The sequence below is a fragment of the Paenibacillus polymyxa M1 genome (genome assembly GCF_000237325.1).
GTDB lineage: Bacteria > Bacillota > Bacilli > Paenibacillales > Paenibacillaceae > Paenibacillus > Paenibacillus polymyxa_C.
In genome coordinates, this window is sequence record NC_017542.1 from 4845001 (window position 1) to 4960343 (window position 115343).

104 protein-coding genes, 1 rRNA gene and 1 riboswitch (2 of these 106 only partly in view) are annotated in these 115343 nt (G+C 45.7%); of the genes, 26 read left to right on the forward strand and 79 right to left on the reverse strand.

What is annotated here, in order from left to right; all coding sequences use genetic code 11:
• The 16 genes from PPM_RS21925 to PPM_RS22000 all read right to left on the reverse strand — a co-directional run.
• Positions 1-36: ribosomal RNA gene (locus PPM_RS21925) — 16S ribosomal RNA — on the reverse strand; it reaches 1518 nt to the left of the window's first position.
• A gap of 451 nt (positions 37-487) precedes the next feature.
• Positions 488-1423 (reverse strand): nucleotidyltransferase-like protein, encoded by a 936-nt coding sequence (locus PPM_RS21930; protein ID WP_013373013.1) that lies wholly within the window; start codon positions 1421-1423, stop codon positions 488-490.
• A gap of 56 nt (positions 1424-1479) precedes the next feature.
• Positions 1480-3198 carry a glycosyl hydrolase family 18 protein gene (locus PPM_RS21935; protein WP_013373014.1) on the reverse strand — a complete coding sequence of 573 codons (1719 nt, stop codon included), beginning with the start codon at positions 3196-3198 and terminating at the stop codon, positions 1480-1482.
• A 185-nt stretch (positions 3199-3383) separates the two neighbouring features.
• Positions 3384-3815 carry a Fur family transcriptional regulator gene (locus PPM_RS21940; protein WP_013373015.1) on the reverse strand — a complete coding sequence of 144 codons (432 nt, stop codon included), beginning with the start codon at positions 3813-3815 and terminating at the stop codon, positions 3384-3386.
• A 108-nt stretch (positions 3816-3923) separates the two neighbouring features.
• Entirely contained in the window at positions 3924-5327 is a 1404-nt protein-coding gene (locus tag PPM_RS21945) for a DUF4097 family beta strand repeat-containing protein (RefSeq protein WP_016324718.1), read from the reverse strand.
• A gap of 7 nt (positions 5328-5334) precedes the next feature.
• Positions 5335-5970 (reverse strand): hypothetical protein, encoded by a 636-nt coding sequence (locus PPM_RS21950; RefSeq protein ID WP_013373017.1) that lies wholly within the window; start codon positions 5968-5970, stop codon positions 5335-5337.
• An 83-nt stretch (positions 5971-6053) separates the two neighbouring features.
• Positions 6054-6767, reverse strand: coding sequence for an MgtC/SapB family protein (locus PPM_RS21955; protein ID WP_013373018.1), 714 nt, complete (start codon positions 6765-6767; stop codon positions 6054-6056).
• Between the two features lie 59 nt (positions 6768-6826).
• Entirely contained in the window at positions 6827-7288 is a 462-nt protein-coding gene (locus PPM_RS21960) for a GNAT family N-acetyltransferase (RefSeq protein WP_013373019.1), read from the reverse strand.
• A gap of 131 nt (positions 7289-7419) precedes the next feature.
• Positions 7420-8865, reverse strand: coding sequence for an Asp-tRNA(Asn)/Glu-tRNA(Gln) amidotransferase subunit GatB (gatB, locus tag PPM_RS21965; protein ID WP_013373020.1), 1446 nt, complete (start codon positions 8863-8865; stop codon positions 7420-7422).
• Between the two features lie 26 nt (positions 8866-8891).
• Complete coding sequence (gene gatA / locus PPM_RS21970) at positions 8892-10349, reverse strand: Asp-tRNA(Asn)/Glu-tRNA(Gln) amidotransferase subunit GatA (RefSeq protein WP_013373021.1); 1458 nt, start codon at positions 10347-10349, stop codon at positions 8892-8894.
• A gap of 27 nt (positions 10350-10376) precedes the next feature.
• Positions 10377-10664 (reverse strand): Asp-tRNA(Asn)/Glu-tRNA(Gln) amidotransferase subunit GatC, encoded by a 288-nt coding sequence (gene gatC, locus PPM_RS21975; RefSeq protein WP_013373022.1) that lies wholly within the window; start codon positions 10662-10664, stop codon positions 10377-10379.
• Between the two features lie 293 nt (positions 10665-10957).
• Entirely contained in the window at positions 10958-11344 is a 387-nt protein-coding gene (locus tag PPM_RS21980) for a hypothetical protein (RefSeq protein ID WP_016324719.1), read from the reverse strand.
• Between the two features lie 80 nt (positions 11345-11424).
• Positions 11425-11634 (reverse strand): hypothetical protein, encoded by a 210-nt coding sequence (locus tag PPM_RS21985; protein ID WP_025675432.1) that lies wholly within the window; start codon positions 11632-11634, stop codon positions 11425-11427.
• Positions 11635-11878: 244 nt separating this feature from the next.
• Positions 11879-12508, reverse strand: a complete 630-nt coding sequence (locus PPM_RS21990) for an MBL fold metallo-hydrolase (RefSeq protein ID WP_013373025.1) — start codon at positions 12506-12508, stop codon at positions 11879-11881.
• A 3-nt stretch (positions 12509-12511) separates the two neighbouring features.
• Positions 12512-13081: a thioredoxin family protein gene (locus tag PPM_RS21995; RefSeq protein ID WP_013373026.1), complete on the reverse strand. Its 570-nt coding sequence runs from the start codon at positions 13079-13081 to the stop codon at positions 12512-12514.
• A 1-nt stretch (position 13082) separates the two neighbouring features.
• Entirely contained in the window at positions 13083-13697 is a 615-nt protein-coding gene (locus tag PPM_RS22000; protein ID WP_013373027.1) for a DedA family protein, read from the reverse strand.
• Between the two features lie 145 nt (positions 13698-13842).
• On the opposite strand from PPM_RS22000, the gene PPM_RS22005 reads away from it, so the two are divergent.
• Positions 13843-14166, forward strand: coding sequence for a hypothetical protein (locus PPM_RS22005; RefSeq protein ID WP_013373028.1), 324 nt, complete (start codon positions 13843-13845; stop codon positions 14164-14166).
• 80 nt (positions 14167-14246) lie between these two features.
• Here PPM_RS22005 and PPM_RS22010 read toward each other — a convergent pair whose 3' ends face one another.
• A complete protein-coding gene (locus PPM_RS22010; RefSeq protein ID WP_016324720.1) occupies positions 14247-15461 on the reverse strand; it encodes a class I SAM-dependent methyltransferase in 1215 nt (404 codons plus the stop codon).
• The gene (locus PPM_RS22015; RefSeq protein WP_013373030.1) at positions 15448-16104 is read right to left on the reverse strand and encodes a DUF6483 family protein; all 657 of its coding nucleotides are present in this window, start codon (positions 16102-16104) and stop codon (positions 15448-15450) included. Before PPM_RS22015 ends, PPM_RS22010 begins: the two co-directional genes overlap by 14 nt.
• A gap of 399 nt (positions 16105-16503) precedes the next feature.
• Here PPM_RS22015 and PPM_RS22020 point away from each other — a divergent pair, with 399 nt between their 5' ends.
• Entirely contained in the window at positions 16504-17070 is a 567-nt protein-coding gene (locus PPM_RS22020) for a pyridoxamine 5'-phosphate oxidase family protein (RefSeq protein ID WP_013373031.1), read from the forward strand.
• A 100-nt stretch (positions 17071-17170) separates the two neighbouring features.
• Here PPM_RS22020 and PPM_RS22025 read toward each other — a convergent pair whose 3' ends face one another.
• Together PPM_RS22025 and yyaC are read right to left on the reverse strand one after the other, a co-directional pair.
• Entirely contained in the window at positions 17171-17965 is a 795-nt protein-coding gene (locus PPM_RS22025; RefSeq protein WP_013373032.1) for an alpha/beta fold hydrolase, read from the reverse strand.
• An 88-nt stretch (positions 17966-18053) separates the two neighbouring features.
• Positions 18054-18647, reverse strand: a complete 594-nt coding sequence (gene yyaC, locus PPM_RS22030) for a spore protease YyaC (RefSeq protein WP_013373033.1) — start codon at positions 18645-18647, stop codon at positions 18054-18056.
• Between the two features lie 120 nt (positions 18648-18767).
• Here yyaC and PPM_RS22035 point away from each other — a divergent pair, with 120 nt between their 5' ends.
• A complete protein-coding gene (locus PPM_RS22035; RefSeq protein WP_013373034.1) occupies positions 18768-18995 on the forward strand; it encodes a DUF1128 domain-containing protein in 228 nt (75 codons plus the stop codon).
• A gap of 158 nt (positions 18996-19153) precedes the next feature.
• Here the strand turns inward: PPM_RS22035 and PPM_RS22040 are convergent, their stop codons facing one another.
• On the reverse strand, positions 19154-19873 hold the full coding sequence (locus PPM_RS22040; RefSeq protein ID WP_013373035.1) for a pirin family protein: 720 nt from the start codon (positions 19871-19873) through the stop codon (positions 19154-19156).
• 231 nt (positions 19874-20104) lie between these two features.
• Between PPM_RS22040 and PPM_RS22045 the strand changes: the two genes are divergently transcribed.
• The 4 genes from PPM_RS22045 to PPM_RS22060 all read left to right on the forward strand — a co-directional run bounded on the left by PPM_RS22045 (position 20105) and on the right by PPM_RS22060 (position 22225).
• Positions 20105-20818 (forward strand): phosphatase PAP2 family protein, encoded by a 714-nt coding sequence (locus tag PPM_RS22045; protein ID WP_013373036.1) that lies wholly within the window; start codon positions 20105-20107, stop codon positions 20816-20818.
• A 138-nt stretch (positions 20819-20956) separates the two neighbouring features.
• Complete coding sequence (locus PPM_RS22050; protein WP_013373037.1) at positions 20957-21214, forward strand: GlsB/YeaQ/YmgE family stress response membrane protein; 258 nt, start codon at positions 20957-20959, stop codon at positions 21212-21214.
• A gap of 42 nt (positions 21215-21256) precedes the next feature.
• The gene (locus tag PPM_RS22055) at positions 21257-21658 is read left to right on the forward strand and encodes a YtxH domain-containing protein (RefSeq protein ID WP_013373038.1); all 402 of its coding nucleotides are present in this window, start codon (positions 21257-21259) and stop codon (positions 21656-21658) included.
• A 96-nt stretch (positions 21659-21754) separates the two neighbouring features.
• Positions 21755-22225, forward strand: coding sequence for a DUF5665 domain-containing protein (locus PPM_RS22060; protein ID WP_043886055.1), 471 nt, complete (start codon positions 21755-21757; stop codon positions 22223-22225).
• Positions 22226-22341: 116 nt separating this feature from the next.
• Here the strand turns inward: PPM_RS22060 and PPM_RS22065 are convergent, their stop codons facing one another.
• From PPM_RS22065 to PPM_RS22115, 11 genes are all read right to left on the reverse strand, one after another.
• Positions 22342-23301 (reverse strand): magnesium transporter CorA family protein, encoded by a 960-nt coding sequence (locus tag PPM_RS22065; protein WP_013373040.1) that lies wholly within the window; start codon positions 23299-23301, stop codon positions 22342-22344.
• A 118-nt stretch (positions 23302-23419) separates the two neighbouring features.
• A complete protein-coding gene (locus PPM_RS22070) occupies positions 23420-24193 on the reverse strand; it encodes a sigma-70 family RNA polymerase sigma factor (protein ID WP_013373041.1) in 774 nt (257 codons plus the stop codon).
• Complete coding sequence (rsbW, locus tag PPM_RS22075; RefSeq protein WP_013373042.1) at positions 24190-24642, reverse strand: anti-sigma B factor RsbW; 453 nt, start codon at positions 24640-24642, stop codon at positions 24190-24192. Before rsbW ends, PPM_RS22070 begins: the two co-directional genes overlap by 4 nt.
• Before the next feature lie 18 nt (positions 24643-24660).
• A complete protein-coding gene (locus tag PPM_RS22080; RefSeq protein WP_016324722.1) occupies positions 24661-24999 on the reverse strand; it encodes an STAS domain-containing protein in 339 nt (112 codons plus the stop codon).
• A gap of 100 nt (positions 25000-25099) precedes the next feature.
• Positions 25100-26770 (reverse strand): response regulator, encoded by a 1671-nt coding sequence (locus tag PPM_RS22085; RefSeq protein WP_013373044.1) that lies wholly within the window; start codon positions 26768-26770, stop codon positions 25100-25102.
• 19 nt (positions 26771-26789) lie between these two features.
• Positions 26790-27659 (reverse strand): CheR family methyltransferase, encoded by an 870-nt coding sequence (locus tag PPM_RS22090; protein WP_013373045.1) that lies wholly within the window; start codon positions 27657-27659, stop codon positions 26790-26792.
• An 80-nt stretch (positions 27660-27739) separates the two neighbouring features.
• Positions 27740-31456 carry a response regulator gene (locus PPM_RS22095; protein ID WP_013373046.1) on the reverse strand — a complete coding sequence of 1239 codons (3717 nt, stop codon included), beginning with the start codon at positions 31454-31456 and terminating at the stop codon, positions 27740-27742.
• Positions 31440-32624, reverse strand: a complete 1185-nt coding sequence (locus PPM_RS22100; RefSeq protein ID WP_013373047.1) for a PP2C family protein-serine/threonine phosphatase — start codon at positions 32622-32624, stop codon at positions 31440-31442. Before PPM_RS22100 ends, PPM_RS22095 begins: the two co-directional genes overlap by 17 nt.
• 235 nt (positions 32625-32859) lie before the next feature.
• Positions 32860-33201 carry a general stress protein gene (locus tag PPM_RS22105; RefSeq protein WP_013373048.1) on the reverse strand — a complete coding sequence of 114 codons (342 nt, stop codon included), beginning with the start codon at positions 33199-33201 and terminating at the stop codon, positions 32860-32862.
• A gap of 96 nt (positions 33202-33297) precedes the next feature.
• Positions 33298-33816 (reverse strand): hypothetical protein, encoded by a 519-nt coding sequence (locus PPM_RS22110; protein WP_013373049.1) that lies wholly within the window; start codon positions 33814-33816, stop codon positions 33298-33300.
• A 50-nt stretch (positions 33817-33866) separates the two neighbouring features.
• On the reverse strand, positions 33867-34388 hold the full coding sequence (locus PPM_RS22115) for a DUF948 domain-containing protein (RefSeq protein WP_013373050.1): 522 nt from the start codon (positions 34386-34388) through the stop codon (positions 33867-33869).
• A 261-nt stretch (positions 34389-34649) separates the two neighbouring features.
• On the opposite strand from PPM_RS22115, the gene PPM_RS28820 reads away from it, so the two are divergent.
• Positions 34650-34817, forward strand: a complete 168-nt coding sequence (locus tag PPM_RS28820; RefSeq protein ID WP_013373051.1) for a DUF1328 domain-containing protein — start codon at positions 34650-34652, stop codon at positions 34815-34817.
• Positions 34818-34946: 129 nt separating this feature from the next.
• Here the strand turns inward: PPM_RS28820 and PPM_RS22125 are convergent, their stop codons facing one another.
• Positions 34947-36137 (reverse strand): SH3 domain-containing C40 family peptidase, encoded by a 1191-nt coding sequence (locus PPM_RS22125; RefSeq protein WP_013373052.1) that lies wholly within the window; start codon positions 36135-36137, stop codon positions 34947-34949.
• Between the two features lie 188 nt (positions 36138-36325).
• Positions 36326-37195: a cation diffusion facilitator family transporter gene (locus PPM_RS22130; RefSeq protein ID WP_013373054.1), complete on the reverse strand. Its 870-nt coding sequence runs from the start codon at positions 37193-37195 to the stop codon at positions 36326-36328.
• 476 nt (positions 37196-37671) lie between these two features.
• Between PPM_RS22130 and PPM_RS22135 the strand changes: the two genes are divergently transcribed.
• A complete protein-coding gene (locus PPM_RS22135) occupies positions 37672-37857 on the forward strand; it encodes a hypothetical protein (RefSeq protein ID WP_007432127.1) in 186 nt (61 codons plus the stop codon).
• A 181-nt stretch (positions 37858-38038) separates the two neighbouring features.
• Here the strand turns inward: PPM_RS22135 and PPM_RS22140 are convergent, their stop codons facing one another.
• The 8 genes from PPM_RS22140 to isdC form a co-directional block, all read right to left on the reverse strand.
• A complete protein-coding gene (locus PPM_RS22140; protein WP_013373057.1) occupies positions 38039-39667 on the reverse strand; it encodes an ABC-F family ATP-binding cassette domain-containing protein in 1629 nt (542 codons plus the stop codon).
• 214 nt (positions 39668-39881) lie between these two features.
• Positions 39882-40715, reverse strand: a complete 834-nt coding sequence (locus PPM_RS22145) for an ABC transporter ATP-binding protein (RefSeq protein ID WP_013373058.1) — start codon at positions 40713-40715, stop codon at positions 39882-39884.
• The gene (locus tag PPM_RS22150; protein ID WP_013373059.1) at positions 40705-41688 is read right to left on the reverse strand and encodes a FecCD family ABC transporter permease; all 984 of its coding nucleotides are present in this window, start codon (positions 41686-41688) and stop codon (positions 40705-40707) included. Before PPM_RS22150 ends, PPM_RS22145 begins: the two co-directional genes overlap by 11 nt.
• A gap of 14 nt (positions 41689-41702) precedes the next feature.
• Positions 41703-42662, reverse strand: a complete 960-nt coding sequence (gene isdE, locus PPM_RS22155) for a heme ABC transporter substrate-binding protein IsdE (RefSeq protein ID WP_013373060.1) — start codon at positions 42660-42662, stop codon at positions 41703-41705.
• A gap of 157 nt (positions 42663-42819) precedes the next feature.
• A complete protein-coding gene (locus tag PPM_RS22160) occupies positions 42820-47187 on the reverse strand; it encodes an NEAT domain-containing protein (RefSeq protein ID WP_013373061.1) in 4368 nt (1455 codons plus the stop codon).
• Positions 47188-47286: 99 nt separating this feature from the next.
• Positions 47287-47784, reverse strand: coding sequence for an NEAT domain-containing protein (locus tag PPM_RS22165; protein WP_013373062.1), 498 nt, complete (start codon positions 47782-47784; stop codon positions 47287-47289).
• A 32-nt stretch (positions 47785-47816) separates the two neighbouring features.
• Positions 47817-48284 (reverse strand): NEAT domain-containing protein, encoded by a 468-nt coding sequence (locus PPM_RS22170; protein ID WP_013373063.1) that lies wholly within the window; start codon positions 48282-48284, stop codon positions 47817-47819.
• Positions 48285-48356: 72 nt separating this feature from the next.
• Positions 48357-48872: a heme uptake protein IsdC gene (gene isdC / locus PPM_RS22175; RefSeq protein ID WP_013373064.1), complete on the reverse strand. Its 516-nt coding sequence runs from the start codon at positions 48870-48872 to the stop codon at positions 48357-48359.
• A 398-nt stretch (positions 48873-49270) separates the two neighbouring features.
• Here isdC and PPM_RS22185 point away from each other — a divergent pair, with 398 nt between their 5' ends.
• From PPM_RS22185 to isdG, 4 genes are read left to right on the forward strand one after another with little or no spacing between them, the layout of a single operon-like run.
• Positions 49271-50251, forward strand: a complete 981-nt coding sequence (locus tag PPM_RS22185) for an ABC transporter substrate-binding protein (protein ID WP_013373065.1) — start codon at positions 49271-49273, stop codon at positions 50249-50251.
• A gap of 9 nt (positions 50252-50260) precedes the next feature.
• Positions 50261-51259 (forward strand): FecCD family ABC transporter permease, encoded by a 999-nt coding sequence (locus PPM_RS22190; RefSeq protein ID WP_173364590.1) that lies wholly within the window; start codon positions 50261-50263, stop codon positions 51257-51259.
• Positions 51256-52047 (forward strand): ABC transporter ATP-binding protein, encoded by a 792-nt coding sequence (locus PPM_RS22195; RefSeq protein ID WP_013373067.1) that lies wholly within the window; start codon positions 51256-51258, stop codon positions 52045-52047. The genes PPM_RS22190 and PPM_RS22195 overlap by 4 nt, the downstream gene beginning before the upstream one ends.
• Position 52048: 1 nt before the next feature.
• Positions 52049-52399, forward strand: a complete 351-nt coding sequence (gene isdG / locus PPM_RS22200) for a heme oxygenase (protein ID WP_013373068.1) — start codon at positions 52049-52051, stop codon at positions 52397-52399.
• Between the two features lie 116 nt (positions 52400-52515).
• Here the strand turns inward: isdG and PPM_RS22205 are convergent, their stop codons facing one another.
• The 4 genes from PPM_RS22205 to PPM_RS22215 all read right to left on the reverse strand — a co-directional run bounded on the left by PPM_RS22205 (position 52516) and on the right by PPM_RS22215 (position 56227).
• On the reverse strand, positions 52516-53526 hold the full coding sequence (locus PPM_RS22205) for an MBL fold metallo-hydrolase (RefSeq protein WP_013373069.1): 1011 nt from the start codon (positions 53524-53526) through the stop codon (positions 52516-52518).
• 209 nt (positions 53527-53735) lie between these two features.
• Positions 53736-53846, reverse strand: a complete 111-nt coding sequence (gene cydS, locus PPM_RS30680; RefSeq protein ID WP_014278118.1) for a cytochrome bd oxidase small subunit CydS — start codon at positions 53844-53846, stop codon at positions 53736-53738.
• A gap of 6 nt (positions 53847-53852) precedes the next feature.
• Positions 53853-54884 (reverse strand): cytochrome d ubiquinol oxidase subunit II, encoded by a 1032-nt coding sequence (locus PPM_RS22210; protein WP_013373070.1) that lies wholly within the window; start codon positions 54882-54884, stop codon positions 53853-53855.
• A complete protein-coding gene (locus PPM_RS22215) occupies positions 54881-56227 on the reverse strand; it encodes a cytochrome ubiquinol oxidase subunit I (protein ID WP_013373071.1) in 1347 nt (448 codons plus the stop codon). Before PPM_RS22215 ends, PPM_RS22210 begins: the two co-directional genes overlap by 4 nt.
• A gap of 357 nt (positions 56228-56584) precedes the next feature.
• On the opposite strand from PPM_RS22215, the gene PPM_RS22220 reads away from it, so the two are divergent.
• From PPM_RS22220 to PPM_RS22235, 4 genes are all read left to right on the forward strand, one after another.
• Positions 56585-57139 carry a MarR family winged helix-turn-helix transcriptional regulator gene (locus PPM_RS22220; RefSeq protein ID WP_013373072.1) on the forward strand — a complete coding sequence of 185 codons (555 nt, stop codon included), beginning with the start codon at positions 56585-56587 and terminating at the stop codon, positions 57137-57139.
• A 91-nt stretch (positions 57140-57230) separates the two neighbouring features.
• Entirely contained in the window at positions 57231-58463 is a 1233-nt protein-coding gene (locus tag PPM_RS22225) for an MFS transporter (protein WP_013373073.1), read from the forward strand.
• A 243-nt stretch (positions 58464-58706) separates the two neighbouring features.
• A complete protein-coding gene (locus tag PPM_RS22230; protein ID WP_016324726.1) occupies positions 58707-59840 on the forward strand; it encodes a virulence factor in 1134 nt (377 codons plus the stop codon).
• A gap of 120 nt (positions 59841-59960) precedes the next feature.
• Positions 59961-60163: riboswitch (Lysine riboswitch) on the forward strand.
• Positions 60164-60297: 134 nt separating this feature from the next.
• Positions 60298-61764 carry an amino acid permease gene (locus tag PPM_RS22235; RefSeq protein WP_013373076.1) on the forward strand — a complete coding sequence of 489 codons (1467 nt, stop codon included), beginning with the start codon at positions 60298-60300 and terminating at the stop codon, positions 61762-61764.
• A 125-nt stretch (positions 61765-61889) separates the two neighbouring features.
• Here the strand turns inward: PPM_RS22235 and PPM_RS22240 are convergent, their stop codons facing one another.
• On the reverse strand, positions 61890-63266 hold the full coding sequence (locus tag PPM_RS22240; protein WP_013373077.1) for an MFS transporter: 1377 nt from the start codon (positions 63264-63266) through the stop codon (positions 61890-61892).
• A gap of 49 nt (positions 63267-63315) precedes the next feature.
• Entirely contained in the window at positions 63316-64443 is a 1128-nt protein-coding gene (locus tag PPM_RS22245) for a transglutaminase domain-containing protein (RefSeq protein ID WP_013373078.1), read from the reverse strand.
• 280 nt (positions 64444-64723) lie between these two features.
• Between PPM_RS22245 and PPM_RS28825 the strand changes: the two genes are divergently transcribed.
• Genes PPM_RS28825 through PPM_RS22255 form a run of 3 tightly spaced genes read left to right on the forward strand, consistent with a single transcriptional unit; the run spans position 64724 to position 67188 of the window.
• Positions 64724-64969, forward strand: a complete 246-nt coding sequence (locus PPM_RS28825) for a FeoA family protein (RefSeq protein WP_080567882.1) — start codon at positions 64724-64726, stop codon at positions 64967-64969.
• Entirely contained in the window at positions 64960-66969 is a 2010-nt protein-coding gene (gene feoB / locus PPM_RS22250) for a ferrous iron transport protein B (RefSeq protein WP_013373080.1), read from the forward strand. The genes PPM_RS28825 and feoB overlap by 10 nt, the downstream gene beginning before the upstream one ends.
• A gap of 36 nt (positions 66970-67005) precedes the next feature.
• Positions 67006-67188, forward strand: a complete 183-nt coding sequence (locus PPM_RS22255; RefSeq protein ID WP_013373081.1) for a FeoB-associated Cys-rich membrane protein — start codon at positions 67006-67008, stop codon at positions 67186-67188.
• 141 nt (positions 67189-67329) lie between these two features.
• Here the strand turns inward: PPM_RS22255 and PPM_RS22260 are convergent, their stop codons facing one another.
• From PPM_RS22260 to PPM_RS22275, 4 genes are read right to left on the reverse strand one after another with little or no spacing between them, the layout of a single operon-like run.
• Entirely contained in the window at positions 67330-68046 is a 717-nt protein-coding gene (locus PPM_RS22260; RefSeq protein ID WP_013373082.1) for an ABC transporter ATP-binding protein, read from the reverse strand.
• 13 nt (positions 68047-68059) lie between these two features.
• Positions 68060-69313 (reverse strand): hypothetical protein, encoded by a 1254-nt coding sequence (locus tag PPM_RS22265; RefSeq protein ID WP_013373083.1) that lies wholly within the window; start codon positions 69311-69313, stop codon positions 68060-68062.
• 16 nt (positions 69314-69329) lie between these two features.
• Positions 69330-71492 (reverse strand): peptidase domain-containing ABC transporter, encoded by a 2163-nt coding sequence (locus PPM_RS22270; protein WP_321167108.1) that lies wholly within the window; start codon positions 71490-71492, stop codon positions 69330-69332.
• A complete protein-coding gene (locus PPM_RS22275) occupies positions 71476-71718 on the reverse strand; it encodes a response regulator transcription factor (protein WP_013373085.1) in 243 nt (80 codons plus the stop codon). Before PPM_RS22275 ends, PPM_RS22270 begins: the two co-directional genes overlap by 17 nt.
• A 225-nt stretch (positions 71719-71943) precedes the next feature.
• Here PPM_RS22275 and PPM_RS22280 point away from each other — a divergent pair, with 225 nt between their 5' ends.
• Positions 71944-72165 carry a mersacidin family lantibiotic gene (locus tag PPM_RS22280; RefSeq protein WP_013373086.1) on the forward strand — a complete coding sequence of 74 codons (222 nt, stop codon included), beginning with the start codon at positions 71944-71946 and terminating at the stop codon, positions 72163-72165.
• A gap of 107 nt (positions 72166-72272) precedes the next feature.
• Positions 72273-75503 carry a type 2 lanthipeptide synthetase LanM family protein gene (locus PPM_RS22285; protein ID WP_013373087.1) on the forward strand — a complete coding sequence of 1077 codons (3231 nt, stop codon included), beginning with the start codon at positions 72273-72275 and terminating at the stop codon, positions 75501-75503.
• 72 nt (positions 75504-75575) lie between these two features.
• Here the strand turns inward: PPM_RS22285 and xylB are convergent, their stop codons facing one another.
• Both xylB and xylA read right to left on the reverse strand, forming a co-directional pair.
• Positions 75576-77099, reverse strand: a complete 1524-nt coding sequence (gene xylB / locus PPM_RS22290; protein WP_013373088.1) for a xylulokinase — start codon at positions 77097-77099, stop codon at positions 75576-75578.
• 56 nt (positions 77100-77155) lie between these two features.
• Complete coding sequence (gene xylA, locus PPM_RS22295; RefSeq protein ID WP_013373089.1) at positions 77156-78472, reverse strand: xylose isomerase; 1317 nt, start codon at positions 78470-78472, stop codon at positions 77156-77158.
• A gap of 134 nt (positions 78473-78606) precedes the next feature.
• Here xylA and PPM_RS22300 point away from each other — a divergent pair, with 134 nt between their 5' ends.
• On the forward strand, positions 78607-79779 hold the full coding sequence (locus tag PPM_RS22300; RefSeq protein ID WP_013373090.1) for an ROK family transcriptional regulator: 1173 nt from the start codon (positions 78607-78609) through the stop codon (positions 79777-79779).
• 84 nt (positions 79780-79863) lie between these two features.
• Here the strand turns inward: PPM_RS22300 and PPM_RS22305 are convergent, their stop codons facing one another.
• Both PPM_RS22305 and trxB read right to left on the reverse strand, forming a co-directional pair.
• A complete protein-coding gene (locus PPM_RS22305; protein WP_013373091.1) occupies positions 79864-80094 on the reverse strand; it encodes a glutaredoxin family protein in 231 nt (76 codons plus the stop codon).
• Between the two features lie 58 nt (positions 80095-80152).
• A complete protein-coding gene (gene trxB, locus PPM_RS22310) occupies positions 80153-81094 on the reverse strand; it encodes a thioredoxin-disulfide reductase (RefSeq protein ID WP_013373092.1) in 942 nt (313 codons plus the stop codon).
• Positions 81095-81375: 281 nt separating this feature from the next.
• Here trxB and PPM_RS22315 point away from each other — a divergent pair, with 281 nt between their 5' ends.
• The gene (locus PPM_RS22315) at positions 81376-82107 is read left to right on the forward strand and encodes a ZIP family metal transporter (protein WP_013373094.1); all 732 of its coding nucleotides are present in this window, start codon (positions 81376-81378) and stop codon (positions 82105-82107) included.
• 82 nt (positions 82108-82189) lie between these two features.
• Here PPM_RS22315 and PPM_RS22320 read toward each other — a convergent pair whose 3' ends face one another.
• Both PPM_RS22320 and PPM_RS22325 read right to left on the reverse strand, forming a co-directional pair.
• Positions 82190-82651: a hypothetical protein gene (locus PPM_RS22320; protein ID WP_013373095.1), complete on the reverse strand. Its 462-nt coding sequence runs from the start codon at positions 82649-82651 to the stop codon at positions 82190-82192.
• Positions 82652-82661: 10 nt separating this feature from the next.
• Entirely contained in the window at positions 82662-83216 is a 555-nt protein-coding gene (locus tag PPM_RS22325) for an NAD(P)H-dependent oxidoreductase (RefSeq protein WP_013373096.1), read from the reverse strand.
• Positions 83217-83350: 134 nt separating this feature from the next.
• On the opposite strand from PPM_RS22325, the gene PPM_RS22330 reads away from it, so the two are divergent.
• Both PPM_RS22330 and PPM_RS22335 read left to right on the forward strand, forming a co-directional pair.
• A complete protein-coding gene (locus tag PPM_RS22330) occupies positions 83351-83986 on the forward strand; it encodes an HlyD family secretion protein (RefSeq protein ID WP_013373097.1) in 636 nt (211 codons plus the stop codon).
• Positions 83987-83995: 9 nt separating this feature from the next.
• Positions 83996-85519 carry a DHA2 family efflux MFS transporter permease subunit gene (locus tag PPM_RS22335; protein ID WP_013373098.1) on the forward strand — a complete coding sequence of 508 codons (1524 nt, stop codon included), beginning with the start codon at positions 83996-83998 and terminating at the stop codon, positions 85517-85519.
• Positions 85520-85678: 159 nt separating this feature from the next.
• On the opposite strand, the gene PPM_RS22340 is transcribed toward PPM_RS22335, so the two are convergent.
• The 21 genes from PPM_RS22340 to PPM_RS22440 form a co-directional block, all read right to left on the reverse strand.
• Entirely contained in the window at positions 85679-87661 is a 1983-nt protein-coding gene (locus PPM_RS22340) for a heavy metal translocating P-type ATPase (RefSeq protein ID WP_043886144.1), read from the reverse strand.
• A 305-nt stretch (positions 87662-87966) separates the two neighbouring features.
• Positions 87967-89403 (reverse strand): hypothetical protein, encoded by a 1437-nt coding sequence (locus PPM_RS22345; protein WP_013373100.1) that lies wholly within the window; start codon positions 89401-89403, stop codon positions 87967-87969.
• A gap of 304 nt (positions 89404-89707) precedes the next feature.
• Complete coding sequence (locus tag PPM_RS22350; RefSeq protein WP_013373101.1) at positions 89708-92131, reverse strand: heavy metal translocating P-type ATPase; 2424 nt, start codon at positions 92129-92131, stop codon at positions 89708-89710.
• Positions 92132-92318: 187 nt separating this feature from the next.
• Complete coding sequence (locus tag PPM_RS22355; protein WP_007432172.1) at positions 92319-92687, reverse strand: ArsR/SmtB family transcription factor; 369 nt, start codon at positions 92685-92687, stop codon at positions 92319-92321.
• A gap of 101 nt (positions 92688-92788) precedes the next feature.
• Complete coding sequence (locus PPM_RS22360) at positions 92789-93913, reverse strand: NADH:flavin oxidoreductase (RefSeq protein WP_016324728.1); 1125 nt, start codon at positions 93911-93913, stop codon at positions 92789-92791.
• Positions 93914-94090: 177 nt separating this feature from the next.
• Positions 94091-94426, reverse strand: a complete 336-nt coding sequence (gene cyoD / locus PPM_RS22365) for a cytochrome o ubiquinol oxidase subunit IV (protein ID WP_013373103.1) — start codon at positions 94424-94426, stop codon at positions 94091-94093.
• On the reverse strand, positions 94427-95035 hold the full coding sequence (gene cyoC / locus PPM_RS22370; protein ID WP_013373104.1) for a cytochrome o ubiquinol oxidase subunit III: 609 nt from the start codon (positions 95033-95035) through the stop codon (positions 94427-94429).
• Positions 95035-97011, reverse strand: a complete 1977-nt coding sequence (locus tag PPM_RS22375; RefSeq protein WP_013373105.1) for a cbb3-type cytochrome c oxidase subunit I — start codon at positions 97009-97011, stop codon at positions 95035-95037. Before PPM_RS22375 ends, cyoC begins: the two co-directional genes overlap by 1 nt.
• A 25-nt stretch (positions 97012-97036) precedes the next feature.
• A complete protein-coding gene (cyoA, locus tag PPM_RS22380; RefSeq protein ID WP_013373106.1) occupies positions 97037-98005 on the reverse strand; it encodes a ubiquinol oxidase subunit II in 969 nt (322 codons plus the stop codon).
• Between the two features lie 353 nt (positions 98006-98358).
• On the reverse strand, positions 98359-98607 hold the full coding sequence (locus tag PPM_RS22385; RefSeq protein WP_013373107.1) for a hypothetical protein: 249 nt from the start codon (positions 98605-98607) through the stop codon (positions 98359-98361).
• A 220-nt stretch (positions 98608-98827) separates the two neighbouring features.
• On the reverse strand, positions 98828-100174 hold the full coding sequence (locus PPM_RS22390) for a GH1 family beta-glucosidase (RefSeq protein ID WP_013373108.1): 1347 nt from the start codon (positions 100172-100174) through the stop codon (positions 98828-98830).
• Positions 100171-102645, reverse strand: a complete 2475-nt coding sequence (locus PPM_RS22395) for a glycosyl hydrolase family 95 catalytic domain-containing protein (RefSeq protein WP_013373109.1) — start codon at positions 102643-102645, stop codon at positions 100171-100173. The genes PPM_RS22390 and PPM_RS22395 overlap by 4 nt, the downstream gene beginning before the upstream one ends.
• Before the next feature lie 104 nt (positions 102646-102749).
• Positions 102750-104444, reverse strand: coding sequence for an ABC transporter substrate-binding protein (locus PPM_RS22400; protein WP_013373110.1), 1695 nt, complete (start codon positions 104442-104444; stop codon positions 102750-102752).
• Between the two features lie 62 nt (positions 104445-104506).
• The gene (locus PPM_RS22405; RefSeq protein WP_013373111.1) at positions 104507-105409 is read right to left on the reverse strand and encodes a carbohydrate ABC transporter permease; all 903 of its coding nucleotides are present in this window, start codon (positions 105407-105409) and stop codon (positions 104507-104509) included.
• A gap of 15 nt (positions 105410-105424) precedes the next feature.
• Positions 105425-106438, reverse strand: a complete 1014-nt coding sequence (locus tag PPM_RS22410; protein WP_013373112.1) for an ABC transporter permease — start codon at positions 106436-106438, stop codon at positions 105425-105427.
• 444 nt (positions 106439-106882) lie between these two features.
• Entirely contained in the window at positions 106883-107299 is a 417-nt protein-coding gene (locus PPM_RS22415; RefSeq protein WP_013373114.1) for a cupredoxin domain-containing protein, read from the reverse strand.
• 145 nt (positions 107300-107444) lie between these two features.
• The gene (gene cydC / locus PPM_RS22420; RefSeq protein ID WP_013373115.1) at positions 107445-109241 is read right to left on the reverse strand and encodes a thiol reductant ABC exporter subunit CydC; all 1797 of its coding nucleotides are present in this window, start codon (positions 109239-109241) and stop codon (positions 107445-107447) included.
• On the reverse strand, positions 109222-110976 hold the full coding sequence (gene cydD / locus PPM_RS22425) for a thiol reductant ABC exporter subunit CydD (RefSeq protein WP_013373116.1): 1755 nt from the start codon (positions 110974-110976) through the stop codon (positions 109222-109224). The genes cydC and cydD overlap by 20 nt, the downstream gene beginning before the upstream one ends.
• Positions 110976-111989, reverse strand: coding sequence for a cytochrome d ubiquinol oxidase subunit II (gene cydB / locus PPM_RS22430; protein ID WP_013373117.1), 1014 nt, complete (start codon positions 111987-111989; stop codon positions 110976-110978). The genes cydD and cydB overlap by 1 nt, the downstream gene beginning before the upstream one ends.
• On the reverse strand, positions 111976-113382 hold the full coding sequence (locus PPM_RS22435; protein ID WP_013373118.1) for a cytochrome ubiquinol oxidase subunit I: 1407 nt from the start codon (positions 113380-113382) through the stop codon (positions 111976-111978). The genes cydB and PPM_RS22435 overlap by 14 nt, the downstream gene beginning before the upstream one ends.
• 401 nt (positions 113383-113783) lie before the next feature.
• Positions 113784-115343, reverse strand: the 3' portion of a protein-coding gene (locus PPM_RS22440; RefSeq protein ID WP_013373119.1) for a response regulator transcription factor. Its footprint extends 90 nt past the window's final position; 1560 of the gene's 1650 nt are visible here — the last part of the coding sequence; its start codon lies beyond the right edge, outside the window — the gene reads right to left on this strand; the stop codon is at positions 113784-113786.

The following is a 115343-nucleotide window of genomic DNA, read 5'->3' on the forward strand; positions in this document are numbered from 1 at the left end:
GCGTTCGTCCTGAGCCAGGATCAAACTCTCCATTAAAGACCAACCGAAGTTGGTTATAGAAAGAGCGATTAGCTCATGTTGAAACTGACGAGATAAAATATCTCATTCTTGATTTTGCGAACAAAATCAGTTTACTCACTCGTTGTTCAGTTTTCAAAGATCAAACTTCATTCTTTCTTACTTTGTTTCACCACCGCGTCTCAGCGGCGACTTAAATAATGTAACACACAACCTCATTTTTCGTCAAGCATTTTTTTAAAATTTATTTTCTTGCTTGATGCAACACCTTTTATCCTGCTTTAGACAGTTCTAAATTATTCATGTTGCTTAATGGGGCGAGTTATAACTTAGCACATATTTTACATACTCGTCAAGCTAAAATAATCATTTGTTTATTTTCATTTCCTGTAAATTCTAAATCGCGCAAGAAAAAAGGAAGAATAGATCGTTTATCGACCTTTCTTCCTGATTAATTAACCTCCGCTCATCAAAGAAGGGAGTAGCGCAGTTCACGATTTTGTCCGCGATCCCTAAATTCACCGATGGCTGATTCTCTAATAAGTGAACGATAAACCAGTTTACGGAGCACGACGGTAAGATCTAATTGTAGATTTTTTAACTCAGGATGATTCATAAGTTCATCTATAGACCAAGGTTCCCGTCTGCTGCCTAATATACGGAATAGCGGAGAGGAGCAGTCCTCCATTTTTGACATGACTGAAAATTCACAAGCAAGCAGTACCAGTTCAACCCGTTGCTCCAGAGTCTCCGTACTTAATGTGAGCTCGTTATACAGCTTCTCAATTGTTCGATCCAGCGGCTGCACCTGAACCCATAAGTGAACCTTTGGATAAATCCCACGTTCAATGAGTTCAATAGACGCCCAATGATCCAGTGCCTTCAGGACACTTTGATAAGCGTCAATGATTCGCCCTTCTCGCACTGCTTTTTTACCTTGAACGTAATTGACCAGAAAGCGCGAGAACTCATGAAATCGCTTCTGCTCCCGCAGTGGATCGTCAAATTCAATAATTTCCTGTCTTAAAAGACGTACCCTGTCATCCCGTTCCCAGACAATACGACCTTCTAGCACATAATCTATAATGTTGGCTTGTTCACCTGCGATAATCCAACCCTTCAGACAACTAAGCGTTGTGTACAACACTTGGCATTTTAATCCATTAATATATAAGTGTTGAATAGATCGAACTGGCTCCCGGCCTTCTCCAATAATTAGAATGAGTTCATCAAAGTCGTACAACATTGAACCATGAAAATATTCTCCTGGCTTTCTGTACGAAATAACACCTATTGAATCTTCCTGCAACAATTCATCATGCATCAGGTTTAATTTGGTTAGCTGCACTTCACCCTCCATACCTGCAAGGCGGCTATAACCGCTAAATTGGATATTTGGATACATGTGATCATTTCTACATAAATAAGAAACTTCCTTCTTCAATTGTATAATTTTTTATTTTATTTAATTATTTCTTTCAGTGTTATCCAAGCGTTTTTATCTGCAAAGCTTCGACTCCACACACCAATTCCACCCAAGTTCAGTGATTGGGCAAGTTCTACTCTTGCTTTCAGGGATATCTGATCCTCTAACCAAATCTTTTTGACCACACCGTCTTCGGTATACTCCACATAATTCTGACCTTCGGAAGCTTTAAATTTGGGTTTCAACTTAAATTGGGCTACGATTTCCGCCGCTGACTCCATACCAATTGATTTGGAGGTGACCTTAATCTTCCCTTCTTTGGGAGTCTCGGACCAAACACGAGTATATAACGGAATACCTAAAATCACTTTTTGAGGCGGCACTTCGTCTTCCTGAAGAATGCGCTTAATTGACGTTTCTGTCCATGGTAACGAGGCGACCGAACCGGCTTTTGGACTAGCTGCCCAATGCTCATCATACGCCATTACCATGAGATAATCAGTAATCGCGCCCAATGATTTCCGATCCAAGAAGGCAGACCACATCTCACTTTGAGATTTAGGAGTAACATCAATGGACAGTATCAAATCATGTTCCCGAGCCATCGGTTTAAGTTCCCGTAAAAATTGGGTGACATTGGGACCGTCCTTTGTATGAACATTTTCAAAGTCAATATTAATACCGTCCAGATCATTTTCTTGGGCAAGTGAAATCATCTGATCTACAATCGACTTTCGACGTTCAAAGGTAGATAGTGCCTCTGTTGTTATTTCGGGATTAAAGCTGTTGCTCAACAAGCCCCATACCTCTATCCCCTTACGATGTGCCCAGCTGACATATGCAGGGTCCGCCTTGCTTTCTACAGTACCCTCATGATCAACGACGCTGAACCATGTAGGGCTCACCACATTTACTCCAGGCATAGGATCAAATTTGGAAGGATCCGGCCTACGATTATAGACGGCTTCCCAAGCGAGATTCACAGGTTTACCCTGCCAATGCTTCTCCGAGATTGACAAATCGTCCTTAACCGAAGGTATCACAAGTTCTTCTCCTTCAGAGATACAGTCTGACTTAATGTATCCTGCATAACCATTGTCTAACTGCACAAAATACCAATCGCCCTGTTGAGACCAAATGCGTACTTTCGTCTGCTGTGATACATCTGCCAAAATAAAGGATAGACTAGAGGCTTCTTTACGCAAAGCTATCCTAGCATCCTGTTGCCCATCTTTCTTTTCTACACTACCTAGCCTGACCTTCTCTCCGGCTTTCATCAGAATGACGGCACCTGTTACAGGGTCTTCGTGGATGGATATACCATATACTTCACGTACAGCCTCAATGGGGACATACACCTCTCCACTGATTATCTGAGGAGCAGCGCTAGACGTATATGTTTTACCATTCAGTTCGCCTTGTGTCTTTGAAACATTCATATGGAGCAAGCTTTGTCTCGTTGTCATAATGACGGTTTGGCTGTCATCCTCATAACGAATTGTAGGGTCTATTTGACCTTGTATCAATTTAAGCGGCATCAGCATGTTCTTACCGGAGCTTTGAGCTTCATATCCGGTCAACTTGCCCTTCATAAAAATAGGTCGGACACTCCCCTGCCAATCGGGTTTCTCGTGAAGAGGATTACCGTACCATACGACAGTAATTGCACATATAATTGCTGCGATTAATAGCAGGCTTGCCGCTCCTTTGAATCGAGAACGTTTACGGCGACGTCTGGAATGATTTCTGGCCAATATTGAACCTCCATTGTAAGAAATTTTGATTTCTGTATTTTGTAACTTTAACAGATTACTTGAAACAAAAAACAAAGTGATTCAAACAAAAAAACGCGGTAAATCCCCACTTATGGGGAATTCCTCACGTTTCCAATCCATTACAATATATACATACCGCACAAAAAACTTCTATTCTTGTTTCGTTACGATTGTTTGTTACTACAAGCCTTGCATACTCCGTGTAACTCCATACGATGTCCATGCACCTCGAAGCCAGTTTCCAACGCGGCATGGCGTTCCACATCTGCCAAATACGGATAACTGAAATCTTCAATCTTTCCGCATTTTTCGCAAATGATGTGATAGTGCTCCGAAATATTGGCATCATAACGACTGGCGTTATCTCCATAGGTCAACTCATGTACCATACCCGCTTCTATAAACATCTTTAAGTTATTATAAACCGTAGCCACACTCATACTTGGAAACTTGGACTCAAGCGCACGATATATTTCATCTGCAGTCGGATGCCCCATAGATTCCATTAAATAGTTTAATATGGCATGGCGCTGGGGTGTTATGCGTACACCTGTCTTCTTCAGAAGTTCCAAAGCATGCTGGACGCGTGCTGCCATATATGTCCACCGCCTTATCCCTTACTTGCAATCCTATCAATTACCACGCATCTATTTACAATTCACTTCTAAAGCTATTCACATTGTACGGTCTACTCAAGATTCTTGTCAACGCGCCGTATTGTCCCTGGATGTTCCTATAGAAGTATCGTTCACAGGAACTTCAGCCTCATCTGGAGAAATTCCAGTTGCATCAGGCACAGTCGATCCCCCAGAATCATCCAAGTCAGGTAACGACGGCATCAGCAACTTTTTAATGGTTAAATTACTGTTACCCTCTACGCTGATCACATATTTTCCATCTCCGTTTTGGCCTGAAATGCTTTTACTGTCTATTTTAAACGGAAAATCAGACTGAAGATTACCATAACTGCTTGAACCCTCTAACTGAAAATCTCCACTCGATGGAAGATCCAATACGATATCACCGACAGCACTGTATATTTTCCAATCCCCACCTACCTGCTCGCTATGCACTTTGATAGCGCCATTAAGCGAATTTGCATTCAGCTTGGCTGTAGAATTCAGCACATTCATGTCACCATTCTGAGTATCAACGGTGATATCCCCTTCCGAACGAGCGACCTGAATGTCACCTACCATGGTGTGGAGTGACACGGCCCCTTCAATATCCCCTGCCTGCATATCTCCACGGTTCGTGCGTACATCCACATCTCCGGAAATCCGATGCAATTTAATCTGTCCGTTCAGGGTGCCTCCTTTGACATTGCCAATAGCGTCATTAACTGTGAGATTCCCATTACCGCTCTCAAGCCGGATGCTGTCGATAGCGTCAACTCCATTCAAGGTGATATTCCCGTTGGAGGTTCTAATCTGCATGTTGAACCGCCGATCCTCTGGTACGGTGATCAACATGTTCATACGAGGCTGACGTTTACTTGATGCTCCGTATGACTGTACCTCTGGGCGAATCTGGATGGTCTTGCCGTCGGTAGAAGTCAGTGAAGAAGCTTGAGCAATCTTGTCCGCTTCGGCAGCAGGCGCTTGATCCACCCATAGAGTCCCACGTACCTCTATATTGGATACCGGCCGTCTGATCAGTGTTATATCTCCATTCACTGAATCAACTACTAAATCGGACGTCTGCATAGTTACCGGTACCAGCACACCGCCCATATCATACCGATTCTCTTTAGCCTGGCTAAAATCCATAGAGGCCGATGTCAGATTGAGACTAACCCGGTTCCACAGGTACATATAATGGTTTTGCTGGGTCACGATAAAAACCGAAGCAGCCACTACCAAAGCGGACAGAATCCCCTTTAAGTCAGGTCTAAAACGTCGTCCGTTGTCAGGCTTGCCCTCTTTGCGATAATACACACCAAAAAAAATCAGATACTCCAGTCCCCAAAGCACAAAAATGACAGGCCACCACACAAGGAGCTGAAGCATATATTCCGTGTTCTGAAGCACATCTACAATCAGCAAAATGCCTACAGCCATCAATAGAAGCGAAGAGGTGTAGCGGCCGACTCTTATTTTGCGGTGCACGCCTGCTTCACCCTCTTTCTTTCAACTTTTTACGTTTAAAGGATAGAATGGCTTCCCTTAGAAAAAGGAATAAACCGATCATCATTAATATAATGGCCAGCGTCAGAAATCCATAATCTTCGAAGAAAATGCTTAACCAGCGAGGTTTCATGCGGAACAGAATCATAAGTCCACCGCCTGCCACCAGTAGCACTGCAAAAGCAAAACCTCTTTCCCATGCATAAAAAGGACTGCTTTGCTGACCTCTAGCATCCATTCGTGCATATTGATCCGGCTTGCGCCGATAACGAACCATGTAATCCGCTGACTGTAGTACATCATATACATTATAAAAATATAATACGGGTATGAACAATCCAAGCAAAATAAGTAATGGGATGTTAATCCTCAATCCATCTGAGGAAACATACAGCATCGCAAAAATATCTAGCAGGAGCAATACAATAAATGTAAGTCCCCTAATAAACAATCCTAAGAAAAGATGTCCCATTCCTGGTATCAATGCTGCCATGATAATAGCAATTACTTTGCGAAATTTAGCGTATTGCAGACGTCCCCGCTGTTTCTGTCCATGTGGCTGCCCAGGCTGTCCAGACGGTAACGGTTGTTCCGAGTTCATGCCATCCTCCCCTTTGAATTCCATACGTAGCTCCGCTGAAAAATGCTTTGATGGTTACATAGTACCCCAATCAGATTTGATAGTAACTGTAAAAAAAAGGGTTATGGTCACTCAACGGAGACTGCAGCTATATCTTCCCATTGTCGTAAATCAGCTGCAATACGTACCGCATTAAAGTCATGTCGGGCCAGCACCTCCAGGGAAACCTCCATACTCTGACGATCCGGATGCAATTCATGAAATGGAACATGCTCATGTTCTTTAATCATAATTTTACGTATTTCCACTTTTTCTTGCTCTAAATAAGTCGAAATTTGATCGAGCAATCCGTGAGAGGACAATCCGTACAGTGTAATAAGATGAGGCTTGCGTCCACGCATATACCGAAGTTCTAATTTGTTGAACACCCATAAATTTAAAAATACGAGCACCGTTGCTGCTATAGAAGGTAAATAGAAGCCTGCTCCCACCCCAAGGCCAATGGCAGCTACGACCCAAATGGAAGCAGCCGTCGTGAGTCCAGTAATGGATTTACCTGTGAACATAATTGTACCTGCCCCCAAAAAGCCTACGCCAGTAATCACCGCCGTAGCCAAACGAGCTGGATCTATACGCACATTAGCTTCTTTAATAAAATCAGCAAAGCCGTAAATGGAGAGCAGCATAATCAGCGTCGAACCAAGACTGACCATAATGTGAGTCCGCAAACCAGCAGCGTGATTGGAACGTTCTCGCTCAAAGCCAATGAATCCACCGAGTAGCATGGACAGTAATAGCCGTAAAATGACATGTGAATCATCTATAATCCACGGATTATTCATTCGAGTCTCTCCTCCCGGTTGTGTCGTGCTTCCTTGTCCGGGCACGCGGTTTGTGAGTATTATTCCACGTTATGCAAATGGTAGGTGGTTAATTCCACACCTGGGGCCACTTCTGCCGCGGAAACGGGTCGAAAACCATGTTTTCGATAAAGTGTCACTGCAGGCGTGTTTAAAGTTCCTGTGGTGACGATAAACAGCGGGACATTCTGATATTCATTCAAAACATGCTTCATTAAGGAGTCCGCAATCCCTTTGCGAAAATGATCTGGATGAACCATCATACGTGTAAGGGTAAGCGAACCAGACGATTCAGACTGCACAGCTAGCGCTCCTAGCAGTTCATCATCCTCCAACCACCCATAAAAAGACTCTCCACAGCTTCTAAGTGTCTCCAATGTATCCATTAGTGGAGGAATCTCATCAAATCCAATCAGCTCAGCTTCCAGTCTATAAGCGACGTGCTGAAGACGCCATATCTGACTGACAATATCATCATCTTCCAATGAACATAGGGTAACCATGCTGTTTGCCCTCCTAAGGAAACTATAATATGTCATTACGATTCTGATACTTGTTCGATGCCCATACGTTCTCTGCACTTATGCAAAAGAGGCCTGTCCCTAAAAGACAAGCCCCTGTCATAACTATGCCATTAACGGTTCAACACTTCTGTCAGCAACTTATTAGCGAGACCCGGGTTGGCTTTTCCCTTGCTCTCCTTCATCACTTGACCGACCAAGAAGCCGATGGCCTTTTGCTTGCCAGCTTTGTAATCCTCGACCGATTGCGGGTTGGCTGCTACAACTTGCTCGACAATTGTCAGAATTGCACCTTCATCACTGATTTGCACAAGCCCTTTTTCTTCAACAATTTGCTGCGGCAGTTTATCACTTTCCAGCATTTCCTTGAAGACCGTTTTGGCTATTTTGCTATTGATCGTCCCCTTCTCCAGTAGTCCGATCATTTCACCCAAGCCCCGACCTGTCAATTTAACCTGCGACAGTTCTACACTGGCACTGTTTAAATAGCCGAGTAAATCTCCCATAATCCAGTTGGATACTGCTTTGGCATCCTTGGTGTACTGAAGACTATCCTCGAACAAATCAGCCAATGGTTTGGAGGACGTAATTACCTGTGCATCATACTCAGGTAATCCATATTCCGAAGTGTAACGTGTTTTGCGCTGGTCGGGTAATTCAGGAATCGAAGCACGGATACGTTCTTTCCACTCCTCATCAATATGCAGTGTAACGAGATCCGGGTCCGGGAAATAACGATAGTCGTGCGCCTGTTCCTTACCACGCATGGACAGGGTTTTACCCTGTGCCTCATCCCAGCGACGTGTTTCCTGTACGATCGTTCCACCTTCGTCCAGGGTCTGTTCTTGCCGGAACTGCTCATATTCCAGTCCGCGCTGTACACCACGGAAGGAGTTCATGTTTTTCAGTTCCGCTTTGGTTCCCAGCTCTTTTTGACCATGCGGACGAAGACTGATATTGGCATCGCAACGAAGCGAGCCTTCCTCCATCTTCACATCGGATACGTCACAATACTGCATAATGGCACGTATTTTTTCCAGATAAGCCTTGGCTTCTTCCGGCGAAGATATATCCGGCTCCGAAACGATTTCAACCAATGGTGTGCCGACCCGGTTAAAATCAACCAAAGACGCATAGCCACCATCAACATGGGTTAATTTCCCCGCATCCTCTTCCAGATGCAACCGGGTAATACCGATACGCTTGGTTTCACCGTTCACTTCAATATCAATCCAGCCGTTCTCGCCGATCGGCTGGTCATATTGCGAAATTTGGTAAGCCTTCGGTGAATCGGGGTAGAAATAGTTTTTGCGGTCAAACTTGCTCACATCAGCAATGGTGCAATTGAGCGCCATTGCCGCTTTCATCGCATAATCAACGGCTTGACGATTCAATACAGGCAATACTCCAGGATGTCCAAGACAGACCGGACATGTATGAGAGTTTGGCGGCGCTCCGAAGGATGTCGAGCATCCACAAAATATTTTGGACTTCGTATGCAATTCCACATGGACTTCAAGTCCAATGACCGTCTCATACTTCGATGTAGTTGTAGACATGAATAGGTTCCCTCCTTTTTGCCAAATTACAGCTGCGGACGCTGCTTGTGAAATTCAGTATTTTGTTCGAATGCATGCGCTACGCGCAGTACAGAAGACTCGTCAAAGGCTTTCCCGATAATTTGTAGTCCGACTGGCATTCCATCTGCAAGACCACAAGGAATACTGATCGCCGGCACGCCAGCTAAACTCACCGGAATCGTCAAAATATCGTTCAAATACATCGTCAACGGGTCGTCCACTTGGGAGCCGATTTTGAAAGCGGTAGTCGGTGCAGTAGGTCCGATAATCACATCATATTGTTCAAATACACGATCAAAATCCTGTTTGATCAGTGTGCGCACTTTTTGAGCTTTCAAATAATAAGCATCGTAGTACCCGGAGCTGAGTGCATAGGTACCGAGCATAATCCGACGCTTCACCTCAGGACCAAACCCTTGCGTACGGGACTGATGGTACAGATCAAGCAGGTTATCTGGATTGTCAGCGCGCACACCATAGCGCACACCGTCAAAGCGGGCCAGATTGGACGATGCTTCGGATGAAGCCAGCAGGTAGTATGTCGCAACCGCATATTCCGTGTGTGGAAGAGATACCTCTTCCCATACAGCGCCCAATCCTTCCAGTGTTTTCAGTGCATCAAGCACCTTTTCCTTGACCTGTGGGTCTACGCCTTCACCAAGATACTCTTTAGGTACAGCGATACGAAGACCTTTTACATCTCCGGTTAAAGCGTTCAAATAATCAGGAATGTCTACCTTCGCAGAGGTGGAGTCCTTCTGGTCATAGCCTGCAATGGCTTGCAGGACATAGGCCGAATCCTGAACATTTTTTGTAATCGGACCGATTTGGTCTAAAGATGAAGCAAAGGCCACCAGTCCAAAACGGGATACCAGACCATAGGTTGGTTTTAGGCCAACTACGCCGCAATAAGAAGCGGGCTGGCGAATGGAGCCGCCTGTATCGGAACCGAGCGTGAAATAAGCTTCACCCGCCGCAACAGCTGCAGCCGAGCCGCCACTGGAACCGCCGGGAACACGTTCTAAATCCCAAGGGTTACGTGCGGGGAAAAAGCTGGAGTTCTCGTTAGAACCACCCATAGCGAATTCGTCCATGTTCATTTTACCAAGTGTCACGGTTTGCGCTGCGCGTAACTTGCCAACCACTGTGGCATCGTAAACGGGATCAAAATTTTTCAAAAACTGACTGCCACATGTTGTGCGTAGCCCTTCCGTCACGATATTATCCTTAATACCAACCGGCAGGCCAAACAACAATCCTCTTTCCTCTCCGGAAATCAGCTGATCATCCAGCTGACGTGCGGATGCCCGGGCCTGTTCCTCGTCAACGGTAATATAGGCTCTGATCTTGTCTTCCTGCGCATCAATTGTCTCCAGAGCGTGCCCCACCAGATCACTCACGGAAATTTCCTTTTGATGCAGCTTGTTATGTATTTCCGGCAATGTGTTATTAAACAAGCTCAATTTGCATCCTCCTTTCAAATGTGAAATCTATTCCAGAACAGCAGGAACTTTAAACTGTCCATCTTCTTCTTCAGGTGCATTACGCATCACTTGCTCATGCGTCAAACTTTCGCGAACTTCGTCGTCCCGCATGACATTGCTGACGTGCAGCACATGAGTGGTCGGTTTTACCTGCTCCGTATCCAGCTCATTCAGCTTCTCCGCATAATGGAGAATGGCGTTTAATTGCCCTGTCATCGTTTCTTCCTCATTCTCGGTCAAATTCAACCGGGACAGCCTGGCTACGTGACGGACATCTTCCTTGGAAATGTTCATTCAAAACCCTCCTCATGTATATATAAAAATCCAATAAGCGACTGGAATCGGATTTTGCAAAATTCTGGTATCAAAAATGTTACACCGAACTTTGAAATAACGTTTTTAATTATAGGATAGAACCCTATACAATTCAATCTTTGACGCGGTACAGAAGCAGACTGTACATTAATGAGGTAAATGTTACTAAAAGAATATAAAAAAAGCACCTTTCGGTGCTCTTTCAAGAAAACTATAGCAGCTGAAATCGTGCCCATTATATATTGTTAAAAAGAGTCGGCAACAGCCGATTCTTATATCCAAGCACGCAAATTAACTTGTTTGATAAAATCAGCCTGTGACAACAATTCTGCCGCGGTTTCTTCTTCCTCAGTCTCTACTGAATCATGACCACCATTCATCACATGTCTGAACAGCTTCTCATTATGAGTAGCAAGGGCGTAATCTATCAGCGCTTCACGCTCAATCCGCTCGGCTTCCAGCTTGAGAATACTTTCTTCCAGCTCGATGTCTCCGGATGGTACGAAAAAATTGCGATTCACCTTCGGTACGCGAATGACATAGTCAAAAGCATTGTCCGCATTACGGTCGTAAGCAATGATATAACCATGTTCGCCCACAGGAAGATTCTGCTCAAAAGCATCCGCGACGATCATAATTCTAGCTCCTAAATGATGCATCGTTAGCCCCCCCGTTTGTCTGAACTTATCTGCTAAGTCTACTAAAAAAAAGGTAGCTTGTCTATATCATCTATGTATCTTCATAATCGATCGTCTCCACGTCCAAATCTATGCTCGTTAAGCCGTATATGCCAGTTTTGCGTAAGGGTTCCGCCCCGCCGTTTTACCTTTTTCCAAGTTATGATCTTCGGTTCGGAACCTACCACAACATCTTCAATATCTACTATTTCGGAAAGACGGAAACTGCCTTCGTTCTCACGTTGTACACCATATATATGTTTTCTTTTCATTCTTGCTCCCCCTTGTGATCTGATGGCCTCATGCCTCTTTATCCTCTTAATGGGCAAAAAAAAGAACGCAAACCGGGATTCATCCACAGCTTGCGTGCTTCGCGAGTTTAGTATGTAACTTTAATAAATTTATGTTAACAAAAATAAAAACCTTTGTCTATACATAATTTATATTTTGTTGTCGAATTGAGGCAAAACCTGTCACTTCTTTGATTTTGCCTCAATTAATTAACGTTTATCAAATTTACCGAATATACGGATTGTTAGCTTTCTCATAACCAATGGATGTTTTGGGTCCGTGACCAGGATAAACTGTAACGTCATCTCCAAGCGGAAACAACTTATTCTGAATGGAATCATACAAGTCGCGTTCCCGACCACCAGTCAGATCTGTGCGTCCGACGCCCTGACGGAATAGCACATCCCCCGAGAAAAGATCTTTGCCACACAAGAAGCTAACACTTCCGGGTGAATGCCCCGGTGTATGGAGCACCTTGAACGTGTGTCCGATTAGTTTTAATTGCTGACCTTCCGCCAAATCATATTCGGCAGGTCCTGTCGAGATCGGTGGAGATGCCTCTGGCCACATCAGGGAGCCATTCAGCTTAGGAGATGTGAGCCAGTCTTGCTCCAAAGCGTGCAGATACACCGGGCATCCTTTCGCATTGCGAATCTCCTCCACCCCTCCAATATGATCAAAATGGGCATGAGTCAGCAGAATAGCTTCAATGGTTAGAGACTCAATCGCTCTCAGCAAAGGACCCGGATTCATTCCTGGATCAATAATAACGGCGCGCTGTGGATCATCCCCTTGAAGCAAATAAGCATTTGTTTGAAGTGGACCCAGATTAAAGCTGCGAATTGATAAGGTCATAAGTTAAAATCCCGAGATCAGCTCGCGTAATTCCTGAACAATCACAGGATGGACCTCGGTTCCCTCCCCATATTTTTCAGCCATTTCTTTGCGAGCTACTGCAATTTTTTCTTGATAGTCATCGGCTTCCCGATCTGGATTTTCACGTTTGAATTCGATCATAATTTGTTGGACATGTGCAGGGCGTGGTCCCCAGTGGCCAAGTACATGACCTCCTGTATCCGCAAAAATCACAATCGGCACAGCACGTCCGCCCATTGTCAGGAAGTCGTCCATCAGCGCCTGATGATTTTCTAGAATCAATACTTCGGTTGGAATACCGCTATTCTCCAGCGCGCGGAACACAACTGGCACATTGCGTACGACATCCCCACACCAGTCGGCAGCCAAAATAAGCACACGCAGATCATCACGATGGTTCAGGCTTTCAAAAAACTCCCGATCCTCTTCGCTGCTCCACACAAACTGATCGTATCCAGAGCGGAAGGCTTCTTTGTTCTTTTCCATGCCCTCCATAAATTGTTCAGGACTCAAGCCCTTGCCGAAATATTGCGATACGTTAGTACGGCTCATGTTATACACTTCCTTTTTTGTTTTTGGCTACAATCCATTTGATAACAAAATAAATGATCAAGAGCGCAAGAGCAACCAGCAAAATGGGTTTGATATAAGGTGCCGCCACTTCGTCAATTTGCTCCCACTTGTCTCCCAGCAGCATACCTAAATATATAAACAAAACAGACCAAGGTATAATCGCTAGCGTCGTCAAAATAATAAAGCGCCATACGTTCATTCGAGCCAACCCGGCAGGGATTGAGATCGCGTGACGAACAACAGGGATAAAGCGAGCTGTAAAAATGACCCCTGTGCCATATTTATTGAACCAGGCTTCAGCGTGGTCAACATGACTTTTTTTGATGAGTATGTATTTACCATACTTATCTAATACGGGTCTGCCGCCATAGCGTCCGATCCAGTAAATAAACAGCTGGGCCAGCACCCCGCCAATCGTTCCAAACACGACTGCGCCAAAAAAATTAATATGACCCGAGGACACTAAAAAACCGCCATAAGCGAGGACAATTTCACTTGGAATGACCTCCACCATCAAGCCTAGCATAATACCAAAATACCCAAGACTGCGAATGATCTCAAACAAATAATTAATGATACTAGATATATGGTCCATTTTTCCTTCCCACTCCCTGCCTGTTTCTCTATTTTCATTAGTGTATCACAGCGGCAGAACAAGTCGCCACTTCGCTCCATTAGGGCGGTCAGTGACCCCAGCTCCTGTGCCCGCATAAGTTGTGAGAGAGAGGAGGGGGTACAATATGCCTCCCGGCAAATTCCCCAAACATGACAATCCACAATCCCGTTTACCCACGGCTCGTGGTATCCGCCGCGCATGCAGCAAAGAGCTGTACCGAACCTGCAAACGTCTGCCTGTTCACATTGCTCCTGATCTGGTCAAGCAGGGCGAGGAGCTATATTGCCGCAAGGTCGTCGGCCACCTCATCTGGATTGCGGAAAACCATAGTAATCGCAAACTACTGTGCGACTGGTGGGACGAAGATGTCAGCGAGGAGCTCGCGGCATTGTGGAAGGTGGACCGTGATGTCTTGTGCACCGCTTTTAGAAGTGCCTATGGCGGGTAGATGTTTGCGTACAGCAACCATGAACTGTAAACTACAAAAAAGTGGAGCCACCCTGCAGTGGCTCCACTTTTGCTATATTCTTAGCTGTGTGTCTGCTGCTGTCCCGCCCCTTCGGGAAGCAAATCCGCACAGGCACGTTCCAAATAAGGATCAGCATGTATAAAATCCCGAAATGCTGTATACTCACGCCACAGAACGGACCGTTCTCCCGCTTGGCCTTTGACAGCACGAATCAGAATATTTTTAGGCGTATGCTCCATGTCGATAAATTCCAAGAGCTGTGTCCGATACCCCATCATATCCAGCAGCTTGGCCCGGATTCCATCCGTTGCCAGTGCAGAAAAACGCTCTTTTAAAATGCCATGGGAGAGCAAAGGCTCCAATACCGGATTTTCCAGTTGGCTAAACAACTCATGCTGGCAGCACGGAACTGATAAAATGACAGACGCTCCCCAGCGGACAGCCTTTTCCAGCGCTGCATCTGTTGCCGTATCGCATGCATGCAAGGTAACGACCATATCCACCTGCTCCAGTTCATTGTAGTCTGCGATATCTCCGACCAGAAACTCCAACTGTCGATATTGCAGCTTTTGAGCCAGAAGATTACAGGTTTCAATGACATCTGCCTTCAAGTCCAAACCGACAATCTGCAAAGGTCGTTTTTGCTGTACTGCCAAATAATGATATAAGGCAAAGGTCAAATACGACTTGCCGCAGCCAAAATCTACAATCGTCAATGGGCGGCCTACCGGAAGGCTGGGCAATACATCCTGCACCATTTCGAGAAAACGGTTGATTTGACGGAATTTATCGTATTTGCGGGCCAGTACCTTACCGTCCTCATTCATAATCCCCAGCTCAATCAGGAAAGGAATACGCTCTCCTTCCTCAAGCACATATTGCTTTTTGCGATTATGAGACAGATCGGCTTTACTTTTGCTCGGTGACTTTGTCAGAATGGATACTTTATATTTTTTACTGATTAGCACCTGGTAGTCTGCATCCTTGGCACATAGAAGCCCTTGGCGGAATGTGTCCTCAAACAAGGCAGTCATGCGCTCATTAGCTTCGTCAGGGGTCAGATTTTCATGAATGACTTTGTTGCTGTAATGAAAGGCAAACTGGTAATGCAGTTTGTTTTTCAATTCCACAGGTTTGATTTGTACTTTAGTAAAAGAAGCATCCTCACGTTTGCGCAGCTGACTCAGCGTTGCTGTTATGAGGGATCCTCCCGTGGTCAATTGGTATACAAGTTCGCGCAGTGAATCCAAAAGGTACATCTCACTTTCTTTCATGTAATTGGGTGATCTCGGACAAACCCTCGATGATTTCCTGGCGTGAAATTCCACCCCGTTCTAGCTCTGCATCGGTCTTATCCAGTAACTGACTGTAAAATGTCTCTGCTTCTGATCTCAGCTCCGGCTGCTCCCATGCCAATCCAAACCAGACATCTGCGGCTTGGTCCAGCCTGTTTTCCCGCTCATAATGAACAGCTAACAGCTTGCTGGTTTCCGGAGAGAGTTCATATTCATGAAGCAGTTTTACGATACACGCTATTCGTTCAGGCAGGACCTGTAGATCACGAGTCGCGCCATTCAGATCGCTGTACAAATATAAATGAAGAGATTTCATTAAAATTCGTATGCCCTCGTCTAATCTGCTGGTCTCCATGTATATAACAGCTTCTTCTTCCAGAATGCGAGCCACTTGCTGAAGCTCATCCGCTTCCATCCCAGGGCCCATTCGGAAAAGCTCAATAATTTGTTCCGGCGGCAATCGTCTGAGCAAATCTGAACGAAGGCGAAACTGCTTGTTAAGTAGTTCATCTAGTTGTTTTAGCGCTTCAACGTGTTTATTTTCACGCCTCAGACCGAGCACCGATGCCACTGCTGATGTCAATTCTTCCATCATGCTAAGCAAATAATCTTTTCTAAGCAAGCCGTTCCCTTCCTTTCATCCTGATGCCTAGAGACCCAGCAACCCTGTCCCTTCTGATTGTAAGACATCCTTGTCTAAAAGCCAAATGCCGCCGACATGGCGTAAACTCATTTAGCACAATTACAAATCATTTATAGCATCAATGATCCGGCACTCAGAAAATCACGTACAACACGTAACATTCGGGTAGCACAGTGTTTTATAGCCGATCATGTGACCAACTTCAAATACAAGTATTCAAAAATTTGATATTGATTCTCCGTTAGTCTCATGTTATTTTTGTTTCATACGAAACAAAAATAATCTTTTTAACATATTGATTCGCGAAATAAAATATAATATTTATTTTCTCTAGAAACAAAATCATGAGTTAATATTTTACGGGAAGGATGTTGAAGTATGGGAAAACAATTTAGTTCGATACTACCGGAATATCAGGAGTTCATACAGCGGCAGCATATTTTCTTTGTAGGATCAGCACCTGTATCTAAGACGGGGCATGTGAATATTTCCCCCAAGGGCTACGATTCTTTTTGTATATTGTCAGATCACAAGGTAGCCTATCTCGACTTGTCGGGAAGTGGCAACGAGACAAGTGCGCACATTATAGAGAACGGACGGGTAACCATCATGTTCTGTGCATTTGAAGGCGAGCCCTGTGTATTAAGGCTCTTTGGTACTGGCACAGTCGTGTTGCCCAATACAAAGCGTTGGAATGAGCTCTATCCTCTCTTCAATCCACTGCCTGGGGCAAGACAAATCATTGTTGTTGATGTTCATATGGTGCAACATTCATGTGGTTTTGCAGTTCCCTTCATGACTTACACGAGCGAACGGGAAAAGCTGAAGGACGTGGCGATTCAGATGGGCGAAGAAGCACTTAAAAAGTATGCATACGAGAAGAATTTAGAGAGTATTGACGGTTTGCCGACGGCGTTTGCCTTGAACAAAAACAATATGACTTAGGCATTTTGCACATTAACCAATAGGAAGCAACAAGTCAGCAAAAAACCGGATCCCCTCTAATACCACATCAGAAGGTTCCGGTATCTAGACTTACCTTACTCTACTTTTTCAAGTTCTGGTCTAAAAATGACAAGATGGCATTCGCTAATAACTGCGGTGCTTCGATCAAGCTCATGTGTCCAGACTGCGGTAGAGTAACCTGGGTTACCCCGGTTCGATCTGTTGTAAACGTCCGTGCTGGAGGAACCGCCTGATCCTGCTCCCCTGCTACTAAAAGAGCTGGCAATGCAGAAGCTGACAGCACATCCCGACGGTCCGGGCGCTCGCGCATAGCCAGTGATGCTCCTACGGCTCCTTGAGGAGGTGTTTTGTAGCCAATTTCTTTGACTTTGAGTAGTTGGTTCGGCATCGACTCCACATGTTCAGGAGCAAACAATCCTGGTACGAGTCCATCTACAAAGGTTGTAATCCCTTCCGTTTGAATGGTGGATACAGCCTTGTTCCGCTTTTCTTTACCTTCGTCCGTATCTGCATAAGCCGTCGAATGAATCAGTCCAAAGGCTGTCAGACGCTCTGCATGTCTCTGTACCGCGGAAAGGGCCAAGTAGCCTCCTAGGGAGTGGCCAAACCATGCAGCCTGAGGAATGTCCAACTGTTCCTGAAGTTTAAGCACATCGTCTGCCATTTGATCAATCGTATAGGCTCCGAGTGGAGCATCGCTGCGTCCGTGTCCACGCAAGTCTGGAACAATACAACGATAGCTTGGGGATAGCAAGGGAACAACCTCATCCCAATAGGAGGAGCTTCCGCAAAATCCGTGCAATAGAATGATCGGATCTCCTTTTCCTTGTTCGGCATAGCAGATCGTCGTTCCTTCGCATAATACCTTTTCCATGTGGAACCCTTCCTTCTCTGTATATAATCTATTCGTTCTGAATATATTAGTAAGTAGAACATGCTGATGTATATTATTAAGCAGACCATCAATATCTGAAACGGTAACCCGCTGGAAAATCTTGCGAAGCTGTTTTTAAACCAAATTCACAAGCCGCTGCATCTGCAATATATGCAGCCATCGTCATGACCAGGTGAAGCGACGTCATCTGGAGTGTCCAGTACGGTTTGGCACTGCGCTCATTCACAATCGCTGCAACGCTATAATGCCCGACAGACGGCAGAGACAGACCAACCGATCGCGCAGGGGTTAGCGGTTCACGGGCAACAAGGAACATTCCCGTTGAGCCATGCTGTCCAAGACAAGCATCTATGGCGATCACATGATGATCTTGGGGAATACGCTCCAAGTATGAAACCAGATGATCCGCATCACAAGGCTCCGTCATTGTGCCAATCACATTCGGAAAGCCTTGCTCCTTGAGCATGGTGCCTACCAGTGGCCCGAGTGAGTCACCCGACGAGCGATCTGTACCGATACATACAAAAGTCAACTTATCCATAGCATGCTGATGTTGAATTTCTCGGAAAAACGGTGCGAGTCCGTCGCGATCTGTTTTCTCTACATTAGTAGGTTCTAAGGGTGAGCGACCGGATGTAGAAGCTCGATTATACAAAGACAACTTTGTCCATCCTCCTTCATTCAGTTCTATATCGGTAATCTGGCTATCAGTACATTCTACAACAAAAACATGATACAATACAGGCAACTTCCCCTGTTATGAAAGGATGGAACATTAACGATGGATTTGTCTGTACCGTCTCATGCCAACATTGAGTATATGATTGAGGGCATTAAAACCAAGCTTCGTATGGCGAGTGGTGCTGCTATGCAGGCTTCCGCTTTCTCGCTAGAGCAATACGAGGACATCCATGATGTCTACGATATGGTGATCAGCAAGCCTAACCTCAGCATTTCAGAGGTTGAAGCCATTGTCTCCGAACTGGGTAGATTGCGTAAGTCCTCCTAAACCAGCTTGTAGGACAGACAGCTTGGCTATTTTAAGTTTGTCACCATAAATAAAGCTCGTATCTCCGGTCGTCTTAACAGACGCACAAGGGATACGAGCTTTATTTTTTCGATGCATATACGTATTTTCATACACTTCTTCCTTTACCCATGGACACTTCAAGGCAAATCTACTAATACCAGTTCAGATATTTCCTCATTCCCTGTAGCTAGTATCTTTAATGTACAGCTTTTTTGAATTCGCGCGGCATCACCAGGTCTTAACTGAAATTCCCCATCCTGACACGTAACTTCGACATGACCGCTAATGATATAAATGTGAGTACGGCGATCTTCTTGCTGCGGATATTCAAGCTGCTGTCCCTTTTCCAATCTACTCAGATACAGATTTATATCCTGTGCAATGGATAGCGCTCCCTCCACCTCTGAACCAGACACTACAGGCTGAAGTCGATTTAGGCGTTCACTATGCTTGAATCTTTGTACCTGATAAGAAGGCTGAAGGCCAGGACTCTCAGGTAGAAACCACATTTGCAAAAAGCGAACCGGTTTTTCATCCCCAGGATTTCGCTCCTCATGTTCAATCCCGGTGCCTGCACTCATAACCTGGATCGAGCCGCTTTTTAGATCCTGTTCGTGGCCCAAGCTGTCGCTATGATGCAGAAGACCTTCAATTACATAGGTGACGATTTCCAAATCATGATGCGGATGTCTTTTGAACCCTTGCTGCGGTTTAAGCTCGTTATCATTATGGGCTAGCATACATCCAAAATGGGCATTGCTCGGATCTTCATAATCTGCAAACGAAAAGCTGAACTCACTATGAATCCATCCTTTATTTGAGGTATGTCTCTCTGCTGATGTCACTATTTTAATCATCCTTAACACCTCCATGGATTTCAGTTCCGTAAAGCAGCCCTTACTTCGTGATTCCTAATCCACTTCCGGCCCTGGCATTACAAACGCTGTAATACGATCCCTTTACCCCGCACTTATATGCGTCAATCAGCCTATTGTCTCTGTCTGATTTTGCTCTCCAGTTCATTATTCGTTAAGTTAATAGTACACAAAATCAATCTATCACAGCCATAAGGAGGCGATTTACTACATATGCTATCCCATGAACCTCAACGATTCCGATTCTTACCAAGCTATTTGCGTCGCAGTCTATCCGCATCTATGATCATGATCGCTGTCTTACTTCTCATTGCCTATTCAGTAAGATGGATTGGCACAGCTCCTTTTCTATATTGGGATGAGCGCATTCAAGATATTGTTTTTCCAGACACAGCTGCTGCTCATTACCAACTGCTACCCGTCGCCATCTTCATTACATCGTTAGGCTCATTCCGCATATCATTACTGATAGCAATCGGTACCGCAATCTTGTGCTGGGTCTATCTCCGTTCAAAAGCGTACTCCTTTGCCATCCTAAGCAGCTTTACCGCGATGTGGGTGCTAAATACGATCATAAAAGAATTTTTACAACGGGAACGCCCGTCTCTTCAACATTTGGTGGAAGCGGGGGGTTACAGTTTCCCCAGCGGTCATGCGATGATTTCCATGGGATTTTACGGAATGATATTTGCCATTTGGGCTATAGAACGAATGGTTCATAAGCGAACATTCTTCCTTCCGTGTGTTCTTGGTGCATTGCTCATTCTCTTGATTGGCCTCAGCCGTGTATATTTAGGAGTTCATTTTCCTACCGACATTGTAGGTGGCTATATTGCAGGTATGATCTGGCTGGTGTTTACCGTTCCCGTGGTCTATTGGCAAGCGCGTCTGTGGCCTTCCTCCCCTTTATCTCTCCCCCGTCCATAAGCGTTCTAAGATGGCTTTTGTTTCACTCACGGTCACAACGTTTATATACGAAGTAAGCAAGGCGAAGAAATAACGAAAGCTCAGCATTCATCAAAAACATTATCGTTGTGTGAACTCAGGATAAAGGAGGCGATCCTTGTGTGGGGAATTGTCCTAAGTATTGTAATGGCTATTATTATCGGATTGATTGGCGATGCACTAGCAGGTCATGAAATGCCTGGCGGCATTGCGGGCTCTATGATTGCTGGATTTGTAGGAGCTTGGCTCGGTGCTACGATCCTAGGAGACTGGGGTCCAGTCATCGGAGATTTTGCAGTCATTCCAGCCATACTTGGAACCGCATTGTTCGTGTTCTTGCTCGGACTTGTGTCCAAACTATTAAGAAGGGCTACCTAACATTTATATATATTTTTTATTCTATAAAAGGAGTGATATATCATGAGTAACATGGACAATCAAAATATGGCAAGCACTTCAGGTTTTGCAAAGGGTTTATTCATTGGAGGTTTGATTGGTGCTGCGGCAGCCCTGCTGTTCGCTCCAAAACCAGGCCGCGATTTGCGTAGCGATCTGTCCGAAAAAATGACCGTTGTCTCCGATAAAACCAAGGATGTCGCATCCGTAGTCAGCAGCAAAGCAACGGATTTGGCTAAAACCGTTTCCACCAAAACAGCAGATGTAGCCAAAACGGTATCCGAAAGTAAAGACAACATCGTAGCCAGCGTAACTAAAGCCTCTGCGGATGTCGCTAATGAAGCAGCCAAAGCGGATAAAGAAGTAATGGATGCAACCGCTCAGGCAGCCAAGGACACGCAGAAACAATTAAACGCAAATTCATAAATAGGAACACATTCTCATTATAACTATAATAAGCTCCAAACACTGAACAGCCAGCAGGCAAGAAGCTGGCTGTTTTTAAATGATAGAAAGGCTGGGATGACCATGAACAAACCACACTCCTATGGAGATGATCTTGCTCGGAACAACAAGAGAACCTTTCACCCCCTACAGACACAAGATCAGCCAGACGAGGTTTCATCCAAGCAGACCTCACCTACTCATGGTAAAAAGCATGATCATGAAAGAGATTTTGATGTGGATGAACATCCTTTTGAGCTACGTCATGAGGTCAAGCGGCTTAACAAACGTCTAGATCAAATCGCAGATACATTGGAAAAAGCAGAATTCAAAGATATTATAGAGAACTACTCCAGCACGAAAAGAAGAATTATCAGCAATCTGACGGCTGGGATTTCAAGGGGTCTTGGCCTTACACTGGGTACAGTGGTCGTACTCGCCTTACTCGCTTGGTTGCTCAGCTTCCTGGTGCAGTTAAATCTTCCGGTCATCGGAGATTTCATCGCCGAATTGTTAGGATATATCAAAATGAGTCAAGGTACTAAGTAATTGTCTTCTATCTCATATAAAAACGATCCTTCGTAACCGGTAATAGACTCCTCAAAGAGCCTCTAGTTACGATGGATCGTTTTTTATTTGTAAATTGCAACAGCTGTAATCAGCCACTACAATTTGTTACGCTTGTTTGTTTTTAATAAATCTCCCGTCCACCCCTTCATCATCAGCCAGCCGTACATCCCCGCCATACTTAGCAGAGTAGCGATAATCACGAAGGTAAAGCCCCAACCTGTTTTAATCCAAGGCAGATTTTCAAAGTTCATGCCCCAAATAGCACCCACTACAGTGGCAGGCGTAAATACAGCGGTCACAATGGTGAGCGTCTTCGTAATCTCATTGCCCCTAAATGCGGAAATGGCATCATCTATGGAGATCAATGTGTCGATTTCCTTTTCATAATGGCGGAAAAGTCCCTCCATCCGAGTGACACGGTACAATAACTGCTTAAAAAAGCGATTCTCCTCCAGCTTATCCAGATAGGCTTCGCGGGAAGCCGTGACCAGCTCTGAAAAAGGGATGAACATATTGCTCCAATACAACAGCTCGAAACGCGCATTCAATATAGAATCCATCAGCGTACGTGCATTCCTTTTCTCCATGTCCTCTTCCAGTCTTCTCAGGTTGATCTCAAACTTATCCATTCCCGTATGAAAATAATGAAGCACGGCTCTCGCCAATACGAACATGCCGTCTGCTGCATCCTCACACTGTTCCAGCATGGTTTGGCGTTCTGCGGTATGCATAATTTCACGTGTATTTTGGTCTAGATTTAAGGTCACTAGCTTCTGGTCTAGGACTAGAAAATAAAACTTGTTGCAATTACGCTGACTGTCGATCTCCTCCTGAACGGAGTAGATCAACGATCCGCACATCAACGGCTGATTGCCATCTGGAAAGCGCACAGAAATAAAACTGGATGGAATGTCCTCTACCTTATCCAGCCACTCTGCGGCTTCTGGGAGCTTCTCCTTCAAGTGCTGTATGACTGAATCCTGCCAGTCCGCAGCACAGATATCCCACCATTCCCAGCCTCCACGAAAGGTAGAAATCTGTTCAAATGCTGTCATGGATTCCATCCTTTCTTTGTTTTTTCCGCTTTATAAAAAGGACACGCTTCCCTAATTGGAATAACGTGTCCTTACGATGGGACGTCAAATATTATAAGCCATGAATTCAGCGATCTTGTCATGAAATAGAGGAATTAGACATAATCTGCTTCAACTTTTCTGTTGCCCGCTTCTGAATACGGGAAACGCTCATCTGTGATACACCCAACGTCTGTGCAATCGCACGTTGAGATTGACCGTCCTGAAATGCCAGAAGAAGCACTTTCTGTTCCTGCTCTTTCAGTTGGCTTAAAGCCTGCTGAAGATCCATCCGTTTTTCCACCGTGTCAAAATCGTTAGCATCTGAGCTAATAAGCTCACCTAACGTAGCTGCACTCTCTTCCTGAGATAATGGCGAGTCCAGTGAAACATAGTGGTAGCACTCACGGCCAGCAAGCACCTCGATCGTCTCCTCAACGGTAAGGTCCAAATACTCCGCAATCTCGTTCACATTGGGTGAGCGTTCTAATTTGACGGTCAGCTCATCAATGGCATGTTGAACAAGCGCACCCTTTTCCTTGATGCGACGAGGAACCTGTATGTACCAGGATTTATCGCGCAAATAATTTTTCATATGTCCCAGCATACTTTTCATAGCGTACGGCTCAAATGGGATACCCAAGCTGATATCGTATTGCTGGAGCAGACGTATCAAAGCCATCTGACCGGTCTGATATAAATCCTCGTATAAGTCCGGACGGTTACGGGATATCTTCCCGGCAGCCATCTTGACCATAGGCTCATACTTGCGGATCAGCACGGTAGCAATTTCGTTATCTTTGGTTTGCTGGTACTCCCAGATTAGACCAACGGCTTCATCCATCGACTCCGGGGGAGTTACCTTTTCATTCATACTGTTTCCTCACTTCTGGTCAGACGCTTTACCAACACCACTTCGGTGCCTTTTCCTGTCTCATTCAAGATATGAACATCGTCCATAAGCGCCTGCATGAGATAAAAGCCCAATCCGCCGATCTGCGCATCATTCAACTCCTTGTCATGCAAGGAAGCGATACGAGTCGGGTCCTCCACACGTTCAAAGCTCTCCCCTTCATCTTTGACACGAATGGACAACGAAGCTTCGTCAAATTCGAATGTTACTTCCACGACTCCTCCCTCATGACCATATGCATAGAGAACAGAGTTATTACAGGCTTCCGATACGGCCACTTTCATGTCTTCAATATCCTCATAAGAGAATCCCATTTTCGCGGCAATACCATATAAATTTAATCTTACAATATCAACAAAGTCAGCTGTGGCCGGCAAATTAAGAACTACTTTTTGAATTTGAGCATTCATTTCTTTTTCTTTCCTTTCCTATTGGGAATTCTCCTGGGGGGCAAAGAATTTGGCAATACCGGTCATATCAAACAGTTTTTGAATCTGAGGCGGTACCTCTTGAACCGTAAACCGGGACTCCATCCCATGCCTTGCTTTTAAAATAGATAACAAAATACCAATGCCTGTGCTGTCAATGTATTTAAGGTCTCTCAAGTTAACAATCAAATCCTGGCTGGATTCCCCCACTAAAGGCTCCATGACCAGACGGAAATCAGGTGCTACCGAAAGATCCAATTCTCCACTCAGATAAACGATATTTACACCATCGGCTGTTTCTGTGATCGCATTGAACTTCTCATTTTTATTTGTATTCATAGGCCTACTCTCCCAAAAAAAGATTTCCCTACATACTAACCCAAAATACGAGCATTTGAATCACGTTATAACTTTTTATACACCTGTCAAATACCACCAGCTAAGCTTCATTGATTCGATCCTTACCTGGCTGCATTGGAAAATGGTCCGGCGAATGCCGGAGCAACGCCTGTTTTACACTGCTGATTTTAACGGGCTTACTAATATAATCGTTCATTCCAGCTTCAATACATCGGGGCTGAATCCCCTCCATGACGTTAGCCGTCATAGCGATAATGGCAGGTTGGGACCTTCCCGCCAGTTGTTCACGTACTCTCCCCGTACACTCCAGGCCGTCCATTACAGGCATCTGCAAGTCCATAAAGATATAGTCGTAGTCTTGATTCGCAGTGACCATATCAAGCGCCTGTTGCCCATCTGCTGCCACGTCTGAAGCCAAACCGAGCTTATCCAGTATATTCACCATCAGCTTCTGGTTGATGGGATGGTCATCCACGACCAGTACGGGTTTACGGGTTGGGGGCTCCTGTTGTGGAATTTCCCAATCGTGGCTGGACTCCCCCTCCAGTTCATTTTCCTTGGCAACGCCAAGCTTCATTGTAAAATGAAACGCCACACCCTGTTCTCCACTTGTATCCACACGGATATCTCCGCCCATCATATCCACTAAGGTTTTGCAAATAGCGAGTCCTAGACCAGTTCCACCATATTTGCGTGTCATTGAAGAATCCAGTTGGGAAAAGGGATGAAATAGCCTTCCAACCTTGGCAGGATCAATACCAATGCCTGTATCTTTTACAGAAAACTCAACGGTAAGCCCATTGTCGCTACGCTCTTTAACAGATGCGAAAACATATACCCCGCCCTGATCTGTAAATTTAACAGCATTGGAGACCAAGTTAATCAGTACTTGACGCAGTCTACCCATATCTCCATATAACACGGGAGGCGTCTGTTCATCGAGAAAATAAACCAGTTCCAAATTCTTGCGGTTCACCTCTACGGTAAATAGGCTGAAAACTTCCTTGATACAGGAAACCAAATCAAATGGATACTCCTCAACTTCCATCTTGCCTGACTCCAGCTTGGTAAAGTCCAGAATATCATTAATGACTGCGACCAGCGCGTCCGCACTGCGACGGATGATATCAGCATATTCCTGTTGATCGTTTTGCAGCTCTGTCTCCATCAGCAGATCAATCATACCGATGACACCATTCATAGGTGTGCGAATCTCATGGCTCATCATTGCCAAAAATTCGGTTTTGGCATTGGCAGCAATCTCTGCTGCCTCCTTGGCGGCAATCAATTCGCTGTTCATCTTTTCCAGCTCCTGCGTCTTCTGATGAAGCAGCATGGACTGTGTTTTCAAGCGCTTGTTTGTTAGATACATTTGTACGAAGCCTTCAATTTTGGACTTGAGAATTTGAGGGATGAACGGCTTCACCATATAATCAATACCGCCCGCTGAATATCCCGCAAACAAATGCTCCGCTTCCTTGCTGTTAGCTGAAATGAAGATAATCGGAATATCCTTCGTCTTCTCTCTGGCCTTGATTAACTTTGCGGTCTCAATTCCATCCATACCCGGCATTTGCACATCGAGGACAACGAGTGCAAATTCATCTTTTAATAGACATCGCAACGCTTCTTCCCCAGATGTGGCCTTTACCAAATTATATTGTTCACTCTCCAGCACTGCCTCAAGAGCGAGCAGGTTCTCAGGTCTGTCATCTACCAGCAATATATGAATCGGTTCATGAAGCCCCATGGAATCCTCCTAAGCATCTCTATTTAATCTTCCGGTATATCTTCTCTACCCGGTCCAGCGGCTCGTAGGAATCACTATAATCGGTGAAATGTATGGATTCCTTGGCCCCAAGCACCAACACACCAAAATGACTCAAGCTATCGTAAAACAACCCATGTACGTGGTTGCGAAGTTCATCGTTGAAATAAATCATAACATTCCGGCAAAAAATAACATTGAACTCGTTAAAAGATCGGTCTGTCGCTAAATTGTGCTCAGCAAAAATGATATTTTTTCGTAAAAAGGGATGAAACATCACCGAATCATACTTGGCTGTATAATATTCAGAGAACGATTGTGTGCCCCCAGATTCCAAATAATTTTTGGTATACAGCTTCATTCGGTCGATCCCATATACGCCTTCCTTCGCTTGCTGTAAAGACAGGTTATTCATATCCGTCGCATAAATACGGGCCTTGTCATATAAGCCTTCCTCATGCAGCAAGATTGCCATAGAATATACTTCCTCACCTGTGGAGCAACCTGCATGCCAGATTCGGATATACGGATACGTTCGTAAAATAGGAATAATTTTTCGCCTGAAATTTAGAAACAGCTCCGGGTCGCGAAACATCTCGGTCACCGGAATAGAAAGACTCTGTACCAGCCTATCGAAGGCGCTGCGATCATGCAGCACCTTCTCCTGAAGTCCTGATATCGTGCTTACATTCTCGGACTGCGCATGATAATAAATACGCCGCTTGATCGAAGGCAGAGCGTAGTTACGAAAATCATAGCCGTACAGCCGATGTATACCTTCCAGCAACAGCTCAATCTCAATCATTTCCCGCTCATTGTCATTCGATTTCACTTCTTTAGCAGCATTATCCGCCATATCCTTCGATGTCATAATCTCTCTCCAATTCCTAAATAGGTTTTGCCAGTACCGCTCTCAATCACGTGTCGTTTTATATTACCCATTTTTTTGGATTACGAATACAACCACACCCGCATTAATGATAAAAGCTGTTCGGTTTGAATCGGTTTTTTTACATAATCGGAAGCGCCTGCCTCAATACACTTGGAACGATCATCCTTCATCGCCTTCGCTGTCAGGGCAATAATAGGCAACTTCTCGAATTGTGGCATTAACCGAATACGTCGCATCGCTTCATATCCATCCATTTCAGGCATCATCATATCCATCAGCACCAGATCAAAATCTGGCGTCTGTTCAAGCATTTCCAGTGCTTCCCTTCCATTTTCAGCAAAGGTAACCTCCATACGATAGCTTTCCAGCACACTGGACAGAGCAAATACATTACGAATATCATCGTCTACCAACAATATTTTTTTGCCTTCAAACAACTCTTCCTTGTTATAAAGCTTCTGCAAAATTTTACGTTTGTCCTCAGGAAGATTGGCCTCCACCCGATGCAGGAACAACGTAGTCTCATCCAAAAGTCGTTCCGGCGATTTGACATCCTTAATAATAATAGACTCTGCATATTTTCGAAGTTGTGTTTCTTCCTTACTATCCAGATCTTTGCCTGTATAAATAATGATCGGCAGATCGGTGAGCTGCTCATTTTCCCGAATGCGGTCGAGCAACTCAAAGCCTGTCATGTCACTGAGCATCAGATCCAGTACCATGCAGTCATACCGCTGGGTGGCCAGCTCGTTTAGTGCTTCTTTACCTGTCGAGACCGCCGTAATGGCCACATCATCATGGTCGATGAGCTCAATAATGGACTTGCGCTGATTATCGTCATCCTCGACCACAAGGAGGCGTTTTACCATTTGGTCCGTATACGATTTTATGTGTGAAAATGCCTTATCCAGACTCTCCTTCGAAGAAGGCTTTTTGAGATAGGCAATCGCGCCCATCATCAAGCCCTGCTTCACATCATCAATGACCGAAATCACATGTACTGGAATATGACGTGTCGATGAGTTTCCTTTCAGCTCGCCCAAAATGGACCAGCCATCCATCACTGGTAACTGAATATCTAATATAATAGCGTCCGGCAGATAAGAATGAGCCATGTTTAGCCCATCGTCTCCTTTGAGAGCGATCAGCGCCTTAAAGCCTCGGCTATGGGCCATGTCATACAAAATATTAGCAAAATTAATATCATCCTCAATAATCAGCAACACTTTATCCTGCGGGGTAATCTCGTTTCGGTCATCACCCGGATGTATGTCCTCTACTCCGCTCTTCGCAGGCATCTGATATACAGGTAAGCGTTCAGCAGGCATAATCATTGGAAGATCTGCTTCCACTGAAGCAGCGACACCCTCATAATCCGGATGTACATCTGTACTGTCAAACGCCTCTCTCGAATGAGACTCCATATTCTTTTCGGTAGGCGTTTGTTCCGGCAAATACAGTGTGAAGCAACTGCCCTGTCCCTGCTCGGACTCGACTGTAATGGCACCGCCCAACAATTTGGAAAGCTCACGGCTGATCGACAGCCCCAGCCCTGTTCCCCCGTATTTCCGGCTAGTCGTACCGTCTACCTGCTGAAAGGCTTCGAAAATCAGATCTGTTTTGTCTGAAGCAATTCCGATGCCTGTATCACGTACAGATAGAGCCAGATAGGATTTTCGTGAATCTAACATATCTGGAAGCTGCTCTCCGTTTGCCCGAGATACCTTGAAACGAATAGAGCCTTCGGTGGTGAACTTGAACGCATTGGACAGCAAGTTACGTAAAATTTGTTTGAGACGATAACCGTCACTAATAATGGCATCTGGCAAGTTCTCTTCAATTTCGGTATGCAGTTGAAGCTCACGTTTGGCTGCGACCGGAGCAAAATTCTGTTCAACAAACAGCTCCAACTCCTCCAAATGGACCGTTTCATGATTAATATCCATTTTTCCAGCATCCACTTTGGATAAATCCAGAATTTCATCAATCATTTTCAACAAATCCGCGCCTGACATATAAATGGTTTGTGCATATTCCACCTGTTTGGGCTTGAGATTGCCTTCCTTGTTCTCAGACAGTAGCTGAGAAAGAATGAGCAAGCTATTTAGCGGAGTACGCAGTTCATGCGACATATTGGCCAAAAACTCGGATTTGTATTTGCTTGTGATCCCAAGCTGCATCGCCTGTTGCTCCAACTGGGCTCGTGCACGTTCGATCTCATCGTTCTTTTCTTCCACTTCTCGAACCTGTTCTTCCAGTGCTCTCGTTTTGGCAATCAGTTCAGTATTAAAATGCTCCAATTCTTCCTGCTGACGCTGTAACAATTCCTCGGAACGCTTAAGCTCCTCTGTTTGCTGCTCCAAATTCTCGTTGGAACGCTTGAGTTCTTCTTGCTGAGTTTGCAGCTCTTCAGACTGGCATTGCAATTCCTCGGTAAGTGCTTGTGATTCGCGCAGCAATTGCTCAACCCGCATCCGTCCCCTGATGTTATTCAAAATGATCCCCAAGCTCTCCATTAGCTGAGCAAACAGCTTCGTTTCCAGATCACTGAAGCGATCCAGTGACGCTATTTCTACGGCACCAATGCATTCATCCTCGAACAAAATAGGGAAAATCATAATTCCCACGGGCTTACTTTCTCCTAAGGCGGAGCCAATGGACAAGTATCCTTCAGGCGCCTCTGTAACCAAGATCGGCTTACGATCCAGAACACACTGTCCAAGCAAACCTTCGCCCACTTGGATAACGTCTCTGATCGAGCCTTCGCCAGTCACCTTTGCATAGGAGCCATACAACTTGAATCGGTGGTCTTCTACATCTTTTCCTTGCAGGTAGATGGCTCCGTAACTGCCTCCCAGGATGGGCGTAAACTCACTAATGAACATCTGAGCAACCTGCTCCAGTGAATTCACACCACGAAACAGCTCAGTCAACCGAGCAGTATTGGCATTAAGCCAGGTTTGATCCTTCTGCGTTTGAAGGACGGAATGCTCGAATTTCCTTTTTTCATCCAGGTCTCCAGCCAATTGTTGAAACACACGAGCAACCTCTCCGATTTCATCTTTGGAGGCCACACTCATCCGGCTGATAGCCCTGTACTTTCCCTTGCCAAAGCCACTCATCATGAGGTTAACAGTATTTAGACCTTTGGCAATGCTCGGGAGCACCCACAAAATAACCAGTAAGCCCATGATCAGACCGGCCGCCATCAGGATTGTAGTAATCTGCACAGATTCCTCATAAGCCAGATTGGCCTGCTTCATATCGTTATCAATTTCCCGGTCTTGAAAAACAGCAAGGGTATTAATGCTGTCCATTGCCTCCTCTTGAGCAGGCAGACCCGTGCTATTACGGAAAGCATTAGCTTCCTCAATACGATCTTGCTCCAATAAGGAAACGAGTCTCTCTTCATAGTTTAGGAAATCTTTCCAGGCAACAGCCACCCGGTCAATCTGCTGTTGCTCTTCACTCGTACCGGGATCCGTTTGCAGACTAGCCAGAACTTTTGTTCCAGTAGCAGAGATATCATCCATCTCGCGCTTGGCCTCGCCGACAGAGGAGCCTGGATTCAAGATCAGATTGGCCATCACTTTAGCCATATCGTTCACCTGTCCGCGTATAGCTGTTGTTTTCCGGACCTTCACATATCGTTCTTGATAAACCTGGTTCAGCTGTTCATTCAGGCTCCCCATCCGGTCATAGCTGATTAGCGTCAGCACAAGGAGGATCGCCATAAGCGATCCAAAGCCAATCAGCAGTTTATTTCTGATTTTCATGCAAGCTCTCTCCCTCTTTCAATGAAATCCAGATCAGGCACTTATCATCATCGCGATCCTGCAGTCCCCCGTCATTACGAAAAAATGCATCCAGCATCGCTTCTTCATTCCATTCCTCATACTTACGCAGACAGGCAGTCAGATACTCCAATTGTTCCTCATATTCACCTTCTACCGCCTCCAGCAAGCCATCTGTATACAAAGCGATATGCCCAGTTCCTTCGTAATAAATCGTGTGCATCTCTGCATCAATTTTATCAAACAATCCGACCGGGCTACACGCACGGTCTAATTTGGTTATACTGCCATCCTGATTGAACAGCAAGCCAGGAGGATGCCCTGCATTTACATAGTCAATTCGCCGTGAACGAGTATCAATCACCATATAAATCGCCGTAAAATAATACTGTACCAGTTGCTTGCCCAAATCCAGTTGATTAAAACGACGATTCAGCTCTTGTATGACCTTCTCCGGCTCCACAAACGTGGTCACCGTATCCTTGAGTACAGACGCAATGAACATGCAAAACAGAGAAGAAGAAATGCCATGGCCCATCATATCGAGCAAAATGATGGCATATCTCCCTTCCCCTAGCGGATACCATGAATATAAATCCCCCGCCAGTTCAAAGGAAGGCTGGTACAGTGCATTCGCTTGCAGCATCGGGTCCTGAATGGCAGGACTCAGCACCGCCTGCTGCACCATCGCAGCCAGCTTCAATTCATCCTGGATTCGCTGATCCCGGTCCTTATGCCAGTCCTTTTCCTGCTTGAGACGCAAGGCAGAACGAATACGAGCCATTAGCTCTACCTTGTTAATCGGCTTCGTGACATAATCGACGGCTCCCACATCCAAGGCTTCGGCCAATTTTTTAGAATCGCCTACAGCGGTAACCATAATAATCGGAATATCTTTTAAATGTTCATATTCCTGCACAATACTGCAAGCCTCAATGCCGTCCATTTCAGGCATCATCATATCCAGCAGCACCAAATCAATATCCGAAGGACGGGGCCGGAGACTAATGGTACGGTCGCCGATTCCCAGATGCTCCAGCATTTCTGCGGCCGAGCTGGCAGAGATTACATCGCGATAATTTTCTTTTTTTAGTATTTCACGAATAATAATGACATTCGTTGGATTATCGTCAACAATTAGAATTCTCATTGCTCTCTCCTTATCTGTAACCCATGTATTATACTATACCTGCTTAGGGGGCAACACCCTTGTTGATTGGAAATAGCGTTTCCGTAAGCAGGCGTTCCAAAAACATAGATAAGGAATGAGGCTGAAGCCCCATTCCTTATCTATGTTTTTGGAGGACCCGCGAAACACTTGTGCTGCGGCCAACATCCTCTTTTTCAAATCTAAGCTTGTTTGATCCTATGATGAGCTGGAAATATCACGCTTTTTTCGCAATAACCAGCACTTTACCCTGATCTAATTCTTTTTCATAAAAATCTGCTTCCGTATCTGTAAAACCCAAGGAAGTGATTTTAGCACGAAGCTCATCGCCACGGGAACGGAACAAATTCGCTAATGAGTCGAAAACGCCTTCTTCCTTAATCCCGATTTCCTTGGCAGCCACCGTATCGGCGATACGATCCGTCCGATCCTGATCATGAGCGAGCACGAACACATCCTCATAACGATAGCCCGTGTTACGCAACTCATTCACAGCTTCAACGGCTTGTACACCGTTCTCTACCACCTTGGCATAAGATTTATGATTGGTCTGATTCATGTTTCTCACGCTCCTTTAAGGATTGACTTCTCTGACTATTACACTTCATTCATCCATTTGAAACTTCCATATGATGTCACGCCTTGAAAAAATCGATCACCACTCCGTTTCATCAAAAAACTCAACATACTTCGGCTTATCAGACGTCTTATCCGTAAACACTTTGATCGCACGCTGCCCGCGTACATATACTTCTCCGTCTTCTGCCGTAAATTGCGAGCCGCCTAGCGCCTGATCCAGCGTTTTCCGTTGCAGTGGCAGCCACTTATCATTCACTTTGATTCGACCGGCAGCAGGATCTACATGCACATAAGAGACGACGTCATCACGCATACCTACCACGACATCCGGATATTGATATTCTGTAGAAAGCAGCAGCATATCCTTCTTGACTCGAAGTGGCTTGCCCAGTTTTTTTAATACATCCGCACGAGTATCATCCAGAGATATGCCATTTAAGGTCTGAAAATCAGCTGGCACAGCATGTGGAGCAGTTATCGTCTGAACAGCCCTTACCATATGCCCCGCTGTCTGCGGGGAGACGGTTTGCTGAACCGTATCCTGTCCGGAAAAGGGAGTGAGCAAACCAGCGGCTAGTAGTAATGTCTTCATCATAATTCTCACCCTTTCAATGAATTTCCAATAGTTTACGGTTCAGCACTATACTACTGACGCATTTTCTGCCACACCCCAGCAGCGATGTCTACATAACCCAGCCAGTTCTTAGCCGGCTTGCCCGCAGGTTCCCCATAAGTGGCATTGTAGCTCTGAACCGTCCGCTCTGTTGCAGTCAAAGGTCTGTTCGAAACCGTTGACTTGATTGCCTTCTCCGTTCCGGAAGTGCTGCTCGCAGTGCTTCGCGATTTCTGAAGCCGTGTCATTAACGCTGTTGAAGCCTGCTTGGCGGCCAGCGTCACTTCACTAAGTACCTCCCCCAGGTTTTTAACCGACTCCATCACTGGTTCCACTTGCTTCAATTTATGATCAACATCTGCGGTGATGTCATTTGCATGTCGAACCGTTTGTTTTACTTCATAACTCAGTTCATCGACTGTCTTTTGTACTTCCTGCAAGGTTTGAGTCACCTTATCCAGAGAACCTTGGGCTGCTTTCAAAGTCTTAATAAGGTAAATAACGAGAACGGCAAATGCGATAGCAATAATAAAAATGCTGACCTGTGTTAACATAGCGTAACCTCTCTTTCGTCTTTCACGATGATGTTTATGATTACTGCATAGTTACCCTCTACATTCGGACACGAAACAACGTCCAGACTGGTAGCTCCTTGTGCTCCAATCGTTATGATTCACAGGCCCTTGCATCGTTTAAAACACCATATAATGATGGCACAGCCACGCTTAATCTGTAGAAGTCACCGTCATCTGCTACCACGCTCGATCAGGGCGCGAGTATGCCACATTATATACAATCAAAGGAGGATACAGAACATGCTGAAATGGTCGGCTTTATTCTTAGTTTTTGCTGTGATCGCCGGGATTTTAGGTTTTTTTGGTATCGTCGTCTCCGTAGCCGCTACAATCGCCAAAATGTTATTTGTACTATTTTTGGTGTTATTCGTTATTTCACTCTTTACCGGAAGAAAACGAGCCTCATAGGCATTGGATGATTGCTACGCCCAAAAGTGTTATGTATCATATGCTTATCAAAAAAGGATGTTCCCACCCTGGTCAACAGAGTTGTGGAACATCCTTTTTTGATGCAACTTTTAACAGTGAACGGCGTTATTATTGGATCACGCTGCCTCCAAACAGGAAACGATCCTGCCAAGGCTTGCTGAAATCCGTAACTTTTACACCACCGGCCGCTACAGAAAACGTATGGAGAAGCTTGTTGTCTCCCAAGTATACGGCTACATGCGTAATCGTTTGGGAGGAATTATCCAAGGACGTGTATGCCCCTGAAGATGCATTATAATTTGTAAAAAAGAGCAGATCGCCACGCTTCAGTGTAGTCATATCCGTATTCGGCTGGCTGTTCTGCTTGATCCACTCACCCTGTGAACGAGAATCTGCCGGAAGCTGGATACCTACAGCCTGACGGAAAATTTGGCGAGTAAATGCCGAGCAATCAAAAGTAGCCGTACTGTTGCGATCAGAACCATATTCATAAGGTGTTCCAAGGTAAGTCATACCTGTGTCAATAACCTGTTCAATTGCAGCCGCTGCATCACCAGAAGACAAGCTAACCGTCGATACAGGAGACGCTACCGCAGGTAGAGCAGTAGTATCTGAAGCTGGTGCAGCCGCAGAAGCTACTGCCTGCTGCACAACAACGCCCTCACCAATACGAATATATTGTGGAGATGAGCTGACATAGCCTACTGTACCGTCAGCAGTGGTGACCTTGAACCAATATGCGTTGCTTGAATCGGTAATCGTAACGACATCCCCTGTGTTCATATAGCCCAGAACCTCGGAAGAAGTGGATGCCTCCGCCCGCAAACGAACGGACGTTTGAATCGTAGCTTTCGTTTGACCGGCAGAACTATTCACTGAAGCCGAAGCCTCTTTAGTTGAAACATTTTTAACTGAAGCTGAAACAGTTTTAGCTGACTCTGAGGCTTCCGTTTTACGGCTGACAGGCGGCGTGGCAGCAGCAGCGACGCTGGTAGCGCCAACTTTTATGTACTTGTCAGAGCTGCTTGTGTAGCCGGTTACTCCATCAGAAGTCTTGACCTTATACCAATAGTTGTTTGTTTTCTCCAATACCGTTACGGCCTCTCCCTGCTTCATAAAGCTGACTACATCGCCCGTAGTGGAAGGGCCAGATCTAAGCTTTACAGCCGCCTGGATAACCGCCTTCTGGCCTGCGGATGCTGTAGTCGATGCCGCTGCGTCAACCTGACCCGGCGCCACATGAATTGCTGCCAACAGCGCGGCTGACGTCATGAGCATTCCCATCACGCGTCTTCTCAATGTTGCACCTCCTGGCTGTTTTTACGAATTTGAAGAGCATAATTCCGACGAATATAGCCGGACATGCCTTCATTATAGTAAAAGCAGCAGGAAGAGAGATATAATCCAAACGTCACAAAAGATAGCGTGTACACCATTTTAGGTATAGGTCTAAAGTCACTTTTTATACTAATTATTTAATAATTAATCTATAATTTAGGTTCTACATGGACATGAACGTGCATCGTATTATGAACCTCTTGTAGACGTTCCTCAATCCGGTCGCTGATCCGATGTCCTTCGATCAAACTGAGCTGCGGATTGACCTCAATGACCACATCCACCAGCGCATGGTTACCGTGTACCCGTGCCTTAACGTCACGAATTCCCTCCACTCCAGGTATAAGAGCAATCGTACTCCGTAAGTCGGACAGTTCTTGCTCATCAAATCCATCAGTCAAGCTATGTGTGGAATCCCTAAAAATCTCCCACGCTGTTTTACAAATGATGAACCCTACCACAATCGCCGCAACAGTATCCAACCACGGCAGCCCAAACTGTGCCCCGATAATGCCCACTGCTGCTCCAACACTGACAAGTGCATCCGATAGATTATCCTTGGCCGCCGCCAGCAACGCCTTGTTGTTGATTTGCCGAGCCAGCCTGTTATTGTACAGGTACACTCCCAACATAATCACTGCACAAATCACAGCCACACCCGCAGAGGTAATATCCGGTGTTTGCTTTCCTCCCTTAAAAATGCTTCCGATTCCGTCAATCAGCACCTGCAAACCAACGACAGCCATAATAAAGGACGCCAGCAACGCCGCGATCGTTTCGGCCCGAAAATGTCCATAGGTATGGTCGGAATCTGGTGGTTTCTGGGAGATTCTTAGACCGATTAATACAGCAATCGACACCACAATATCGGTGACATTGTTGAATCCATCGGCCAGCAACGCGCTAGAAGCAAATATATATCCGCTAATCAGCTTAAAGGCGGACAGCAAGAGATAAGCAGCAATACTCACCCACGCCCCTCGCTCACCTTTTCGTATTTCATCATAGACATTTACCACAACCGAGGACACTCCTTCAAATAGATAGTTTGCAGCATAGAGACCTGCCCAGAAATAAAAATAGCAGCATAGCTGCCGTCGTACCATTCTTTAAAATAAGCAGCACAGCTGTCCTTACACTACTCCTCAAACAAGCAGCAAAGCTGCTACTAAAAATAACAATTTTCCTTTGGATAACTGTTATTTTCAGGATAACAGACGTACTTTGTGTGGGTCTAGAGAAACAGTCTTTCCGCTCTACATCGCTGTAGGAACAACGAAAAAGTATTGCCAGGCACCATCCCTGTAGGTTACACAAAACAATTTTTCCTTCATGCAAAAAACAGACATTTTCCCTCCTGCCTTACTCCAGCGATGTGTTATCATTGTTGCCCTTGTCCCTTCTTTTAAAAACGTATAAAATGAGGACACAGCCGCGTTTTTCTTCAATCCAGCATGATTGACTTGAATCTGGCGGCAACAGGAGGAATTTATTCATGAGCGATGCTAACGAACCACGTAAAATTAATCTCGCAGATGCCATTCGGGAAAAGCTGGCACAAAAAAAACAGCAGTCCGGCGCTTCACAGCAGGGCGGCTTTCAAGGCGGTTCCACCAAAACACTGAAAAGCCAAAATACGAAGAAGCCGAACAACCAACGCCGTCGTACAGGCGGATCATAAGCCACCCCATAGGCTATATAGGGTACCGAAGAGCAGGCAAGATCTATCTTACCTCATTCTCGGAACCGATTAAGCTAAGGGCATGGCACAAAACGAAAAAAGAGGAGTCTCCCGGCCATATCAATGGCCTGATGGAGCTCCTCTTTCGTTTATCTATTTGCTGAAATTAGCAGTTCGGATGTTAGCCGATTTCTACCGGGTACATGCGTTCACGTAATTTAGCGATTTCTTCATTTTCCAAGTATTCATCATAGCTCATCGTACGGTCGATTACGCCGTTTGGTGTAATTTCCACGATGCGATTCGCAATGGTTTGAATGAACTGATGGTCATGAGAAGTGAACAAAATAGTCCCGTCAAAGTCGATCAGACCATTGTTCAGCGCTGTGATGGACTCCAGATCCAAGTGGTTGGTCGGTTCTTCCAGAAGCAGTACGTTAGCACCGTTCAACATCATTTTCGCCAGCATACAGCGAACCTTTTCTCCCCCGGACAGTACACTTGCTTTCTTAAGCGCTTCTTCGCCTGAGAAAAGCATACGTCCCAAGAAGCCGCGCAGGAACGTTTCATCCTGATCCTTGGAATATTGACGCAACCAGTCCACAAGGTTCAGATCCACACCTTCAAAATAAGTGGAGTTATCTTTCGGGAAATACGCTTGGCTCGTTGTAATCCCCCAGGAAAATTCACCTTTATCCGCTTCCAGTTCATTCATCAAGATCTGGAAGAGCGTCGTTTTAGGCAGACCATTCGGACCTACAAACGCAATTTTATCGCCTTTGTTCACAACCAGACTGAACTCGTTAAGCACTTGCTCGCCTTCCACGGTTTTGCTGACACTATCTACAGTCAGCAATTGTTTGCCCGCTTCACGCTCAGGCTTGAAGTTAATGAACGGATATTTACGGTTCGATGGACGGATGTCGTCCAGCGTAATTTTATCCAGTTGCTTTTTACGCGAAGTCGCCTGCTTGGACTTGGAAGCATTCGCAGAAAAGCGCTGAATAAAGGCTTGCAGTTCTTTGATTTTTTCTTCCTTCTTCTTGTTCGCATCGCGAGCCAGTGTAAGCGCAAGCTGGCTGGATTCGTACCAGAAGTCATAATTGCCGACATACATCTGGATTTTACCAAAATCAATATCCGCAATATGCGTACATACCTTGTTCAGGAAGTGACGGTCATGGGATACAACGATGACGGTGCCTTCATAGTCCATCAGGAAGTTCTCGAGCCACTGAATGGATTCGAGGTCCAAATGGTTGGTAGGCTCATCAAGCAGCAAATTGTTCGGACGACCAAACAACGCTTGTGCCAACAGAACGCGTACTTTGTCGTTGCCGCTCATCTCAGCCATTTTTTTGTCATGCAGATCACGCGGAATACCGAGACCGATCAGCAATGCAGCCGCATCCGGCTCGGCATCCCAACCGTTCAGCTCTGCAAATTCGCCTTCCAATTCACCAGCACGCAAACCGTCTGCTTCGGAAAACTCCGCTTTAGCGTACAGTGCATCCTTTTCCTTCATGATTTCATACAGACGCGTATGACCCATAATAACGGTTTCCAGAACCGGAAATTCATCGTATTCATAATGGTTCTGCTTGAGGACAGCCATCCGTTCGCCCGGTGTCATGTGAACCTCACCTGAATTGGCTTCGATTTCACCGGAAAGAATTTTCAAAAAGGTGGACTTACCCGCGCCATTCGCCCCAATCAGGCCGTAGCAGTTCCCAGGAGTAAATTTGATATTTACGTCTTCAAAAAGTGGGCGTTTACCATAACGAAGCGTTACGCCGCTTGTACTGATCATATAAGCATACCATCCTTATCATTAGTAAAGTGCTAAACACAAAATTACCGACGGCAATAGTATAACACACAAAAGATCGGATTCGAACCGTAGTCTAAGCAGAACTGTCTCTGAATCTCATCCAATATCTTATAAATAAAATAAAAAAATGCTTCTGTCTTCACGATTGTCACCTGACAAACACCTCGACCAGAACCATTTTTATGTTTTAAATTCAATGAGATAACTCAAGGACAGATACCTTACACTCTCTCTGTACTTGTAAATGTTCGGAAGCTCCGACGCCTATCGGAATAAGATACATCCCCGCCTCCTCATCCTGTCTTATGACTACCTTCACACCATAGACTGCCTGAATCAGTTCGGATGTAACGATCTCCTTAGGCGGACCATTCGCTATTATGCGTCCTTCCTTCATAGCGATCATCACGTCGCTATACCGAATAGCCTGATTAATATCATGCAGGACCATCACGATGGTCAGTCCGTGCTCCTGATTGAGCTGCCGAATAAGCTCCAAAATCTCAAGCTGGTAATACATATCCAGATAGGTGGTCGGCTCATCCAAAAATAAAATCGGCGTTCGCTGTGCCAAGGCCATCGCAATCCACACACGCTGCCGTTCTCCTCCTGAGAGCTGATCCAGTGTATGTGTTCTGCGTTCCTCCAGATTGGTGCAGGCTATAGCCCATTCGACTGCTTCCTCGTCCTCGTCCCGGCTGGTTGTGAACATGCTCTTATGAGGCAGTCTTCCGAAGCTGACAAGTTTTTCTACTGTCAGGTCGGAGGGCGCTTCGTTCTGCTGATGAACTACCGCTAATTGACGGGCCAGCTCCTTGGGCTTGTAGTGGGCTATCTCCTTGCCGTCCAGAATCACCTGGCCCATGCGAGGAACAGCATTGTTGGACATCACGCTGAGTAGTGTCGATTTGCCACATCCATTGGGGCCAATAATCGTAGTAATTCGTCCCCGCTCAATAACAGCATTGATCGCATGTAAACGGTCTGTTTTCCGATCATAGGAGAAGGTTATATCTTTAATGTCCATAGGTACGATCCGCCTTTCTGATCAGGAATATTAGGAACGGTCCGCCTATGACTGCCATAATAATAGAGGCTGGAATTTCATTGGGAGCAAGCACCGTTCGCCCCAGTGTATCCGCAAGCAACAACAGCAAACCGCCGCATAAGGCAGAGAACGGAATCAGCCACTTATGATCCGAACCAACCAGGTAGCGGGCACAATGCGGAACGAGCAGGCCGATAAAAGCAATCACCCCTGCGATAGCTGTAGCAGTTGCTGCAAGCAGCACTGCAATCACAGAAATCAAAAGTCGTGCGCGCGTCACGTTAAGACCCAAATTTTTAGCCGTTTTATCTTGAAGTGACAAGAAATTACACCAGGAGAAGACGAGCATGGCTAAAATTAGCCCAATCCCACCATAGGTCACAATTACCTCAACATCTACCCATTTTTTCATAGACAAGGTTGAGGTGGTGACCTGATTAATGCTGGTGACCGCATAACTGCCCCGATAGTTAAACGACTGACCTAGGCCGGAAAAGATGGCGTTTACTGCCACCCCAATCAGAATAAGGCGAATGGGATGCAAGCCGGATTTCCATGAAAATCCGTAGACCATTAGACAGGCCAACGCACCGCCAATAAATGAAAAGAACGGCATCCAGAAATAAAGCGCGGGAAAGATGGTCACCGCGATCAGCGAGACCAAGGCCGCTCCCGAAGAAATGCCGATCACGCCAGAATCCGCTAGGGGGTTTTTCATGACAGCTTGCAGCAAAACGCCCGCCACCGCAAGTGCTGCTCCCGCCATCACAGCTACGATAATTCTCGGTAGTCTGAGGTCCTTGACCACATTCACCTGATCATCTGTACCTGTCCACAATCCGGTCACCAACTGGCTCAAATTCACCTTGAGGCTGCCTGTCATCGCTGAATACAACATGACAGCGACGAGTAAGACAATTACAACAATAAGGCTCCATAATTTTTTGGACATGTCATCAGCTTCCTTTAATTCGAAGGATACAGCATTTTCATCAGCTCATCCAGCGCAGAGCTTGCCGCTAAATTCCCTGTGGTGCCAAACAACGGTTCAGGCAGGTCATAAACATGCCCTTTTTTCACAGCGTTAAAATGCTTCCAGATATCGTTAGTTTTGAACTCTTCATCGAACATTTTTACGACCTCATCCGGCATCCCGTGTGCAGCACGCAAAATGATATCGGGGTTGGATTGCTGCAAGGCTTCGGTATTATGGGCTATAAACTCCACTTTCTCGCCTTGAACTACATTTGTTCCGCCTGCAATTTTAACCAGATCTCCAATATAGGAATGTTCGGTAGCCACCAGATAGCTTCCCGGAACACCCAGTAGAATTAGTACTTTAGGAGACTTCTTGCCTTTGATTTTTTGCTGAATCTCAGCAACTTTGGCATCCAAGGCCCCATTAATCTCTTTCGCCTTTTCAGCTTTATCAAATCGGTCTCCCAGCTTTTGAATTTCCTTTTGCATATTCGCAAGGCTTTCAAAATTCAAAAATTCAGCATTGATGTTCAGGTCCTTAAACTTGGGCTCCAAATCATATTTGAGTGTGGTCACCGATAGTACATCTGTAGGTTTTAAGGACATTACTTTTTCCATATCAGGACTCATTGGATTTCCCACATCAGGGACATCCTTGTAACGATCAGGTAATACTTTGGTGCTTGTCGGCTTGCCGGCCAAACCCAAGCCCAGCGCATCCGTAATTTCAGAAATGGCTACTGTAGTCGCCACAATACGTGGAGTTGCTGTTTTATCATTAGACGACTTTCCGGTTGCATCTGATGCTGCCGTTGAAGTCGAACCATCGCTAGGGTTCTGTCCAGCCTGTGTTCCCCCGGAGCATCCGGCCAGCAATAAGATCATAATGCCGATTAACATATAGAAAACAAACGATTTCTTTTGAGTCAAAGCTGCATACTGTTTCATGAAAATCCAATCACCTCAATTCAAAATATAGAGCAACAGCGTGGGTCCCAATTTTTCGGGTATGTAAATGCTGACAAGTCTTGATGCCGAGGCACCAAGACTTGCTCGCATACAAGCTTTGCTGTTATTCAGGCTTTATTGATGGCATAACCTGAGGTTATTTCACCTTTAGGCTTGCTTCATCAAATTGGAACTGAACCGTATACCAGTGATCATATGGTACTCCGCCAAGGACCAAACCAGGCACAATGACGTGTGTGTAAGCACTGATTTTCTGGGACAAGTCCCCTACCTCAAATTGGACGATACGTGTATCACCGGATGTCGAGATCACTTCCACATCTTTTAGGGTACCGTTTTGCTCCACTTGTAGAGTTGGCATCCAAGAGCTGTTTTTCAAAGAGACTTGGATATAACGCTTGTCTCCCTTTTCAATCAATGTGGCTGGTTTATCGAGATAACCATCCATAACGGACGCTTCATTCGTTTTGTCTTTAAATACGTTGTAATTGATTGTGTATTGCTTCTCGGAAGCCGTTTGAACTGGTTGCTCAACTGCTGGTTTTGCTTCAGCTACCGGTATGGTCGTTTCTGCTGCTTTGTCCGTAGAAGCTGCTGTCGGTTCAGTAGGGGTTGCAGTTGTAGCTGCATTAACTCCCTCACCTTTGAGTGACGCACGGTCAAATTGAATCTGTCCGCCGAATTTCTCATTAAAAATGTACTTCTCAGGCAGATATACCTGTGTGTACACACTCAGCTTTTTATCCAGATCAGGTACTTCGAAGGCAATTGTGTGTGTATCCCCTTTTGTGTCGGAAGCCACAATCGTTGGATTAGCATAACGGCCCTCAAAGTCCGTTTGGAATAATTTCAAAGCCTGATTGTCCGTTACGGTTACATGGGCCTGGACCTTACCATTTTTCACAATCAACTTCGCCAGACTCTGTACAAATGGAGCCACCAAAGAATCCTTGTCCGTTCCGTTTGCAAGCACACGGAAGTTCGCAGTGTACTCTCCATCGGCTAAGTTATTTTTCCCCTGTTCTACTTTGTCTGCTTTGGTTTCGTTGTGATAAGATACATTACTGGTATCGAATTTAAATTCAAAATCATATACCTTTTCTACTCGATCCTCCGCCTTGAAAACCATCGGCGCGCTACTTGCCACTTTAGGAGCTTCGTAGACAACCAGTTGACCTTTTACGTTGTTCTTAAAGTCACTCACACTGAAACGAACGTCCTTCGTATTACTTGCTGCATCTTCCCGGGTCACTTCTGCATCCTGATAACCTCCACTTGCGTTATCCCAAATGCGCAGCGCCTTAACTTCATTACTGTTTTGCAGCTTCAGACCTACAAACCGTTTGTCGCCTTCCACGACCAATTGCGCTGGTTCATTAGTGATGAAGCGTTGAGCCGGAGAATCAGATCCTGTGACACCATTTGGCAGCACAATGCTGAATTTCAATGCATATTTACCATTGGCAAGCTTGTCGAAATCCAATTTAACGATAGGATCAGCTGCCCCTGAAGAAGTAGGCTCCACAAAGCTGCGAATGGTGGCAGGCTCGAATTGGAACTGCACATCATATACGTGGTCGTAAGGGATGCCACCCAAATCCAATCCAGGTACGATGACATGCGTGTTCACTGTAACTTTATCTGAAAGATTAGGCACTTCAAATTGTACTGTTCTTGTGTCTGCAGAGGTGGACTGTTCAACCACCTGAGCTTCAGAACCATTTACTTTAAACGTTTTAATCCAGCTGCTCTTGTCCATTTTAATTTGAATGATATTTTTACCAGACTGTTTTAACAGTGTAGCTGGCTTTTGCATATACCCATCCATCACAGATATTTCATTGCTTCCGTTTTTGAGTACGGAGAAATCAATGCTGTATCTGCCATTTTCAACTGGGGTTGTGGTTCCGTTATCCGGTCCCTTAGCTGTAATGCTGCTGCGGTCAAATTGAAGACGAAGCTTATGATTCATCTCATAAACCCCACCTGGATAGGTGGTGCTCACATGGACCTGTGCATTCAGAATAGCGTCCAAATCGGCTACTTTGAATTTCACAACACGTGTATTAGCATTCTTGTCCTCACTTACGATATCTGCATCTGCCAACGTTCCGTTTTGTTCTGTTTTAAACTCTGTCACGGTGGTGCTGTCTTTGATGGTAAAGGAGGCTTCATACTTGCCTTTTGATACCGTCAGCGTGGCCGGAGATAATAAATATTGCGCCATGGCCGATTTTTGATCTTTGGTTGCGTGCAGCGCATCGAAATTGATCGAATACGTTCCATCAGCTAAATTCTTTCCGGGCGTGCCTGGTGTGCCTGGCGTCCCAGGATCAACCGGGGTTGGAGCATTCGTAATGCTGTTTTTATCAAATTGAAGACGAAGCTTATGATCCATCTCATAAACCCCACCTGGATAGGTGGTGCTCACATGCACTTGTGCATTCAAAATTGCATCCAAATCGGCTACTTTGAATTTCACAACACGCGTATTGGCTGTCTTATCCTCACTTACAATATCTGCATCCGTAAGTGTCCCGTTTTGCTCTGTTTTGAATTCTGTTACAGTAGTGCTGTCTTTAATGGTGAAAGAAACTTCTTTTTGTCCCTTCAATACCGTCAAAGTCGCTGGAGACAACAGATATTGTGCCATGGTTGATGGCTGATCTTTGGTTGCGTGCAGGGTGTTAAAGTTAATAGAATACGTTCCATCCGCCAAGCTAGGTGATGTGGGCACAGATGCCAATTGAAGATCTACATTATAAGTATGCACGTAGCCCAGCTCAGGCCAGTTGATGCTTACCCATGCGCTTAACTTAGCAGGTATTTCTTTAACCTCGAATTCAATAACTCGTGTATTTGCAGTTTTGTCTTCACTTACTGTAGCAACATTAGTTAATACTCCGTTTTGCTCTACCTTAAAGCCGTCAATTTGCGTACTGTTTTTCAAGGTAAAACGGACATACTTCTTGCCATTACGTTCAATCAAGGTGCCTGGTTTCTCTGTATACCCATCCATCATAGACTTTTCATTCGTTCCATCCTTCAAAAGAGTGAAGTCCAGATTGGATTTTGTTTCCGGAGAGGTTCCATTTTCTGTGATACTATTTTTATCGAACTGAAGACGAAGTTTATGATCCATCTCATAAACCCCACCTGGATAAGTCGTACTCACATGTACCTGTGCATTCAAAATCGCGTCCAAATCGGCTACTTTGAATTTCACAACACGCGTATTGACTGTCTTGTCCTCACTTACAATATCTGCATCCGTAAGTGTCCCGTTTTGCTCTGTTTTGAATTCTGTTACAGTAGTGCTGTCTTTAATGGTGAAAGAAACTTCTTTTTGTCCTTTCGCTACTGTCAAAGTCGCTGGAGACAACAGATATTGCGCCATGGCTGATGGCTGATCTTTAGTTGCGTGCAGGGTATTAAAGTTAATAGCGTACGTTCCATCCGCCAAAGTTGTTGGTACAGGTACAGAAGACAGCTGAAGATCTACATTATAAGTATGCACGTAGCTAAGCTCAGGCCAGTTGATGCTCACCCATGCGTTCAGCTTGGCTGGCAGTTCTTTTACTTCAAACTCGATAACTCGTGTATTCGCATTTTGATCTTCACTTACAATAGAGGTATCGGTTAACACTCCATTTTGCTCTACTTTGAAGCCATCAATTTGCTTGCTATTCTTTAATGTAAACCGGGCATATTGTTTACCTCCACGCTCTATTAGTGAGCCTGGTTTCTCTGTATACCCATCCATCATAGACTTTTCATCTGTTCCATCTTTCAAGAGGGTAAAGTCCAAATCAGCTAATTTTTCTCCTGTGCTAGGAGGCGTTACCGGCGGTGTCACTGGTGGAACGGTTGGATTCTCCGTTGAGTTTTTAAGTCTCAAACTGGAAGGATCAAACTCAATCCATTCCTTCACTGAACGGTCTGGATCGGTATCTACATACCATGGAGAACTGCTGTTAAATCCAAACTCTGTATTTACATTTTGATGAAAATCATAAACATCGAAGCTAACAGTTCCCGAAGCTTTTCCGGAATCTACTTCTATTTTGGCGGGAACCGTTTCCCCGTTTTGTTCTACTAAAAATTTCGAAAGTCCTTGAGCCTCCGCAAATTTAAATGAAAAATGGTATTTTCCATCTTTAATGATCAAGTCTCCAGGATAGGTATAGTTTGTTTTAAAACTCGAGTCCTTGGTGCTTCCGCTGATTGTCTTTCGTAAAGGCTTATAATCAATCAGGTATTCTCCATCTGCATAAGTCGCTTCAGTAATAGTTATAGCATGGGTAGGCTCAACATATGGACCGGGCAGTTCTACCGGATACTCATAAGTAGCATACGTAGCACTAGTCACTGTAGTGCTTGAGTCAGGCAAATTCGACGAAGTGGATTCATCCTCGGGTGTTGCTCCTGCGTATGGTGAAAATAAAGAAAACAACATTAGAATAGCAGCGAATGTCGTAATATATTTGTTAAATCGGCTTTTCAAGGTGATATATCCCCCTACTTAAAATATACTCATTTGGAGCTCTGGAACTGAGCTCCAAATGAGTATTCAATTCAAAATCATATTTTCAAAAAGAAACCCTTAGATATCGCTGTCGTCGAATTGGAACTGAACAACATAGTCGTGATCGTAAGGAATACCGCCAGTGTATTCTTTAGGTACGCTTACATGCAGTTTGACATTCAATTTTTGAGACGAGCTAGTTACCGGGAATTCAACTATTCTTGTATCGCCGGATGTGCTGACCACAGTCGCATTCACATACTGACCGTTTTGTTGAGTTTTAAATTCAGTAACCCAAGCACTTTTGGTAATAGCTACACGCACTTTGTATTGACCATTCGTAACAATCAGTGTAGCTGGTTTTTTCACATAACCATTGGTATCCATGTAAGATGGCTGAGTGGTTCCATCCTTAAAAACGGTATAAGGCAATTGATACGTTCCATTAGGCAAAGCCGCGTTCGCTTGATTAGCTGAGAATGGGGCTAGTACCACAAAAACAAGCGCAGCCATCAATACAGTGAGCATTACTTTTTTCAGAGACAACTTCTCCATACGATTCATAATCATGTTCATGTTTTCAATCTCCTTTTACGTTTTATTTTGGATTAGATTTCGTCGAATTGCAGTTGTACATCGTACTTGCCTGTGTAGTTAACTACTGGGATTGTGATTTCAGCGTAAGCATTTACTTTTGCATTCAGGTCAGCTACTTCGAATTCCACTACACGAGTGTTGTTCGCGGTATTTGTGCTGACTACAGTCGCATCTTGCAGTACGCCATTTTGCTCTACTTTGAACGCTGTAATCAGATTGCTGCTTTTCACAGTCAGACGAACGACATTTTTGCCATTGGCTACCGTAACCTGAGCAGGCTTTGTCAGATAGCTGTCTAATCGAGAAGTTTCATTGGTTTGATCCTTCAGAACGGTATAATCTACGTTATAAGTGCCGTCGGCTGCTGCTGCTTTAGCAGAGAGTGGAGCCATCAGTGCAAAAACAAGTGCTGTCATGATCAATGCTACGAATACCTTCTTGAAAGAAAATTGCTCAAAGCGATTCATTACCATATTCATATCTACACACACTCCTTCATTTTTTATGCTTGAATTTATGTTGATTTTATGAACGATAAAGATAGCCTGAATTTACTTTTTGGAAGATTTGGCTGATTTCGCTGACTGGACGGCTGCAACTTTTTTGATGCTTTTGGAATCAAAAGCGAAGCGGATCGTATAGTCATGATCGTAATTGTATGCAGGGACAGTAACATGAATTTTAGAGATCAACGGGCTGTTGATACTCGCAATTGGAAATTGCACGGTGCGAGTATCGGTTTTGGCATCCTTTTGGATGACTTTGGTATCGATGATTTTGCCTTTATAATCCACTTTAAACCCGGTTGTCCATTCGCTATGATTCAGCTTAATTTGCATGGTCATTTGACCTTTCTTTACATACAACTTAGCTGGTTTTTCAAAATAATCATTAGCCATGGACACTGAATCATTTTCTGCCTTGAGAATATTGTATTTGAGCGTGTATGTACCATCCGCCAATTTTGGAGAAGCCGCAGCGGCTCCTACAGATGACGAAGTTGGCCAAAAGCTCAGCACACTCACCAGCAGAAACACAGCAATAATTGCAGAATACCCCTTCTTCATTTTGACAGCAGTCCCTCCCCACGAGAATAAACTAATTGATTATCATTCTCAATTAATAATTTAAAAAAAATAGCTCTTTTCGAGCTTGTCTCCCCACCTCTCTATTCCATAATTTCGCAAAATCAAGTAAACCCATCACCAATATATCTTACACTTTTCGAAAATGTCAATATGTATTTGTGTGTACGTAATCCCTTGATATATGCTATTTTTTAATAAAAATTTGTAGTTCCTTCTTCTATAATTCGAATGACTCTCTTTTATTTTTAGTTCAAAATTTATTTTAAAATTTACTTTTTTCAATTGACAATCCTCAGTGATATTCATTATCATTCTCTTATACATAAATGAAAATGATTATCATTATTGTTTAACTTGAAAATTGCAGGAGGAATAACATGAAATCTTATGTGTTGTGGTCATCCGCAGCGCTTTTATTGGCAGTTACCGGATGTAGTAATGGTACCTCGACCGCAGATCACAAACCAGTCAGTGCTTCCGTATCTACCACTTCAAGCACGACAAGCGGCGCGACGATTCAAGTTACTGATTTCTCAAAACGGACGTTGGCGTTTCAAAAGGTCCCTCAACATATCGTTGCGCTCAGTAATGGCGATCTAGATATTATTTACGCATTGGGCGGGACAGCCGTGGGGAGGCCCAACTCCAATGGACCTTCCGTCGTACCTGCTGCTGAAAACGTTCAGCAAATAGGTTCCACTCATGAAGTAGATCTGGAGAAAATTACGATGCTCAAACCGGATGTCGTACTAGGCAACTATCCTATGAATGAAAAAGACATCCCAGCCATTGAAGGAGTCGGTTCACAGCTGCTGCTGACTGGGGCTAATTCAGTTCAGGATATCCAGTCACAAATTACGCTGTACGGACAATTACTGCAAAAGCAGGACGGGGCCGTAAAGCTGAACCAACAAATTGACCAACAAGTAGCCAAGCTGCAAAAAGAAACAGCCTCTACCTCCAAACCGAAGGTGTTGCTGGTTTACGGAGCCCCGGCCACGTACATGGCAGCGCTGCCGAATTCTCTAGGCGGAAACATTTTGGAAGTTGCAGGTGGTTCCAATATCGCCGCTGATTTTCCGGGCCTGCAAAATTTCCCGCAATATGCGCAGTTGAACACAGAACGCATCGTACAGGCTGACCCTGACTACATTTTCATCATGACCCATGGTAATACGGAAGAGGTTAAAGCCGCATTTATAAAAGAAATGCAGGAAAATGCAGCTTGGAACGGAATCCGGGCAGTCCAAAACAGCCAGGTCGAGGTTTTACCTTCAGATTTGTTCGGGACAAATCCAGGGACACGGGTCACTAAAGCGCTGGATTTGATGCACCAAAAGCTGTATCCGGCGAAATAGGCGATGGCGATGAACAAACTACAGCGCGCCAGAAGACGCACCATCGCCTGGATTATCCTTCCGATCTTATTGCTAGCCGTCTCTGTGTACGGTCTGGCCTACGGTTCGGTTTCGATTCCACTTCAAGAAATCAATCAGGTTTTGCTACATAATGATGAATCCACATATCGCACGATCCTAATGGATCTCCGACTCCCCAGAGTATTGGTAGGTTTATTGGTAGGCGCTTGTCTCGCAGCTTCAGGAGCACTTCTTCAAGGCGTCATGAAAAATCCATTGGCTGACCCAGGCATTATTGGTGTATCGGCTGGAGGTGGACTTGCTGCCGTTATTACGATGGTGATGCTTCCACAGCTTAGTTACCTTCTTCCGGTAACCGCCTTTTTGGGAGCCTTTCTGAGTGCGATCGTCATTTACCTACTGGCTTGGGACCGAGGGGCTTCCCCTGTCAAAATTGTGCTGGCTGGCGTTGCGATCAACGCGTTGTTGGGCGCGCTCACCAACGGCGTGATGGTCATGTACAGCGACCGCGTACAGGCAGTACTTCCTTGGCTATCTGGCGGGTTAAATGGACGCAGCTGGCATCATCTGGAGTTCATGGCTCCTTACGCTATCATTGGCTTAATCGCCTCTTTGTTTGCGATTAAGCCTGCGAATTTGCTGCTGCTGGGCGACGATTCAGCACAGCTGCTAGGCCAGCGGGTAGAGCTTCAACGGATGCTCATTATCTTGCTCTCTGCCCTGCTCGCCGGCACGGCGGTCAGTGTAGCCGGGCTGATCGGGTTCGTAGGACTGGTCGTTCCCCATGTTATAAGGCTACTCATCGGGGAAGATTATCGTTTCCTCCTCCCCCTTTCCATTGTGGGCGGTGGGACACTGGTTGTCCTAGCGGATACAGTCGCACGCTCTTGGTTTGACCCGATTGAGCTGCCTGTCGGTATTTTGCTGGCCGTCATTGGGGCACCGTTCTTCTTAATCCTGCTCAAGAAACGGGGGAATTTCGGATGACAGCCATTCAGGGTGAACATCTCTCCTTACAACGCGGATATTTCCAGTTGGACGATGTGAACATTACCTTGCCCGCTGGCCAGCTCACCGCCATTGTCGGTCCCAACGGCTCAGGCAAGTCTACTCTTTTGCGGATTTTGACCCGGCTGCTCAAGCAGGATCAGGGCAAGGTTTCTATACTGGGCAAGCCCGTGGAGGAATACAAGCGGCGTGATTTGGCTCAGACGATTACAATGCTGCCGCAAATGAAGGATATTTTGCCGTTATTAACGGTTCGTGAGCTGGTCGCTTATGGAAGATCTCCTCATGCCAAGGGCTTGAGGACACGACCTACCAGACAAGATCAGCAAATTATCGACCATGTCATGGGAATCACGGGCATCCAGCCCTATGCAGATCGGATGTTCCATACTCTATCGGGAGGTGAACAACAAAAAGCGCGAATTGCAATGGCCTTGGCCCAACAAACGGGTATTCTTTTGCTCGATGAACCGACCACTTTTCTGGATATCGCCCACCAATTTGAAGTTATGGATATGCTGCGGCGTATTAATCACGAGTCCGGCTTGACGATTGTTATGGTACTGCATGATTTGCAGCAAGCTGCGGCCTATTGTCATCATATGATTGCGCTTAAAAGGGGACGAATCGCCGTTGCTGGCGAACCCCGTCAGATTTTGACGTCTGCTTTTCTTCGCGACATTTATGAAATGAACGCTACCATCAAATTTGAGGATGGCTATCCGGTTATTATACCGACCATACCACATCATTCAGGAGGAATTTAATATGGTTATCGTTACAAACACATCTAAAATCACACCAGGTAATGCCCATTTGCTCATCGAAAGATTTAACAAAGAAGGACAGGTTGAAAAGATGGAAGGCTTCCTCGGTCTGGAAGTGCTGCTGACGGAAAACACGAAGGATTATGATGAAGTAACGATTAGCACACGCTGGAAGGAAAAAGAGAACTTCCAAGGCTGGACGAAAAGTGAAGCGTTCCGTGAATCCCACAACCACCGTCAAATTCCAGACTATATTATTGAAAATAAAATCACGTTCTATGAGGTTAAAATCGTTCGTCATCCCATTGCGAACAATGACTCCTCTTTGGCGAGTGAGATCGAAGCCGTTTAATTCTGAACGGTAGCATAGAACTAAAAAAAGCGGCTCGGCAGACAATATTAATTGTCCGCTGGGCCGCTTATTGGATTTTTGCAAAATCCTCTTATATACGTATTTTATTGAATCCCTCAGATTCTGGTTGAGCAACGGCGCCCAATTTTTAGCGTCTCTCCGTGCCCCAGTACATGGATGCGTTCCTTTGCAATCCCCAAGCGCTCTCGCTCTACTTCGAGACGATCCAGCGCCTCTCTCGGCGTATCGTCCGCCAGCTTAAAGGCTCCATAATGCATCGGGATCATCTGATCTGCGCCGCAATCCACAAAGCCCTGCAACGCCTCTTCAGGTGTCACATGCTGTGAGGTCATGAACCATTCCGGTTCATACGCGCCAATCGGCATAAAGGTCAGATCAATGGCAAAGCGCTCGCCAATCTCCTTAAACCCACGGAAATATCCGGTATCTCCCACAAAATACAACGTAGGTGCCTCCGTTGAATCGGATTCTGCATGAGCATCTGAGCCTGCAACAGACGTGGCAGAACCAGTCACCTGCTGCTCACTTTGCAGAACGTATCCACCCCAATGCGAAGTATTGGTATCAAACGGCGTACGCCGTGTCCAGTGCTGTGCCGGAACAAATGTAATCCGCACCCCGCCTACCGTAAAATGCTCCCACCATTGCAGCTCATGGCAGTTGCGAAAGCCTTTGCGGATCATTTTCGACTTTAACCCCGAGGGTACGAGCATCAATGTATCTGCACGATATAACTTCCGCAACGATGCCAAATGTAAATGATCATAATGCGAATGTGATAGCAGAATGATATCCAGTGGTGGCACATCCTGAATGCGAATGCCGGGTGGAGCCAGCCTTTTATCAAAAGCCATACGCTCTGCCCATACCGGATCAGTGACAATATTCAGCCCAAGGTACTGAATAAAAAAGGTGGAATGGCCCACCCATGTCGCCGTCGCCATTTCCCGATTATGATGCAGAAACTCCAGCTCCGGGGGATGGTTTGGCACAACGAACGTATAATCCTTTATTTTGCTGCGTCGCTCCTGCCGCCATTGTCTGAATTGCTTGATAGTTTTATCGGTATTTACATGATCCATATTGTTAAAACGCACTTTAGGCATGATGCAGCCCCCTCCCTGACAGACCCGTTCTCCAAAGACACAACGGTTCAATTTAACTATATATTGTCACTCAAATGTGAACATGAAATGATACAACATCCTGATATATGTAAAGTATAATTCAATCACATCTGTAAAGGAAATTCTGCGATAATACAGCAAAAACAGACCTCCCGGGTCTATCAGAAGGCCTGCTCCACATGTTATTGTCAGTCCTGTGGGTTCTTAAAGCGTGCCGAATAAATGAACAAAAACACAATCGCCACCACGATAATGATCGGCGACTCATACATGATCGTAAAATGCTCGAAAGCAACCACTCTAACTCACCCTTTCTTTCCCGCTTGTCCTCGTACATACTTTGCATCGAACAGGAACAATCTCAATATCAGGATCAGCGAAGGAATCAGCACTAGCAGACCCGCAACAAACGCCGTAATCAATGCATATGCCATCGTAGAGTTCGTAAAGCTGTCATATACATTAATGTAGGGATACAGAACATACGGAAGATGTGACCGGCCATAGCCATACCAGGCAAATGCAAATTGCAGCATCACCAGGATAAAGGAAAGACCCAAATAGCGCCGCTGCCAGACCAGATAAACTGCCCCCACAAAGCATATGAAGGATGCGACAAACATCCAGGCCATACTGAGCATATTGGCAAAATGGTCCGGATTTTGTTTGTTAATTTGAAAAAATGCGAACAAACTCGCCAAAATCGTAGGAGCACTCCAGAGCAACGCGTACCCTCGTACAATTTCGAAAGCGACCTTGTCCCCTGCCCTTTTGGCATAAAAGCACAAAAACATCGCCGATATATACAATACACTCACCAGCGCCAGAATAATAACCGCCCACGTGTAAGGGTTGCTTAATAGCTGACCCCATTGGAGATGAACACCTGTTCTGTTTTCCAAAATAATGCCGCCTTCCGAAATAGCAAGGACCGTCGACAGTGCCGCGGGAATCAGTAATCCAGTCGCACCATACAACGCCATGTAGACGATATTATTTTTACCCGAATGCCCATACGTATTGTAAGCATAATATACTCCCCGGATCGCGAGCAGCACGATTGCAATACTACCGGGAACGAGTAACGCCGTCCCATAGTAATAAGCTGCATCCGGGAAAAAACCGTTCAATCCCACCACAAAAAAGATGAGAAATACGTTCGTAACCTCCCATACTGGAGACAGATACCGTTGAATGATATTGTGGATTTTGTTCTGGTGGCCTGTCAGCACACTGTAAAAGCTGAAAAAGCCTGCACCAAAATCAATGGATGCCACAAGCAAATATCCAAACAGGAAGGTCCACAAAATGGCGATGCCTACAATTTCATAGCTCACTTGCCTTCAGCCCCTTCCAGGCCCAGCTGTCTTATCTCTTCCACGGCATCCTTATTACGGAATAGTTTGCTGAGTACCTTGATGGCCGAGAAGCACAACACCAGATACAAGATAACAAACAACACCAGCATCCACCCAACACTTGTAGAAGTAGTTGCTGCTTCGGACACCTTCATATATCCGCGTAAAATCCACGGCTGTCTGCCGACCTCCGCAAACATCCAGCCCAGCTCAATAGCTACCATCGCCATCGGTCCAACCAGAATGAGTGCTAACAGCAGCCATCTGGGGTAGGGTTTGCGACCCGGCAAACGCTTGCGGATCAGATATAGCAGTGGGATGACGAGAATCAGCACTCCTGTGGTGATCTTGAGATCAAACATATAATGAATAGACAGCGGCGGACGTTCCTCCACCGGATAGTCATTTAACCCCTTAACCTCCGTACTAGGCAAATTTCCGGCCAACACACTAAGTGCATAAGGCACTTTCAGAGCGTATTTGATTTCACCGTTTTCATCCATAAAGCCACCATATACAAAGGGGGCGTGCGTCATCGTATCAAAATGCCATTCGGCGGCAGCCAGCTTCTCCGGCTGATATTTGGCCAGAAATTTACCTGATGCGTCTCCAATCATCACTGTACTGATGGCAAACACAATGGTACAGGTGGCCGTCAGCTTCAGCGCCTTTTTAAAATAAGGGTGGTTACGCCCCCGCAGCATGCTGTAAGCAGCCAACCCCATCAGCACCCCTGCGCTCAATGTATACGAGGAAGCCAGTACATGAGACACTTTGGTCGGCGTGGCCGGGTTTAGCATAGCCTCGATGGGATGAATATTGGTCATGACTCCATTTTTGAGTGTAAAGCCTTGAGGTTGGTTCATGAACGAGTTCACAGTCGTAATAAAAACCGCTGATGCAGACGAGGCAATCGCTACCGGGATGAGCAGCATTAAGTGAAAATATTTACTTTTAAATCGATCCCAAGTATACAAGTAGATGCCCAGGAATATTGCTTCAATGAAAAAAGCAAACGTCTCTAAAAACAGGGGCAGTGCAATCGCTTGTCCAGCCACCCGCATAAAGGTAGGCCAAAGCAAGCTGAGCTGCAGACCAATGGAGGTGCCTGTAACGACACCCACGGCAACAGTGATGACAAACCCTCGCGCCCATCTCCGGGCCAGTAGTGTATAATGCGGATCACCGGTTCGCAGCCCGCGCCATTCTGCAAGTGCAATCATTAAAGGTACACCAACGCCAATGGATGCAAATACGATATGAACAAACAGGGTAATCCCGGTCAGCATCCGGCTTAGCAATACAGGGTCCAGTGAAGACAAATGGGTTTCACTCCTTCATTTCACATTTTAATAGGGAAAACTTCGAAATCACTCTTGATTACCAACTAGGGAGTCAAGCGAGCTATGCTTTTAATTACGGCATATAGCATAATGGCCGCAATTATTATACATACAATAATGAGCGTTCTTTCCTGCTTGCGGAACATAGGAACGCCTCCTTCACTTATCTATTGGCGCAATTTGGTAACCTACTCACAGTTTGGTTCATTCAACTGATTTTTAACCCTGCTTCTGTATTGAATGTAGCAGTATTTCTTGCTAGATATTGTCTTTTGCATGGCAATACGTTATATTAGTGATAGTTAGATAACCTAATTATATGAAAAGAGTGAACTTATGCCGCCAAAACAAAGTAAGCGGGACACCATCCAGCAGCCTCTTCCTCGTATGGGACCAGAACCTTATCTGGAGTTAATGGATCAAACTGCCCTTGCAGAAACGGATCGGCAACTTGCCCGTATTGGTCTCTTCTTGCTATGGACCAGTGATAATACGCTCGACGCAATAGATTTGGATCTGGCTGCTTACGGCCTGACAGAGAGTAAGCTAGATTTATTGTTGCTGTTGACACTGCACCAATCTCAGGCCCAGATGAGCCCTTCTATGATAGCCGACCGTCTGGGAATTCGTCGTGCATCTGTTACATCTCTCCTGGACTGGACAGAGCAACGAGGCTGGATTATCAGAGAACAAAGTTCTATAGATCGGCGAAAAATTCATGTACGCATTACAGAAGCGGGTTCTCATCTTGTACAGCAAGTGCTTCCTGTATTTTGGTCTTCCTGTGCTTCCCTAGCGAGTATTTTGGAGCCCGAGGAGCAGATTATTTTTTTACGGATTATAGAAAAAATCCATCATCATATGGAAGATAAACTGGGGGTGGGCAGGTAATTTTTTTTTGAACATATAATTAGATTATCTAATATATTTAATTGTTTATATTTATAAATTACTTATTTGAAGATGAAGGAGTGTTCTATTGATGAGTAAATTACGAACAAATGATAGTGTTATACAGAAGGAAAATGTTGCTCTCCCTTATACATGGATGATTGTAATCCTATGCTGGTCAGCGGTTGCCGTGATGTCCAGCCTGTACGTAACGATCCCTTTGGTCCCTCTCTTCGCTAAAGTATTTGGAAAAACACTAGCTGAAGCAGCTCTACCGGGAAGTATCTTTTCCTTAGGCTTTGCGGTGGGATGTCTTATTTATGGAGGATTGTCTGATCGCTTTGGACGCAAGCAGGTTATCGTCGCTGGACTGCTCGCATTGACAATCCTGTCGTTTTCCCTCAGCTTAACCAGTCAGTATTCCGTATTAGTTGCACTACGCTTGCTTCAGGGTTTGGCGGCAGCCACCTTTTCCCCCGTTGCTCTCGCATATGCCGTAGATATGTTTCCGACTGAAAAACGGGTAACAGCTATCGGCTTTATCAGCACTGGCTTTCTCGTGGCAGGTATTACCGGACAGGTATTTAGTATTGTCATCAGCCAACAAATAGGATGGAATATGGTATTTCGGATACTAGGTGTTTTGTACGCAATCACCTTCCTGATCGTTCTTTTTTTCCTGCCTAAAGCTCCCTCTCCGCAACGAGGGGTTCGCATTTGGGCAGCCTTCGGCCAGTTGGGGACCGTTCTGCGCTCGTATCCTTTATGGTTAAGCTACACAATCGCTTTTGTTCTTCTGATGTCCTTTGTGAGCATGTATACGGTTTTGGGAAGCTACCTTAGCAATCCCGAATTTGGCCTGAATAGCAGACAGATGCTATACGTCAGATCCGCTGGCATCATCGGCATGCTTCTCTCACCGTTCGCCGGACAACTGGCCCTGAAGTTCGGTGTTCACCTTTTACTACGTACAGCTCTTCTTCTTTCCATTCTCAGCTTGGCGCTGATGGGAATGACGCATTCTCTAATAGCTATCGTGGTATTAAGTGTATGTTTTGTTAGCGGCATTGCCCTAAGTGTCCCTTCACTCATTACAATGGTTGGCCAGCTCAGCGGTACAGCAAGGGCCATAGCCGTCTCACTGTATACCTTCATTCTGTTTGCCGGTACGAGTCTAGCACCTATGCTTTCCATTCGTTTGATGGGAAATGGCGACAATCAGATGACTACGTTTATGCTGCTGGCGGCAGTTCTGTCTGTGGGATTTATCGCTTCTCTCCTGATCCATCAGAAGCAAAATGATTCGTTGAAGCGGAATGCATAGTACAGCACCATCCCGCCTACTCCGTTTCCCTGTGACTTTTTTGAGTTCGGCCCATATAGCTGTTTTTATTCAAACAACCTCCATATCCATCAGGTATGCTTATATTAATAATGTGATATATGTCATTGTATTTTCTTCGTAAATAAAAACTCTCTCTTTGGAGACATACACAGAATGAGGTACAATACAGATAAGCTATATATGATATATGGAGAACTTTTGAACAGGAGGCTGTACCGAGCTATGAAGATAACATCTATCGAGCCAACTCCCAGTCCGAACACCATGATGCTGCATCTGGATGAGCGACTGGAAGCGGGTATCCGCAGAACATATACACGAGACAATGAGCGCTCCGCTCCCCCATTTATCCGGCGTATGCTGGCGATTGAAGGGGTCAAAAGCGTGTTTCACACGACCGATTTTGTAGCCCTTGACCGTAAAGGAAATGCGGATTGGTCTACTATTCTGGGCCAAGTCCGGGATCAGCTAGGCGAGGAAGGTGCTGACGCAAACTGGGATTTACCGGAGGAAACCTCTGGGGAAGCGTTTGGCGAAGCACAGGTTTTTGTACAATTTTTCCGCGGTCTTCCTATGCAAATTCGGGTTAAGGCAGGACAGCAGGAGGAACGAATTTCCTTGTCCGACCGCTTCGTGCAAGCCGTTACCCGCGTGGCAAGTGCAACACTGATCAAAGAACGCAAGCTGAGTGATTACGGCGTCCGTTACGGTGAACTGCCGGATATTGCCCGCGAGGTTGAGCAGGAATTGGAGGCAGCCTTTCCGCAGGATCGGCTGGAACAAATTATCCAGCAGGCGATTGCCCACGGCGCGGACAACAGCGAATTCGTGGAGGAACGCCGCGAGTGGAGCGATGCCGAGCTGAAGCAGGCTCTTCAACACGAAGACTGGCGCACACGCTACGCTGCGCTGGATCGGCTGGAGCCGACGCCTGAGCATTTGCCGTTGATCCGGCAAGCACTACATGACGACAAAATGCAGCTACGGCGGCTGGGAGTCGTCTATCTGGGCGATATTCGTTCACCGGAGGCAATGGAACTGCTGTTCGAGGCGCTGCGCGATCCTTCAGCGGCAGTACGCCGCACTGCTGGCGACACGTTGTCGGACATTGGCGATCCCGTCGCTACCAGCGCTATGATCGGAGCCCTGTCGGACAGCAGCAAGCTGGTTCGCTGGCGTGCAGCCCGTTTTCTATACGAGGTTGGAACCGAGGATGCGCGTGATGCGCTGGAGAAGGCCGTCGATGACCCCGAATTTGAGGTCAGTCTGCAAGCTAAAATGGCACTGGAGCGCATCGAATCAGGCGAACAAGCCGCAGGTACGGTGTGGCAGCAAATGGCCAAGCGGAACTCCTGATTTAAGATTCAATAAATGGATTCCAAAAAATTGTCGATTGTCAGAAAGTGTACAGGTACGATATACTATAGTTCACTATACAATATAATATCATGTCATACACCTCATCAACCTGTTTTATGATGAGGTAGAGGTCGCGGATGTAATCAGTACACTGGAGGAGACGACAAGAGCCGTCTGAGATTCCAGTAGAAAGGTACACCCGCCGAAGTATGCGGAGCCGACTCTTTGTAAATACTCCGTATGCTGGGGCTGCTAACCGAAAGGAGCAGAACTGTCACGCGATGTCCTAACACAGACACGTGTGTTGAGCTATCTTGTTATAGAAGAAGGTATGGTGCGGAATGCATAGACAAGACCGCAGGCGTATTCCCTGCGGTCTTTTGATTTATATACTCCCCCTCCTTCTGGCTCTTGCCCTGACATGAAATACAATTTCATGAAGGAGTGTTTGAACGTGCAACACAAAGCAACATCTGACGCAACCTTGCGGAAAAGTCTCAAAGCCCGTCATATGACGATGATCGCCCTCGGCGGCTCTATCGGAACAGGGCTGTTCCTCGCCAGTGGAGGCGCGGTCGCCGAAGCTGGACCCGGCGGTGCCCTGCTGGCTTACGCAGCAGTTGGCCTCATGGTCTACTTCTTAATGACCAGCCTCGGTGAGCTGGCTACGTTTATGCCTGAATCCGGTTCTTTTAATACCTATGCAGGTCGCTTCGTCGATCCGGCTTTTGGTTTTGCCATGGGCTGGAACTTCTGGTACAACTGGGCAGTAACGATTGCTGCCGAATTGGCAGCAGCGACCGTGCTAATCAAATACTGGTTCCCGGAAAGCCACTCTGCCTGGTGGAGTCTGTTATTTCTGGCCATAATCTTCTTGCTGAACGCGTTGACGGTCAAAGGCTACGGTGAGTCCGAATACTGGTTCGCGATGATTAAAATTGTGACTGTAATCATCTTTTTGGCCGTAGGGGTGCTGATGATTTTCGGCATCATGGGTGGTCCTGCGGTTGGCTTTGCCAACTTCACGGTAGGAGATGCCCCGTTCCATGGTGGATTCTTCGCTGTATTGGGCGTATTTATGGCTGCGGGCTTTTCCTTTCAGGGAACCGAGCTGATTGGGGTAGCCGCTGGCGAAAGCGAAAATCCGCGTGACAATGTGCCACGTGCCATCCGTCAAATCTTCTGGCGTATCTTGTTCTTTTATATTCTCGCGATTCTCGTGATTGGTTTGATCATTCCATATACGAATCCGAATCTGCTGCGGGGAGATATCAGTGATATCGGAGTCAGTCCGTTCACGCTCGTATTTGAAAAAGCAGGGCTTGCCATTGCTGCCTCGGTCATGAACGCCGTTATTTTGACTTCCGTATTGTCAGCAGGCAACTCGGGTATGTATGCAGCGACTCGGGTACTGTACGCTTTGGCACGGGAAGGCAAGGCTCCCCGTTTCCTTGGGCGTATCAATCGACGTGGTATTCCTATGAATGCACTTCTGATCACGACTGCTGTTGGTATGCTTGCTTTTCTCGCCTCCTTGTACGGAGACGGTGTAGTCTATAACTGGCTGCTCAATGCCTCTGGAATGTGCGGATTTATTACGTGGGTCGGTATTGCCGTCAGCCACTATCGTTTCCGCCGTGCCTTTACTGCACAGGGTCACAGTCTGAGTGAGCTTCCCTACAAAGCACGCTGGTTCCCGTTCGGACCGTTGTTCGCTTTTGCTCTATGTATCATTGTCATTATCGGGCAAGGGACGGATGCCTTCACCGGACAGGAGATTGACTGGAAAACGATGATCGCTACGTATATGAGTGTGCCGCTGTTCCTTCTGCTGTGGCTTGGCTACAAATGGATCAAACGTACTAAAATCGTTCCGCTAAAAGAATGTGATTTGAGTTCAAATCCTTCTTCGGATAAATAATAGAACACAGTGATAAAAAGCCCGTCTCCACATATCAGGGAAAACACGCTGGTACACCTGGTCCCAAGACCATTATCCGCATGTTCCCCTGTATATGCCCGGAGACGGGCTTTTTCTTTTTCTGTTTATTTGGAAGAAGTAGCTACTTCAGCTGATAAAGACATAGATAAGGCACGACGACTAAAAATACCGTATATGACAGCAATCATCGTTAGCACTGCTGAAAACAAGTACAAATTAACGATACCCAGATGATCTGCAATCCAGCCCATTAAAAGCAGCGAAATACAAAACGTCAGGCTTGTCAGCGTAGCCTGGGCGGACAGCACCTTGGGCAAATCATGTACCGACACACTCATTTGCATCATCGTGCGGCGGGAGACGACCGACATTTCCGCAGGTAGTCCCATCAACAGCACGATAAGCAGCGTTAGTGGCGGTAATGTGTTCAGTGCATACCAAGCCGTCAGCAGCCCGTAGCCTGCCATCCCCACCAGCATAGCGGGCAGCAGTCTGCGCTGCAAATGCTTGACACAGGCAAGGACTATGATGCCACCACCAATCGCACCTGCAAAATACGCCGCATTAATGTATCCCCACCATGCCTCGCTCTTGTGCAAGACCTGCTGAGCGAAGGCAAGCGTGAACGCGCCTACCCAAACTGATCCCCCCAGCAGGTCAATCATATCCATAAAAATAAGAGCCTTCAGTCTGTGACTGGCTCCGATGAGACTCCAGCCTTCACGCAGTATTTCTTTTTTACGTTTAGGAGGCACCGCTGTGCTCTCTGATTCCGGACCATACAGCTTATCTTCCAACTGCGCTGGAGGCAAGTCATGTTGCCCTTGTCCCGGCTCGGTTACAACCTCAGAAGCCAAGACATCCCCATTTTGTACCCTTGTTCCAGGCTGAAGCAAATAATGAGCTTTGCCCTCTAGGGGATCTCGAATCAAGCTGGTGAAGATCAGCGCTATCAAATACAGACCGCCAGCCACCAGCAATGTTTTCTCCGAGCCCAGCATAGCTACGAGCACACCACTAAGCCCCCACCCTGCTAATTGCACCGTCTGATCACTGACCGATACCAGACTGTTTGCCCGCATGAGTCCTTCCCCAGAAGCAAGGCGGGGAATCAGTGCATTGCGCGCAGGGGTGGTCCAGCCGTCCAGAAAGGACATGGCAGTCACCAGCGCAAACACAATTACCCACATAGGCTCTGTGCCCGCTGACCACAAGTGGCCCAGCAGAATGGCGAAGTAAGCCAGTTGTCCAAACTGGGAAACGAATAAAATAAAAGGAAGCTGGAATCGGGCCAAAATGAGCGGTGCTAAAAAGCCGCTGATCATCTGCGCCCCCATCCGCAGCAACGGAACGAGCACCGAAGAGAAGATCGAGTCTGTTTCATGAAAGACCAAAGACACAAGTGCCATAATGTAAAGAATGTCGGCCGCATTGGACATCGTCTGCGTGCCAAGCAAATAGGTAAAGGAACGCTTGTGCATATAAATTAGAATACTCCTTTGATAATGTGGCTTTTTTACAGCCGAATAATTAAGTCCATTTCAGGGTTACCCTAAGATTGCCGGTACTTCCGAGATCCGTAATCTGATAGGAAATGGATTTTAAGCCGAGTTGGTACAAGGACTGTAAATCCTCCTTAAGACTTCGTTCCGTACCTTGATAGCCAAAAGTAATTGACGTTTCTCCCTTAGTTATCATCTTCCGAACCTGTTCCTTGATGTCAGCTGATGATTTAACCAGTCCCTTGCCGTCTTGCAATGGATATTCCAGGTTATTGTACAGTTTTTGATACACGGCAGCCTTTGCTCCTCCGGCAGCTATCAATGCCGATAAGGTTTCGCGGTACGATGTGTTCGCCTGAGGATATTGTTTAACCCACGAATGATCCCGCCGCATTTCTGAATCCGTCAGCAGATAATATGAAGTGCTTACCTCGTTCGCGCGATCGGGGGTCGGGTCATCCCATGTCGTATCCATGTGATACCATCGGCCATCTAATAAAACAAGATTCCATGCATGCAACTGCCCTCCTGCTCTACCTTCCACAATCCGATTTGTAATCCCTGCTCGTTCGAGCATTTTATAAGCCAACAGCGAATAACCCTGACAGACCGTGCTTCCCGTTTTCAGACCATCATAGGCTGTGTACTTTTGCTGTGCTTCATCATACTTCAGGCGAACGACGATCCAATCATGGATGGCCTTCACCTTTTCATGATCCGTCATTCCCTTCGTAATGATATCCCCCAGCACAGCTTGCACTGTGCTATCCACATATGCCGTCTGTTCCTTCGTTTCCCGGTAGCTTAAACGAATCGTAACCTGGGCGGAGGTGGTTGTGCCTGTATAGCTGAATGCGTAGCTTTTGATCGTATAATTCACATACGGATCGCTCTCCATCGCCTGTTGGATGGCTGTCTGTAACTGCTGCTTGAGACCGTTCACTCGCCCTTGATATGTAAAGGTCAGCGTTTCACTCCGCGTAGCCATTGCCTGTAAAAGCTTGTTTTGAAGCTGCTGCGATGATACGGAGGGAGTCGGCTTGACCGACGCCGCATACACATTGTTGCCCCACTCTACAGCCTGCGGCAGCAACACAGCCAGCGCTGCACCTGCAACCAGACATTTTACAAGCCTAACCCCGATTTTTCTGTTCATACAGAGCGTTCCTGCCCTTCTTAGCATAGTTGTAAACAGCTCTATCTTACCATAAAAACAGTTGCCCCAAACGCTCTAGTTTTGTCGGTTGCAGGCGGGTATGAGTGCATTTAAAGGCAGGTTGCGACACCTTACTCTGTTATATAACAGAGAGGGCTATACATAAACATGTCGTTCGCAGAGAAATTTATCACAGCAATCTAGTACTCCTCATGATATGGTACTGGCATCGGAAGTAAATGATATTGATTCTCATTCTAGATCAGAAAGGCTGAGCACCATGGCAGAATGTATCTCACTCCTTCGTACACCATTAGGTCAGACTGTGCGTTTGCAATCTCTTGCCCCTCTTCACCCCTCATTGCGCCGCCGTTTAACAGACATGGGCATCAACGAAGGCTCCATTATACGCTTAAAAAAGATCAGTTTATTGGGCGGCCCAATCGTCATTGAATGCAACGGCCAGTTAGTCGGCCTCCGCCAAAATCAAGTGAAGCAACTGGAGGTCGTTCCGACATGGACATGATCGCTCTTTTCGGTAATCCCAATACAGGAAAAACCTCATTATTCAACAAGTTGACTCGTACGTATGCAGAAGTAGGAAACTGGTCTGGCGTCACTGTGGAAAAGAAAACAGGAATCCTGCGTGACAAGTCTGCCGTATTGGTGGATTTGCCGGGTGCCTACTCTTTACTCCCTCTGTCGCTGGATGAAGGCGTCGCAACCCGTTATTTGCTGGAAGAACCGCCTGCGGCGCTAATTAACATCGTGGATGCTTCCCAGCTTCAGCGCAATCTATATCTGACCGTACAATTATTGGAATACGGCCGTCCACTTGTACTCGGCTTAAACATGACCGATGTAGCCGATGCCACCGGTCTTCGGGTAAACAAGGAACTGTTGGCTGATCAATTGAACGTTCCCATTATTCCGATGGTGGCACGTACAGGTAGTGGAAGTAAGCAAATGCTTGCTTCCCTTCGAGAGGTCAGACATACATCCAATGCTTTTCAACTGGATTACGGTCCTGCTGTCGAAGCTGCTATTGCGGATATTTGCAGCTTGCTGCCGCATACATCTGTGCCTCAGCTCCGCTGGGCTGCACTGCAATGTCTGGAAAACAATCCGGTCGTCATGGAATGGATGACGAATGAGACACTGCGTGAACAAGTAACTGCACGCATCCAGCGCTGCGAGGAAGAGCTTCTCAGGGAAGGGTATGCCAGCACCCCTGCTCAACATATTCGTTTTGTAAGAACAGCATGGATTGCTGAGCTGTGCACCAAGGCAGTTGACACATCCAAACTCAGACCGCACAGCCTGACTGATAAACTGGATGCACTGCTAACTCATCGGTACTTGGGGATTCCGATCTTTTTACTGTTAATGTACGCTACCTTTAAGTTTACCTTCGATTGGGCGGGTACCATTCTTTCAGATATGCTGGATGAATTTTTTTCAGGGACACTCAGCAGTTGGATTACTGAATTACTTGTTCAATTGAACGCGTCCGCTTTTACGCAAAGTCTAGTTGTAGACGGTATCGTGGCTGGGGTCGGGGGTGTGCTTGTTTTTCTACCTCAAATTGCTATTTTATTTCTGATTATCTCGGTGATCGAAGACTCTGGGTATATGGCACGGGTCACGATACTCATGGATCGCTTGATGCAAGCCGTGGGCTTGAACGGAAAAAGCTTCATTCCCTTCATCATCGGATTCGGCTGTAATGTGCCAGCTATTATGGCAGCACGCACCATTGAACAACCAAGAGAACGCCTCATTACAACGTTGCTGGTACCCTTTATGTCATGCTCGGCTCGCTTGCCAGTCTATGCGTTGTTTGCAGGTGTATTTTTCCCGTCGCATGCGGCGAGCATTATCATGCTGATGTATGTGTTAGGGATCATCGTATCGCTTATACTTGCCAAAATTTTTTCCAAAGTATCTATTTTATCAGGCGAGCCTTCCCTCTTTATCGTGGAACTTCCTCCCTATCGGGTGCCGCAGGCTCTTACTTTATTTCGCAGCACATGGGAGAAGGTCAAAGGCTTCGTCCGTAAAGCCGGAACGATTATTCTTGCAGGCTCTGTAGGCATCTGGCTCTTGTCCAATTTCGGTCCGCAGGGCTTCGGCGTAGAAATGGATGACAGCCTGCTTGCCACTGTTGGAGGATGGTTTGCACCTCTATTGGCCCCTCTTGGTTTTGGCACTTGGCAAGCAGGTGCTTCCCTGCTCACAGGCTTTATGGCCAAGGAAGTTGTCGTATCAACGATGAATATTATTTACCACGTTCCTGATATGCAGGGACTGGAACTACAAGTCAGACAGGCATTTACACCGCTTGCCTCTTTTAGCTTTATGGTATTCATTCTGTTGTACGTGCCGTGTCTGGCTACGGTAGCGGTTATTCGCAAGGAGACACTCTCCTGGCGCTGGACCGCATTTTCTGTGATCTATCCTTTGACCGTGGCATATATCATCGCCGTCTTGATCTATCAGTGTGGCAGATTATTAGGTTGGGGTTAAGTCAGACCCTAGAGTATATAAAAGGAAGTGGATTCCATGGTCAATATCATTATTTTATTGGTGATCCTCGGTTACAGTGCGTGGGTGTTGGTAAGATTTTTGCGAAAAAGCCGCCAAGGCGCCTGTGCTGGCTGTTCATCGAGCAAGTCATGCCCAGGCTGTGCCGTGAGCTCGGTGAATGAGGATACCAGAAAAACAACGGCAGCTCACAAAGGTTAACCATAGTCATCTCACAATGGACGGATAGCAAGAAAAAACTTGGCGACTGCTCTCTAAATACATTACAGGGAGCACTGTTAGCCAAGTTTTTTCATTGTTACTCTATTCCTTGAAAACATTTTAATCAGGGGTACTAATAAGCTAGTCATGTTGATGTGCTATATATAGGCGTTCAAGGTCAATTGTAGATCTTCCTGAATATGTTATCCGACCGTTTCGAAGAATGGCAACCTGGTCTGCTAATTTCTCAGCTAATCCTATAATATGAGTAGATAACAATATAACTCTGCCTTCTGTTAGATACTCCCGTAGTATACTTCTAACAATCATCACTTGATCAGGATCTAATCCGTTAGTCGGTTCATCTAATATAAGAATTCTAGGTTCATGTAAGAGCATTGAAGCTAATGCAACTCTCTTTTTAGTTCCTTGTGATAACTCTTCCATTTTTATATTTTGATAATCTTCTAATTTGAATCTGTCCAGCCATTTAGCGATGCGCATTTCGAGTTGGTCCTTCGGTACCTGTCGTAACCCCCCAATAAGTCGCATCATTTCTGATACAGAAAGTGCAGGATAATAAAAAGGGAATTCTTGTAGATATCCTACCATTGATTTATAGTTTTGATTTTCAAAATCAATTATGGTTTGATTGAAGCGAATTGTACCTTTTTGTACCTGATGGAGACCAGCAATTAAACTTAATAAAGTTGATTTACCCGCTCCATTAGGACCTAGCAACACAGTAATTTGGTGGTCTGGGACATCCCAATTTAATCCATGTATAATTTCTCTGGAGCCGTAACTGAAAGAAACTTGATCCAGTTGTAAAAATGATGATTTATGTTCTTGGGTCATCGTTGACTCACTCCTAAGATACCTTTTTATAAAAAAGTATAAATCTTGTATAGATCATAACTGATATAGCTACAAATAATACTTTATGAAATTGATGAAGATACAATAGTAATAGCATGCTCATTGCTATGACCCAGCTCCCAAGAAACTTGATACGGTAATTTCCTAAATAGTCTATGGATAAAAATTTGTAACCCAAAGGCATGCCCAAACTAATTAAAGTAGTTGAGAGGAATATACTCCATATAGTTTGGATTGATAAAATCACTGGACTAATCTGTAAATAAATCCCCCAAAACCACTGATGCATAAAAATAATTCCTATGTTTAAAACACATAAAATTAACCATTTAGTGCGCAGCATCTTCTTCCAGGCAAATAACGTTGCTTTATATATTAGTAGTCCTTTTTCCTCTATAACAAGACTCTTGACAGCCCAGATATCAACAGCAAACCATGATAATATCGCGCTACTGATTGAAAGAATAAACGGGCTTTCTCTAATAATATAAGAGTTTAAAACTTCAATTCCCAAAGCTAAAATAAAAAAAGAAAACAGGTTAACTGGCCTAATAATAAATAACAATTCCTTTTTTAGGAGTGGACATTGAGATAGCCATCCACGTCGTCCCAAAACTTTTTTTGAACCATGATACTGTAAAAAAACAGACCAAGAGCGTTGTGCAAAATAGAGAGTTATATATCCCATGCTTATACATAACAAAATCCAAGTCAAAATACGTACTGACAGAGACATTGGCAATATGAAATAGACTACAACCAGTGATAGAAAGAAAAAGCTTATTGCATAGCCAGAGAACTTTCTAAATAACGTTATATACCAAAATATCTCTGCTAAAAGCACACCTAAGATCAATCCTGAAACCATACTAAAAATGTAATTATGATGAACATCCCATAAGATCTGGCCAACTACGATCCATAAAAGTAATATTAGAAAAGGAATTTTCTTTACAATAGTATATTGGGTTAAAAACCAATTTCCCTTTCCTATAGACCACAAAAAACGTACTTCCTCCACTTTAGAAATCGATATACTTATACCAAATTGAATCAAAAAACCAATGATTCCATATATGATAGCCCACATCATTGCTTTAATACCCAAGCTGTTTAACCTTAAGGTAGCATTAGCTAATCCATTGGGAATTAAAATTAATAAAAAAATGAATAAAGCAGCCTCCATTTTAGTTAGCTTTCTGAGTTGCTTTAGATACAATATTTCACATAACTTTATACTTGTCATTTTTCTCGTCTCCAAGTCACAAAACTGGCTCAACCTGAAAATCAGTTTTCTTCAAATTATACAAATCAAAATATTTACCTTTTAAACCGATCAATTCCTGATGATTTCCTTGTTCTATTATTTCCCCTTGATCAAGCACAATTATTCTATCAGCTCGTTGGACTGTACTAAGACGATGAGCAATAATGATCTGTGTACAATGTCTTTCTTGTAAGAAATCTGTTATCAATTGCTCTGAAACACTATCAAGCGAACTTGTTGCCTCATCTAAAAGGAGAATTTGAGGTTCTGCCAAAAAAGCACGCGCCAATAAAATACGTTGCCGTTGTCCCCCTGAAAAGTTTAATCCGTTCTCGGAAACAACAGTTTGATAGCCTAAAGGGAGACTCATAATAAAACGGTGAATATCGGCTTGCTTTGCTGCCCGAACTACCATATCTATGGTACAATCTCCATTGTCCATGGCGATGTTATCCAATATAGAAACATTGAATAATTTTGTCTCTTGTAGAATAACACCTATTTTTTGACGAAACTCTCTCAAATGCCATTGATCCAGCGGGATATTATCGACGCTGACTTCTCCTATTGAGGCCTTATAAAGTCCTAGTATTAACTTCGCCAAAGTACTTTTACCTGAGCCTGATGCACCCACAATTGCAACCTTTTCACCTGGGAATATTTCAAGATTAATATTTTTTAAAACATATTTTCCAAATCGATGATAATTAAAGGAAACATCTTTAAACTTAATATATCCTTTAAAAGTATGGTTCGGTTTATGGTTACCTGAAGGCTCCTCTACATTTTCAATAACATCTTGAATTCGTTGAATATATGTGCCCACAGTGACAAGTTCACTAAGAGTCGATCCTAAGGAAACAAGCGGTACCATAAAAGCAGTTGACAATGTTTGTAAGCCCAGGAGTCCCCCGAAAGTTATCCATCCCTCAAGCACATAATGGAATCCAATCCATAGAATTAGTAGGGGAAAAATAAACTGGATGCTAACTGTCATGGAATCAAGTGATGCATTCCAAATGACACGTTTTTCCGTATTAGTTAGTTGTTTTTTAAAAAGCTCCTCCCACTTCTTAAATACTCTACTCTCAAACCCTAAAACTTTTATGTCTGTAATTCCATGTATATGTTCTGATAAAAAACCATGCATCTCAGCCTGGCTCGAAGTCTCCTTTCGAGATAAACGGTGAGTAGTAAAAGAACTTAAAACGGTAATAAGTAACAATAGAAAACCTATAATTGTAACTAATAATCCAATTTGCCATAGTAGATTAATCATTAAAGCTGCATAAGTTATAAGTAAAAGCCCGTCAATAAAAATAGTTATAACTCGATTAGATAATACCCTTCTAATTGTTACATTAGAGTTAGCTCTAAATACCAATTCTCCTCCTTTTCGATTTTCAAAGAACTCAAAAGGAAGTTTGAAAAGCTTAGCGATAAATTGTGTCATCATAGAAGTATCCATTTGGGATTGTAACTTGGCAATCATGTAACCCCTTAAAAATTGGAATAACTGTGAAAATAGAAATATTGTAAAAATAGCCCACCCCAATGGGACCAGAAAAGAATTATTTTTGGATTCTAGTAAGTTGTCAACAGAGAATTGGGTGATCTTAGGTATTAAAACACCTAATCCTTGAAGAAGTATTGAGACCAAAAATACAGAAATAAGAAGTTTCCTACTCTTAAAGGCTAATTTGATATAGAACATCCATTTTGGCCTTTTTCTTTTACTCCGAAAATCCTTTAACGGGATTAAAGAAAGTGCAAAACCCGAATACTTCTCTGTGAATTCTTTGAGAGGAAGAATGAGTCTTCCAAAAGCCGGATCAAGGATTATTACCTTTTTCTTTTTTATTTTCTCAAGAACCACAAAATGCTGGTTATCCCATAACAAAATCAGAGGAGCGATTAGCTCATTTAATTGAGATGCAGTTGCCCGATATCCTCGTGATTTTAAATGATATGTACTTCCTATTTCTTGAAGTTGTTGCATAGATATACCTGCGCGTACTGCACCAACCTGATTTCTTAACTCTGTTAAAGAAATATTATGTCCATAAAAACCCAAAATCATAGCCAAGCTGGCTAATCCACATTCACTATGTTCCATCTGTTCAATAAAAGGTACTTTCTTATTAAAATTCAGAGGAATGCACCTCTATACCTTCTGTCAAAAAAACTAAGCCGTAATGATAAGCGAATATACCAATCTCAACTCTTGTTTTTATATTCCATTTCTCTTTAATTGAAGCCACAATTTCGGCAGTACGTCTCATACTGATAGATAAATTCTGGGAGATTTCGCTGTCTTTGTATCCTTGAGCTATACAAATTGCAACTTTTTGTTCTTTTGGAGATAAATTATGATTTTCTCTCAATTTTCACTCCCCCTATGTTTTTTATGAATATTTTTTCATAATTAAGGAAGAAATTCAATACATATTCAATGAATATATTTGTAAAATTAAAAATAAAATCGTTTTTTTTGAATTTTTATAGGTTTTTGCATTAAAATGCACTTTTATGAAGTGCAAATTTTTAGGGAATATGATTATCATTAGGTTTGTCTTATATCACTACATTCCCGAGAGGAGTAAAGAATAATGACAAAAGAAGAAATGATCCAAGCATGGAAAAATCCAAAGCTTCGTGTAGCTGGAGAAGGGATTGAGCATCCTGCAGGCGACGCTTTGGTCGAGTTGAGCGCTGACGAGCTTTCTCGTGTACATGGCGGTTTAGGAGTGCAACCAGATTCTACTCCAACTATTACTGTTACTGTTATTGGTGTCACAGTACTAGTTTGTTTTCCAGGGCATGCCGGATAAAATAAGTGAATGCCACTCAGGTATACGCCTTAATTGGCGTATACCTGAGTTATTTTATTTCCTAAAATTGAGTTTTTTAACTTCATATAAACGAGGACGGGGTATTTATGAAAGAGCAGATCATGCGTGCTCTCTTTTTACAAGAACGTAAGAACCTTTTTGATCAAGCCTTTCAAGATTTTAATTATAAAAATTGGAAACAAGATAAAGAGAAGACGACAGAACTGATTGACGAATGGTTTAAATTTGCTCTTATTAGTACAGAATCCAAAAAGGAAGCTCGATTTAAAGCTTTAAGTATGAATGAAGAAATATTTGGAGCCTTGATTCAATCTACGGAAAATCTTAAATGGGATGAGAACTATTTAACGGTTATTAAAGAGTATCAAGCAGATTGGTTTCAAGTTTTGGAAGAGGCTCTAAAAATGAATGAAAATCAACCAGTTTTGCAAAATGAGTCTCGAACAATGGATATTCTTGTTCGTCCATTTATTATTTGGTCCAGAAATCAATTAAAACAGCACTTATGCAATATAGATAATACTCAGGATTTTATTCTACATGAGAGTACGATAAATTCGGTCTTGCATACATTATCTTTTCAATTGACCCAAATCGCTGGTCGATCATTTGTCTTAGAACTAAATATAGCTAAAGCTTTGGGAGAATTAGAAGGGCTAACTCCGGAGGAACGATTTATCTCTTTCATTGAGAAAAAATTTGTAGGACATAAACAACTTGTATCATTTTTTTCTGAGTATGCAGTTATTGCCCGGACTTTAGCTGAAAGAACTATGCTTTTTGTAAATGTAACAAAAGAGACGTTAGACCGTTATCTCCTAAACAGATCTATGATTATCGATACATTTTCTTTACATTCATCAGAACTTATACGTATCGATGCTGGGTTCGGTGATTCTCATCAGCAAGGTCGCACAGTAATGCGGTTATATCTTGCAAACGGGCAATCGTTTATGTATAAGCCAAAGCCATTAGATATCTCCCTCCATTTTCAAGAATTAATTCAATGGTTTAATGATAAAGGGTTTTCTCCTTTTCTCCAAAGAAATTCTGTTATCGCATTAGACGGTTATGGTTATGAAAAATTTATCGAAGCAAAACCTTGCAAAACTGAAGAAGAAATTCAATGTTTTTATACACGTTTAGGAGCGCTTTTAGCCATTATATATGTACTGGATGGGACCGATTTTCATTTTGAAAATTTAATTGCTTTCGGGGAGCATCCAATGCTGATTGATTTGGAAACCCTCTTTCACAACCAGGTATATCATAATGTCCCCGATTCCGCAGATATAGAAGCTCAGTTTAAAATCTGTAATTCTCCATTAGGCACTTCACTCCTCCCTATCTTGTTTCATCAAGATGATAAAGGATTTGGACTTGAATTGAGTGGTGTAAATGGGGAACGGCAAATGACACCCTACCCAGTGTTGAGTTTAGTAGATGTAAATACTGATAATATGAGATACATTAGAAAGTCTCAGTCCACTTCAACTGGTAACAATCGCCCTTCATTGGAAGGAGAATTTAAAAATGCAGGTGACTACACTGCTGAAATTGTAAATGGTTTCCAATCATTATGTTCCATGCTTCTTCAATACAAAATGGATTTACTAGTCCCAACAAGTCCTCTCTTTAGTTTTAATAATACGCCAGTTCGTATCGTATTGCGATCAACACAATTTTATACAAATTTCCTTCTCGAATCTCGACATCCTGATTATGGTCGCGATGCTCTAAATCAAGAGAATCTACTTGATCGGATTTGGTTTTCTTGGCTGGATGATCGGATTATTTCTTCAGAACTGCAAGATTTACGAGCAGGAGATATTCCATATTTCATTGGTACTCCTAATTCACTTGACCTTTGGGATAGTTATGGCAGATGTATAAAAGATGTGTTTACCCGAACAAGCATGTCAATAGTAGAAGATAGATTGAGATCCTTAAGTACTGACAGTATTTCTTTATACAGCGATTGGATCTCTTCTTCCATAGCAGGCTCATCATTAGGAAAACATGTACATAAAGTACATGCTCCCTCTCAAAATGAAAAAGTAATGACAAGCGACTACAGTCCAAAACCATTACACTCTGAAAACTTTCTTGAGACAGCAAAAATCCTTGGCGATGAGTTAATTGAAAAATCAGTGTTTAGCCAAAGCAAAAGGTATGTAACTTGGATTGGAATGAATCTAAATTATCGCGGACAACTTTATTTGTCTGCCTTAAGCCCTGGATTATATGATGGTACGGCAGGCATTGCATTATTTCTAGCATATCTCGGAAAAATCTCAAAAGAGGAGAAGTACACCAACATAGCTCTAGCTGCACTTGAAACAACGCTAAGTAAAATACCTGTACACCTAAAATTCCCATCAGCCTTTTATGGCCAAGCTTCTCTCTTATATACTCTCTCTCATTTTGAGAGTTTATTAGGTTTTAACGATGCTTGGAGCAAGCGGAAATTGGACATTATAAGTAATTTGGAAGATAGCATAGACGAGGATACTTTCTTCGATCTCTTAGGAGGTTCGGCTGGAGTTATTCACGTTCTTTTAAATGAATATAGTCTTACAAAATCGGTTAAGACTCTAGAGGTAGCAACTCAATATGGAGAGCACTTGTTAAAACATGGAGAAAAAAATAATGAGATGATTTCATGGACATCTAGTGTATCTCCAACCCCCTACGTAGGCTTTGGCCACGGTAGTACTGGTATTGCTTCAGCTTTGTTTCGTCTTGCAGCAGTTACTAAAAATAATTGCTACTATGCTACTGCCGAGAAAGCATTTGCTCACTTAACAGAATCCTATTCTCCAAACTATTTTAACTGGATTGATCAAGATATTAAGGAGAATCATGATCTGGCTAATTGGTGTCATGGGGCTAGTGGAATTGGCATAGGATTAACCTTATGTATGCCTTATTTAAATTCAAGTTTAATACCTGATATCGTCCAAAATATCGAAATAGCAGTTAATACAACTTTAAAATACGGATTTAATAAAAGTCACTGCATTTGTCATGGAAGTCTCGGAAATATTGAGTTATTAATTTTAGCTGGACAAGCTCTTAACCGTCCAGAGTGGGTTGCGGAGGCAAAGAAACAAGGCAACATTGCATTAAGTTATTTTTTCGAGCATAGTAAATTTAAGACTGGCCTGCCCACTGCGTTAGATTCCCAGGGGTTGTGGCTAGGTTTGTCTGGAATAGGTTATCAATTCATGCGTCTCCACTCGTTAACTTCCTTACCAAGTATCCTCTCACTACAGGAGCCACTTTATAAGGAGTCCTCTTGCACTAAACGTCCTTAAAATTCAAAAGCCATAATAAAGGTGTCCTCATCAGGCAACCCTTATTATGGCTTTTATTAACGTAAAGTCTATTCAGCGATAGACCGCCAATTGCTCACTTAGCTCCCGTGTGTGTAGATAAACTTCACGGTATAGCTCGTATAAGCCTTCATACTGTGCCACACGTTCCGGATTTGGCGTATATCTTGCTGCTTCACGCAGAAAAGCTTCAGCGCACGCCTGCAGCGATTCAAACCACCCGCTACCATATGCAGCCAGCATAGCCGCTCCCAAGGCAGGACCCTGCTCACTTTCCAGCTTGACGATATCCGCGTTAAAAATATCGGCCTGCATTTGCAGCCATGTCTCATTACGCGCACCGCCGCCGATGGAAATCACTTCATTCACCGTTTTGCCCGTGCCTCTGAGAATATCAATGGATTCCTTGAGCGAAAACGTAATTCCCTCCAGCACTGCTCGTGTAAAATGCGGAAGCTTATGCCCTGCATCCATCCCGATAAAGCTGCCTCGAATAGCTGCATCCGGATGAGGGGTACGTTCGCCCACGATATAAGGCGTGAACAACAGCCCTCGGCTGCCCGGCTCGATCGAGTTTACATCCTCCAACAGCGCATCAAAAGAATGTTCCGGCGCAAAGGTATCCTTAAACCAGGTCAAGCTATATCCGGCCGCGAGTGTAACCCCCATAATATAATAAGCATCCTGCTCACCATGATTAAAAAAATGTGCCCGTCCCTGAACGTCGATATCCTTGCGTTCCTCATAGGAAAGCACAACTCCTGAGGTGCCGATACTGCACAAGGTGCGGCCTTCGCTCAAAATGCCGGCACCAATCGCGCCACATGCGTTGTCTGCTCCACCTGCATAGACCTTGGTTTCAGACGAAAGCCCACTCTGCTCCGCAATCTCCGGCAATAGAGTACCCGTCTGGTCAAAGGATTCCACCAGCGGCGGGAACAGCGACAACGGCAGATCAAACGCAGCTGCGATCTCTTCGCTCCACTGCTTGTTCGCGATGTCTAGCAGCAGCGTGCCTGCCGCATCCGAATACTCCATCGCCAACCCTCCTGTGAGACAGTAGCGCACATAATCTTTAGGCAGCATAAAATGGGCCGCACGAGCCAGCACGTCTGGCTCATGCTCCTGCACCCACAGCAGCTTGGGTAGCGTGAAGCCTTCCAGCGCGCGGTTGCGCGCGATACTTAGCAGCGCTGGCCCGAGCTGTTCTTCAATACGGCGGCATTGTGCCGTTGTGCGCGTGTCATTCCATAGAATAGCTGGACGAAGCACTTGGCCTTCCTTGTCAGTCAGCACAAGCCCGTGCATCTGCCCCGAAAAGCTGATGCCGTCCACAGCATCTGTTCCGGAGATTCCGGCCTTCTCTACAAGCTCTTTCAACGATGCTAACGTCCCACGCACCCAGTCTTCAGGCTGCTGTTCGCTATACCCTGCTTTCGGCTGATGAAGAGGATATGACTGAGAGGTTTCATAAGCCACCTGCCCCTTACGGTTGACCAGCACCGTTTTGACCGCACTAGTACCCAAATCCACGCCGATGACATAGCGCTCCAGCTCCTGTTTTAGCTTCTCCTGCATTGGAGTTCCTCCTTCCCTGTGATCGTACGACCCTTATTCATATATAAATTCCGGCATTAATCAGCCAAAATGTATTGATTCAATGTTGCTTTCAGATATTCCTGACGACCGGACACGTTTTTGCGTGGTGCTTCGTTCGCCAGAGCATATTCAGCCAGGGAAGCAAGCGTTGCTTTTCCGGATACAATGTCTGCTCCAATGCCTTCTTTAAAGCTGCTGTACCGCTTCTCAATAAAGTCCTCAAACACACGATCCTCGATCAGTTTGGCGGCTACCTTCAACCCTTTCGCATACGTATCCATACCTGCGATGTGCGCGAGGAACAAATCTTCTGGTTCAAACGATGCTCTGCGCACCTTGGCATCAAAGTTGATACCGCCACGGCCTAATCCTTCATTTTGCAGTACTTCATACATGGTTAGTGTGGCATCATACAGATCAACCGGGAATTCGTCCGTATCCCAGCCCAGCAGCAAATCACCTTGGTTGGCATCCAGGGAACCCAACATGCCGTTAACCCGTGCTACACGTACTTCATGATCAAAAGTATGACCCGCCAAAGTGGCATGGTTAGCTTCCAGATTAAGCTTGAAATGCTGATCCAGATCATATTTTTGCAGGAAGGCAATCGTCGTCGCCGCATCAAAATCATACTGATGCTTGGTTGGCTCCTTCGGTTTTGGCTCAATCAGGAATTGAGCGTCAAAGCCGATTTCACGCGCGTAGTCCACGGCCATATGGAACATCCGTCCCAGATTGTCCTGTTCCAACTTCAAATCTGTATTCAGCAGTGTTTCATAGCCTTCACGGCCTCCCCAGAATACGTAGTTATCTGCGCCCAGACGTTTGCCTACTTCCAGTCCTTTTTTAATTTGGGCAGCTGCGTGTGCGTATACATCTGCATTGCAAGTCGTCGCAGCTCCATGCAAATAACGTGGATGGCTAAACATGTTCGCCGTGTTCCACAGCAGCTTTTTCCCCGTAGCCTTCATGTGCTCCTCAATCAGATCCACGATGGTATCCAGATTGCTGTAAAATTCCTTCAGTGACGCGCCTTCAGGAGCAATATCCACATCGTGGAAGGCGAAATAAGGTAAATTCAGTTTATCCAGCAGCTCAAAGGCAGCTTCCACACGTGCCTTCGCCAAATCAAGTCCGGTAAACTTGGACCATGGGCGTTCCGCAGTCTCTACTCCAAAAGGATCAGAGCCGCCTGCAACCAGTGTATGCCAATAGGCCATACTAAAACGCAAATGCTCCTCCATCGTTTTTCCCGCTACTATTTCCTGAGGATTATAAAATTTGAACGCAAAAGGATTATCGGATTGCTTGCCCTCAAAGTTAATTTTGGATACTTGTTCGAAATAAGCCATTATAAGTTCCTCCTTTGTAGTAAACGTTTACAAAAACGATTCTAGCACAGCCAAGAAACTTTGTCTATTGCTTAAACTAAGTTTATTTTTATGATATAATAACGGGAATTACATCAACAGGAAGGGAAATAACCATGAATGTTACTGGCGATCAGGCGCTTGTCAAAAAGCTGAATAAATCCATTGTATTGGAGCGCATCCGCCTTCATGCCCCTCTATCCCGGGCACAGTTATCCAGTCAAACCGGATTAAACAAGGCCACCGTGTCCAACCTGGTTGCAGAGCTTATCACCGATGGATTGGTGTATGAGACAGGATTAGGAGAATCCAGCGGTGGGCGCAAACCTTTAATGCTGCTGTTCAACAGCCGTGCAGGCTTTGTACTTGGTATCGAGGTTAGTGTACAGTACATCAAGGGCGCTCTGACCGATCTGGCAGGTACCATTGAAACAGAGCTTACCCTTTCTCTAACCCAGCATGATCCTGACTTTGTCATCGAACAAATCCGTAAGCTCGTTCAGAAGCTCATGCAGGTCACCCCTCCCTCCCCTCACGGTATTGTCGGCATTGGGTTGGGGGTACCAGGGATGGTGGATGAAACCGGAAATGTTTTATTCGCACCCAATCTGGGCTGGGAAGAGGTTCCGCTGCGGCAGCAGCTGGAGACAGAGCTGGGTCTTCCCATAGTGGTGGATAATGAGGCCAACGTCGGTGCACAAGGCGAATTGTACTATGGTATGGACGCCGATCATCGGCAACTGGTGCGGGATCTGGTCTACATCAGTGCAGGCTCCGGGATCGGGGCCGGAATTATCATTGATGGCAAGCCGTATCAAGGGGCTTGGGGATACGCGGGCGAGAGCGGACATATGTCCATTGACTGGAATGGGCGCCTCTGCTCCTGCGGCAGCCGAGGCTGCTGGGAGCTGTATGCTTCGGAGAAGGCGTATGTAGCATCCACATTGAAGCTGCCCGCACATAATACAGCGGGATTATTACCGTTTGCCCAGCAAGGTGATGTGAGTACATTAAGCGTCCTTGGTGAAATCGGGCGATATTTGGGTGTGGGTATTACCAACATTGTGAACAGCCTCAACCCTGGCATGCTTATCATTGGCGGCCCACTCGCGGAAGCCAGACCTTGGTTGGAGCAAAGTATGCGTGAAGTGATTGACGAACGTGCCCTGCCCTATCACCGCCGGCAACTACAGATTCGTTTCTCCACGCTTGGCAGCCGTTCGACGATGCTAGGTGCCGCCTATGCGGCAACAGCTCCTTTTCTCGGGCGTGTACGTGTATCTTTATAAAAAAAAGCGTACAGGAACACTCAGGTTCCTGTACGCTTTTTTGCTTAGGATTTTGCAAAATCCGTTGTCTGCTATAAGGTTGGATTAAGCGTTCAACACTTTTTCAAACTTGGTTTTGTTCATACCGGAAATACGTTCTTCTCCGATCAAAGTCAATGGAACAGCGCGAATGCCCATATCCCAAACCTCTTGCGCAAAAGCTTCATTGGTTTCAATGTTGCGTTCTTCGTATTCGACACCTTTTTCAGCCAGGTAGCTTTTTACTTGACGGCAATGCGGACAGTTTGTAGATGTGTAAACTATTGCTTTTTCCATGAATATCACCTCATCATTTATTTTGTTACATTATATTTATTCATACTTCCAAATATCATTACAGGGCAAGTGCGCTGTGCTCCAGACTTTCGATGTATTTCTCGCTGTCCATAGCAGCCATACAACCACTACCTGCTGCGGTAATCGCTTGTCTGTAGCGTGTATCCTGTACGTCGCCACAAGCGAATACGCCAGGCACGTTTGTTTCGGAGGTACCCGGATTGACGACGATATAACCGTTCGCATCCGTTGTAATTTGTCCTTCGAGGAAGCCTGTATTCGGATGATGACCAATTGCCACGAATACGCCGCTCACTGTAATGATTTCCTCTTTACCTGTTGCGTTGTTTAGCACTTTCAAGCCAGTTACTCCGTTTTCGTCTGCAACTACTTCGACAGGAGTACGATTGAGCGCCCATTCAATTTTGCTGTTCGCACGAGCACGATCCTGCATAATTTTAGAAGCTCTCAATTCTTCACGACGATGTACCAACGTTACTTTGGAAGCAAAGCGAGTCAGGAAATTAGCTTCTTCCAGTGCAGAGTCCCCACCGCCGATAACAACGATTTCTTTGCCGCGGAAGAAGAACCCGTCACAGGTAGCGCAAGTGCTCACGCCGCGTCCGATATTATCTTGTTCACCGGGTATCCCCAGGTATTTGGCAGTCGCCCCTGTGGAAATAATCAGCGTATCGGTAACCAGTTCACCCAAACCTTCTACATCCAGTGTAAATGGACGAGCAGTTGTGTCTACCTTGTTCACCCAGCCTGTGCGGAATTCAGCGCCAAAACGCTCCGCTTGCTTACGCATATTATCCATCAAATCAGGTCCCATGATTCCTTCAGGAAAGCCTGGAAAATTCTCAACTTCTGTAGTCGTGGTTAATTGTCCACCTGGCTGTGGTCCCTCGATTACCAGCGGGTTCATATTAGCACGTGCCAGGTAAATAGCGGCGGTCAAACCGGCAGGACCGGTACCTATAATAATGGACTTGTACATATCTTGGTTCCTCCTAAAATATCATAAGTATTATATAGCGAGTTTTCGGTACCGGGCGCTGGGCTGCTGCATATACTCTAAAAGTAGTGCCAGCAGAAGCTCATCCCAAAAAGTGGACACCCGGATGTTGTAAAAACGAATCACTTGTTTTCTAGCTTCTTATGACTTAGACTGATTCTAAATCCTAATTTCATTATGCGGAAAGAGCTGTAAACAGTCAAATGAAGTTTTCATGAAGCGAAGTTTAAAGATAAATGAGGTATGGAGGGATTATCCCGATTATGAATGACGTTTTCGTAGGTAGCTTAATTTCTGCCCTGTCCACCGGACTCGGCGCCGTACCTATATTGTTTATGCGTAATATCACGCATCGGCTTCGCGATGTTCTGCTGGCTTATGCCGCAGGAATTATGACCTCTGCATCCGTGTATAACCTTATTCCAGAAGCGATCCAGCATTCCAATTGGTTCGTGCTGACTGCGGGAATTTTGCTTGGTTGCCTCGTATTACTGGTGATGGAAATGTATATCCCCCATGCCGATTTGGAGGACCCGGATTCCAAAACTTTTCAATTGGAGTCCAAATCTTTTCTCATTATTGCAGCTATTACGTTGCACAACTTGCCGGAAGGGCTCTCTGTTGGGGTCAGCTACGCGAGTGAGACTCAGAATCTAGGCAATCTCATTGCCTTCTCTATCGGTCTGCAAAATGCCCCTGAAGGCTTTATTGTAGCGTTATTCCTTGTGAATCAAAACATCGGTCGTTTCAAGGCATTGGGCATTGCTACCCTAACGGGGGCTGTGGAAATCATCACCAGTCTGATCGGCTTTTATTTAAGCAGCTGGGTGAACGGACTGGTGCCGTATGGCCTTGCTTTTGCCGCCGGGGCTATGATGTTTATTGTCTATAAGGAACTGATTCCCGAAAGTCACGGGGACGGTAACCAGCGGATCGCCACATTCTCTTTTATTCTTGGCTTGATTACGATGATCGGGCTAACCGAATGGCTATAGCCGCGCAGCACAAAAAGGCTGCTTTTCTGTCTGTAATTCAGACAGAAAAGCAGCCTTTTTGCCATGTTCAAATGATGGGACCTCATTTTTTTTGGTTCATGGAACGCAGTGCTTCACGGTACTGTTCGTCCTTACTTTTGGAAGTCCCTTTCTTCCCATTGGATCTTGGGGAACCTCCATCCTTTTCTCCGTCCTTTCCAGCAAAACCACGCAAAGCTGCACGATAATCCTGATCCCCGTAAGCACCTTCTATGTTCTTGCGATCTTTTTCCACCTTCATATCCGTTTGGATATCAGGCAACTTCTGATGCTCCTTGGCACGATGTTCTTCAACTTCGGAATCCTTAGGCGGCATCTCTCCGTTATGTTCCGTTAATTCATGCGCCTTGGGTTCCACTTGCACAGGATAAGGACGTTTACTTCTTTGCCGGGATTCCTCTTGGCTGGGGCGATTCTTGGCCGAGGACTTGCGCGTCATCTTTGTGTTAAATACCAGCAAAAAGATCAAGGCAACCACAGCTACTGCGATAAAAGCAATGGTCATCGGCGGCCTCCTATTCTCTTTCAGCGCTACGGTACCGTCCCGCCATCTCAGCAACCCTTTTGCCCAAAGAGCGACCTAACGCAAGATCATCGCCCGTTGGAAGGTTGGGCGGTCCATCGGGGTCTGTCTCCACCGGACATGTTACCCCTACACCGTAATAGGAGCCGTAGAGCGCATTTTCCGTGATGCTAGCGGGCAGGCCTACAATAATCATGCCTTGATGAAGCATAGGAGTAATCAAATTCAAAAGCGTTGATTCCAATCCACCATGAACGGTAGCAGTTGTGCAAAATACTGCACCGATTTTGTCCACCAGCTTGCCCTGCGCCCACAAATATCCGAGCTTGTCAATCCAGCTCTTCAGACCGCTGCTGATGGTACCAAAATGACCCGGGCACCCCCATATGATCGCATCCGCGCTTACTAGCTCATTCACATCGGCCTCATTCACATGCTTTAGCGCCACTTCTGTGTGATTCAGGCGTGCTCCTTCTGCGATTGAGCGAGCGAGACGTTCGGTATGTCCATTTTCACTGTCATATACAATCATGATTCTGGTCGTCATTATGCGCATCATCCTTTATCAGCAAGATCATCCTTTTGCATACGCTCTTAACCTTTCCTAGAATCCATCTGAATATTATGAATCGTTTGACGCATACTTTGAACATCCAAAAACACTAAGGAGGCATGCACAATATGAATTCGCGCGCCATATTAGTTAATCTGCTCGTAATCATCATTATTCTCGCAGGAGGTGGAGCCGCCGCCTATTACTACAATCAATCCGCCAACTACATAAAAACCGACAATGCACAAGTAAGCGGACAAGCAGTTACTGTTGCCTCTCCAAGCGGAGGAAAGCTCACGGGCTGGAACGCTGAAGTTGGTAAAACGTACACCGCCGGCAGCTCGCTTGGTAGTGTAGAGGGAGGCGGAAGCCGGATCAGCGTTACGATCCCGACTGACGGTACCATCGTACAGCAAACTGCAGTCAACAACTCAGTTGTCGGGGCGGGCACACCTTTAGCGAAAGCATTTGATCTGAACAATCTTTGGATTACTGCCAATATAGACGAAACGGCTGTGCAGGATCTCCAAGTAGGCCAGACCGTAGATGTGTATATTGATGCTTACCCAGATACATCCCTGACCGGTAAACTCGAAAAGATCGGTCTGGCAACCGCATCCACCTTTTCACTGCTGCCCACCTCCAATACCACTGCCAACTATACCAAGGTGACGCAGGTCGTGCCTGTCAACATTTCCATTCAAGGTTACAAGGGCCTAGGGATTATCCCGGGAATGAGTGCAACGATCAGAGTTCACAAGTAGGAGGCTGTCATGGATCAAAAAATGTCCGTCGGACGCATTCTGTCCGTGCTACTGCTAGGCGCCTTCATTTCGATTTTGAATCAAACGCTGCTTAACGTGGCTATTCCACACTTGATGAATGACTTCAATGTATCTGCCACAACCGTTCAATGGTTATCCACCGGATATATGCTGACAAACGGAATTTTGATTCCTATCACTGCTTTTCTGATTGAGTCATTCGGAACACGTGCACTGTTCATCTCCGCGATGGGGTTATTTACTGCCGGGTCTGTCGTCTGTGCTGCCAGTACCGGCTTTGCGCCTATGCTGGTTGGACGCGTGATCCAGGCCAGCGGAGCAGGCATCATCATGCCTGTGGTCATGAACGTGTTCCTGACTGTGTTTCCTCCAGAAAAACGGGGCGCTGCCATGGGTACTATGGGAATCGCCATGATGTTTGCCCCGGCGATTGGACCGACTTTATCCGGCTATATTGTGGAGCATTACAGCTGGCGGCTGCTATTTTTACTCGTTATTCCGCTGGCGGTCATTGATATTCTGTTTGCCATACGCTGGCTCAAAAATGTATCCAAGCTAACGAAACCGAACTTTGACCTGTTGGGAACCATCTTCTCCACCCTTGGGTTTGGCTTCCTGTTGTATGGCTTTAGTTCGGCTGGAGACAAAGGCTGGAGTAGCAATACGGTAATCCTTACACTCGCTGCCGGGGTTGTGTTTATTGTATTGTTTATCGTGCGCGAGCTAAATATGATACAGCCGATGCTGGAGTTCCGTGTGTTTAAATATAATATTTTTACTGTATCAACCTTAGTTGGGGCTACCGTCAACATGACGATGTTCGGCGGGATGCTACTGCTGCCAATCTATTTACAAAATATACGCGGCTTTACACCGCTGCAATCCGGTCTGCTGCTGTTGCCGGGTGCACTGCTGATGGGTGTGATGTCACCGATATCAGGGGCAGTATTTGACCGTATAGGCGCAAGGCCGTTGGCGATCATTGGACTGATCATTACAGCAGTCACAACCTGGGAATTCAGTCTGCTGACCGATGCCACCACCTACGGACATATTATGATCATCTATACGATTCGCAGCTTCGGAATGTCATTGCTGATGATGTCCGTCCAGACCGAAGGGCTAAACCAGCTACCTGCCCATCTCGGCAGCCATGGTACTGCCATGTCCAATACAGTACGGCAAATCGCTGGATCTATCGGTACCGCTTGGCTTATTACGGTAATGAGTAGCCGGACTACAGTTCATATGGCAGATTATGCGAATGTCGCTACCACAGCGAATGCTTCTGTAACGGAAGGCGTATCGCAACTGGGACAAACCCTTGCACAATCGGCGGGTATTTCTGCGGAAAGCGGCTCTGCACTCGCGCTACAACAGGTATACCGAAGCGCTGTTACAGAATCGACGATCCATGGCATTAATGATGCCTTCATCATTGCAACCGGGATTGCGCTGGCGGGATTATTGTTTTCCCTGTTCTTGCGGCGATCTACACCGCGTCATAGATAGGTGTACAGCAGTCGCAAATTAAAGATATGAGATGAACCTGCTTTGCATACAAAATAGACTGATACTGCCAAAGAAGGAGCATTCATCCCCCTTGGATGTAAGAGGGTTGAATGCTCCTTCTTGTTTGTAATCTTGTGATTTGTGAATTGGATTATGGTCTTATGAGCGCAATAGACGCAGGCCGTTCAAAATGACAAGGAGTGTGCTGCCTTCATGTCCAATGACCCCAAAAGGCAGGGCTATATCTTGCACAAAGTTACTGATCACCAGCAGCACAATGACACTTACCGCGAAGATCATATTTTGTTTGACCACTCGCTGCGCCTTGCGCGCCAGTGCTATCGTCGGAGCAATCTCCTCGATTCCGTCGTTCATTAGCACCACATCTGCAACCTCCAGTGCTGCTCCACTGCCGTGCATTCCCATGCCCAGCCCTACAGTAGCTGCAGTCAAAGCCGGAGCATCATTCACACCGTCGCCGACCATAACGACATGCCCGTATTGCTCTCGCAGCATGCGAATATGACTGACTTTGTCCTCCGGCATTAAGCCAGCATATACGGCGTCGACTCCAGCCTGCGCCGCGATCACGGCAGCCGTTTCCGGTCGGTCTCCAGTCAGCATGACGACCCGGATACCCTGTGCTTGCAGACGTTTCACGGACTCTTGTGCCTGTGGACGCAGCTCGTCACGCAGCGCCAGCATCCCGGCAATCCGATCATCCGCAAGAATGATGGATACAGTTTTGCCCTCGGCTTCCAGTCGGGCTCGACTCTCCACCCACTCTGGCCCAGCCAGAAGACCAGGTTCATCCAGTACATTCGTGCGACCGATTTTCCATTTCACCCCACCTATGATGCCTTCCATTCCCCACCCGGTAAGAGCCTGCACTTGCTCCGCTGTAAGAAGCTCTCTCTGTCCCAATTCAGCTTCGGCTTTGGCTACAATCGCTCGTGCCAGCGGATGTAAGGAATAGCTTTCGATTGTCGCGACAATATGCAATAGCTCATCAGCATCGTAATCTGGGGCGGTAATCCAGTCCGTGACCACGGGTGAGCCCTTCGTTAACGTGCCCGTTTTGTCAAAAGCAACGACAGATGTCAATGCCATATTCTCCACATGCGCGCCACCTTTGAACAGAATGCCCCGCCGGGCACGGTTGGAAATGGCCGATAGCATCACTGGCATAATGGATGACACGAGCGCACAAGGTGAGGCCACGACAAGGAACACCATCGCCTTGTAAAACGCCGCTGCCCATGTCCAGCCCAATACAATGGGCGCACCTACAATGACGATCAACGTGACGGCAACAACAATTCGGGCGTATACCGATTCGAATGTTTTAATAAATCGCTGGGAATCGGGAACTTCGGTCCGTGCCTCTTCTACCATACGAATAATTTTTGAAAATAAAGTATCTTCCGAGGACTGGCTGACCTCCACATATAGCACGCCTTCTCCATTGATGGTGCCTGCATATACTTCGTCACCTGCCATCTTGTTTACCGGAACAGATTCCCCGGTAATGGATGCCTGATTCACTGCCGACACACCTTTGGAGACTCGACCGTCCGCCGGAATTAGTTCGCCCGGCTTAACCAGCAGCAGGTCGCCTGGCAACAGCTGCTCAATGCCAACCGTTTCTGTTCCCTCGTGAGACAAGCGCAAAGCTGTTTCCGGCTTCAACGCCATGAGCTCGGAAATATCCTTACTACTACGCTCCGTGGTATAGCTCTCCAGCGCACCGCTGAGTGCAAAAATAAAAATCAGCATGGCTCCTTCATTCCAGTAGCCAATGGCCGCAGCTCCTAAAGACGCAGCGATCATGAGTAAATTAACATCCAGATCATGTTCTCGGATCAGGGTTTCAATCCCTTCTCTGGCTTTGGACCAGCCTCCAAGGGCATAAGACACCACATAGAGAATGACGGATAGCCATTGCCACCAATGTGAGACCCCCCATGCCATCAGCATTAGCATTCCACTGCCTAGAGCAGCCTGCATCTCCTTATTTTTCAGCATGCTTTTGAGCTGAAATTGCGGCTTGCGATTTGGACCGGGGCGTCCGCTGCCACTGTTTTTGGTAAGTGCTCGGTTAGAGGGAGACAATGTATCTTGTAGTCGTTGAACTGCTTGCATCATATCACGTTCCTTTCCATTTTTTGTTCCTTGTACTTGCATTTCATTGAGAATGATATCCATTGTTAAGTGCCCTAAAATAGCACATGCTGCTTCGGGAAGCCCGAAGCAGCATGTTTGGCAATGAGAATGATAATCATTTTTGCATCTATACAATTATTTTGGCTTAGAGAAACTTTTGTTTTATTATATACCCTTTCTTTTCCGCTTGTAAACTGCTAATAGCCTAAATAAAAAAGATACCCGCGTAAACAACGCAGGTATCCTCAATATTTCAAAGCGTTCTATCACATAAATTCTTCAGGCTAAAGTGGAAACTTCCACGCATGGGTGTGTGCAGTTTCTGAAGTGTGTTGCCGATTGGCTTGCTGTTGCAGCCTCCAACGCGCAGCCGCAAGACGTACAGTAGGAACTGCTGGGTCTGAGCAAATGACCCCCGTTAGCTCGTTCTCCCAGATCCAATTCCCATCTAGGAAATGGTGAATTTTATCTATCGCCACCCATATAGGAACCTCAGGCTTTACACGCCGAACAGCTTCCATTATGCGTTTTATCGTATCATTAGCATTCTCATGCCCATCAGCAACAGATGGAATCAACGGATCTCCAGCTCTGATACCAGCAGATGGAGCTGGTAAAACTTCTAAAATGACCGTATCGGCAAAGCGTGCCAAATCTGCGGCTTGAGCCGCCTGCTTGGTCTGTCGTGCGCTCACTTCGGACATGTTATCGGCGGTGTCCGACTTCTCCGACTGTGCGGATTGCTCATCCCCTATTTGACCTGCATTAGGCACCAAACTTGTATCAACCGTCAAAAGTACACCTACCCGATATGGAACGCACCGCAGGCGGCCACATAACGTTTGCTCGGCAACGCCGTCAATCCAGTCTCGGATGGTCTGGAACTGGTTTACGTCAGTAGGATTGCGCACCATAATCTCCAGCCTTGGCTCTCCCCCCTGTCGCATGCTCCGCAACGCTGCACGCAGTAGGGCCTCTAACTGCATATCTTGCAGGCTTCCGATGCCCACTGCATTGTTCTGCTCAGTTAAAGCTATAGTGAGTGGCAATCCGTCCAGCAACTCAAACAAGCCTTCGTACTCTGTTTCCAGCAGGCCAATGATTCGTCGGGACAGGTGCTCACACAATCCAATCAAACCAGATGCTTTATTAAATGTTGTGTACGTCTCGGATGCACGGGAACCGGGGACAAGGATGGGATCGGGCTCCCCGGCAAGGGCATGAATCTTTTGTCCAGACTCTGCCGCGTCCAAATAGGCATAGCATAATTCCCTCACGCGGCCGGATGCCAGTGACAATGGACCATGCAGAAGACTATAACCGTCAAGATCGCGTATTCCTGTACTTTTACGACTCATACTTGCAGGAGCATCAGCATAAAGCCGTATGGAGGTGTCGCTGTATTCATCGCTCCATTTTAGTAGTGTGTCCATGGCTTGCTCTGTATCATTGCCGTTATTCAGCATCGATTCACCAAGTAATTCCGGGTTTGCAGCCAGCAATGCCTCCGCTCGACTGATTGCACCCTGCTCAGCTAAACCAACCAGCCAGCCCAATGGATCTTCCTCCTGTGCAGCAGATACTTGATGGCTTCCTGCTCTTAGCGTCTCCATAGCCAATCTCCGTGCAGCAGACTCCATACCTGGCTCTGGAACGTTGCAATCCCTGCTGTTTATGCCACCCAACAGCTCTGCGAATACATGCATCAGTTTAGCCTCCATGCTATTAATCCATCCTTTCTTTCGTCAGCAAGTTGGCACACACGAATTCGAGTACCCCTCCAAATAAAGAAAACGCTTACTCATTACTGAGCAACCGAATGTTACGTGGGCCTTACTTATTAAGTCCCTACCTTAAACGTATTAGCCCCTCCCCACATTTATACATCTCTGCACAACTACTATATATGAGAAAAATAGATCTATACTGCGGAAAGCACATGTCTGCACAAAAAAGGCAGCTATAAAGAAACACCCCCTGTTTTCATAGGATGCCTACATCCAATGTTAACGGGGGGTTCCCTTTTTATTCGTCAGTACCAACCTTCAGCACACGCATCACATTTAATACAGCTAGCAGTGTTACACCAACATCGGAAAATACAGCCTCCCACATGGTAGCAATACCAAACGCGCCCAATGAGAGAAATACTACTTTGACACCTAGCGCAAATATAATGTTTTGCCATACGATACGGCGTGTGCGTTGAGCAATATGAATCGCCGTCACCAGCCTTGAAGGCTCGTCGTTCATGATTACGATATCTGCTGCTTCAATTGCAGCGTCTGAGCCCAAACCACCCATCGCTACACCAACATCTGCCAAAGCAAGTACAGGTGTATCATTAATTCCATCGCCTACAAACAAGATTTTATCGCTCGTTTTTTTACTTGCAGACAACTGCTCAATGGCTTCGGCTTTATGCTGAGGCAACAGTTCTGCCCGTACTTCATCCAGGCCTAACTGACGTCCTACAGCTTCGGCAACTGTCCGATTGTCACCTGTTAGCATGATGGTTTTTACCACCCCCAGCTTTTTCAGCGAAGCAATCGTCTTGGCCGCGTCCTCCTTAACCTCATCCGATATTAGAATGCACCCGGCATACGTTCCGTCTACAGCCACATGTACGACCGTTCCTACATCCAATGGTCCTGCTTGCTGCGCCACATTAAAAGCAATATGCTCCCGCTCCATCAGCTTAGCGTTTCCGGCTAATACCAAGCGCCCATCGATCTGAGCCCGAATCCCGTGACCGGATATTTCGCTATATTGCTGCACTCGCTCCGTTTGAAGTTCATTGCCATAAGCTTCACGCAGAGAAGCTGCGATAGGATGCGTGGAGTGCATCTCGGCCAATGCAGCAGTCTCCAGCAGACTTTCCTTCGTAAAAGCTTCGGCAGGATAAATCCCTGTCACGTGGAAAACACCTTTGGTGAGCGTACCTGTTTTATCAAAAACAGCATATTTCACATGATTCAGGGCTTCAAGATAATTACCGCCCTTGATCAGCACACCTGAACGGGAGGCTGCCCCGATTCCGCCAAAGAAGCCCAGTGGAATGGACACCACCAGCGCACACGGACAAGAAATAACGAGGAAAACAAGCGCACGATATATCCAATCTGCAAACTGTGCACCTGGCACAACAAGCGGAGGAACAACCGCCAGCAACAACGCTACAATAACCACTACAGGAGTATAATATCTGGAAAATTTCGTGATAAACTTTTCAGTCGGCGCTTTTTTGGCACTCGCATTTTGCACCAGTTCCAAAATTTTAGAGACCGCAGATTCACCAAATTCTTTGCTGACCTCTACCGTCAGAAGTCCGTTCGTATTCACAAATCCACTCATCACGCTGCTTCCCGGCTCAACGGTACGAGGCACAGATTCACCGGTCAACGCCGAGGTATCGACATGCGACTTGCCTTCTACAACCTTACCGTCCAGCGGGATCTTCTCACCCGGCTTGATCACTATCAAATCTCCAATACGGACCTCTTCTGGGGACACCCTTCGTACGGACTCAGCCGTCTTCAGGTTGGCATAGTCTGGTCTAATATCCATCAGATCGCTGATGGACTTACGTGAACGGTTAACTGCAATGCCTTGGAATAGTTCTCCGATTTGATAAAAGAACATGACAGCTACGCCTTCGGGGTATTCCCCAATAGCAAATGCGCCCACAGTAGCCAGCGTCATCAAGAAATACTCATCAAAGGCCATTCCACGCACCAAGCTGCGTGCAGCCTGCAAGACAACATCACCGCCAACGATGATATATGCCACTAAAAATAGAGCCAGCTTGCCCACACCTTCGACAGGTAACCACCAGGCAACAGCCGCAATAACCGCTCCTATGGACAGACGTGCAATCATGCGGCGCATACCGTCCGTACCATGATCATGCGTATGCCCGGCATGACTATCATCATCATACGAATGTGAATGAGCATGGGTAGCTTCACCATGATCGCGCACTGCATGGTGATTGTGGTGCATGTGTGCATGATTACCGTGGTCGTGCCCATCGTGTGCGCCATGTGCTTCATGGCTATGACCACCATGACTGTGAGCAGCATGCTTTCCATCATTGTGATTATGTCCTTCACCCTCATGCTCATGACCGCATGCGCAATCCTCTGTGCAGCTTGCCTCTACTGCACCAACGCCACTTCGACTGTCTTCGCGCAAGCGTCCACCCGCACTTTTGGCAACCATCCTAACATGAGGCTCAAGTCTGTGGACCTTCCGTTCCGTTTGGCGAAAAACCTCTTCTTTTTGATCCGAAGTTGTGGTCATCGTCAACGTTTTTGTTACAAAATTGACCGAGCAATCGAGGACCCCTTCTATTTTACTGACTCCATTTTCAATCTTTAGAGCACAGTTGGCGCAATCTAGACCTTCCAAAACCCATTCATGCCGTTCATTTCTTTTTAGAGCATCCATAATAATTGGCCTCCAATTAGCTATATATGAGCAACTGTTCATATATTATTTGTTAAGGTCATTATATTCAGGTTTAGGGGCAAAAGTCAATGATCATAGCCCTTTTTAACGAAAAAAAATCGACTTCAATGGACAAACACCAAAAGAGCGCCAATTGCTTGGCGCCCTGCTGTTGGTTTGTCAAAAATCATTGATGTGATATGTGCTGATGGGTTTGCAAAAAAATCTGCTCCACATGATTATCATCCAGTGAATAAAACACTGTCTTGCCTTCCTTGCGTCGTTTGACAATACGCAGGTTGCGCAAATAACGAAGCTGGTGGGATACTGCAGATTGGCCCATGTTCAACACCTGTGTTAAATCATGAACACACAGTTCCTTTTGAGCCAGGGCATAAATCAGCTTGATCCGTGTCGGGTCACCTAGCGCTTTAAACAGCTCCGACATTTTGTATGCGATGGAATCCTCAACTAGGGAAGATTTTATACGCTCAATTTCCTGATCTGAACCGTGACAAGCCGGCTCACAATCCAAAGCTTCCGTTTCAGAATTCATCCTTTTCACCCCGTGTATTTCGACTTGATGCTCCTATTATAGCAAATTCGTAGAATTTACGAATAGCTTATATTACAGCTTGCCCTGTAACCGAAATTTTCCTAATTCAACGTTTTTAATACTTCATCATTGTAAGGAATTATTTCTTTTATCTGTTGATCACGTAATTTTACTGCAAATGCCGGATCAACCAGCAATGCACGTCCAACTGCAACCAGATCAACTTCCTCTCGTTCTACTAGCTCCACGAGTTGTTCTAATCTGGCCTCTACACTACTCGATTGATCAGTCTGACGATCATTGTTTTTTTCCAAATCACTCAAAAAGGCCTTCTCCAAACCAATTGACCCCACCGTAATCACTGGCTTGCCTGTTATCTTTTTGGTCCATGCTGCCAGGTTTAGATCTGACCCTTCGAATTCTGGCTCCCAGAAACGGCGGCTTGAGCAATGGAATACATCCACCCCGGCTTGTACCAATGGGGCAAGAAACTGTTCAAGTTCCTGCGGTGTCTGTGCCAGCTTTTCTCCATAATGGTACATCTTCCACTGGGAGAATCGCAGTACAATTGGAAAATCCGGGCCTACTGCACGGCGACAAGCCTCAATGACCTCGACCGCAAACCGGGTGCGCTGAACCAAATCGCCTCCATATTGATCGGTACGCTTATTGGTTTTGTCCCAGAAAAATTGATCTATTAAATAGCCATGTGCTCCATGAAGCTCAATGCCGTCAAACCCCACCCGCTTGGCATCGGCAGCGGCCTGAGCAAAGGCTGCAATGATATCCGTAATTTCCACCTCCGTCAATGGCTCAACTACCTTTTCACCTGCGGGAGAAATACCTGAAGGACCGACAGGCAATGCCTCGGGATTCGGTTGGTTATCCGCACCTATTTTCCGGGCTGTACCCACATGCCAGAGCTGCGGTATAATTTTGCCGCCGGCCGCATGAACCTCCTCTACTACCTTAGCCCATCCTTTCAATCCCTCACCATAAAAGTTAGGGATGCCTGTGTGCTCCACAGCGGCGGGATGATTGATAGCTGTTCCCTCTGTAATAATCAATCCAACAGCATTTTCTGCACGGCGACGATAATACGCGGCAACCTCAGGTCCTGGAATACCTTGGGGAGAAAAATTTCGTGTCATGGGAGCCATAACCATCCGATTGGGAAGCGATAAGTTACCTATCTTAAAAGGTTTAAACAATATTTCGGTGTTCATGACGTTTTCCTCACTCTCCATTAGTATTATCTTTTTCACTCTTCTGTTATACAATTCCATTTTACACGCGTGCAAACTTGAGTTCAAGAAGCCACAGTTTAAATTCTAGCAGGTCCTTTATAAAAAAAGAGGAAGCGGCATAGAGCCGCTTCCTCTTATCTAAAATAGTGTGACTTATTAGTGTGCTACCATGTTGTATTCCATAATCCATACAGAACCGCCAACGACAGTCAACAGGATCACAACACCAAAGATCAAAGTCATAACATTCCAACGTGGTCCATTGCTTTCACGGATGTGCATGAAGAAGAAAAGCTGAACCAGAAATTGCAGCACTGCCGCGGCTAAAATAACAACCATGGTCGAAGTGCGGCTCAACATATGATTCATAACCACGAAGAGAGGAATGATGGTCAGTACGATGGACAGAATAAACCCGATAACATAGGATTTCACTGAACCGTGAGAATCATCATGACCATGCGAACCCGCTCCTGATTGATGCTGTGCCATCTACATCACCCCCATCAAATAGACAACTGTCAGCAAGAAGATCCAGACAGCGTCCAAAAAGTGCCAGTACAAGCTCAATGCCGAAACTTTGCCCTTCGTCTCTGGAGTAAGCCCGCGTTTTTTCAACTGGAACATAAGTCCAATCATCCAAACCAGACCTAACGAAACGTGAAGTCCGTGTGTTCCGACCAATGTGAAGAATGCCGACAAGAACGCACTGGTTCCAAAGTTGGCACCTTCATGTACCATCTCAACAAACTCGTAAACTTCAAAACCGATAAAACCAAGACCCAGGATCGCTGTCACGATTAACCAGCTGATTAATCCCTTCATGCTTCCTTTGTTCATAGCCAACACAGCCAGACCACTTGTGAAGCTGCTTGTGAGCAAGAGGAACGTTTCAATAATAACGCCCGTCATGTTAAACAGCTCTGCGCCACCTGGTCCTCCGGCTGTGTTGTTCCGAAGGACAACGAAGGTTGCGAACAAGGTACTGAACAGGATTACGTCCGTTACGAGGAAGATCCAAAAACCAAGCATCTTCAATTCTTGCGGATCGTGATGCCCGTGGTCATGATCATGGCTGTGATGTGCTGCAGCTTGTGCCATTATACAGACCCCCTTATTGCCGCTTCCGTGCGTTTTACTTCATCCGCAGGGATATAGTAGTCGCCATCATAGGAGAAGAACGAACGGCAAATCATACAAATTGCCACGCCGATCAGCCCTGGAATATAGAAGAACGACCATCCAAATACGAACCCGAAACCTGCAATGAAAAAGAATACCGACATAATGAATGGAATCGCCGAGTTTTTCGGCATATGAATCGCTTCAATTGGCGGTTGCTTTCTGAAAATACCTTTTGCACGTTTATCTTTTTCTGCCCACCAGTCATCGCGTTCTTCTACTTGCGGAATGGTAGCAAAATTGTATTCCGGTGCAGGTGAAGGAATGGACCATTCCAACGTGTGACCGCCCCAAGGGTCGCCAGTTGTATCCTTCAGCTTGCGGTAATTTTTGATACCCAGAAGAATTTGAAGAACCTGGAACAAGAAACCAATCCCCATCAGGAATGCCCCAACGGTTGACACCATGTTAAGCGGCTGCCAGCCAGTATCCCAGCCGTAAGTGCTCAGACGACGTGTCATACCCATCAGACCGAGGGAATATTGCGGAATGAAACATACATAGAAACCGATATTCCAGAACCAGAAAGCCCATTTACCAGGCGTTTCAGGCAATGTGAAACCGAACATCTTAGGCCACCAGTAGTACAGACCTGCCAAGTAACCGAACACTACCCCACCAATCAGAGCGGAGTGAAAGTGAGCGATCAGGAAGTAACTGTTATGGAACTGGAAGTCCGCAGGCGCTACAGACAACATGACGCCCGTCAAACCTGCAATCAGGAAGTTCGGAATAAATGCAATAGACCACATCATCGGAGTTTTAAATTCGAGTTTACCCCGGTACATCGTGAACAGCCAGTTAAATACTTTAACCCCTGTCGGTATTGCGATAACCATCGTCGAGATCGCAAAGAATGCATTAACATCTGCGCCTGATCCCATCGTGAAGAAGTGATGCGCCCACGTGAAGAAGGACAGGATCGCAATAATGAACATTGCGTAAACCATGGATTTGTAACCAAACAATTTCTTTTTGGAGAATACGCTGATAACCTCGGAATAAATACCGAAGGCTGGCAATACTACGATGTATACCTCAGGGTGACCCCACATCCAGATCAAGTTGATATACATCATCGGGTTACCGCCGAAATCAAGGGTAAAGAAGTGCCCTCCTCCGAAGCGGTCAAGGAATAGCAATGCTAAAGTAACCGTCAGAATCGGGAACGCGAAAATGATAATAACACATGATGAAAATACGGACCACGTAAAGACAGGCATTTTCATCCAAGTCATACCAGGTGCGCGCATTTTAATAATGGTAACAATAAAGTTGATCCCTGTAGCCAATGAACCTATACCAGAAATCTGAATACCCCAGATATAGAAGTTCTGACCGACGCCAGGACTAAATTGCAGTTCTGAGAGCGGTGGATAACTCAACCAGCCTGCATCTGGCGAACCGCCGATAACGAAGGACAAGTTGAACAACATCGCACCCATAAAGAAAAGCCAGAAGCTCAATGCGTTCAGGAAAGGAAACGCAACGTCGCGCGCACCAATTTGAAGGGGTACGGCGATGTTAAACAAACCAAACATCAACGGCATTGCCATAAACAAGATCATGATTGTGCCGTGAGTTGTGAAAATCTGGTTGTAATGCTCAGGATGTAGGAGTGTCACATCCGGTGTAGCAAGTTGAATACGCATCAATAATGCATCCACGCCTCCGCGGAATAACATCAAGATGGCCGCAAGAATATACATAATACCGACTTTTTTATGGTCAACCGTAGTCAACCAGTTTTTCCAAAGCCAGCCCCATTTTTTGAAATAAGTGAGCACAAACACGATCCCGATCGTTGCTAATGCGATGGAAACGTCCGCTCCATAGATCATCGGGTCTCCAGTAACGAAGAAAGTGGATGCAAACTCTTTTATTTTGTCAAGCATTGGGGGCCTCCTTCCCTATAATCATTTAATTGTGTCCGCTCATGTCCATTCCAGCATGATCTTCTGTGCCGGATTTGGATGAATCTTCTGTGGATGTAGCTCCGCCATGTCCAGCATGGGGGTTAGGAGCGCCTTCCACTACATACTTGTTAACAATCTCTTTGAACAAGCCGTCTGGAATCGAAGAATATTCATCAGGCTGGGACAAACCTGGTTTTGCAAGCGCCAAATAGCCGTCTTTCGTCAGCGGCTTAGACTGCTTCTTGATGTCAGCGACCCAGTTTTTATACTCTTCATCCGACTGGACTTCTACATCAAAACGCATTTGTCCAAAATGCTCACCGCTAAAGTTTGCACCCGAGCCAAAGTAAGTTCCTTCGTGATCGGCCTGCAAATGCAGTTTCATGGCCATGCCTGACATGGTGTAGATTTGACCGCCCAATTGCGGAATCCAGAACGAGTTCATCGGGGCGTCAGCAGTCAGTTCAAAACGGACTGGAACACCTTTAGGAATGTGAACTTGGTTCACTGTAGCTATACCTTCCTCTGGGTACATGAAGAGCCATTTCCAGTCCAGTGAAGTTACTTGAATCGTTACTGGCTTTTGCTCACTTGCCAACGGCTTGGAAGGCTCCAGCAAGTAGGTATATCTCGCAGTGATAACCGCAATAATACAGATAACGATAATTGGAATAGCCCACCATGTGGTTTCCAGCTTTTTGCTGTCATCCCAGTGAGGTTGATACTTCACCTTGTTTGTTGGGGTATCGCGATACCGCCAAACGATGAAGAAGGTCAAAATCATAACCGGTACAATTATAAGCGCAGACAATGCAGTTGTAAGAATGATCAGCTCTTTTTGTGCTTGCCCAATTGGTCCTTTCGGATCGAAAACAACGTATTTTCCGCCAGCATAAAAACACGTCCAGATGAGCAATGCTACCGTGAGCACGGTCAAAACCAACGCAATAATCGCTTTTGGTTTTTTGTTCATGTTGTTCCCCTCTCCTTAAAATAGTAAATTACTCAAAACTTAACGAACTCCTGTAATCTTGCCCTTATATAAGATAGCAGAAAAGCGGCCACTTTTTTTATTGTTAACAGAATTGTCGATTATTTGTCCGATTTTTGTGAAAAACCTCTCTAAAAATAAAATTTCTCTTGCAAATTCAAAATTTCTTTTTAATTCAAAAATGACATATAAAAACGTTAATTATGCATCTTGAAGTATCTTAAAAAAGCTATACTAAAGCAAAAATCGGGACTCCTTACAGTTATCATGCTACACTGCTCGAAGCCCCGCGCTGTTGTTTTCATTATCAGTTTTACATCATTTTTTCAATTGTATTAACGATGCCCGTTCTCTTGGTCTTCCTTCTTACGGGCAATGACAAATGATTTCCCGATTAGAAAAATGAAAATTCCGGCAGCAAAGGCGCCAATGCCTGTCATTAAATAGATATTACGATCGGTTAAATTCCCTATATCAAGCAAAATAAGAATAATACCTACAATGCAAGCGATCAAAGAAATAACAGATACCGTGCGGCTCATTTGGTTATCACTTGATCCTGATTTTCTAAAATTCGAAGCCATACCCTCCACTCCCTCTAGTTTAAAATAGTTTAAAAAGTGCCCTCGCCAGGTATTTTTTTCAGTATGCACATTTTTTATTTTATTATTCCTGCCGGTCTCTACATACTAGAACCATCTGTAATTCATCTTGGCTATTATTACCCCAGAGGACCTCCTATTTAAACAAACGGGAGCGGAGGCAGACCTAAATTTGCTTTATATTCAGATCATTTCTCTTGATTTAACGTCTAGTCTCCAACCAGTTATTACTTACTACATTTCGATACCAATAGTAACTTTCCTTGGGGGTACGGACTTGTGTGCGAAAATCGACATGAATCATGCCAAATCTCATATTATATCCCTCTGCCCACTCAAAATTGTCCATAAGTGACCAGGCCATATACCCTTTAACATGAAGGCCGTCATGAATTGCCCGGTGTACCTGCACCAAATGCTGCTGCATGTACGAAATTCGACGGTCATCCTGCACCTTTCCGTTTACGACTTCATCATTGATACAAGCCCCGTTCTCTGTGATGTATATATCGATGTTACCGTATTTTTGCAAATAATGTAGTACCTCATACAGCCCGCGTGACTCCACCGGCCAGCCGATATCCGTTACAGGTAGTCCCATATTGATTTCTTCAGATTGAAGAAATCCTGCTTCCGGATTAAAGCGATTAACCGACATACTATAATAATTGATACCGATCATATCTATAGGTTCACCGATAATGTCCATATCTCCATCTTGTATAGGTACGGTGGCTCCCTGCTCCGCAAACCAGTCTACCAAAAACTGAGGATACGAGCCTTGATAAATAGGCTGGAGAAACCAGTCACTATGCAGAGAAATCGTGCGCGCACAAGCCGCTTTATCTTCCTCAGAGGTGCTGTAAGGAACAGCCCAGGAGACATTGGGAGCGATACCAATCTGGCCACTGGTGCCTAGCTCGCGGAATCGGCGTACAGATAGGCCATGCGCGACCAGCAGATGATGTCCTACATCAATCGCTGTCTGGAGATTCGTCAAACCCGGAGCATGAACTCCTAACATATTGGATAAAAAAGCGATGCACCAAGGTTCATTGAATGTGAGCCAATGGTGTATCTTACCGTGAAACTCGCGGAACATCGTTTCTGCAAAGTGGACAAATGCCTGAATTGTACGACGATTTCCCCATCCTCCCGCATCCTGTAGCGCCTGAGGCAAATCCCAGTGATACAGTGTACAAAACGGCTCAATCCCCTTGTCGTTCAACAAATCAACAACGCGATGATAATAGTTCAATCCTTCTTGATTGACTTCACCGTCACCATTCGGGAATATACGCGGCCAGGACACCGAGAACCGATATGTACGAATGCCCAGTTCCTTCATGAGACGGATATCTTCTTCGTAGCGATGATAGCTATCACAAGCTACATTCCCGTTATCCCCGTTAAACACTTTACCAGGCGTATGGGCAAAGGTATCCCAGATCGACAACCCTCTCCCATCCTCCTGATATGCCCCCTCGATTTGGTAGGCGGCTGTTGCGGTACCCCACATAAAGTCCTGCGGAAATTGAAAAATAGTCATTGTGTCTCTCCCTCTCCCTCAATTATAATCGTATGTTCATTCGTTTTTTCCTGCTTTTTGGTAAAAATCCATGACAAAATAAATCCTCCGTGCTTGGGATCAGGCTGAGCCTGACGAGCATCTGCGCTAAACGGGTGTGCACTGCGAATCGTGCAGCTTCCCGTCTGGACAGATGCGGTAAGCTCCGCACGGACGAGCCTTGAACCGGACCACTCCATGCTGACCGTAATCCCGCCACACCCTTTCAAGCCGCTGACCCTTCCCTCCGGCCATGCCGATGGCAGGGCAGGCAATAGCGTCAGCTCACCCAGGCGGCTTTGCAGCAGCATTTCTGCGATGCCTGCCGTCGCACCAAAGTTACCGTCGATCTGAAAAGGCGGGTGAGCGTCGAATAAATTAGGGTAGGTCGATCGCGACAGCAACGTGCGAACATACCGATGCGCAGTGTCGCCATCTTCCAGCCGGGCGTACAGGTTAATCAACCAGGCACAGCTCCACCCGGTATGCCCGCCACCATGATCGAGTCGGCGGCGTAACGATATGCGGGCCGCCTCAGCCAGCTCCGGAGTATCGCGGATATGGATCTGTCGGCCGGGATAAACCCCGTAAAGATGCGAAACATGTCGATGACCAGGCTCCGCTTCCTCAAAATCGACCAACCATTCTTGTAACTGACCGTGACGGCCGATTTGATAGGGGACTAATCGTTCCCGTGTCTCTTCGCAGCGCTTGCGGAATTCATCGTCTAATTCCAGCAGGTCTGCGGCTTGAATACAGTTGCTTAATAGCTCCCGAATCAGCGTCATGTCCATCGTGGAGCCCATGGATATACTGCAATCCTCGCCGCCGGGAGTGATGAATTTATTTTCAGGTGATGTGGATGGGGACGTTGCGAGCCGACCATCCGGGCCCTCCGCGAGCCAGTCCAGGCAAAAGGCCGCCGCCCCCTTCATAAGCGGATAAGCCTGTTCTGCCAAATAGGTTGTATCCAAGGTGAACAGATAACGTTCCCATAGGTGAGCAGTCAGCCATACACCTCCAAGCGGCCAAAATGCCCAACTGGCATGGCCAGCCGACGGTCCGGCGTATCTCCATACATCTATATTGTGGTGTGCTGTCCATCCTTGAGCTCCATAATGGATGGAAGCAACCCTGCGCCCCGTACGGCTGACTTCTCCAATCATGTGCAGTAATGGCTCATGGCACTCGGCAAGATTACACACCTCTGCGGGCCAATAGTTCATCTGTGTATTAATATTGGTTGTATAGTTACTGTTCCAAGGCGGCTGTACCCGGTCATTCCAGATGCCCTGAAGATTGGCGGGCTGACTGCCCGGACGTGAACTGCCCATTAGCAAATAACGTCCATATTGGAATAACAGCACTTCCAGTCCCCGGTCTGCCTGACCTTTCTGATAGCGTTCTAATCGCAGATCCGTCGGGAGAACGGACTCGTCAGTTAGCGTGTCACTTCCCAGTTCTAATGCAACACGGTCAAACAGCTTCCGGTGATCCTGCTCATGGCGTTGCCGCACCTGCTCACTTCCTAGCGAAATCGCTCCGTCTAGAATGACCTTGCATGCTTCTGCCGACTCTGTTGCATCACTATTCGGCATAGCCTGAAATCCCCGAAATCCGGTAGCCGCTGCCAAATACACCGTGATTTTATCCGCGTCCGAGATGATCAACGCTCCGTCATCCCTCGTCGTCAAGGTTCCTCCCTCGGGAATAACCCTCGCCTGAACTGCAAAAGCCATCCCCAAATCATTTTCGTAAACGACAGACTGTGGATGATCACCGTGATAATTAGATTCCACATGACTGGGCGCTCGTCCAGTCAACGTAATAAAGTCCCTGGTCGGTTCCTCGGATGGATCGTTATCGCTAGCCCATTGGGAGGAATCAGAAAAATGCACATCCTCTCCAGCTTCATCATCACAAGAATGGGGTGTGGTCATGCGCACAGATGCATGGATTTTCCCGACCTTATTCGCAGTCAGTGACACCATAATGACCCCATCGGGTGCACTGGCGATAACTTTACGGGTATAGCGGACTCCATCACTCTGAAAAGTGACCGCTGCCGTTCCGGTCTGCATATCCAGTTCCCGTTCATAATGCGCAATCTCCCCTAGGTTCTCCTGCGTAATCCACAAATCTCCCAAAGGCTGGTAGGCTTCTGTATCGCGGCCCAGCATGTTTGAAGTAATCAGTTGTTCGGCTTCTTTGTATTTTCCATCTGCAATCAGCTTTCTGGCAGGTTCTAAATATCGCAATGCATCATACTGAACGCCATCCCTGGGGAATCCGGACCAGAGCGTATCCTCGTTTAATTGCAAATGCTCCTCCCTGATTCCGCCAAATACCATAGCTCCCAGCCGTCCATTGCCGACTGGCAATGCTTCTTCCCATACCTCAGCAGGCTGGCGATACCATAACCGCAGGGACTGTGGTCTTTCGCTTTTCGTCACGACAAACCCTCCCTCATCAGGGGCAGACAAAGCGCTGCTACAAATTGGCCCTAGCGTATGCGCTCTGTCACTCCGAGATTTCAAAGTTTGGATAAATGGACTTACTATTTGGACGCTTTCCCACTCCATAACTCCACTCTGTCCTTCACCAGTTGCGTATATTGCTGTTCCATTTGGACAGCTCCGGCGGCATCCAGTTCTTTAATCATGTTGTCGTATATCGTATCAAAATTGGAAGCTGGTGCTAATATCGCTTCCGGTATCCGTTTGCGGATAATGTCTGTCGTTTTTTTGAATGTAACGTTATAGTTGGATTCATTGTCTGTCGTTATGTTATAGGCCGCGCCCCAAGGCTTCACATCAAATTCTTCTTTGTCTGGAAACAGTTCCTTCCACGTTTTTACGCCATACGCTTTAAGTGATTCTTTCTCCGGCTTCGAATAAGCTGCGATAATTTGTTCCGGGAATTTGGCAGTGTAGTAGTTCCCCGTAGGGTCTTTCACTCCGTCACCATAGTGTCCGCTCATTAATGTGTACAAGTCTATTCCAGTGGATTTATTGAAGCTGGTTGTATTGTTCGTTTTTTGATCTAGCACATCCGGAGGAATGACGCGTTTGCCGTCTTTGATTTCATAATGCTTACCCTCGATTCCCCAGTTCACTAGCACCTGTCCTTCATCAGAAGCTAAATAATCCAGGAATTTAATAGCCCGCACCGGGTCCTTGCAACTTTCCGTAATACCTACACCATAACCGGACGCAAAGCCTGTATCCTGAAAGGAACGATCCTTATATTCCTCCGAAAGTGTAACTGGAAAATGTGCATAGCTGGCATCAGACTTACCTGAAGCTTTTAATGCATTTTCGGCATCCTGATAACCCCACTCTTGGTCGATCAGACCCAGGACACGGCCGCTGGCAATTTTGGATTTGTATTGGTCACTTTTTTGTACAAACGAATCTTTATCGAGCAGCCCTTCATTGTACATGTGGTTCAACCAACGGAAATATTCCTTTTCTTCCGGACGTTTGTAATGAAGCTTGGCTTCAAATGTTTTGGGATCAATAAAATATTCACCATCATCCGGCGCTCCAGTCGTCTGGAAGGCAGGGTTCGTTACGGTAATCATAATTCTCCAGTCGTCCGCATCCAGCGTGAGAGGGATCGTTTTTTTGCCATTGATCGTCGGATGCTTGGCTGTATAGGTTTTGAGTACGTTTTCAAAATCCTGTAAGGTTCTTACCTTGGGATATCCCAGCTCCTTAAGCACCTTATGCTGAATTTCAAATCCTCCCGTCGCATCAAAACTCTCCTGTCCAACACCTGCATACGTAGGAATAACATAGATAGCTTGATCTTTATTGCTGTATTTCAGCCGATCCATATAGGGACCGTAGAGCTTTTTGAGGTTAGGCGCGTGATCGTTAATCAGATCAGTCAGATCAATCATGGCCCCGGCATCCACAAGCTTGTTAATATTTGCTTTAGGAGAGACCAGGTCTGGGTATTCACCACTTGCTGCCATCAAAGCAATTCGGTCATCTCCACCTCCGCCGCTGACATCAAATTCCGCATTCAAAGTTACACCTGTTTTCTTGGTGATTTCCTTGCCTATTTCATCTTTCATTCCATTCCATTGCGGGCTTGTATCTGCTCCGAAGAAGCTAAACGTAATCGGATCTGTGCCGCTGGATGAGCCTTCCTTCGCTGCTTTATCGCTTCCACCGCAACCTGCGAGTGCTGCAAGAGATACGGCGAGCAAGGGAATCAGTGCAAATCTGGACCAGTGTTTTTTCATGTTCAAGACCTCCTGCATTTGTAGGATTTTACCGTTGTGAATGGACTGTAACGATTTGATTGTTATGATTTAACAGCTCCCAGTGTCATACCGCCTACAAAATACTTTTGTAGGAATGGATATACGAGCAAAATAGGAAGCGTGACGGTAATCGTGATTGCCATTTTAATCGACTCTGGCGAAATTTGAGCCATTTGCTTAGCCATATCGTTGTTATTCGCCATATTGGCGCCGCCTTGCTGCGTACTTTGCAGTATCTTCATCAGCTCAAATTGCAGCGTTGTCCATTGTGCGGCGGTTCCGTTGTACAAGTACGTATCAAACCATGCGTTCCATTGATTTACCGCTAAAAAAAGAGCAATTGTCGCCAGTACAGGCTTGCACAGCGGTAGAATAACCTTCCAATATATTGTAAAGTCATTTGCTCCATCCAGCTTGGCAGACTCCTGTAACGCATATGGCAAACCATCCATAAAGGAACGAATGACAAAAACGTTAAATGCGCTGATCAGCCCCGGAAAAATATACACCCAGAACGAGCCCAGCAAATGCAAATCACGCATCAAAATAAACACAGGCACCATCCCGCCGGAAAAATACATCGTCAACGCCAGAAACGTGGATATGAACTTGCGCGCGCGGAAATCGACCCGACTCAGCGTAAATGCAAGCATAGAAGCACAGATGAGTCCCAGCAGTGTTCCAACCACTGTACGTAAAATGGATACCTGCAGACCCCGAAGCAGGCCATCGTATTGGAAAATCGTTTTGTAATTTTCGAGTGTAAACTGGCGCGGCCATATATAAATACCGCCACGCACCGTATCCGTCGAATTGTTCAGGGAAATTGCCAGTACGTTCAGAAACGGGTACAGCGTCAACACCACGATCAGAGCCATGAGGATATAGTTGAACAAGTCAAACAGCTTTTCTGACCGTGTAGCGTTAAATGCCTTATTCGTCATTTCGCTTCTCCCTCCCTACATGATGCTTTCTTTGGTCAGTTTTTTGAATATACCGTTCGCTGTAAACAACAATAGAATGCTAACCAGCGAGTTGAAAATGCCTATTGCCGTCCCGTAAGAGAAACGGCCCAGATTAATCCCGTAATTCAGTGCATACAAATCCAGCACTTCCGAATAATCCGTTACGAGACTGTTGCCAAGTAAGAACTGCTTTTCAAAACCATTGCTGACCAGATGCCCAATCGCCATAATAAACAGAATGGCGATTGTCGAGCGGATACCCGGCAGTGTAATATGCCACATCTGTCTCCAGCGGCTGGCCCCATCCACACGCGATGCTTCATACTGTTCCTGGTCAATTCCTGTGATGGCGGCTAAATAAATAATCGTATTCCAACCCGTCTCTTTCCATATGTCGGAAGCGGTTACAATGTACCAAAACCAACTCCCCTTGGCCATGAACTGAATCGGTTCATCCACAATATGAAGCGCTACCAATATATCGTTAACAATCCCTCCGTCAATGGACAGCATTTTCGTCACCAATCCGGCCACAACTACCCAGGATACAAAATGCGGGAGGTAGGATACTGTCTGCACAACTCGCTTGAACAGCATACCACGCAACTCATTTAGCAGAATTGCAAAAAAGATCGGTACAACAAAACCAAAAACAATACCCATCAGGCTCATCGCCAGCGTATTGCGTAATACCAGATAAAAACGTTCATCCTGAAAAAGCTCAATAAAGTTGTCCAACCCTACCCACTTTTGATCCCAAAACGATTTGGCTGGCTTATAATTTTGAAACGCCATTGTCCAGCCCCATAGTGGAAAATAACTGAAAACAAACACCCATATGACGAAAGGAATGGACATAAAGTAAAGATACTTTTGCTGTTTCACGCTGTTCCACAGGCCTTTTTCACCGCGTTCGGGCTTCGATCCGCGAGCCTTACGCGGTCTTCCACGATTGGATTCAGGAATCGTAGTATCAGCGCTGGAAGCGGTTTCAGTTGAAGATCCCATAACAAGCTCCTCCTCATCTCTAGATACTATTATCATACTTTGCTGGCTCAGAAGCGGGTACCCGACGAATTAGGAGAAAAATCAGTTCAAAATTAGATATATGGGGAGTGGATTAAGATTTACATTGAAGCCACTACGCATGCGGATGGTGCTTCCCATCGCTGTTGTCCCCGGATTTCTTGGATAAGCAGACAAAGGTTGAAATCCGGGGACAAAGGCGACCGCTATCGCTTGTACAGCACCATTCCGCCTGCTCCGTTCTCATGTAAATTCCCTGAGAGAAGAAAAAACAAAAGATTAGCTAATGTAAGCTGATCAGAGGTAAAGGATAGTGCATATTGCACCACAGCTGGATGATGATATATATACACATACTGTCCCAATTCACCTAGTTAAAAGAAAAAAAGCTTTCTGGCATCAATGTGCCAGAAAGCTTTTTTTGATTTATTTTACTGTGATCGTCCCGTAGTACATGTACATGCCACAATTATACTCATATATGCCCGGTTTCAAGTCCTGGACGGTAAAATAATTATTTTCGTGATCCAGGTAAACGTCCATTCCGATCTTCAACGACTGTACTTCATCAATGCAAGTAAAAGACGTCATTTTCTTGAAATTGATCTTGGTTGGAACGCCGGCTTTCACTTCAATATTTTTAGGATAGAAACCATCCCCTTTTACACCCACTGTCACAATCTCGTATTTGGCTTCATCTGGCTCTTCCTGAGCTTGTTTAGGTTGAACGGCCGGAAACGACGACACGCTCCCCTGAAAATAAAACAAGACAAACCCGCCCATGATCAGGGCTACAAAACCAATCAGCATCAAATGCCAATGTTTAGAGATGAGTGTTTTCATTTCTATCAGCCCCCTCCAGTTGAATGTCTACATGAGCATGTGACGCATCAACTCTAACCAGTATATAAAAGTTAATCGAAATTTTAAATACCTTGTTTCAAAGCTTCTAGCAGATGAATCATATTATCCGACACGGTGATCATCACTAAATTTCCAGACCCGGATGATCCAGCTTATACAGATTACGGTACCGGGCATGATCGCGCCAAAGCTCATCATGACTGCCTCGCATGGAGATGGTGCCTTGTTCCATAAAGATCACCTCGTCCATATGCTTCATCCCCGTGAGATGATGAGTGATCCAGATCAATGTTTTGCCTTTCAGTACGCGAAACATCGTCTGCATAAGTTCATGCTCCGTCAGTGGATCAAGCCCCACTGTCGGCTCATCCAGCAAAACAATCGGATGGTTCTGTAGCAAAATCCGCGCCAGTGCAATGCGCTGTCTTTCTCCACCGGAAAAGCGAAGGCCCGTCTCCTGCATTCTTGTATCGTAACCCTCTGGTAAAGAATCAATCAGGGCTCCAAGCCCTACCTGCTCCGTCACTGCACGAACCTCATCCAGTGAAGCGTCGGGTCGTCCTAAACGAATGTTGTTGGCTACCGTCGTATCAAACAAATACGGTTGCTGGTTTAGCACCGCAAACAGACTGGAGTATGCTCCACCTGTAAATACGGGTACCCCTGCGACAGTGACGCTCCCTTCATCAGGTTGCAATGCTCCCTGAATCAGATTCAGCAGCGTAGACTTGCCCGCACCACTGCGGCCAAGCAATGCAACCTTCCCCCCCTGGGGTACGTGTAGGGAGATATTACGCACACTCCATTCCTGCGTTGCCGCATAGCAGTAGCTTACGTTGTTCAGCAGCAGGTCTCCCCCGTGGCTTAATCGCTGAGCTGTAGCCTGTTCTTCTTTAGTATCTGCTGCATCGTCTGCTGCTTGTCCTGCATCTGATCGTGCTGCAAGTGCAGATGTATCTTTCTCGGAATCCTTTAGCCGTCGAAGTGAATCCTGATACTCCGGCGCATGAACCACCGCTTCTCCAGCGCGAACGAAGGCATCCAGCAACGGAAAAGTTACTAGAGCAAAGGATGCCAGCCATGTGGCTTCAATGCGATTCTGTGCTACCAGCCCTCCGGCCCACACAGTCATAATTACAATTCCGCCGCCTACAAGGCATTGTGCGATCCAATGAGAACGCCACTCGTTCCGACGAAGTGAATTTTCCACCATGGCAGCCCTCTTGTGCCGTTGTGTAAAGGTGCTAAGGAAATGCCCAGTCCGTCCACTCAGCACCAGATCACTCATGCCGAACAAAGCATCCGTCAGTTCCTGATAGGCTTTACTCCGTTCCTGCTTGAACGTACGCCGTTTGGCGAGTGAGGTCCCAAGTGAGATAGCCGGGGCGATGAACAGCAAAAATCCCCCATATAGCGCCATCAGCAAGGCAAATGTTCCGTCCATCCAGCCAAGCGCCAAGATGCCTGCTGCATAAATCAGCAAAGCCGATAACGCAGGCAGAACCAGCTTCAGATAGATATTTTGAAGCTGCTCAATGTCCTCCGCCAGCAATCCCAATAGATCCCCTGTACGAAATTTGCTGCGAATCATCAGCGCCTGCGGTTCCACTGCCCGATACAAGCGTACCCGCATACGAGACACAAGGCGCAGCGCAGCATCATGGCCTACCAAGCGTTCCAGATACTGAATGACGGCTTTACTAAAACCAAACGTTCGCACAAGCACAATGGGCACATACACCATTAATATATTTTCAGGCTTTAAGGCCGAACGAGTAATCAGATGGCCGGACGTAAAGAGCAGCGCGCCTGCACACCCAATGGACAGCGCACCCAAAAGAGCTGCTGCTAGAAAGGCCCAAAAATAGTGTTTCAGATAAGGCAAAAACCAGCCTTGGCTACTATTGTCCGTTGCTCTCATATCGTCCGTCCCCTCCTTCCGACATTCCCGTCAGCAATCGGTAATATTCTCCCTTTTGGGCAACTAGTTGCTGATGGGAACCTACCTCTTCCAGACGGCCTTGATTCATCATCCAGACACAGTCCATATCCGGCATCCAATGCAGCCGATGGGTGGCAAGAAACATTCTTTTGTGTTTCAATACGGACAAAATGGTCTGTTTTAACTCCCATTCTGTCTCAATATCCAAATGTGCCGTAGGCTCGTCCAATAAAATGATCGGACGGTTACTAAGCAAAGCCCGCGCCAAGGCAATCCGCTGCGCCTGCCCTCCACTCAATGTCCGACCTGCTTCCCCAATAGGCTCATCCAATCCACCCGGAAGGCCATTCACCAGTTCACGCAGTCCAACCGCGTCAATCGCCCACTCTACCTGCTGGTTGGATGCTTCCGGTTCATAAAAGCGAATATTATCTGCCAAAGTAGCGCTAAACAGGTAAGGATGCTGTGGAATATAGGCAATATGCCGTTGCCATTCAGCTTTGGTATCCACAGATAATCGGCATCCATTAAGGATCAGCTCACCGGAAGTGGGGTCAGTAAAGCCGCCAAGCAGACTAAGCAATGTCGTCTTGCCTGCACCGCTCGCTCCGACGATGCCAATCATGTTCATGTGCGGTTCAGCACTTGCAGACACATGTTCAAGCCGGGCGGAGCCGTCTTCATTAAGAAAACACACATCGGACAGCTTGAGGATGTCCTGCCCCGTGATGTCTAATCCTTTATCATTAGCTGTCTTCGGCTCTATCGTTTCATCCTCTGCAACGAGAATGGAGCGTATCGCTCCCCAAGCCTCCTTACCGTCCAATGAGGCGTGATAGTCTGATCCCAACTGGCGTATAGGCATAAAATATTCCGGTGCCAGAATAAGCACCGCAAGCGCTGCCTCCAGTCCCACCGAACCACTAATCAGACGCAGCCCCAAGCCTACTGCTACAAAAGCGACCGACAGCATGCTGAAAAAATCGAGGGCAAATGAAGAAAGAAACGCTACCCGCAGCGTACGCATCGTTGCCGTACGGTATTGGTCGCTGACCTTCCCTACGGTTTCCCCATGCGCCCGACTGCGTCCCAAAAACCTTAGTGTCTGTAGGCCACGCAACGAATCCGTGAAGTGATGTGATAATAGACGATAGGAACGCCACTGCTTGTCTGCCTGCTTTCGCGCCGCCAAGCCGAGTAAAATAAAGAAGCACACCAAAATCGGCATCGTAGTCGTCAAAATCACACCTGAAATCATATCTAATGTGAAAACATACACAAGCACCAGTAAGGTTACAGCCATCATGTCTATTATACGAGGAATGGATATTTCCAAATAATTGCGAAACCGATCCACACCATCCAGCGCTAGCGTCACCAACTTGCCGCTTCCTTCCTGCGCTGCAAAACCCGGACCCCGCTCGAACAAACGCGCAAGCAGACGCTCCCGTAAGGAAGCGCCTGCTGCTTCGGCGAAACGACCGGCTGTCCGGCGTTGCAGCCAGATCATCGTATGCCTCACTGCAAAAGCCGCGAAAAACAACGCCAGCGATGGCCAAGCCATTACCAGCGGATTTTTATTAAACAAAACCGTTACAGCCTTTGCCAAAAAGATGGCTTGTGTAATTACCGCTGCTCCCTGGAGCAGGGAAAGGGCGGCCAGCAGCAGCATTACTGGCCGAATGCCCTTTAATTCAAACCAGGCTTTATCCATTAGTATTCCAGATGATCCTTCTCACTGAGACGCTTATGGAAAACAAAATAGCTCCACGCCTGATAAGCCAACACAAAGGGTAAAAGCGTTGCTGCAACAATCGTCATGGCTTTCAGTGTGTAATGACTGGAGCTTGCATTATATATCGTCAAATCAAAAGCACTGTTGATCGAGCTCACCATAAATCTTGGGAACAAGCCAACGAATAACGAAACGAAGCTTAGCAAAATGATGACACCTGTCATTCCGAAAGCCCATCCTTCGCGGCGCTGCCTCAGGAAATACCATGTCAGCACATAGGCGAGAATTCCCACCGCAACCGCAACATACATAAAGGGACCGCGACGTACAAATAAATCCGTTGCAAAATATGTCCATACCACCATACCAGCAAGTAGAATTCCCAACACCGGAAGAAATTTGGACGCGATCACACGAGCACGATCCCTGACTTCACCAATCGTCCGCAGAGAAATGAACGTCAGCCCGTGCATGAGGCACATTCCGACCACTGTCAGTCCAATCCATACGGTGTATCCATTGAACACATCCAAAAATCCGGCTTTCAAATCCATGTTTTGCTGAATAGGTACACCTTTCACCAAAGCCGCAAAGGCCATACCAAACAGCATCGGCGGCAGGAAGCTGCCAATCAGAATGCAAGTATCCCACGTTCCTGTCCACCCTTTTCCTTCGGCCTTGCCACGGAACTCAAAGGAGACTCCTCGCAAGATCAAACCTAGCAAAATAAACACAAATACCAGATAATATCCGCTGAACATCGTTGCATAAAAATGCGGAAAGGCGGCAAACATCGCACCTGCTGCTGTAATCAGCCACACTTCGTTGGCATCCCAGAATGGACCAATCGTATTGATCATCAAACGTTTTTGTTGGTCATTACGCGGCACTAATCCTGTTGCCATCCCCACGCCAAAATCAAAGCCCTCTAGAAAAAAGAAGCCTGTAAACAACACTGCGATCAATAAGAACCATAAATCATTTAACGACAATGCTGTCACCTCCTTGAGCAAATGGATCATGAATGACTGTATGCTGATGCGGCTCAATATCTGGGCCTTTACGAGCGGTGCGAGCAAACAGGAATGCCAGTACACCCGTTAAAATGAGATACAGCGTCGTAAATGCAATCAGGGAGAACAGCACTTCTCCTGCTACAACGGTAGGTGAAACAGAATCTTTCGTTTGAAGCAAGCCAAACACAGTCCACGGCTGACGTCCCATTTCTGTCATGATCCAGCCTGCTGTATTCCCTATGAACGGGAGCGATATCCCCCACAGCATAAGGCGGAAGAACCAACGATGTGAGCCCTCCAATTTTTGTCGAAAACTCAGGTAAGCTCCGTACAGAGCAAGTGCAATCATGGCACATCCTGCCGCAATCATAATGCGGAAGCTCCAGAAGGTCGTACGGACAGGCGGAATATAATCACCTGGACCGTAGGTCTTTTCATACTGTGCTTGAAGTTCCTTCATACCAGGCACAGAGCCAGAAAACTTGCTATACGACAGAAAGCTCAGTGCAAACGGAACCTTAATCTCAAAGGTATTTTCCTGCTTATCAGGATCAATATTTGCAATAACCGTCCAAGGCGCCGGATCGCCGCTGTCTCCCCACAGAGCTTCACTGGCTGCCATCTTCATGGGCTGTGTTTTGATCAAATATTGAGCCTGTCCATGACCAAACAAAGGAATAGCAATGGCACAGATTAATGCAATAATAATGCTCAATTTAAAAGAAGGTTTAAAGAAGTCCATGTTCTTTTTATGCATTAGCTTCCAAGCACTAATCCCTGCTACGAGGAAAGCACCGGTTGCAATGGCAGCAAAAATGGTATGAGGATACTCCCACAAAAGCTGCTCGTTCGTTAACAAGGCAGCAAAATCCTGCATTTCTGCCCGACCATTTACAACCCCATATCCTACAGGACGTTGCATGAATGAATTGGCAGCCAAAATCCACAAAGCCGAGAGCATCGTACCGATCGCTACCAACCACATGCAAATTAAATGGACAGTTTTGGATAATCTTTCCCAGCCGAATACCCATAGACCGATAAAGGTCGATTCCAGGAAAAATGCGAGCAATGCTTCAATGGCTAGCGGTGTACCAAATACATCACCGACAAAACGAGAAAAGTCCGACCAATTCATTCCGAACTGGAACTCCTGCAAAATCCCGGTGACTACCCCTAGCGCAAAGTTAATCAGCAGAAATGTCCCCCAGAATTGAGCCATTTTTTTGTACAAGTCTTTTTTCTTGATAACATACATAGTCTCCATAATTGCCACCAACAATGACAATCCAATGGAGATCGGCACATAAACAAAATGAAGAATCGTAGTGGTTGCAAACTGCAACCGTGCCAAATCCAATACGTCCATGATGCTGCTCCTCCCCTGTACTTCACTTAACAATGATTTAATATTTGTGATCTGAAGTCTTTTGTGTTTGTGATTATATTCACACTATTACATATGAAACCGTCACTTTTTTAGGAAATGACCCACTCAGCTAACTTGCCATGGTTGCCATAACCGGGCTTCAGATTATCCCCATTATATAGAATAAATTTAAATGAAATAGAATCAAAAATGTGAACATCGTGTCAAAGTTGTGTCATAACGATGGCGTTTTTATGAAAATGCCTTAAAATCCATAATGAATGTGACATTTTCTATTGATCCATCCTTTTTCAACATATAAAAAAAGCCTCTCTTCATTCGAAGGACATACCTCCGACATCTGCAAGAGAGACTTCATAACGTTAAACCTAGGAAATCGATCAACAGCCATCTGTTCCTCCGTTTTTTTGGGTCTGATTACGGTAGGAGGAAGGTGACATACCAACATATTTTTTAAATTTACTATGAAAATAATCTGCATTCGCATATCCCACGCGGCCCGCCACTCGGTGCACCTTAATCCCCTGTGCAAGCAATTCCCTTGCTCGCTCAATCCTTACCTTATCCAGGTAGGCATTAAAGGCCTCGCCTGTATGACTTTTGAACAGTTTGCCCAAATACCCACTATTGTAATTGAACATATCCGCCAGTAACTCCAGTCGCAAATTTTCATCATAATGACCATGTATAAAGTCAATCATTTGCTTCATGATGATCTCCTTGCCACCCGTATCAGTCTGGCCAATCCACTGCAACACATGCTCGAGCGAGTGATCCACCAGCTCGCCCAATGTTGAATAAGCATATACATTGGTAATCAGGTTAGAGTGCTCCTCCAGCACGGTCCGGCTGTGTTCTTGTCCAGCTGCATACTTGTTCAGTGCCAGTGTGAATGTCTGAGCGAATGCCGCCTTGATTGCAGATTCTGTACGATAAATCTGTGGAAATTGGATTTCCATGTCCTTAATGACACGGGTCGCCGCTTTACCATTAGCCATATCCAGCGCATAGTACAGCTTTTCTGCATAACGCATGGGGTCATCCGAGGCCCTGTCAGACGCTTCATCCATTTCAGCATGGACTGTCTCCCATTCATGTAAGTCTTCGGGAAGCATGACTCTTTCTGCTCGGAACAAAAACGTACGCTCCAATAATCGTAACGCCTGCTCAAAAGATCTGGGGATATCGCTAAGAATGTCTACCGGAGCGCCAGCAGCCCCATAGATTTCATTTACCCAAGGCTTTAGTTCCTGTCGCCATGCAGCCAGCAACTGAACAGCATCTTGCTCCGTTTTTAACATGGCAGGAAGCAGTAGGCCCGTATATATTCCAGCCTCAAACACAATGCCTCTATCCTGATCACGACACAATTCCGCTAGCCGCTGCTTTGCTGCCAACTGCCGGGCTTGCCGATCCCAGTCAGGTATACGCAAATCCAGCAGAATCACCTGATAGCTACTCCAGTCCAATGCTGGTAACGCTGGCTGTTGTCCGTGCTTTCCAGCGCCGCTTTGGTGATCAGCTTGCTTGGATGCACGATGGCTGGGTTCTACAGCATCCCGAGGGTGCACTGCATGAACCGGAAACAACAGCGCTTCAATCCAATCGCGCTCATGCGGAGATGGACTCCCCCACTTTCCATCTCCCTTTTCATTCTCAATGCTTTGTCGTACTCGTTTCAGCTCTAACGTCATTTCTTCCTCATCAACCGGCTTCAACAGATAACCATCCACCCCGAATCCCATGGCTTGCCTAGCATAATTAAAGTCTGCATATCCGCTTAAAATGAGAAAGTGAAACGGCTCCCCATTCATTTGGCGTATGCTTTGTATAACCTCCAATCCACTCATCCCAGGCATACGAATATCTACAATGACCAGTTCCGGTCGATGCTCTCCGAACTTTTCCAGAGCCTCGCGTCCGTTCTCTGCCGTATCGAC

Bases quoted from the DNA above. Each gene is read 5' to 3' on its own strand.
- PPM_RS21930 (WP_013373013.1), bottom strand. From the start codon at position 1,423: ATGTATCCAAATATCCAATTTAGCGGTTATAGCCGCCTTGCAGGTATG.
- PPM_RS21940 (WP_013373015.1), bottom strand. From the start codon at position 3,815: ATGGCAGCACGCGTCCAGCATGCTTTGGAACTTCTGAAGAAGACAGGT.
- PPM_RS21950 (WP_013373017.1), bottom strand. From the start codon at position 5,970: ATGGAATTCAAAGGGGAGGATGGCATGAACTCGGAACAACCGTTACCG.
- PPM_RS21955 (WP_013373018.1), bottom strand. From the start codon at position 6,767: ATGAATAATCCGTGGATTATAGATGATTCACATGTCATTTTACGGCTA.
- PPM_RS21960 (WP_013373019.1), bottom strand. From the start codon at position 7,288: ATGGTTACCCTATGTTCATTGGAAGATGATGATATTGTCAGTCAGATA.
- gatB (WP_013373020.1), bottom strand. From the start codon at position 8,865: ATGTCTACAACTACATCGAAGTATGAGACGGTCATTGGACTTGAAGTC.
- gatC (WP_013373022.1), bottom strand. From the start codon at position 10,664: ATGAACATTTCCAAGGAAGATGTCCGTCACGTAGCCAGGCTGTCCCGG.
- PPM_RS21980 (WP_016324719.1), bottom strand. From the start codon at position 11,344: ATGCATCATTTAGGAGCTAGAATTATGATCGTCGCGGATGCTTTTGAG.
- PPM_RS21985 (WP_025675432.1), bottom strand. From the start codon at position 11,634: ATGAAAAGAAAACATATATATGGTGTACAACGTGAGAACGAAGGCAGT.
- PPM_RS21990 (WP_013373025.1), bottom strand. From the start codon at position 12,508: ATGACCTTATCAATTCGCAGCTTTAATCTGGGTCCACTTCAAACAAAT.
- PPM_RS21995 (WP_013373026.1), bottom strand. From the start codon at position 13,081: ATGAGCCGTACTAACGTATCGCAATATTTCGGCAAGGGCTTGAGTCCT.
- PPM_RS22000 (WP_013373027.1), bottom strand. From the start codon at position 13,697: ATGGACCATATATCTAGTATCATTAATTATTTGTTTGAGATCATTCGC.
- PPM_RS22005 (WP_013373028.1), top strand. From the start codon at position 13,843: ATGCCTCCCGGCAAATTCCCCAAACATGACAATCCACAATCCCGTTTA.
- PPM_RS22010 (WP_016324720.1), bottom strand. From the start codon at position 15,461: ATGAAAGAAAGTGAGATGTACCTTTTGGATTCACTGCGCGAACTTGTA.
- PPM_RS22020 (WP_013373031.1), top strand. From the start codon at position 16,504: ATGGGAAAACAATTTAGTTCGATACTACCGGAATATCAGGAGTTCATA.
- PPM_RS22025 (WP_013373032.1), bottom strand. From the start codon at position 17,965: ATGGAAAAGGTATTATGCGAAGGAACGACGATCTGCTATGCCGAACAA.
- PPM_RS22035 (WP_013373034.1), top strand. From the start codon at position 18,768: ATGGATTTGTCTGTACCGTCTCATGCCAACATTGAGTATATGATTGAG.
- PPM_RS22040 (WP_013373035.1), bottom strand. From the start codon at position 19,873: ATGATTAAAATAGTGACATCAGCAGAGAGACATACCTCAAATAAAGGA.
- PPM_RS22045 (WP_013373036.1), top strand. From the start codon at position 20,105: ATGCTATCCCATGAACCTCAACGATTCCGATTCTTACCAAGCTATTTG.
- PPM_RS22055 (WP_013373038.1), top strand. From the start codon at position 21,257: ATGAGTAACATGGACAATCAAAATATGGCAAGCACTTCAGGTTTTGCA.
- PPM_RS22060 (WP_043886055.1), top strand. From the start codon at position 21,755: ATGACCATGAACAAACCACACTCCTATGGAGATGATCTTGCTCGGAAC.
- PPM_RS22065 (WP_013373040.1), bottom strand. From the start codon at position 23,301: ATGACAGCATTTGAACAGATTTCTACCTTTCGTGGAGGCTGGGAATGG.
- PPM_RS22070 (WP_013373041.1), bottom strand. From the start codon at position 24,193: ATGAATGAAAAGGTAACTCCCCCGGAGTCGATGGATGAAGCCGTTGGT.
- rsbW (WP_013373042.1), bottom strand. From the start codon at position 24,642: ATGAATGCTCAAATTCAAAAAGTAGTTCTTAATTTGCCGGCCACAGCT.
- PPM_RS22080 (WP_016324722.1), bottom strand. From the start codon at position 24,999: ATGAATACAAATAAAAATGAGAAGTTCAATGCGATCACAGAAACAGCC.
- PPM_RS22085 (WP_013373044.1), bottom strand. From the start codon at position 26,770: ATGGGGCTTCATGAACCGATTCATATATTGCTGGTAGATGACAGACCT.
- PPM_RS22090 (WP_013373045.1), bottom strand. From the start codon at position 27,659: ATGACATCGAAGGATATGGCGGATAATGCTGCTAAAGAAGTGAAATCG.
- PPM_RS22095 (WP_013373046.1), bottom strand. From the start codon at position 31,456: ATGAAAATCAGAAATAAACTGCTGATTGGCTTTGGATCGCTTATGGCG.
- PPM_RS22100 (WP_013373047.1), bottom strand. From the start codon at position 32,624: ATGAGAATTCTAATTGTTGACGATAATCCAACGAATGTCATTATTATT.
- PPM_RS22105 (WP_013373048.1), bottom strand. From the start codon at position 33,201: ATGAATCAGACCAATCATAAATCTTATGCCAAGGTGGTAGAGAACGGT.
- PPM_RS22110 (WP_013373049.1), bottom strand. From the start codon at position 33,816: ATGATGAAGACATTACTACTAGCCGCTGGTTTGCTCACTCCCTTTTCC.
- PPM_RS22115 (WP_013373050.1), bottom strand. From the start codon at position 34,388: ATGTTAACACAGGTCAGCATTTTTATTATTGCTATCGCATTTGCCGTT.
- PPM_RS28820 (WP_013373051.1), top strand. From the start codon at position 34,650: ATGCTGAAATGGTCGGCTTTATTCTTAGTTTTTGCTGTGATCGCCGGG.
- PPM_RS22135 (WP_007432127.1), top strand. From the start codon at position 37,672: ATGAGCGATGCTAACGAACCACGTAAAATTAATCTCGCAGATGCCATT.
- PPM_RS22140 (WP_013373057.1), bottom strand. From the start codon at position 39,667: ATGATCAGTACAAGCGGCGTAACGCTTCGTTATGGTAAACGCCCACTT.
- PPM_RS22145 (WP_013373058.1), bottom strand. From the start codon at position 40,715: ATGGACATTAAAGATATAACCTTCTCCTATGATCGGAAAACAGACCGT.
- PPM_RS22150 (WP_013373059.1), bottom strand. From the start codon at position 41,688: ATGTCCAAAAAATTATGGAGCCTTATTGTTGTAATTGTCTTACTCGTC.
- isdE (WP_013373060.1), bottom strand. From the start codon at position 42,662: ATGAAACAGTATGCAGCTTTGACTCAAAAGAAATCGTTTGTTTTCTAT.
- PPM_RS22165 (WP_013373062.1), bottom strand. From the start codon at position 47,784: ATGAACATGATTATGAATCGTATGGAGAAGTTGTCTCTGAAAAAAGTA.
- PPM_RS22170 (WP_013373063.1), bottom strand. From the start codon at position 48,284: ATGAATATGGTAATGAATCGCTTTGAGCAATTTTCTTTCAAGAAGGTA.
- isdC (WP_013373064.1), bottom strand. From the start codon at position 48,872: ATGAAGAAGGGGTATTCTGCAATTATTGCTGTGTTTCTGCTGGTGAGT.
- PPM_RS22185 (WP_013373065.1), top strand. From the start codon at position 49,271: ATGAAATCTTATGTGTTGTGGTCATCCGCAGCGCTTTTATTGGCAGTT.
- PPM_RS22190 (WP_173364590.1), top strand. From the start codon at position 50,261: ATGAACAAACTACAGCGCGCCAGAAGACGCACCATCGCCTGGATTATC.
- PPM_RS22195 (WP_013373067.1), top strand. From the start codon at position 51,256: ATGACAGCCATTCAGGGTGAACATCTCTCCTTACAACGCGGATATTTC.
- isdG (WP_013373068.1), top strand. From the start codon at position 52,049: ATGGTTATCGTTACAAACACATCTAAAATCACACCAGGTAATGCCCAT.
- PPM_RS22205 (WP_013373069.1), bottom strand. From the start codon at position 53,526: ATGCCTAAAGTGCGTTTTAACAATATGGATCATGTAAATACCGATAAA.
- PPM_RS22220 (WP_013373072.1), top strand. From the start codon at position 56,585: ATGCCGCCAAAACAAAGTAAGCGGGACACCATCCAGCAGCCTCTTCCT.
- PPM_RS22225 (WP_013373073.1), top strand. From the start codon at position 57,231: ATGAGTAAATTACGAACAAATGATAGTGTTATACAGAAGGAAAATGTT.
- PPM_RS22230 (WP_016324726.1), top strand. From the start codon at position 58,707: ATGAAGATAACATCTATCGAGCCAACTCCCAGTCCGAACACCATGATG.
- PPM_RS22240 (WP_013373077.1), bottom strand. From the start codon at position 63,266: ATGCACAAGCGTTCCTTTACCTATTTGCTTGGCACGCAGACGATGTCC.
- PPM_RS22245 (WP_013373078.1), bottom strand. From the start codon at position 64,443: ATGAACAGAAAAATCGGGGTTAGGCTTGTAAAATGTCTGGTTGCAGGT.
- PPM_RS28825 (WP_080567882.1), top strand. From the start codon at position 64,724: ATGGCAGAATGTATCTCACTCCTTCGTACACCATTAGGTCAGACTGTG.
- feoB (WP_013373080.1), top strand. From the start codon at position 64,960: ATGGACATGATCGCTCTTTTCGGTAATCCCAATACAGGAAAAACCTCA.
- PPM_RS22255 (WP_013373081.1), top strand. From the start codon at position 67,006: ATGGTCAATATCATTATTTTATTGGTGATCCTCGGTTACAGTGCGTGG.
- PPM_RS22260 (WP_013373082.1), bottom strand. From the start codon at position 68,046: ATGACCCAAGAACATAAATCATCATTTTTACAACTGGATCAAGTTTCT.
- PPM_RS22265 (WP_013373083.1), bottom strand. From the start codon at position 69,313: ATGACAAGTATAAAGTTATGTGAAATATTGTATCTAAAGCAACTCAGA.
- PPM_RS22280 (WP_013373086.1), top strand. From the start codon at position 71,944: ATGACAAAAGAAGAAATGATCCAAGCATGGAAAAATCCAAAGCTTCGT.
- PPM_RS22285 (WP_013373087.1), top strand. From the start codon at position 72,273: ATGAAAGAGCAGATCATGCGTGCTCTCTTTTTACAAGAACGTAAGAAC.
- xylB (WP_013373088.1), bottom strand. From the start codon at position 77,099: ATGCAGGAGAAGCTAAAACAGGAGCTGGAGCGCTATGTCATCGGCGTG.
- xylA (WP_013373089.1), bottom strand. From the start codon at position 78,472: ATGGCTTATTTCGAACAAGTATCCAAAATTAACTTTGAGGGCAAGCAA.
- PPM_RS22300 (WP_013373090.1), top strand. From the start codon at position 78,607: ATGAATGTTACTGGCGATCAGGCGCTTGTCAAAAAGCTGAATAAATCC.
- PPM_RS22305 (WP_013373091.1), bottom strand. From the start codon at position 80,094: ATGGAAAAAGCAATAGTTTACACATCTACAAACTGTCCGCATTGCCGT.
- trxB (WP_013373092.1), bottom strand. From the start codon at position 81,094: ATGTACAAGTCCATTATTATAGGTACCGGTCCTGCCGGTTTGACCGCC.
- PPM_RS22315 (WP_013373094.1), top strand. From the start codon at position 81,376: ATGAATGACGTTTTCGTAGGTAGCTTAATTTCTGCCCTGTCCACCGGA.
- PPM_RS22320 (WP_013373095.1), bottom strand. From the start codon at position 82,651: ATGACCATTGCTTTTATCGCAGTAGCTGTGGTTGCCTTGATCTTTTTG.
- PPM_RS22325 (WP_013373096.1), bottom strand. From the start codon at position 83,216: ATGACGACCAGAATCATGATTGTATATGACAGTGAAAATGGACATACC.
- PPM_RS22330 (WP_013373097.1), top strand. From the start codon at position 83,351: ATGAATTCGCGCGCCATATTAGTTAATCTGCTCGTAATCATCATTATT.
- PPM_RS22335 (WP_013373098.1), top strand. From the start codon at position 83,996: ATGGATCAAAAAATGTCCGTCGGACGCATTCTGTCCGTGCTACTGCTA.
- PPM_RS22340 (WP_043886144.1), bottom strand. From the start codon at position 87,661: ATGCAAGCAGTTCAACGACTACAAGATACATTGTCTCCCTCTAACCGA.
- PPM_RS22345 (WP_013373100.1), bottom strand. From the start codon at position 89,403: ATGGAGGCTAAACTGATGCATGTATTCGCAGAGCTGTTGGGTGGCATA.
- PPM_RS22350 (WP_013373101.1), bottom strand. From the start codon at position 92,131: ATGGATGCTCTAAAAAGAAATGAACGGCATGAATGGGTTTTGGAAGGT.
- PPM_RS22355 (WP_007432172.1), bottom strand. From the start codon at position 92,687: ATGAATTCTGAAACGGAAGCTTTGGATTGTGAGCCGGCTTGTCACGGT.
- PPM_RS22360 (WP_016324728.1), bottom strand. From the start codon at position 93,913: ATGAACACCGAAATATTGTTTAAACCTTTTAAGATAGGTAACTTATCG.
- cyoD (WP_013373103.1), bottom strand. From the start codon at position 94,426: ATGGCACAGCATCAATCAGGAGCGGGTTCGCATGGTCATGATGATTCT.
- cyoC (WP_013373104.1), bottom strand. From the start codon at position 95,035: ATGGCACAAGCTGCAGCACATCACAGCCATGATCATGACCACGGGCAT.
- PPM_RS22375 (WP_013373105.1), bottom strand. From the start codon at position 97,011: ATGCTTGACAAAATAAAAGAGTTTGCATCCACTTTCTTCGTTACTGGA.
- cyoA (WP_013373106.1), bottom strand. From the start codon at position 98,005: ATGAACAAAAAACCAAAAGCGATTATTGCGTTGGTTTTGACCGTGCTC.
- PPM_RS22385 (WP_013373107.1), bottom strand. From the start codon at position 98,607: ATGGCTTCGAATTTTAGAAAATCAGGATCAAGTGATAACCAAATGAGC.
- PPM_RS22390 (WP_013373108.1), bottom strand. From the start codon at position 100,174: ATGACTATTTTTCAATTTCCGCAGGACTTTATGTGGGGTACCGCAACA.
- PPM_RS22400 (WP_013373110.1), bottom strand. From the start codon at position 104,444: ATGAAAAAACACTGGTCCAGATTTGCACTGATTCCCTTGCTCGCCGTA.
- PPM_RS22405 (WP_013373111.1), bottom strand. From the start codon at position 105,409: ATGACGAATAAGGCATTTAACGCTACACGGTCAGAAAAGCTGTTTGAC.
- PPM_RS22410 (WP_013373112.1), bottom strand. From the start codon at position 106,438: ATGGGATCTTCAACTGAAACCGCTTCCAGCGCTGATACTACGATTCCT.
- PPM_RS22415 (WP_013373114.1), bottom strand. From the start codon at position 107,299: ATGAAAACACTCATCTCTAAACATTGGCATTTGATGCTGATTGGTTTT.
- cydC (WP_013373115.1), bottom strand. From the start codon at position 109,241: ATGAGAGCAACGGACAATAGTAGCCAAGGCTGGTTTTTGCCTTATCTG.
- cydD (WP_013373116.1), bottom strand. From the start codon at position 110,976: ATGGATAAAGCCTGGTTTGAATTAAAGGGCATTCGGCCAGTAATGCTG.
- PPM_RS22435 (WP_013373118.1), bottom strand. From the start codon at position 113,382: ATGGACGTATTGGATTTGGCACGGTTGCAGTTTGCAACCACTACGATT.